The organism is Pseudohongiella sp. (assembly GCF_011050365.1).
Taxonomy (GTDB): Bacteria; Pseudomonadota; Gammaproteobacteria; order Pseudomonadales; family Pseudohongiellaceae; genus Pseudohongiella.
On the sequence record NZ_DRFV01000007.1, the window covers coordinates 57,672 to 173,014 of the forward strand.

Here is a 115,343-nt window from a genome sequence, read left to right on the forward strand (position 1 = left end):
GCCGATGCGCCAGTTGTCATCGGGCTTAGGCATCACGCCATTGACGTCAGCAACGCCATCTGACTCGGGATTGATGTCGAAGGATTCCGATACCTGAAGCGTATCGCCATTCAGGGAAACCTTGCGCAGCAGACCGTCAAAGGACATGAACATCCAGCCGTCGGCGGCAGGTACGGAGTAATCGTAGACCGGATCAGCGAATACGTCGAAGAACGACGTGCTCTGAATGCGACGGGTTTCCTGACCGGCGTTATTCAACTGAATGTATTGCGCGGTGCCGTCACCACACACAGAGATCCAGCCCTGTGCTTCCGGATAAATGCCCGAGCAGCTTGGCAGTGAGACTTCACCAATGAAGGTTTCACTTTCAATATCAACCAGGCTGACGGAGGTGGCAGGTGTAATGTTCCACACACCCGCGAAACGGTCATTGATCAGCCCCATCATGCCGGGGTGGCCGATACCGGCAGCACGCGCGGGAATTTCGACTTCGCTGATGGCGGTGGCAGAGGCGACATCATAAATCTGTACCACGTCGGTTCGGTCTCCCAGGCTGCCGCGGGAGTAGTAGCTGCCGTAGGCATACAGCAGGCCGGCGCTCATGCGGGGTGCCAGAGCGGGCGAGAATGAGGACACCAGAAGTGTGCCACCTATGACGCCTTCATCGGCATCAACCAGGAACACGGTGTCGCCGCGACGAACGGTTACCCAGTGTTGATCGAATCCTTCAATAACGCCGACTTCGCCGACGACGGTATCCCATTGTGCATTGACGATGCCTGTGGCCGCCAACGATGCGGCTAGTGCAAGAATACGTATTTTCATTGGTCACCCCATTGTCTGCCGAGTTCTGTTGCTGTGTTGTGTTGGAATTCCGAGTCTTGTTCCGCGTCAGTCTGCTTCATTTTTTTCTCGCTCTGTTGGGACATTTATTTCTGTTAAGCACTTTATGTGCACTACAACATGTCGCTTTTTCTGTGTCGGGCACTACATTGATGCGCCCGACGGTGTGAAACCCTGATTTTGCGTGGCATTACTGGTTTTCTTGTAGGGTATTGCAACATTAATGCCGTATCCATGGCTGTGCAGCGCATGACGTAACGGACTGAGTTGTTTGACGTAGTTCGCCGAGCGACCGCTGAAGCTGCTCGAGATTGGCTGCTGAACCTGAACTGCACTGAAAGTGGCGACCGCCCGTCTGGTTTTGTGTGGCGACAGGCAGGCAGCTTCAAACTCAAGGCCGGCGACGTCGAGCAACTGTCGGATGCAGGTCTCCTTATCACGCACCAGTGAGGCGTGATCAACAACATGGATCGACCCGGCATGGTGTGATTGCCACATCGCGATGATGCGGGCGTGAACTGCATAATAGTGACCAATGTCATCCAGCCGGTGCGCGCAGGGCCAGTCCTTGGAGAATTTGTGGCGATAGATGGAAAACCCGACATCCATGGCGTCGCGTTGGGTATAAATTATCGGGGAGTCAGGAAACAGCAGGCGGATCAGCCCGATTGAGCGGAAGTTCAGCGGCTGCTTGTCGACGATGTGGGCCTGGTCGGGACAGGAGGGCATGGCAGCAAGGTAGCGCTCTCGCCAGCCATTGGCCTGCTTGCGCACCAGGCTACGGGCGGCCTCGATGCCCTGGCCACGTGCCACCGCCATCAGCTCTTCGTGAATATCGTAAAGTGTCGGCAGTTCTCCCGCGCCGTGTACGCTGGAATGGGACGCCAGGATCGATTCGATCAATGTGGTGCCGGAGCGCGGCATGCCCAGCACAAAAATTGGTCGCGGATAATTCGTGGTGCTATGGTCCGTGGTGCAGTGCTCCGGCTCGACTGTCAAATCGCTGAATATCCCGGGCAGCAGTGCCAGTTCACTTTCAATCAGTGCGGGCTGGTAATTCATGCCTTCCTGTTGGGAAATTCTGCGGTTGATATCGTTGCCCTGATCCCAGGCTGCGAAAGCCTGATCAAATGCCTGAAGACGATCCAGCGCGTCGCCCAGCGTGAAACCCAGCATGACCCGGTACTCAGGATGCACGGAAGGGTCATCAAACAGTTGTCTGATGGCGGTCATCTCGGCATCGTCCAGCCTGCCTTCACGCAGGGTGCCCAGCTCCACATAGGCGGTGGCGAAGCCTGGTCGTGCGGCGATAGCGCGTCGGCAGTATGACTCAGCCGCCTGCAGTTCGCCGGTAAGGTGGTGTAGCCGACCCAGTGAATACAAAAGCTCTGCGGAGTCCGGCGCGATTTTCTGCGCAGCGCCAAGGAATTGATGTGCCTGCTCATAACGCTGCGCCGAGATACTGAGTCGCGCAGCGCCGATTAAGTGTGAGGGGTTGTCGGGATCCAACTCGAGCACTCGTGCATAGGCAGTAATGGCTTCGTTGAATCGCGACTCTTCAAAGTGGGCGCGTGACAATGCCTGCCAGGCCTCAGTGGAGGCAGGGTGTGCCTGCGTCCAGTTGTGTGCAATGTGTAACAGTTGTAACCAGTCCCGCTGTTCCGCTACCAGTGCGGCGGCGACCTGCCACGCCTGGTGGTGCTCAGGATTGACGTGCTGGGCGCGTGCCAGAACCTGCAGAGCATCCGTGCGTTGGCCGGCGCGTGCCAGCGTTCGGGCCAGCAGCAACAATGCCTGTGGATGGTCGGGGTGATGATTGAGAAGTGAGCTGAAGGCCGAGGCTGACTCTTCATAGTTGCCCGCCTGGTACAGAGCGGAGCCAAACATCAGACTGCTGTCGAGGTCGCCCGGGTTTCGGGCGACCTCGTCACGCAATCGTTGGATCACGTCGCTTGCTTTGAGTGCGTCTGGTCGCTGCATAGTATCTAGCATTGTACACTCGCCGCGTCTAACGTCTATCGAAAAGGATTAAGGCTGCTCAAACTCTGGAAATCAGCCGAGACTCCCAGGTAGGCAACACGTCCTCTGGGACCGACCGGCAGGTTCAGATAGCTGGGGTCAGGCTCCTGCTTGGTAAGGTTATTGACCCCACCGTACACTTCAAAACCATTGCTGAAGCTGTAGCTGCCCTGGATATCGTGTACCGTCACCGGGTCTGTTTTGAGGAAATCGGAAATATCCGGCTGGCGCTCAAGTTCCTCATCTTCAAAGATATTCAGCGCACTCTGGTAACGGAACCGGTAAGTCAGCGACAGCGGTCCGCGCAGCCAGTTGGCGCTCAGGTTAGCGACCCATTCAGGTGCCTGCTGCCCAAGCAGGGTGTCAACCATGCCTGCTTCCTCGATCTGCCTGGGTTCAACCGTGGGTTGTGTTTTCAGCGACTCAAGGTAGGTACCGTTCAGGGATAGCGAGAGCATACCCAGATTGTTCAGGTTAATGGGGTAGTTGACACTGAAGTCGACGCCGGATGTGTACAGGTTACTGACGTTGACCGGGCGTTGTTCCAGATCAACGATGACACCGACCAGCGCGCCTTCGGTTGAGCGACTGAAAAGATCGCAGAACGCGTTGTCTGTTGTGGGTTGGTCGTAACAGCGTTCGACGATTTCGTCGTCGCTGGGATAGAGCACACCCTGGGACATGTCGATCTCCCACCAGTCAACAGCAGCAACGAGGCCGGGCATCCAGGAGGGCGTATAGACCAGGCCCAGAGTCTGGGTGTTACTGGTTTCCTCTGCCAGGTTGGGGTTGCCGCCACGCACGCCTGGACGGCCCACGGGTGAGGAGGAGACAAATGTGTCCGGATTCAGCCCTAGTGCGCTGATCTCCGCACGGCAGTTGGCAACCGTGTTGGCGGTCTGGGCATTGAGGTTGGCTGCTTCGCAGACGTCTTCCGGTCGGAAAGAGGACTGGTTCTCCGGCTCGAACAGTTCGGCCAGGTTCGGCGCCCGTACAGATTCACCCAGCGATCCACGAACGATCACACTGTCGTTCAATGCCCAGTTCAGGCCAAAACTGTAGGCGGTGGTTTCGCCGATTGTTGACCAATCGGAATAACGGAATGCGCCATCTATCCGCAGGCTTTGCATGAAGGGGCCCAGATCCTGGAAGACCGGTACCGATACTTCGGTAAAGACCTCGGATACGTCATAGGACGAACTGCTGGGGCGGGTGAAATCCAGTGGTGTCAGGCCGTTGGGGTTGCTGCGCAGACGGTCGGGCGTGTTGGAGATTTTTTCCTCGCGGTATTCCCCACCCAGCACGAAGTCAACGGCACCGGCGGGCAAGGTAAGTCCAAGGCCGGAACTGTCGCCGGAGACGAAGGCGTTGAAGACTGTCTGCTCGGATTCACCTTTGCTTACGATGGGTGCGCCGGCATTGGTGATAAACGCCTGGGCGGCACCGTTGGGATCGTCAGCATTGATCTGCCCCGGCGAGAAGTAGTACTGCGTACCATCAATAAACGGGTTGAAGGGCACACATCCGCTGTTGGCGCCGGGCGTAAACGTCATATTGGCCGGGTCTCCCCAGACCCCCGGATTCCAGGGCGATACCACCGGGTCGTTGGGCGGAACGGCGCCCGGGTTCAGGTTGGAGCGGCAGGTGGCCTCGCCGGTGGCGGGGTCACGCACGGCATCCAGCGATGCGAAATAACGGTCCTCAAGGCGCTGGTTACTGAGCCTTGCGGTGACTTCGGTGATCCCGTAGTTGGCCGATGCTTCGTAGCGCAGCCAATCGGTAAGGTCACCCCTGAAGCCGGCTACCAGTCGGGTGGTATCCCGGGTATTGTCGTTCAGCGAGCGCATCTCGAGGTCGTCCCGTGCCAGGTTGATTGTTGGATCCTGGATGGTAGCGAGTACATCATTGAACGCATCTGGAATGAACGGGTTGTCAAGACTCAGCTCAAGTACGGTGGTGTACGAAGAGCTACGCGGGTTGACGGCGTCGGAGCGCACAAACTTGAATTCGGTGAAGGCAGTGTGGTTTTCATTCAGGTCGTAGCGTCCATTGACGTTGAATGAATGTGTTTCCAGTTCGGGAATCAGTGATGACGAGAAATAGGCTGTGGGTGTGCCATCGCCACCCAGATGAGCGAAGCCGGAGGTCTGCTGGCCCACTTCAAAGGGAGTGCCGTCGGCGGACAGAGCGATGGGGGACGGGTAGGTGAGCGTTTCTCCGGTCACTGTATTGAAACCTAGAATATCGTAGCGTCCATCGGGCGCCGTGTAGGTAAAGTTACGTGCGCCTGGCGGGGTAAGAGTTCGGTCTGGTACATTGGGATCGTCTGCCTGGCCGTATTCAGCCGGATTGTTTCTGAGATACTGTCTGCCGGTGATGCCGTACTCACGATCCTTGGTTTCCAGTCTTTCCTGCTTGCGATACTCATAGCTTGAGGTGACATTACCGCGACCGCCGTCAAAGTTGGTACCAAATACAAATGACGCAAAGAAGTCTTCAGCATCACCTTCGTCAGACATGCCGCCCTGAGTTCGCACCGCGACGCCTTCGAAGTCATCCTTGAGGACAAAGTTGACGGCGCCGGAGACCGCATCGGCACCATACACCGCAGACGCACCGCCGGTCAGCACGTCGACCCGCTCAATCAGTGCGACAGGAATAGTGTTGGTATCAACCAGTGGCTCACCGGTGGCGAGGGCGCTCACGTGACGCCTGCCGTTAACCAGTGTCAGGGTGCGGTTGTTGCCGAGGTTGCGCAGGTTCAGCGCGTTCACCCCGACCTGGGAACCACCGTCGGTGCCCTGTGTTTCGAATGAACCGGACGAACCCACGAGGGCGCCCACCTCACTAATGAAGTCTTCGATATTGGTGGCGCCTGATTGCTCGAGCTGCTCTGCTCCCAGAGACAAAACAGGCGCAGTAAAGTCACCTTCAAAACGGGTGATACGTGACCCGGTTACAACAACCTCTTCGAGCTGAGCTTGTTCTGCACCGTCCTGAGCGTAAAGCGCTGAGGTCATGGGGAACAGGGCAAATGATATTGCAGCCGAGAGTGCATTTATTTTGTGTGGACTGTTCTTGCTGTTGGCGCTCATGTTAACTCCTGATAAAAGCGATACGGTTGCGGGATGCGGGTCGGTGTTCGGTTTTTGTTTTATGTTCCATGGGTGCTCCGCATTTTCCGTGCCAAAGTTTCTGAATATTTTTGTGCCTACAAAAAGTGCATAAAAAGGCACCTAGCAGATACAGACAGAGAAAAACCAATAATTTGTTAAGCTTCTGTCATATAAAGCGAAAGCGGATTTATAAGATGATGGGTCAAAATGCGGCGAGCACCTTAAAAGCACCGCAATGACGCATATCTGACGTTGTGCACAACGCCTCCGCACTTTGCTGGTGCGACTGCTTTTAACGGGAAATGCGCCCCCGGCTGGTGCGGCCTGGATCAGAACAGTGCTGATCCGTGCCTTTTAAACGCGCTTAATGGGCGCTTAATGGGGACGGAGGGAATAAAAAATAACTCCTCCGTCCCCATTAGGATGGTCTATAACAGGAAGAAAAGGGGGGCGCTTTTGTGCGCAATATTGTGATTGGTGCCGATGGCACCTGGAACAAACCGGATCAGGTAGACCGGCAGCGGCAGGTACCGAGTAATGTGGTGAAGGCAGTGCGGTCGGTGCTGGGCAAATCGCCGCATATTGAGCAGTTGCGCTACTACGACACCGGGGTTGGGACTGCCGGTCTGTTTGACAAGCTGCGTGGCGGCATGGCGGGTAACGGACTGTTTGGCAATATGCGCAAGGCTTATGCCTGGTTATTGGCGCATTATCAGCCCGATGACCGGCTGTTTCTGTTTGGTTTTAGTCGGGGTGCGTTCACCGTGCGTAGCCTGGCTGGCATGTTGGCGGTGTGCGGTATCCCGCCGTGCCCGGGCGAGACGGCCGGGCAGACTCACAAGCAGGCCATGGCCATTGCCGATGAGGCCGCGCAGGTGTATCGCATCCACGACGCCGATGAGCGCAAGCAGGCGGGGCAGGCGTTTCGTGCGAAATACCGGTCGCTGCCCGGCGATGTGCATTTTCTGGGGGTCTGGGACACGGTCGGCGCCATGGGGCTGCCCACCAAAGGCCCTCTGGGCTGGCTGACCCGATCGCGGCACCGGTTTCATGATGTCTGTCTGGGCGACAATGTCCGGCACGCCTATCATGCGCTGGCTATCAACGAGCAGCGCGCTCCCTTTGAACCGTCACTGTGGTTGCCGCCGTGTCCGCCGCAATGTGAAACCGTCGAGCAGGTGTGGTTTGCCGGCGTGCATTCCAATGTCGGCGGTGGTTATGCCGATGCGGGTTTATCAGACCAGGCGCTGTTGTGGATGCTGGAAGCTGCCGGCCGGCATGGGTTGCAACTCGATCCGCATTACCTGAAGCGACGCATCGATGCCAACGCCTTCGGCGAACTGCGCGAGTCACTGTCGGTGATGTACAAAACGCCTCTCACCGGTATGCCGCGATTACGTGACATTGGTACCGGGGCGCTGGGGGAGGCTATCCATCCGAGTGTGTTCAGGCGCTGGCGGGCGCCTAGCCGGCCGGAGGATCCGCCGGCGAATGTGATGGGGTAAACAGCTCAGTGTTTGACCGGTTCGTCGCTCTCGGGCTTCTGCTCGCGTTCAATCCTGATTTCCGGTGCCGTTTTGCCGTTATCCTGCTCGCGCTGCTTCTTGATATCAGCCATTTTTTCTTTGACTAGTTCAACAAATTTATTCGACATGCTGTCACTCCTGATGGTTCTCGGAGGCCTGTGGTTAACGGGCCGTGCGCCATTCTAACGCTGGCGATGGCAAACACAAGGCCAAAAAAAAGCCCGGCGGTTTAGGCCGGGCTCAGAGTCATACTACTATCAAGGGAGAGATAAATGAAACAAAACCCACAATTTTGTCTGCAATCTACCTACACTTAATCAGACTTAATGTTTCGCGCGAAGTTCCCGAAACTTTAAAAAAATTTCTTAAAGTAGTTTCCAGCCTTGTTACATCCCTACTATTTAATGGGGACGGAGGAGATTTATTTAATGAGATTAATCTCCTCCGTCCCCATTTAAAGCCGCCCTTTAGGGGAGGTCAGAGGGCGTTGATTTTGAGGCCGAGTTTATCGGCAATGGCTTGCTGCTGGGTGTTGGAGACCACGCCGATGCTGGCGTTCTCGGGTTTCAGGTATTGTGCGCAGACGCGCTTGAGGTCGGCGACGGTGACCGCAAGCACGCGTTTGCGGAAGGCCATGCGGGCTTCGCGGGTGCGGCCGAACAGGGTGTTGTAGTAGTCCTGTTTGGCGGCGCCGGCCGGCGACACGGAGCGATCCATGCTGCTGATGACACCGAGAATGGCTTCTTCCACCAGCCGCTCGTGATGTTCTTCGTTCAGCACCCAGTCGATGGCGGCGTCAAAGTCCTGCAGCGTTTCTGCCAGCCGCGGGTCGCGGTAGGAGAAGAAACGGAACGAGGCGGAGCCGCCATCCTGATCGGCACTGGCGCCGTAGGCACCGCCTTGTTCACGAATGGCACGGTGCAGGAACGAGTTCCGCATAAAACCACCGAGCACTGATAAAGCGGCGTGATCGGGATGGCCGCCGGGCACTGTCGGATAGGCTTTGGCGCAGAAGTGTACCTGCGTGTTGGTGGTCCACAGCTCCCTGACGGTCTCGCGCGTCGGGGTGAGCTGCAGCGGTTCTGCCGTGGCTGACACCGCGGGTGCCTGGTTCCAGGCAGCCTCCAGCGTGTTTAGCAGGGTGTCGCGATGCTGTTCTTCGCCGATCAGCAGGAAGCGACGCGGTGCCACCATGATCTGCTCGTGGATACGCGACATCTTCGCCAGCAGGTCCGACATGAATTCGGGCTCCTGCAACTGACGTGTCATCGCCTTCAGGGTCTTGATGCCCTGCAGGCCGGAGAACTTGTGACTGAGGCGGGCAGTGGGGCTCATGCCGCTGGAAGCCAGGCTGACGGCCAGGCTGTGACCGCGACCGGTCACGCTGCTTTGTTGGCGCGCGGCGATCTGTTCCAGCAACTCACGGATGCGTTTGCTCTCATCAAAGCGCACATTGAAGAAGGTGTCATATAGCAGTTCGGTCATCTCCGCCTGTTTTGCGGTCAACGCCTTGCTCGACATCACGATGATGGCTTTGCTGAGCTGCTCGTCTTCGGCGCTCGCACGCACGCTGGCGTAACAGCTGATGCCGCCGCAGACGGCGGCCTGCCAGGCCTGCACGTCAGCATAACCCTTGTCGCCGACACCGAGCTCGGCCAGACAACTGGTGTACCACGGCAGCACCGCCAGCAGCTCTTCGTCCAGATTCGGCAGATCCACGATAACCTGCTGATAACTCAGGCCATTGGTGCCCTGGGCATACCAGCTCAAGGGGGCGCCGGCGCACTGCAGTTGTTCGGAATGGATGACCGGCAGCTCGGCCGGCACATCTTCCAGGCCAATCTTGGGCAGCACATCGGGGTCGTCTTCCTGCACCTGGCGCTTGGCCAGACGCTGGTTACGCTCAATAATGCGGGTCTTGTCGTCCTCGCTGAGGCTGGCTTTGATGGCCTGCAGGCGGGCGACTTCAGCTTCGGTTTCGCGCCGCGCAATCTCGGTATCCGGGGTCAGCGTCAGTACCACCTGATGCGGGTTGTTCAGGATCAGGTCGCGGATCAGCCCGGGAATGAAATCCGGGTTCTTGATGTCTTCACGCAGTTGCACCAGCACCGGCTCAATGTCCAGCAGCTTGATCGGATCGCCCCGGTGCACGGCCGTGGACAGGCCGGCCATCATCAATTGCAGGCCGTACGGGTAGCTGTCGCCGGCAATTTCACGCTGACTCAGCTCCAGCTGATGCAGGGCGGCCTGCACCTGATCTGGTTGCACGCCTTCATCGGCGACCCGTTTCAGGGTATCAAGCACCATCTGCTCAACCTGATTGGCGCTGTCCGGCGCACAGCCTTCCAGTCCGCACAGGAAACTCATCTCACGGTTGCTGTCTTCCAGGCCGCACAGCGGCGAAGGCGATTTGCCCAGATCAGTGGTTTCAAGCATATCCATGAGCGGGCTGGCACTGTTGTCCAACAGCACCGCACTCAGCAGCTGGGCCTTGAACAGGGCCTCCAGATCCGTACTTTTGCCCAGCAGCCAGGCCAGCACCACATGGGTCTTGTCTTCAACACCGTCGGCGGCATCCACCGAGTAGCTTTCCTGCACTCTGACGGGGGCCAGATAGCGTTTCTCGTCCTTGGCGCTAAGGTGGATGTCGAGCTTGTCAAAACGTTTCAGGGCCAGCGCCTCGAACTTCTCCTGATGCTCGTGCGCCGGGATGTCGCCGTAGGTCATGAAGATGGCGTTGCTGGGGTGATAGTGAGTCTGATAAAACTCTTTCAGATCGGCGTAGCTCAGATCCGGGATATGCGAGGGCTCGCCGCCACTGTTGTAATGGTAGGTTGAAGTCGGAAACAGATAGCTGCTCATGCTCTGCCACAGGCGCGAGGTGGCTGAGCTCATGGCGCCTTTCATTTCATTATAGACCACGCCTTTGTAGGTCAGATCGCTGTTGGCGTTGCCTTCTTCGGCAAAGGCCAGACGATGACCTTCCTGGGCAAAGTCCAGCTCATCAAGATTGGAGAAAAATACTGCATCCATATAGACTTGAAGCAGATTATAAAAGTCCTTTCTATTTTTGCTGGCAAACGGATAGGCCGTACAGTCGCTGCTGGTAAAGGCATTCATGAAGGTGTTGAGCGAGCGGCGGATCATCATGAAAAACGGATCGCGCACCGGGTAACGCTCACTGCCGCACAACGCGGTGTGCTCCAGAATATGGGCAACGCCGCTGGAGTCCATGGGCAGGGTGCGCAGGGCGACCAGAAACACGTTCTCCGGATTGTCGGCCGCCAGATGGTAATGGCGGGCCCCGGTTCGCTCATGTTCGAATTCGTGCATGTCCAGCTGCAGTGAGGGGATGCTCTGACTGCGCAGCCATTTGAACGCGGCGTGACTCCGGGTGGGCGCTTGACTCATGGTGTTTCCTGTTTTGGATTAAGGATCAGATGGACCGCGACCAGTTCGGCCTCGGCCTTGCCCAGGCACTGGTGCAGGGCCATGGTTTGTTCTTTCAGATAGTCTATCTCTTCCTGCCTGATATTGGGGTTGTTCTGTTTTAATGCAAGCAGGCGTTTGATCTCGCTGGTCTGGGTGGCGAGCATGCGTTTGCTGGCCTGGTCGATGGCGGCCTGGCACTGCTTCGCCGCCTGCAGGTTGGCATGTGTGAGCAGGCTCTGCAGGGTTTTCTGATGCTCCTGCATAAACTCGCGGGTGGCGGCCTTGTTGGGGTAGCGCAGGGCGTCAGCAAAGGTCTGTGGCAGCTTGACGGGCCCGGCTTCGTCCCGGTTGTTGAGGCCCACGGTCATGGTCAGGCTGGTCGCGGGCAGGTATTTTGCCAGTTGCAGATGCGCTGGTGCGCTGACCTTGACGCGATAAAGGCACTGCAGGATCAACGGTGATCGCGGCGCGGGCCAGCCTCTGTCTTCGATATAGACACTGGCGGCGGCCTTGCCCTGATGACTGTCGACGACAAGGTCCATGGCGCCGGTAATCATGGGGTGTTGCCAGCTCAGGAACACGCGGTCTTCGCGGCTGAGTGCCTGGCTGCGCTGGAAACAGGCCTCAAAACCTTCGTCGGGCAGGCCGGGGAACACCGGCAGCAGCATGTCTTCGCCGGGGATGATGCTGACGCTGTCATCGCTGTTCTGTTCGTAGAACACGCTGTAACTGTCCAGCACCTTGAGCAGCCAGTCAGCCGGGGAGTTGTCCTGCTCGAACTGACGGATACTGTCGACCAGCGTTTGCGCGCGTTCGGCGTTAAAGGAGTTCAGCTCCAGCAACTGGTCACGCCCCTGTTCCAGTTCCTGTTGCAGTTTTTCGTTCTGCTGCGCGGCATCGGCCAGAAAGTCATTGAAGGCTTTGCTGTCGGGCTCGGCGGCATCCAGGTGCGCCTGCAGCTGCGGCTGCAGGCTTTGGTAGAGTCGGTAGGCTGCGCGGGACACCTGCTCGAATGCGTTGAGCGCCTCGTGGTACCAGCGGAACAGCACGTGCTGGCGGCTGCCTTGCACATAGGGTACGTGGATTTCGATATCATGTTGCTGACCGATGCGGTCCAGGCGTCCGATGCGCTGCTCTAACAAATCGGGGTTGATGGGCAGGTCGAACAGCACCAGGTGGCGACAGAACTGGAAGTTGCGGCCTTCGCTGCCGATTTCCGAGCACACCAGAATGCGGGCCGCGGCATCATCTTCACTGGCGAAATAGGCCGCCGCGCGGTCGCGTTCGAGCAGGCTCATATGCCGGTGAAAGACGCTGCTGCGGATGCCGACGCGCAGACGCAGGTGTTTTTCCAGGGCAATGGCGAGCGCGTCGTGAGCACAGATTAACAATACCTTGCCGTCGTGATTTTCGTGCAGCCATTGCACCAGCCACTGAACCCGCGGATCGGCTTCCAGACCACCGTCGTTACTGTCGGCTGCGTCCGCAGCGGTTTGGGAAGCGCCTGCAGCGGTTTGAATAGCGCCCGCGGTGGTTTGGTTAGCGCCCGCGGCGGCCTGAGTAGAAACCGGCCAGGCGTTGAGCTTGCGCTTTGGAAACCCACTGAGGCCGCGACGGGTGTTGCGGAACAGAATACGACCGGTGCCGTGCTGATCCAGCAGTTCACGTACCTTTGCACTATCCTTGTCCAAATTACTGATTTTGCTGGCAACAGCCTGGTAATGCTGTTGCTCACTGACAAAACTGTCGTAGTCATTAAAGCGGGCCGGGTCGAGCAGGCGCAACAGGGCAAAATGGTTTTTGTGTCCCAGTTGTTCCGGCGTCGCGGTAAGCAATAGCAGGCCTTTGCTGGCGGCAGCCAGGCGACTGAGGGCCAGGTACGCGGGGTCGGAATCCTGTTCGGCGCCCAGCTCAACGTGGTGCGCTTCATCAACAATGGTCAGATCCCAGCCGGCGTTTTCGGCCTGCCCGATACGTTCGGGTTTGCCGGTGAACAGGGAGATCGGACACAGGGCCAGTTGTGTGCTGCTGAACGGATCACTTTCGCCGCTGTCAGTCAGTGCTTCGCAGCGTTCGGCATCGAGCACGGTGAAGTGCAGATTGAAGCGGCGCAGCATCTCCACCAGCCATTGATGCAGCAGGGGGTCGGGCACAATAATCAACACGCGTTGGCACAGGCCGCTGACCAGTTGCTGTTGCAGAATCAGGCCGGCTTCGATGGTTTTGCCCAGCCCGACTTCATCGGCGAGCATCACCCGTGGTGCATAACGTCGCGCAACTTCGTCGGCGATATAAAGCTGGTGCGGGATCAGTTCGGCGCGCGCGCTGGACAAGCCCATCAGGCCGCTGGCTTCGGCCTGGCCGAGCAGGGCCAGGCTTTGCTGTTTCAGCCGGAACCAGTGCGCCGGATCAAACTGGCCGGACATCAGTCGGTCAAGCGGCCGGTTCATACTGAGGTTGTCAGGCAGCAGTGCTTCGGGCAATGGCTTGATATCGCCTTCGGGCATTCTGATCTGATAATTGATGGTGCCGGCGGCGGTGCTATCGACTCCGGTAATCTCGACTTTGACCTCACCCAGCTGCAGTGGATCCCCCGCGTTCAGTACCAGACGGGTCAGGGGGGCGGCGTCGCGGGCGTAGCGGCGGCTTTCGTCAACGGCGCTGAAATCCAGAGTGACGGTGCGATGATCGGTTTCGGTGACCATGCCCAGGCCCAGATCAGGTTCGGTGTCGCTGATCCAGCGCTGACCGCGGGCAAATTCCTTGAGTTTGTTCGATTGGCTCATGTAGTCGGTGGTTCTTCTCTATCAGTGGATTCAGGGCTGTCTTTTGGCTCAGGGCTGTTGTCCCGCTCAGGGCTGTCTGTAGGCTCAAGGCTGTTGTCCCGCTCAGGGCTGTCTGTAGGCTCAAGGCTGTCATCCTGCTCAAGGCTGTTGTCCGGCTCAGGGCTGTCCGCTTTCACGGGATGGACAATAGGTGGCGGTGCCTGCTCCAGAGTCAGGCGGCCGAGGCGGCCTTCACGGTAATCGTGCAATAGAATCTCGGCTACCTTGTGCCAGTCGACCCCGCCGTAGCGGCCCCGGCAGCCGCGTTTGCCGGCCAGTTCGGTCATGAACTGTTCGGCGTCCTCGGGCAGGGTGTCCATGCCATAACGATGTTTTAATGAATCGGGGAAGTCGCGCAGCAGGAATTCGGCAGCGTAGAAGGCCACATCTTCGAACACAATGGCTGTGTTGCGAATGGCGCCGGCGCAGGCCAGACGATGGGCGGCATCCTGATCTTCCAGCTTGGGCCAGAGCACGCCGGGGGTATCAAACAGGTACCACAGCTCATTCAGCTTGATGCGCTGCTGAGCCTTGGTGACGGCCGGTTCATTGCCCGTTTTGGCGAGTTTGCGGCCGGCGATCTGGTTCATCAGCGTGGACTTGCCGACGTTGGGGATGCCGCAGATCACCGCGTTGTATTTACGCTGCTCCTGGCCCACCAGACGTTGACACTGCCAGAGCAGGTTTTCCACGCTCAGCAGTTGCTCCTTGCCATTGATCAGCGCGGCGCTGCCGGGTTTGCTGTTGAAGTAGTTGATCCAGGCGGCGGTGGCTTTGGGGTCGGCCAGATCGGCCTTGTTGAGCACGTGCACGCAGGGCTTGTGATGCTTGCTGCGCATGCTCTCCAGCATGGGGTTGGCGCTGGCGGCGGGCATGCGCGCGTCCAGCACCTCGATGACGACATCGATTTGCTGCATGAGTTTGGCCAACTCTTTGTTGGCCTTGAACATGTGTCCGGGGTACCAGTTTATCTTCATGTGCTTGCGTCCTTCATGGGCGCGCATCATAGCACGGCGCCGCACTTGCGACATCAGGACGGCCGCAGCGGTGTGTTATCATGCCGGTTTTAATGGGGACGGAGGGAATAAAAAGTATTCCCTCCGTCCCCATTAAAACAAGTTACCCAAATCAGGTTGCAGGAGCCGCACCTAAATGGCCACGATGCATGAACGAATTGATACCAAGCTGCTGGGGCAGATCCGGCCGGCGCATTACGAAATCATCAACGAGAGCCACATGCACAGTGGCCCTGCCACCGAATCACATTTTAAACTGATTGTGGTGGCGGATTGTTTTGACGGCCTCAATGCGGTCAAGCGACATCAGAAGCTTTACGGGCTGCTGGCCGAGGAATTGCGTGACGGCGTGCATGCACTGGCTCTGCATCCTTATACGCCGGCGGAATGGGCGCTGAACCAGCAGAGCGCGCCGGCATCGCCGAATTGTCTCGGTGGCAGTCAGTCGGGTTAGATTTTGGTGCCACCACGACATGTGGCGCCCTGTGCTTGCCCTGGCTACTATATACGGGATGATGGCGGGCAGAATGGGGTCCAAATGGCGTGAAATTCTTGCCTAAGCATTCATTTTCAGTTAAGGTGCGGCCCATTAATATTCTGCAATCTCATTGGCAATTGAGATTTCTGTGAACTAAATTCACTAGTGATACGTCTGGATTAGAGTAAAACAATAATCATCAACCTTAGCTTTATTTGACGTCAACACCAGAGGCCAGGAACGATGCTTGATTTACTCCGACATCCGAGATTACCGGTGCTATTGCGCACAGGCACCATCGCTGCCGTCGCAGTGTTCACATTGACTGCCTACGCGCAGTACCGTCAAACCTCCGTCATTACCCACGAACTGGTGCTGCAGCCGCAGCCCCGACCGGTGCAGACCGATACAGTGGTGTTGCTGCCCGATTTTGAGGCTGTGGCTGATACCGACACCCGCAAAGAAGCGTTTTTTGCCTTTCTGCATTCGTATATCGAAGAGGAGAACGAGCGTGTAAGCGAGACCCGTTCGCGCCTGCTGCAGCTGGCCGAAATCGTGCGCGCCGGTGAGCCGCTGAGCAAGGTTGAGCGCGCGGAACTGAACGAGATCGTGGCCGAGTATCGTCTGGATGACGTTGAGCTGTCAGATCGCACCCTGGTGCGCGAGTTGCTGCGCCGTGTCGATATCGTGCCGATGTCGCTGGTGATGGCGCAGGCGGCGACCGAGTCGGGCTGGGGCACATCGCGCTTTGCCCGCGAGGGGAACAACATATTTGGTCAGTGGTGCTTTAACGAAGGCTGTGGCCTGGTTCCGGAACGCCGCCGCAGTGACGCCAGCCATGAGGTGCGCAGCTTTGGCTCGGTACAGGGGTCGGTGCGCGCCTACCTGCGCAACCTGAATACTCATGAAAGCTATGCCGAGATGCGCGAAATGCGCGCCGACATGCGGGCAGAGGCACGCCCGCTGGACTCCATGATTCTGGCCCGCGGCCTGACCCGTTATTCCGAGCGCGGTATGGCCTACGTTAGCGAGCTGCAGGACATCATCCGCGTTAATCGCCTGCACGCCTTCGACCGCTCCTGAAGCGTTAATGGGGACGGAGGGAATACTTATTATTCCCTCCGTCCCCATTCTTGCACCATTCTTGCAGATAGCTGGTTAAAAAGTATCTCCTCCGTCCCCTTTAAAGGTCAAAAGTATCTCCTCCGTCCCCTTTAAAGGTCAGTCGGCATTGGTGGGGGTGGGGCGGGCCCAGAATTTGTTGAACCAGTAGTAGCGGTTAGTGCCACGTTTGGGCGCCGTGCAGATGTAGCCGAAGCGGCGCGCATCGAAGGTGCGACCGGCGGCGGGCTGAATGGTGAAGTGCACGGCCTCGCGGTCGATCCAGTCAAGCTGCAGGGGTTCGCCGCCGGCGTAGCAGCCAAGCTGGGACACATTGAAATCACCGGCCAGTTGCAGGGTGACGGCGGGGCGGCGACTGTCGGTAATGGGTGAGCGGGGCTCCTGTACCTTGATTTCGAAGGCCAGGCTCTGCAATTTGGTTGACGCGGTATCGATGTCGGCATAAAAACCGGCCAACGGGAAACGCGGCAGCGCCGTGAAGTCAGAGTGATAACCCACCGCGCCGGAATTCTGCGCCAGTCCGACAAAACCCAGTTCCTCGATCATCTCCGTGAGCGCATTATCAAATTCGCCGTAGGGGTAGGCCATGATCTTGTGATCCTGGCCGGTTTCCTCGCGGATACGCTCCTGTGCATGCAGTAATTCGTCTCGCATGCGCTGCAGGCGGTCGGCCTCGCTTTCCTCTGGCAGGGCATCAATCATGTGTGGGTGCGTGACCATGTGGTTGGCGATGATGACGCCGGCATCGGCCATCTCACGGATCTGATCCCAGCTCAGGTAACCACTCTGGTTGTCATCGACGGGCTGAGTGCTGACGAACAGCGTCATCGGGTAACCGAATTCCTGCAGCATGGGCAGGCCGGTGGTGTAGATGGACTCATAAGCGTCATCGAAGGTGAGCACCGCCACGCGCTCGGGCATGTCCTCCTGGTTCTGCAGCGCGTCCAGTACCCGGTCGAGATGCCACACTTCGAAGTCGTTGTCGCGCAGGTATTCCAGTTGTGTGCGCAACTCATCCGGGGTCAGGCTGGTGGAGCGCGGTGTGGACTCGGAAACATGGTGGTAGATTGCGATGACCGCATGCTGCGCCTGCACCTCGGCGCTGCCGCCGGAGCAGGCCACTGCCGTTGCTGTCAATATCAGGCCCAGGAAAGTAAACCGCGTCGTCAGTGCCCGGGCGGTTCCCTTGACGTTCCGGCCCAGCCGGTCAATTTGATTGCGCATAACAACTCCTCTATGGCATGGCGGCAAACACTATCCAGGGCCCTGATGGTAACCGAGATCAGTGTCCGGATTCCATGCGTGCAAGCGGCCCGGTGCCCTGGCTGCTGAAGTCGTCTGTTGGGTCACCCTGTTGCAGGCTTCGCCGCATCTGCCATAAACCCTGTAAATATCTCATTTGCGCGCAGTTTTGCTTTATGTAAACTGGTGGTTGTGGTATAAATGCGCCCGCTGCAAAACCGGGTGTCCGCCATCGGCAACGTCCGGCCCGCAGCGAAACTTTAAACTTAACGTCACACATGCACCGACACATGTTCTTGGGTGCCCATATTCAATGCTCTGACGGAGTCGCCTCACGAGGCAGCTTGCCAACGCCAGCACAAGCACTGAACAAGGGTTAGATCATGGGGTGTATGGAGGCCTAACCCGAAATAAGGTAATTATCATGACTGCAGTATCAATGAAAGACATGCTCAAGGCTGGCGTCCACTTTGGCCACCAGACCCGTTACTGGAACCCCAAGATGAAGCCTTTCATCTTTGGTGCGCGTAACAAAATCCACATCGTTAACCTGGAGCACACAGTTCCTGCGTTCAACGAAGCACTGGCCGCGATTCAGAGCCTGGCCGGTGGCAACAAAAAAATTCTGTTTGTCGGCACCAAACGCGCCGCGGGCAAGATCATCAAAGAGCAGGCCGAACGCGCTGGCATGCCTTATGTCGATCACCGCTGGTTGGGCGGCATGCTGACCAACTATAAGACTATCCGTGGTTCCATCAAGCGTCTGCGTGACCTGGAAGCCCAGGAAACAGACGGTACGCTTGAGCGTCTGACCAAGAAAGAGGCGCTGATGCGTCGTCGTGCCAAAGACAAGCTGGATCGCAGCATCGGCGGTATCAAGGATATGGCTGGCCTGCCGGACGCACTGTTTGTGATCGACGTGGACCACGAGCGCATTGCCGTCACTGAAGCCAACAGCCTGCGTATTCCCGTCATTGGCGTGGTAGATACCAACAGCAACCCGGACGGTATCGATTACCCGATCCCCGGCAACGATGACGCTCAGCGCGCCATTCTGCTGTACGCCACTGCCGTGGCTGACGCCTGTCTGGCAGGTCGCACCAAGGGCAACCTGGTAAGCGACAGCGACTTTGTTGAAGTCGACGAAGCAGCAGAAAAAGCGCCCGCGGCGGAAAAAGCGCCTGCGCCAGAGAAAGCAGCACCTGCGGCCGAAAAAGCACCTGCAGCCGAAGCAGCAGCGCCTGAAGCAGAAGCTGCACCGGCAGCAGACGCAGCGCCTGTGGCAGGCGCGGAGAAGCCGGCCTGATGCGGCTGATGGTGCCGGCCCCCGGCACCACAATGACTCGACATACTCCGGTTTAGAAAAAAGGGGCCTTGCCCCTTTTTTTTAACAAATTTTCAGCATTATCAATTTAAGAATTCAAGTGAGGCTATCGCAAATGGCAAATATTACAGCAGGCATGGTTAAGGAATTACGTGAGCGCACCGGACTGGGCATGATGGATTGCAAGAAAGCCCTGGTGGAAGCCGACGGTGACATGGACAAGGCAATTGAAGACATGCGCAAAGCCAGCGGCCTGAAAGCGGCCAAAAAAGCCGGTCGTACCGCGGCGGAAGGCATTGTTAAAACCCGTGTTGCCGACGACAACAGCTACGGCGTAATTGTTGAAGTGAACAGCGAAACTGACTTCGTTGCACGTGACGACAGCTTCCTGGCCTATGCCAACGACTGTCTGACCCAGGCATTTGACAAGAAAGAAGCGGACGTTGCCGCCCTGGCCGCGGCTGGCCTGGAGGACACCCGATCTGCACTGGTGCAGAAAATCGGTGAGAACATCAACCTGCGTCGAGTCGCCATTCTGGAAGCAGACGTGGTGGACACCTATGTGCACAGCAATGACCGTATTGCCGTACTGGTCGCGTTGAAGGGCGGTGATGCCGCACTGGCGCGTGATGTGGCCATGCACGTTGCTGCTGCCAACCCGATGGTGGTGCGTGCCAGCGATGTACCGGCTGATGTCCTGGACAAAGAGCGTGAAATCTACGCTGCCCAGGCTGCTGAAAGTGGCAAGCCTGCCGAGATCGTGGAAAAAATGATCGAAGGCCGTATCCGTAAATACGTGGCGGAAATCACGTTGCTGGAACAGCAATTCGTGAAAGACCCCGACCTGACTGTGAGCGCATTGCTGAAAAAGGCTGGCGCAGACGTGGTGAGCTTTGTACGCTACGAAGTGGGCGAAGGTATCGAGAAAGAAGTGGTCGATTTCGCCGAAGAAGTTGCGGCACAGGCAGCGGCCTCTAAAAAACAGTAAGCGAAGCAATGGGGGACTGGGCTTCAGCTCCGTCCCCTCCCAACCACTGAGGGGACGAAGCTGAAGCTCAGTCCCCGACCAGCAACGAGCTGACCTGACATGGCAAAAACTGAGAAAAAGTATAAACGCATACTGTTAAAGCTCAGTGGCGAAGCCCTGACCGGCGAAGCCGATTTTGGCATCGACCCCAAGGTGCTTGACCGCATGGCGGTAGAAATAGGCCAGCTGGTGGGTCTGGGTGTTGAAATTGGTGTGGTCATCGGCGGTGGTAACCTGTTCCGCGGTGCGGCCCTGCATGCCGCTGGCATGGAGCGGGTCACCGGCGATCACATGGGCATGCTGGCCACCGTGATGAATGCGCTGGCCATGCGTGATGCGCTGGAACGCGCCGGAATCTCTACGCGCGTGATGTCGGCCATTCCGATGAGCGGCGTGGTGGAGCATTATGACCGCCGTGCTGCCATTCGTCATCTGCGCTCCGGCGATGTGGTTATCTTTGCTGCCGGCACCGGCAACCCGTTCTTCACCACGGATTCTGCTGCCTGTTTGCGCGGCATCGAGATCGACGCCGGCCTCATCCTGAAAGCCACCAAGGTGGATGGCGTGTATTCTGCCGATCCCATGCGTGTGCCCGATGCTGTCAAATACGATTATCTGACTTATGATGAAGTGTTGGACAAAAAACTGGGGGTAATGGACCTGACAGCCATCTGTCTGGTGCGTGACCACGATATTCCGGTGTGCGTATTTAACATGCAGAAACCGGGATCATTATTGAATAACGTGATGGGCCAGACCGATGGTACCTTGATTGGTGTGGTTCGCCCGAACGAGTGGAGTGGCGAAAACGCCAACTGAAGGGGATCAGCATGATTGACGAGATAATCAGTGATGCCAGTGAGCGCATGGAAAAATCCCTGCATTCACTGGAGATTGCATTCAACAAAATCCGCACCGGTCGCGCCCATCCGGGTATCCTGGATACGGTGATGGTGTCGTATTATGGCAGCGATACGCCGCTGAACCAGTTGGCCAATATCACTGTCGAAGAAGGGCGTTTGCTGGTTATCGTGCCCTGGGAACGGGCACTGATCACGGAAGTGGAAAAAGCCATTCTGAAATCCGACCTGGGCCTGAACCCGTCCAACAATGGCGAATCCATTCGTCTGCCGATGCCGGCGCTGACGGAAGAAACCCGGCGCGAGTACACCAAGCAGGCGAAGAGTGAAGCTGAGAATGCCCGTGTGGCAATTCGCAACATTCGCCGCGATGCCAACGGTACCATCAAGGATCTGCTTAAGGACAAGGAGATCAGTGAGGATGACCAGCACCGTGCTGAAGATCGTATACAGAAGCTGACCGACAAGTACATTGCGTCGGTCGAATCGACGTTTAGCGCGAAAGAAAAAGACCTGCTGTCTATCTGAGCGGTGGACGGCACGACAGCTCAAGCCATGGATGCGAGAGGAGACGTCTAAATGGAACAGGTCCCGACAAAAGGCCAGCCCCGGCATATCGCGGTTATCATGGATGGTAATAACCGCTGGGCCAAGGCCCGCGGGCTGCGTGGCAGCGCCGGCCATCGCGCCGGTGCCGAGGCGGCGCGTGAAGTCGTTTATGCCTGTGCCGACCTCAATATCGAACATCTGACCCTGTTTGCTTTCAGTAGTGAGAACTGGCTGCGCCCGAACAAGGAAGTGCGCGGCCTGATGGCGCTGTTTCTGAGCGTCCTTCAGCGCCACGAGATCAAACAGATGCACGAGCGCAATGTGCGGCTGCGTTTTATCGGCAACCGGGACAGCTTTTCGCCGCGACTGCAAAAAAACATGAATGATGTGGAAAAACTGACAGCGCACAACACTGGCATGGTAGTGACCGTGGCTGCCGATTACGGTGGCCAGTGGGACATCAGTCAGGCCTGTCAGCGCATCGCCGGGCAAGTGCAGACAGGCACGCTGCAGGCTGCCGACATCACGCCCGACACTGTCCAGCAGCATGTTTGCCTGGCCGATGCGCCGCCGCCGGATCTGTGCATTCGCACCGGAGGCGAGATGCGAATCAGCAATTTCCTGTTGTGGCAATTTGCCTACACCGAACTGTATTTCTGCGACACTTACTGGCCCGACTTCGACGCCGGTTCGCTGCAACTGGCGCTGGCTGACTTCAGTCGTCGCAAGCGCCGCTACGGCGGGCATTCGGACAGTGACGAGATCACCATGGCCGAGGGGACAGAGATTGCTTAAACAGCGTGTACTGACCGCCATAGTCATGTTGCTGGTGTTGTATGCCGGCACTGCCTGGTTATCACCGGTCATGTTCGCCGGCTTCCTGAGTTTGATACTGCTGCCCGCGTTGCTGGAATGGGGGCGTCTCATGGGCCTGGTGCGTGATCGCGAACGGCTGGTCTTTGTGCTTTGTTTTACCGCCATTCTGTCGCTGGTGATCTGGTTTCTGCTGACACCTGATACCGGTAGCGTGCAGCAGACCGGCCTGTTCCTGACCTCCAGCCTGACCCTGAATGTAACCGGTGTGGTTATCATCAGCCTGTTGGCGGTGATGTTCTGGACCGGCGTTTTCTATTTTCTGCGCCGCTACCCCAGACGTCAGGAGTACTGGCAGGCGCGCTGGCGCATCGGCCTGATGGGGCTGGCCTGTCTGCTGCCCACCTGGGTTGGTTTTCTGTACCTGAAAGTTCTGGCGCCATCCGGGCTGCTGGTCCTGATTCTGGTGGCACAGGTCAGCGTTGTTGATATTGGCGCGTATTTCGCCGGACGCGCCTGGGGCAACCGTAAACTGGCACCTGACCTGAGTCCGAAAAAAACCTGGGCCGGATTCTGGGGCGGTGTCAGCAGTTGTGCGGTGTTGACACTGTGTCTGCTGGCCTGGGTGCATACCGAATATCAGGCCCTGTCAGCGCTTACCTGGCTGCTGCTGTTGTTGGCGGCGCTGTTGCTGGCGGTGTTCTCGGTCATTGGCGATCTGTTTGAAAGCATGCTGAAGCGCCATCGCGGCATCAAGGACAGCGGGCGCAGCCTGCCCGGCCACGGTGGCGTGCTGGATCGCATTGACAGCCTGGTCGCTGCCACGCCGATTTATGTGCTGGCGCTGGCGCTGTTGAGCGCAAGGCTCGAGGTGTTATGAGCCAGGCCATCAACCAGACTGCCAGCCAGTCCATCACCGTACTTGGGGCGACCGGTTCCGTGGGCACCAGCACGCTGGATGTCATTGCCCGTCATGACCAGTTCCGGGTCTACGCTTTAAGTGCGCACAGCAATACTGCGCTGCTGCTGAGTCAGTGTCTGCAATTTGAGCCGGTCTACGCCGTGCTGACCGATGAAAACGCTGCCGAGGCGCTGCGCCTGCAATTGCACAAGGCCGGTTCGGCAACCGAGGTGTTGTGGGGCGTGGCGGCACTGGAGAAAATAGCGTCCGATGCCGCAGTTGATGTGGTGATGGCGGCGATTGTTGGCGCTGCCGGCCTGCGGCCGGCACTGGCGGCGGCGCAGAGCGGCAAAAAAGTCCTGCTCGCCAATAAAGAGTCGCTGGTCATGGCCGGTGAGCTGTTCATGCAGGCTGCCGTGCAAAGCGGGGCGGTGATTCTGCCCATCGACAGTGAGCACAATGCCATCTTTCAGTGCCTGCCGGCGCCGGCGCAATCCAAGCGCGGCAATCTGGCCGGGCAGGGCGTGCGCAAGGTATTGCTGACGGCCTCGGGTGGCCCCTTCCTGCATACCCCGGTAGACCAGCTGCACACGGTGACCCCGGCGCAGGCCTGCAAACACCCGAACTGGGACATGGGCCGCAAGATCTCCGTGGATTCGGCCACCATGATGAATAAAGGTCTGGAGTTTATCGAGGCGTGTTATCTCTTTGACCTGGCGCCCGCTGCAGTCGAGGTGGTGATTCACCCGCAAAGCATCGTTCACTCCATGGTGGAATACACCGACGGATCGGTGCTCGCGCAATTGGGCAGTCCGGATATGCGGGTGCCGATTGCCCATGCCCTGGCCTGGCCGCAGCGCATTGAATCCGGTGCAGATTTCCTGAGTCTGGTGAAAAGTCCTGATTTGCAATTTCTGGCTCCTGATCTTGCGCGTTTTCCATGTCTGGCGCTGGGCATGGAAGCCGCCGGGCAGGGCGGTTACGTGCCCACCTGCCTGAACGCCGCCAATGAAATTGCGGTTGCCGCCTTCCTTGCCGGGCAGATCCGGTTTACCGACATTCCGCGCATTATTTCCGACACCCTGGCGCAAATAACTTGTCGCCAGCCGGTCTCTATCGCTATGATTCAAAAGCTGGATGCCGAGGCGCGGGCTGTTGCCTGTGACATCGCAGCGGGGTTGTAACTATGTTTGAAACGCTATTTACCAATATTCTTGCCCTTATCGTTACATTGGGCATTCTTGTCACCATCCATGAATTCGGTCACTTCTGGGTCGCGCGTCGCTGCGGCGTCAAAGTGTTGCGCTTTTCCATCGGCTTTGGCCGTGCGGTCAAGACCTGGCATGGCAAGGACGGCACCGAGTATGTCATCGCCCCCATTCCCCTGGGGGGCTACGTCAAGATGCTGGGCCAGGACGATACCCAGGCCGGCGGTGGCGATATTCCTGACTCGGAGCGCCACATGGCGTTCAACTTCAAGCCGTTGTGGCAGCGCTTTGCCGTTGTTGCGGCCGGCCCCATGGCCAATTTTCTGCTTGCCATTGTGGTGTTCTGGCTGATCAACGTGGCCTACGGCCTGAAGGGTGTGGCGCCCGTTGTATCCAATGTGATGGATGACTCGCCGGCCTATGCTGCCGGCCTGCGCGCCGGCGATGAAATTGTGGCGGTAGACGGTGTTGATACCAATATCTGGCAACAGGTCACCATGCAGCTGCTCAACCGCCTGGGGGAAACCGGTGAGCTGGTGGTCAGCGCGATTCCGGCCAATGCGGTTGATGCGCGTGATTATGTGATTCCGGTGCAGAGCTGGGAGTCGCGCACCGCTGAACCCAATCCGCTGGCCTCACTGGGCATTGTGCAATATGAAATTCCGCCGGTGATTGACGGTGTCGTGGCCGGTGGCCGCGCCGAGCAGGCCGGTTTTGAGCCCGGTGACCGGGTGTTGAGCGCCAATGGCGAACAGGTCAGAAGCTGGACGCAATGGGTGGAAATGGTGCGCGCTCATCCGGAACTGGCGCTGGATGTTGTTGTCCAACGCGGTGCAACACAACAGGCACTGACCGTGACGCCGCAGGGCAGCGATGCCGATGGCGTGGCAATTGGCACCATCGGGGCGTACGTTGAACCTTATGATCTGTATGGCAGTCTGCCGCCGGAGATGCGCCGGGAGATCTCCTACAACCCGCTGACCGCGATAGGGCCGGCGTTGCAGGAAACCTGGGACAAATCGGTGTTTGTGCTGGATTCGATCAAGAAGATGGTGATTGGCCTGATTTCCGTGAAGAATATCAATGGCCCCATCACCATCGCGCAGGTTGCCGGAGAGACCGCCAGCTATGGACTGGAAGTCTATCTCGGCTTCCTGGCAATACTGAGTATCAGCCTGGGTGTGCTTAATCTGCTGCCGATTCCCGTGCTGGATGGCGGGCATTTGTTGTATTACACCATAGAGGCTATCATACGCCGTCCTGTGCCAGAGCGGATCCAGGCCATGGGACTACAAATGGGCCTGTTGATGATTGGCGGTATTATGATGCTGGCGATTTATAATGACGTGGCAAGGCTGCTGTAAAAAAGACGCTGTCAGGACATGTATCCAGACAACCATCCAACTATTCATACAGACCCGGGCATTAAAGAATTTCATGATTAGATACAGTCTCAGCGCTTTCCTGACCATCGGACTATGTACTGCTGCCCAGGCGCAGCCCCTTCTTCCGGCGCTTCAGGGTCAGCCTGAACAACCATCGGCGCAACAGCCGCTGTCACAGCAGCAGAGTTTTGTCATCAGTGATATTCGCATCGACGGCCTGCAGCGAATCTCCCCCGGCGTCATGTTCAGCCTGCTGCCAGTCAGCATAGGCGACATCATGCAGCCGGGCATGACCGGCCCGATTATCCGGGCGGTAACCGAATCGGGTTATTTCGAAGAAGTGGAAGTGGCACGCGAAGATGACGTCCTGCTGCTGACAGTGTTGGAACGGCCCTCGGTCAGCGAGATCAATATCGAAGGCAACCGCGTTCTGCAAACCGAAGACATTCTGGAAAACATGGCGTCGGCCGAGATTGTGGAAGGCGGCATTTTCACCCGTGCCACGCTGGAAGCCATCCGTCAGGGCATTCAGGAAGTGTATTCTTCCCGTGGCCGCTACGGCACCACCGTAGATATCGAAGTGACCGAACAGCCCCGTAACCGGGTGGCCATCGACATGACGGTCAATGAGGGCGAGGAAAGCCGTATCCGCGACGTCAACCTGGTGGGCAACACCACCTACGGTGACGAAGAGCTGACCGATCTGATGGATCTGGGCACCAAACCCTGGTATCTGCCGTTCAGTAGCCGTGACCGCTACTCGCGTGAGCAGCTGTCCGGTGACATTGAACGGGTAACCTCCTACTACCTGGATAATGGTTTTGCCCGTTTTAATATTGATTCCACGCCGGTCACCATTACCCCGGACAACGAAGAGATTTATATCACCATCAATGTCAGCGAAGGCCAGCAGTATGAAATCAGCCGCGTTGACCTGGTAGGTGATCTGGTCAACGCCGAAGCGCTGCTGCGGGCCTACACGCTGGTGGGGCCGGGCCAGACCTATTCGCAGGCGCTGATTACCGCCAGTGAAGAATACATGACCCAGATTCTGGGCAACCTGGGTTACGCTTTTGCCACGGTCGAAGGGGTGCCCACGGTTAACGATGACGAGCAAACCGTGGAAGTGATCTTTTACGTGGAGCCGGGTGCCCGCACCTATGTCAATCGCATCAACTATCGTGGCAACGTTTCCACCGCAGATGAAGTGCTGCGTCGGGAAATGCGCCAACTGGAAAGCGCACCGGCATCCAGCCAGCAGATAGAGCTGTCCAAAATCCGTCTGGAGCGGCTGGGGTATTTTTCCACGGTTGAAGTGGATACGGTGGAAGTGCCCGGCACCACAGACCAGATTGATGTCGAGTTCGATGTGGAGGAGCAGAGCTTCGGTAGCATCTCCTTCAGTGTCGGTTCCGGCGGCGGCGGTGACTGGTTTGTGTCCACCGACCTGCAGGCGGAAAACTTTCTGGGCACCGGCCGCACCGTGGCCGTGGGCCTGAACCGCAGCTATTTCCAGAGCAGTGCGCGTTTTGCCTATGTTGACCCGTACTTCACGCCCGATGGCGTCAGCCGCGGGTTTAACGTGTTCCTGCAGAAACAGGATTCGCCGTTCAACATTGCCAGCTTCTCCACCACATCGTATGGCGCATCATTGAACTTCAGTTACCCGATCAGTGAAATTCAGCAGATCGGTTATAACGTGGGTTATACCCATACCGAGCTGTCCTCGGGTGGTTTGTCGGTGCAGGAGATCGAAGCCACGCCGCGCGTGAGCCTGAACGATCGCTACCTGATCCGGCCCGCCAACAACAATCCGTGGACAGGTCCGGTGGTGGACGCGATTACCGCGCCGATCTCGAGTCTGCCACCGGAATATCGCGGTGTGCCGACCGACCCGGGTTTTATCGACAAGTACGGCACCACGTTTGACAACTTTACCTTTACCACCAACTATGTCTACAGCACATTGAACCGTGGTCAGCTCGCAACCCGCGGTACGCAGCACCAGGCAGCTTTTGAAATCACCGTGCCGGGCAGTGATCTGGAGTATTACCGCGCGACCTATACCGGCCAGTATTACAAGCCGATTTACGGCGATGACTGGGTGTTCCATCTGCGCACCAACCTGGGCTACGGCAATGGTTACGGCAGCACCGATGACATGCCTTTCTTCCAGAACTTCTTCGCCGGTGGTCTGGCCTACAACGGCGTCGTGCGTGGTTATGACGAGAACAGTCTGGGTCCGCGCAGCACTGATCCGCGGACAATCTCGCCGCAGCAGGCGGGATTGCTCAAGGACGCAAACGGCAATATCGTGCTGGGCCCGGGTGGCTCGGCATCATATGATGGTTCCATTGCCTATCCGACGGTGCCGGTATTCGACAACAACGGCCAGCCGGTGCTGGATGCCGATGGCAACCAGCAGGTGCAGCTGGCAGTGGAAAACTACAATCTGAATCGCCGTGATCGCGATTCCTTTGGTGGCAATGTGCTGACCACGCTGACGGCAGAGATTCTGTTTCCGCTGCCTTTTGTGCAGGATCGTGGTGGCGTACGTTCAAGCCTGTTCCTGGATGTTGGCAACGTGTTCTCCACCAATTGCAGTGCATCGCAGGAACGTCTGGGTTGTGGCAACTTTGATGCCAGTGAATTGCGCTATTCGGCCGGTGTTGGTGTCACCTACCTGTCGCCGTTCGGGCCGCTGACCTTCTATCTGGCAGCGCCGCTGAAGAAGGGCGAAAATGACAGAACCAAGACCTTCGATTTCACCATTGGTGCCGGGTTCTGACGTCACAATTTATTTCGGTCTGTACCAGACCACAATGATATACTGCGCGGCTATTGCGGTAGTCGGCTTTTTATAACGCGGAAAGTACGGAGAGTACATAGTGAAGACAATGAACAAGTTACTGATTATGGCCACTATGCTGTTGACCAGCAGCGTGGCATTTGCCCAGGCGCCGACCATAGGCATTATCGATCTCGAGCAGGCCCTGTTCGGCTCTGAGGCAGCGCAGGAACTGGAGGCAAACACCCGTTCAGAGTTCGGTGCCGACGAGCAGCGTCTGGAGCGTCTGAACACGGAATTGCGGGAAATCATCGAGCGCGCGCAACGCGATGAGTCCATTCTCAGCGAAGCAGAAATGCGCGATATGAATTCGGATGCCGAAGAAAAGCAGGCACAGATGCAGGTTATTGCCGAGCGACTGCAGGGTGCCTGGCAGCAGCGCCAGCAGGCCTTTGTTGAGCGCATGCGTCAGAGCCTGGGTCAGGCCATTGAAGCTGTCGTGGAAGAGGGCGGCTACGATGTCGTGCTGAATGCGGAATCGGTGGCCTATTTTGATAATGCCTACAACATCACCACTCTGGTGACGGCCAAACTCAACGAAATGGCGCAATAATACCGGCTTGCCGGTATGACAGGACCCCGTGCGGTGAAGCCTTCTTTTACCTTGAAAGAACTGTCCCGACTACTGGATGTACCTGTCCAAGGTGATGATACGACCCGGATCGACGCCCTGGCGACGCTCAAGCGCGCCGGTCCGGGGAATCTGAGTTTCCTCGCCAATCCGCGATATGCCAGGCAGCTCGCGGATTGTCAGGCCAGTGCGCTGATTCTGCATCCTGATCTGGCATCTACTGTCAACGTTCCCTGCCTTCTGTCCAGCTCACCCTACGTCACGTACGCCAGGGCGTCGCAGCTATTTGCAGCGGTTCCGGACAGCGGCGGCGAGCGGGGCGACGAGACGCCCGTTCACGCCAGCGCAGTGATCAGTGGCAGTGCGACCCTGGGCAACAATGTCCGGGTCGGGCCACAGGCTGTCATTGAAAGCGGTGCTATCATCGGCGAGGGTAGCCGGATCGGCGCCGGTTGCGTGGTGGGTCGTGACTGCCGCCTGGGTGACAACGTCACGCTTTATGCCAATGTGACGCTGTATCACGGTGTGAGTCTGGGCGATCGTTGTATCATTCACTCGGGTGCGGTAATTGGCGCGGACGGCTTTGGTTTTGCCTTTGATGGTCAGCGCTCTGTGAAAATTGCCCAGTTGGGTGCGGTGACGATTGGCGACGATGTTGAAGTGGGTGCCGGTAGCTGTATCGATCGTGGCGCGCTGGACGACACTGTCATCGAGGACGGTGTCAAGATCGACAATCAGGTGCAGATCGGTCATAACTGTGTGGTTGGTGCGCACACCGTGATTTGTGGCTGCAGCGCGCTGGCGGGCAGCACCCGGATCGGTCGTTACTGCGTTATCGGTGGTGGCGTCGGCATTACCGGACACCTGAGTATTTGCGACAAAGTGAGCGTCAGCGCCATGTCGATGGTGACCCGGACAATTGATCAGCCGGGTGTGTACTCGTCCGGCACACTGCTGCAGGAAAGCAGTCTGTGGAAGCGCAATGCAGTCACGCTCAGTAAGCTGTCCGGGCTGTCGAAGCGCGTGCAAAAACTGGAACAGAATTTGCCAGAGTAGTTGACTAAAATGTAGTTGACTAACAAGTAGTTGGCTAAAAAAGCAATTGGCTAAAAAGTAACAGGCTAATAAGCCAGGAAAATAACATGATGATGAACGTCGAAGAGATCAAGGAATACCTACCACAGCGCTATCCGTTTTTGCTGGTTGATCGTGTGGTCAGCATGGAAATGGGCAAGTCGATCGTGGCATACAAAAATGTCAGTGTTAATGAACCGTTTTTTAACGGTCATTTTCCGGACTACCCGATCATGCCAGGTGTATTGATTATCGAAGCGCTGGCACAGGCTGCTGGTGTCCTGGGCTTTAAAAGCCAGGAGAAAAAACCCAAGGATGGTTATCTGTACTATTTTGTCGGTGCCGATGATGTGCGCCTGAAGCGTCCGGTGGTGCCAGGTGACTGTTTAACCCTGGAAGCCACCATTATTACCAGCAAGCGTGGCATCTACAAGTTTGCCTGCCGCGCCTCGGTCGGTAACGATCTGGTCGGTGAGGCCACTATCATGTGTGCGGAGAGGAAACGAGAACAGTGATTGATACACGTGCCATCATCCATCCTTCGGCCAGGCTGGCCGACAACGTCACGGTCGGTCCGTGGAGTATCATTGGTGCCAATGTCGAAATTGGCGAAGGGACCGAGATCAGCTCGCATGTAGTCATCAAGGCCAATACCCGGATGGGTAAGAATAATACGGTTTATCAGTTTGCCTCGGTCGGCGAAGACCCGGCAGACAAAAAGTTTGCCGGCGAAGACACCTGGCTGGAAATCGGCGACGGCAATATTATCCGTGAAGGTTGTACTCTGCACCGCGGCACTGCCTCGGGCGGCGGTATCACCCGTATTGGCGACAATAACCTGATGATGGCGTATGTGCACGTGGCGCACGACTGTATGGTCGGCAGCAACACGGTATTTGCCAACAACGCCGGCCTGTCCGGCCATGCCATTGTTGAAGACTGGGTCATCCTGGGCGGTTATGCCGGCGTCAATCAGTTCCTGCGTATTGGTGCTCACGCCATGGTAGGGGGCATGACGCACATTTCACACGATGTGCCGGCCTACGTCATTGTCAGCGGCAGTCCGGCAGCAGTACGCAGTGTTAACACTGTGGGCCTGGAGCGTCGCGGTTTTGCTGCGGACACGGTGAAAGAGATTCGCCGCGCCTTCAAGATCATATACAAGAAAGGTCTGAGTCTGCAGGATGCACAAGCGCAGTTGACAGAAATGGCGGCGGCAACTCCGGCGCTTGACGTCATGCTGCAATCCATAAAAGGTTCGGCCAAAGGCATACATCGCTGATGCTGATAGGCATGGTGGCTGGAGAAACGTCGGGTGACATGCTGGGCGCCGGCCTGATGCAAGCCATTCGTCAGCGCTACCCGAATGCCCGTTTTGCCGGTGTCGGCGGCCCGCTGATGCTGGCCCAGGGTTTTGAATCCATCACGCCGATGGAACGGTTATCGGTGATGGGGTTCGTGGAGCCGCTGGGCCGGCTGCCGGAATTGCTCCGGCTCAAGCGCGACCTCGTCAGGCTTTTTGTCAACGAGCGGGCAGCGGTGTTTATCGGCATCGACTCGCCCGGTTTTAACCTGCGTCTGGAACAGAATCTGCACGATGCCGGCGTCAAAACCGTGCACTACGTCAGCCCGAGCGTCTGGGCCTGGGGCAAGGGGCGCATCAAAAAAATTGCCCGTGCCGTTGACCTGATACTGGCCCTGTTCCCCTTTGAATCCGACATCTATCAACAACATGGCATACCCGTGCATTGTGTTGGCCATTCGCTGGCCGACCGCATTGTGCCGGGTCAGGATCAGACACAGGTGCGGCAACAGGCACGGGCATCACTGGGATTGCCTGACACTGCGCCGGTGTTGTGTCTGATGCCGGGTAGCCGTAAGGATGAAGTGCAACGTCTGGCGCCGGTGTTTATTGCTGCAGCATTGCTCTGTCTGGCACAGAAACCGGACCTGCGCTTTGTCATTCCCTGCGCCAACGAGCGCCGCCGTGAACAGATTGATGGCATGCTGACACTGGCGCTGGCGGCAGATCCTGCCGCCAGCAATGCATTTACCGTGATTGATGGTCGCTCGCACGAGGCCATGCAGGCGTCGGATCTGGTGCTGCTGGCCTCGGGTACGGCCACGCTGGAGGCGCTGCTGTTAAAGCGCCCCATGGTGGTGTGTTATCGACTGTCGTCTGTGACCTGGGCGCTGGCAAAGCGGCTGGTGAAAATTCCCTATATTTCCCTGCCCAACCTGCTGGCCGGGCGTGAACTGGTCCCGGAGTTGTTGCAGGATCAGGTAACGGCGCCGATTGTCAGTACCGAAGTGCTGGCGTGGCTGGATGATCCGGCGCGTCAGGACAGTCTGTACCATGCCTTTGAAAGCATTCACCAGTCCATTCGCCTGGATGCCGATCAGCAGGCTGCGGCGGCGGTGTGTCAGTTGCTCGACGCCGCACCCGGGGATGCGCGCTGATGCAGCGCGCGACTGAACTGGTGGCGCAGTTGAGGGCTGAGCCGGGCCGCGTGCACAAGCCCGGACAAGCGATCGCCGGTGTTGATGAAGCCGGCCGTGGGCCGTTGGCAGGGGAGGTTTATGCGGCCGCCGTGATCCTGCCGGAGAGTTACCATCTGCCGGGATTGAATGACTCCAAAAAATTAAGTGCACGCCGACGCGAGCAGCTTTTTGAGCTGATTTGCGAGCAGGCCGTGAGTTATACCATCGTCGGTCTGGCGGCTTCAGAAATCGATCGTATCAATATTTTTCAGGCCACCCTGCAGGCCATGAAAAAAGCAGTGACAACACTGGCAACACAGCCGGACTTTGTTTATGTTGACGGGACGCATTGTCCGTCATGGTCATATGCGTCCGAGGCCCTGGTAAAGGGTGACAGTCGTCTCGATTGTATTGCTGCGGCTTCGGTGCTGGCGAAGGTGACGCGCGATCGTGTGATGACAGATCTTGATCAACAGTATCCGGGTTATGGATTTGCCCAGCACAAAGGCTATCCAACCAAAATGCACATGGCCGCGTTGCAGCAGCTGGGGCCGTGTCCGGAACACCGTCGCAGCTATGCACCGGTAGCGCGCTGCATCGCAGCACTCAGCGAGAAAGCGCAGTAAAGCGAGAAAGCGCAGTAAATAGCCAAGCGAGAAAGCGCAGTAAAGAGCACCACAGGAACAAACCCAGGAGTAACTATGACCCCCGTGGTCCCGTCGAATTTTGTGCATTTACGTGTCCACACGGAATACTCCGTGGTTGACGGCCTGGTGCGTGTCAAACCCCTGATCGAAGCCACTGCCAAAATGGGTATGCCCGCAGTGGCGGTGACCGATCACGCCAACCTGTTTGCCATGATCAAGTTTTATACCGCAGCGATGGCGCAGGGTATAAAGCCCGTGTGCGGCTGCGATGTGCTGTTGGAAAATCCCGAGCGCCCGGATAAACCGTTTCCGCTGGTGTTGCTGGTGCTGAACCTGGAAGGTTACCGCAACCTGACCCGGCTGATTTCCCTGTCCTATACCGAAAAGCAGGGCCACGGTGAACCACTGTTGCGCCGCGACTGGCTGCAGGCCAACGCCGGGGGCCTGATTGCGCTGTCCGGTGGCATGACCGGTGAAGTCGGCCGCGCGCTGATCGAAAGCGACCATGCCACCTCGCGTGCGGTGCTGGATGAGTACATGGGCCTGTTCCCGGGGCGCTTCTACCTGGAACTGCAACGCTGCGGGCGTCAGGGTGAGGAAGCTTACCTGCAGGCGGCTGTGCAACTGGCCTCGGAGACCGGCTGCCCGGTCGTGGCGACCAATGATGTGCGGTTTATCAACAGTGAGGATTTTGAGGCGCACGAGGTGCGCGTCTGCATTCATGAGCGCCGCACGCTGGACGATCCGCGCCGGCCCCGGCATTACTCCGAGCAGCAGTATCTGCGCAGCGCGGAAGAAATGATGTCGCTGTTCGACGATCTGCCCGAAGCCATCGAGAACACGGTGCAGATTGCGCGGCGCTGCACCCTGGAGCTGGAGTTGGGCAAACCCTATTTGCCGAATTATCCGGTCCCCGAGGGGCTCACCATGGATGAGTTTTTCCGGCAAATCAGCCGTGAGGGTCTGGACCAGCACTTGCCCAGACTGTTCCGCGAAATTCGCGGCAAGCAGGCGCCGGAGGAAGAATTTGCCGCGTTCTGCCAGCCCTACTATGAACGCCTGGATTTTGAGCTCAACGTTATCATCCAGATGGGTTTTCCCGGTTACTTCCTGATCGTGATGGAGTTTATCCAGTGGGCCAAGAACAATGATATCCCGGTCGGGCCGGGCCGGGGTTCCGGCGCCGGTTCCATCGTGGCCTACGCCCTGGGCATTACCGACCTGGATCCGCTGCGTTATGACCTGCTGTTCGAGCGTTTCCTGAACCCGGAACGGGTATCCATGCCCGACTTTGATGTCGACTTTTGCATGGAAGGCCGTGACCGGGTGATCGCTCACGTGGCAGAACTGTATGGCAAGGAGGCGGTATCGCAGATCATCACCTTTGGCACCATGGCGGCAAAAGCGGTGGTGCGTGATGTGGCGCGGGTTCAGGGCAAGTCCTATGGTCTGGCGGATAAGCTGTCCAAACTGATTCCGTTTGAGCCGGGTATGACCCTGACCAAGGCCATGGAGATGGAGCCGCAGTTGCCGGAGTTCATCGACAGCGATGAGGACGCGCAGGAAATCATGGAGATGGCCTTCAAGCTGGAAGGCATTACGCGTAATGTCGGCAAGCACGCCGGGGGTGTGGTGATCGCACCGACGCGCCTGACCGACTTCTCGCCGCTGTACTGTGACGAGAACGGTGACAGCCTGGTCACCCAGTTTGACAAGAATGATGTGGAAACTGCCGGTCTGGTCAAGTTCGACTTTCTTGGTCTGCGTACCCTGACCATTATTGACTGGGCTGTCAAAATGATCAACGCGCAGGAAGCCGCGCATCAGGAAGACAAGCTTGATATTCGCAGCATTCCGCTGGACGACATGCGGGTTTATGAGCTGTTGCAGCGCGCTGAAACCACGGCGGTGTTCCAGCTCGAATCGCGCGGCATGAAAGAGCTGATCCGCAAGCTGTTGCCCAGCTGCTTTGAAGACATTGTGGCCCTGGTGGCACTGTTCCGGCCCGGCCCATTGCAGTCGGGCATGGTGGACGACTTTATCAATCGAAAACACGGCCGCGCCGACAGCAGTTATCCGCACCCGGACCTGGAGCCGGTGCTGAAAAATACCTACGGTGTCATCCTGTATCAGGAACAGGTGATGCAGATTGCCCAGGTACTGGCCAATTTCAGTCTGGGCAACGCGGACATGCTGCGCCGCGCCATGGGTAAAAAGAAACAGGAAGAGATGGACAAGCAACGCAGCTTCTTCCTGACCGGGGCGGCCGAGCGCGGCATCAGTGCCGAGCTGGCGGGTTCGATTTTTGACCTGATGGAAAAGTTTGCCGGTTATGGCTTCAACAAATCACACTCGGCGGCCTACGCGCTGGTGTCTTATCAGACTGCGTGGCTGAAAAAACATTACCCGGCCTATTTTATGGCGGCGGTGCTGTCGGCGGATATGCAGAACACCGATAAAGTGGTGACCCTGATCGAAGAGTGCCGCGAGATGAAGCTGCCGCTGGTGGTGCCGGATGTAAACGTGGGTGCCTACAACTTCACCGTCAACCAGCAGGGCGAGATTGTCTACGGCCTGGGCGCCATCAAGGGCCTGGGCGAAGGGCCCATTAATGCCATCATTGCCGCGCGCAATACGGGTGGGCCGTTCCAGTCGCTGCTGGATTTCTGTTCACGCGTGGATCTGCGCACCGTCAACAAACGGGCACTGGAAGCCATGATCCGGGCCGGGGCGCTGGACCACCTGGTGGCTGCCGACACCGATACTACGCGGGCGCAGCTGATGGCAGCGCTACCGGATACCGTGCAGGCGGCTGAGCAAAGCAGCCGCAATCAGGCCGCCGGTGTGCTGGACATGTTTGGTGACATTGCACCGGTGCCGGAACCCGAAATCAGTGCCGGCGTTGTTAACGTGCGACCCTGGACGCAGCAGAAACGTCTGCAGGCCGAACGTGACACACTGGGTTTGTATCTCAGTGGCCACCCGATTGATGAATACCTGCCCGAGCTGAAGCAACTGACACGGGACCGGCTGGCGAATCTGCGCCCGGAACGTGAAAGTCAGTGGGTGGCGGGTCTGCTGGTGAGCACTCGCACGATGCGCAGTAAGCGTGGTGATAATATCGCCTTTATCACGCTGGATGATCGCAGCGGTCGCCTGGAGATCTCCCTGTTTGCCAAGGAGTACGAGCAATTCCGTGAGCTGCTGCAAAAGGATGCCATTCTGATGGTGGATTGCCAGGTGTCCATGGATGACTTTAAAGGTGCCATGCGGGGCAGGGCGCGGGAGGTGCTGAACCTGACCCAGGCCCGGCAGCGGTTTGCCAAGGCCATTGAACTGGATTTGCAGTCCGAAAGTCTGGCGCCCGATTTTACGGCGCGCCTGGCGGGGGTGTTGCAACCTTATCGACTGGCAGCGCCCGCCGCGTCCGGGAGCGCTAACGAACACGCGGACGGTTATCCGGTGCCGCCCAATGCCGAGCTGATGCCACCGGAAACACCGCCGAGCTGCCCGGTGCGAATACGTTATCAGCGACCGGAAATCGCCGGTTGTTTACAACTGGGAGAGCACTGGCAGGTATTGCCCGATCAGAACCTTATTCAGGAGCTGCATCTGCTGTGTGGCACAAACGCTGTCAGCATTGCTTACCGCTGATGCTTATATTTGCTATCATTACACCCCTAATTGACCGACTCAGGCCGGAACAGAAGCGATTATGAACCCGAATTATCTGGATTTTGAACAACCCATTGCTGATCTTGAAGTCAAGATTAACGAGCTGCGTCTTGTCAGCGATGACAACGACCTCAATATTAGTGATGAAATTCAAAAGCTTAAGGAAAAGAACACCAAGCTGACCGAGAAGATTTACGGCAATCTCAGCCCGTGGCAGATCTCGCAGGTTGCGCGTCATCCGCTGCGACCTTATACCCTTGATTACATTCAATATATCTTTGATGATTTTGATGAATTGCACGGTGATCGTCTGTTTGCTGACGACATGGCGCTGATTGGCGGTATTGCGCGGCTGGACGGCAAACCGGTGATGGTCATTGGCCACCAGAAAGGCCGTGGCACCAAGGAAAAGGTACGTCACAACTTCGGCATGCCACGTCCGGAAGGCTACCGCAAGGCGCGCCGCCTGATTCTGCTGGCCGAGCGTTTCAAGCTGCCGGTGCTGTCCTTTATTGATACGCCCGGTGCTTACCCGGGTATCGACGCCGAGGAGCGTGGTATCAACGAAGCCATCGCCGAGAACATGGCCATGATGTCGCGGGTGAAAACACCGCTGATTGCCACCGTTACCGGTGAGGCCAACTCCGGTGGTGCCATCGCCATTGGCATTGCGGATCATCTGAACATGTTGCAGTACTCCACCTATACCGTGATCACGCCGGAAGGTTGTGCCACCATTCTGTGGAAATCGTCCGAGCATGCCCCCGACGCGGCTGAAGCCATGGGTGTAACCTCGACCCGCCTGGAAGAGCTGGGTATTGTTGACACCACCATTCCGGAGCCGCTGGGTGGCGCGCACCGTGATGTGAAGGCGATGGCTGCCAACATGAAAACGGCTTTGATTGACCAGGTTGAGCGTCTGCAGAACATGGAGATTGACGATCTGGTGCAGCGTCGTTACAAACGTCTGATGAGTTATGGCATCAGTAGCTGATCGTCAGCATGGGCAGCCAACCGACTGAACCCGACTATTCCCGCACGCAAATGAACTTGCTGGCAACTGATCGCCAGGATCTCGAACAGGTCCTGGCGACTTCGCTATTGCGTTTGCGGCAGCAGTATCCGGCCTGTCAGCGGCTGGTTCTGGGTGTCAGCGGAGGCCTGGATTCCATGGTGCTGTTGCATGCCTGTCGTCGGATTATGGCGCAGGCGGCCCCGGACCAGTCGGCTTGGCCCTTTGCCGGGCTGCGGGTGGTGCATGTCAATCACGGTATCAGTGCTCATGCGGCGGACTGGCAGGCACATTGTCAGGCAGTGTGCCGCGACCTGGATATAGCCTTTGTCGCGCATCAGGTCAGGGTCTCAAGGGTGACGGGTCAGGGCCTGGAGGCGGAGGCCAGGACAGTGCGTTATGAGGTATTTGAGCAGGAGCTGGCGGCTGACGAAGCGTTGCTGCTGGCCCATCACCAGGATGATCAGCTGGAGACCGTGATGCTGCGCCTGTTGCGCGCCGCCGGTCCGCGAGGTCTGGCCGGCATGCCGGAAAGCCGCATACTGGGGGCTGGCATCCTGTGGCGGCCACTGCTGGCGTTGCCACGCGAGCAACTGGAAAACTGGGCGGCCCGCCATGCGGTGCGCTGGGTGGAAGATGACAGCAATGACGATGACCGTCTGAGCCGGAACTTTTTGCGACAGCACATCATGCCGTCGCTAGCGTCGCACTGGCCGGGCTGGCGGCAAAGCGTGACGCGCACGGCAATGCTTGGAGCCGATGCCGACCAGATACTGGGCGAACTGGCCGGGCGGGACCTGGACACCCTGGCGCCCGACGGCGATCGCCTGGCCTGTGCCGGGTTGCAGGCTCTGTCCGCCGCCAGGCAACGGCTGGTGATTCGTCACTGGCTGCTGCGCGAGACCGGGCAGACACCGGGCTGGCGTCTGGTGCAGCGCGTACAGGTTGAGTTACTGGGGGCCGGTGAAGACGCACAGCCAGAGGTCAACTGGCAGCATTGGCAATTACGTCGATTTGCCGGCCAGTTGCATGTGCTGGAGGCGCTGGACCCGGTGCCGCCCACGCCGGCCGAGGGGTATGCCTGGCAGCCGCAGGGAGATGGCCGTTTTGTTGCCCGGGTGTTGCCCGGTAACGGCATACTGCGCTTGTATCAGGCACCTGCCGGCAGTGCCCGGGATCAGGCCATGCGCTTTCCGGTCGGTGAGTGTGTGATCCGTTATCGTCAGGGTGGCGAGCAGTGCGCCTTGCCGGGTCGTCCCAGACGGCCGCTGAAAAAAATTTTACAGGAGTCGGCTATTCCTCCCTGGGTGCGAGAGCGGACTCCGCTGTTATATATTGATAATAAGCTGGCCTGGATAGTCGGGGTCGGTGTGTGTGACGGATTTCAGGCTGTTGATGAAGGTGCGGGCTGGGCAGTGCGCTGGCAAATGCCTTCACGACAGGATCATATTTAGTTTGTCGATGTTGGGCGCTTCTGGTAACCTGTAGCCCCATCAGTGACATAGGATGGGGCGTTAATGACGCGATATATTTTCATTACCGGTGGGGTTGTCTCCTCGCTCGGCAAAGGCATCACTTCAGCATCTCTCGCGGCGATTCTCGAAGCCCGCGGACTCAAAGTAACCATGCTCAAACTGGACCCGTATATCAACGTGGATCCCGGTACCATGAGCCCGTTTCAGCACGGCGAAGTGTTTGTCACGGAAGATGGCGCAGAAACCGATCTGGATCTGGGTCACTATGAGCGCTTTATCCGCACCACGATGAGCGCACGCAACAATTTCACCACCGGTCGGGTATACGAAGAAGTCATCCGGCGTGAGCGTCGCGGTGATTATCTGGGTGCCACCATTCAGGTGATTCCGCATATTACCGATGAAATCAAACGCCGTGTGATTGATGGCGCTGCCGGCGCCGATGTGGCGCTGGTAGAAATTGGCGGCACCGTGGGTGACATTGAATCCCAGCCCTTCCTGGAAGCGGTCCGGCAAATGCGTGTCGAACTGGGCTCGGCACACGCCCTGTTCATGCATCTGACGCTGGTGCCGTATATCGCCACCGCCGGCGAAACCAAAACCAAGCCTACCCAGCATTCCGTCAAGGAGCTACGCTCGATTGGTATTCAGCCTGATGTGCTGATCTGCCGCTCCGAGCAGGAAATAGCCGAATCGGCGCGTCGCAAGATAGCCCTGTTTACCAACGTGGATCTGCCCGCTGTGGTGTCGTTGCCCGATACCAATACCATTTACCGTGTACCCTCCATGTTGCGCGCGGCGCATCTGGACGAAATCATTGTCAACAAATTCGGCCTGGACTGTCCGCCAGCGGATCTGACCGAGTGGGACCGGGTGGTGGATGCCAAGCTCAATCCTGACCGCGAAGTCAATATTGCCATTGTCGGTAAATACATGGAGCTGCTGGAAGCCTACAAATCGCTGATTGAAGCCATCAGCCATGCCGGTATCCAGACCCGCACCCGCGTCAATATCAAATACATCGATTCCAGCGACATCAAGGTGCACGGCACCTCGCTGCTGGAAGGCGTGCATGCCATTCTGGTGCCCGGCGGGTTTGGCCTGCGCGGCGTGGAAGGCAAGATCACTACCGTCCAGTACGCCCGGGAAAACAAGATTCCGTACCTGGGCATCTGCCTGGGCATGCAGGTCGCGGTGATTGAATATGCGCGCAACAAGGCGGGCATGCCGGAAGCGCACAGCAGTGAATTCAAACCCGACAGCAAAGATCCGGTCGTGGCCCTGATCAGCGAATGGGTGACCGCCGCAGGCGGTGTCGAGACCCGCGACGAAAACTCTGACCTGGGTGGCACCATGCGCCTGGGTGGCCAGCAATGCCGCCTGGAACCGGGTTCACTGACGCATCAGTGTTACGGCAAGGATGTGATTGTTGAGCGTCACCGGCACCGTTATGAGGTCAACAACAATTACGTCGATGCCTTGCAGGCGGCTGGCCTGATCATTGCCGGCCGCTCCATGGATGGTGAGCTGGTCGAGGTTATCGAGGCGCCGGATCACCCCTGGTTTGTGGCCTGTCAGTTCCACCCCGAATTCACCTCGACGCCGCGTGACGGACACCCGCTGTTCACCGGTTTCGTGAACGCCGCGCTGGCGCATCAGGCGGCCAGTACAGACACCCAGACAGCCGAGCCGATATGACCCGTTCTGACACCAACAGCGCCGGCGACATTCATCTGCAGCTTAATGAGCAGGTCCGCTTTGGCAATGATTTGCCATTTGTGCTGATTGGCGGCATGAACGTGCTGGAATCGGCCGAGCTGGCCATGGAAGTGGCAGGGCACTACGTTGACGTTTGTGCTCGTCTGGGTATTCCCTACGTGTTCAAGGCCTCCTTCGACAAAGCCAACCGTTCGTCGATCAATTCTTATCGCGGTCCCGGGCTGGTCAATGGCCTGAAGATACTGCAGGCGATCAAGAGCCGCTACAACGTGCCGGTGCTGACTGATATTCATGAGCCGGCGCAGGCCGAGCCGGTGGCGCAGGTGGCTGATATTCTGCAACTGCCTGCTTTTCTGTCGCGACAGACCGATCTGGTCGCGGCGATGGCGCGCACCGGTGCGTTCATTAATATCAAAAAAGCCCAGTTTCTGGCGCCGGAGGAGATGCGACATATCCTGCGCAAATTTGAGGAAGCCGGCAACAACAAGTTAATGCTGTGCGAGCGTGGCTCCAGCTTTGGCTACAACAACCTGGTGGTGGACATGCTGGGTTTTTCAGTGATGAAAAAATTCCGTTACCCGGTGATGTTTGACGTTACCCATTCCCTGCAGAAACCCGGTGGCCTGGCCGCCAGCGCCGATGGTCGCCGTGCCGATGTCACAACCCTGGCCCGCGCCGGCATGAGTCAGGGGCTGGCGGCGCTGTTTCTGGAAGCGCACCCGGATCCGGACAAGGCATTGTGTGACGGACCCTGCGCCTTACCGCTGGACAAGCTGGAGCCGTTTCTGCTGCAGATGAAACAGATTGATGATCTGGTAAAACAGTTTCCACCGCTTGATACGGAGTAATGTGCCAGACACTAAGCCCTGTTTTTATGATTTCAGACGTTCAACGTTTACTTTTGAGTTAGATTCTTACTTTTAAACCAGCATCGCTGGCGATACACAACAGGAAACATTATGGCTATCATCAAAGACATTTGCGCACGGGAAGTGCTGGACTCACGCGGCAACCCGACTGTTGAAGCTGACGTGACGCTGGATAACGGCATCATGGGCAGCGCCTGCGCGCCTTCGGGCGCCTCTACCGGTTCCCGCGAGGCGCTTGAGTTGCGCGACAAGGATCCTGCCCGCTACCTCGGGAAGGGTGTGCTGACAGCGGTAGGGCATATCAACAAGGATATCCGTGATCTGCTGCTGGGCCATGATGCTGCGGATCAGGCCGCCATCGACAAGATGATGATTGAGCTGGATGGCACACCCAACAAGGCCAAGCTGGGCGCCAATGCCATTCTGGCGGTGTCACTGGCAGCCGCCAAGGCCGCTGCACAGGCAAACCGGCAGCCACTGTATGCGTGGATAGCGGGACTCAACGGCACCCGCGACAGCATGAGCCTGCCGGTGCCGATGATGAACATCATCAACGGCGGCGAACACGCTGACAACAACGTCGACATTCAGGAGTTCATGGTGCAGCCGGTGGGTGCGCCCACGTTTGCCGAGGCGCTGCGTTATGGCGCCGAGATATTCCACAGCCTGAAGTCAGTACTGAAGAAGCAGGGGCTGAACACTGCGGTGGGAGACGAAGGTGGTTTTGCGCCCAATCTGCCATCCAACGCCGCCGCGCTGGATGCGATCATGACGGCGGTGGCAAGCACCGGTCTGAAAATGGGTAGCGATATCCGTCTGGCGCTCGACTGTGCCTCGTCGGAATTCTACAAGGATGGCAAATACAATCTGAAAGGTGAAAACGCGGTCTATGATGCCGCGCAGTTTACCGACTACCTGGCCAAGCTGGCGGTTGATTACGATATCCTGTCCATTGAAGACGGCATGGATGAAAGTGATTGGGACGGCTGGGCCCGCCTGACCCGCAAGATCGGCAACAAAGTGCAGCTGGTTGGCGATGATCTGTTTGTCACCAACACCGAGATTCTGGCCCGTGGTATTGAGGAAAACATCGCCAATTCCATTTTGATCAAGTTCAATCAGATCGGTACACTGAGTGAAACGCTGGCGGCGATCCGTATGGCACGCAAAGCCGGATACACAGCGGTGATTTCGCATCGTTCGGGTGAAACCGAAGATACCACGATTGCCGACCTGGCCGTGGCAACCGGTGCCGGCCAGATCAAGACCGGCTCTCTGTGTCGCTCGGACCGGGTTGCCAAGTACAACCGTCTGCTGCGTATTGAGCAGGAGCTGGGCAGCAAGGCGATTTACCGCGGTATCGAGGAGTTCCGTCACGTTAACTGATCACACCATCCTGACTGACAACTGGGTCATTGGTTTATGAAAGCACTGGTGGCAGCGCTGGTTCTGGTTTTTCTGGGTTTGCAATGGCGTCTTTGGGTTGGCGACGGCGGCGTCGCCGAGCTGCGTCAGATGGAAGCACAATTGGCCGTTCAGCAACAGGAAAACGAGACCCTGCGCCTGCGCAACCAGATGCTGGAAAATGAAGTGCTGGATCTGAAAAACGGGCTTGAAGCCGTGGAAGAGCGCGCTCGCGCCGATCTGGGTATGACCCGCGAAGACGAAACTTTTTATATGATAATCGAATAGGCCTATGACTATCTGGGCTGTTGTCCCCGCTGCCGGTATCGGCAGCCGCATGCAGGTTTCCATCCCCAAGCAGTATCTGCAACTCAACGGGCAGACAGTGTTGTCACTGTCGCTTGCCCGGCTGGCAGCGCTGGCCGATGTCAAACGCATCATGCTGGTGTTGAGTCCGGATGATACGCACTGGGCAAGACACAATCCGGTACGCGACCCGGGCCGGGACAAGGTACTGACCTGCAACGGTGGCGACGACCGCTGGCAATCGGTGCTTAACGGCCTGGATGCACTGGCTGATCTGGCCGGCCCCGACGACTGGGTGCTGGTGCATGACGCGGTGCGGCCCTGCGTGCGCGTGGATGACATGCTGCGTTTGCTTGCGTTGGCCCGAACAGAGTGCGATGGCGGATTACTCGCCTTGCCGGTGAGCGATACCCTGAAACGGGCAGGCGATGGCGGCTGTGTGGCGCAAACGGTTGATCGCACCGACCTGTGGGCCGCGTGTACACCACAACTGTTTCCCTTTGAACGTCTGCGGCAGGCTTTGCGTGATGCATCGGCGTCAGGTGTCACACTCACTGACGAAGCGTCTGCCATGGAATGGGCCGGACTGCGCCCGCAACTGGTGCCATGCCACAAGGACAATATCAAGATTACCTATGCCGAGGATCTGCAGCTGGCTGAACTGATCCTGCAGGCACAGGTGCTGGAAACCCGCTCAGTGGCTGACAATGAACCATTCGCATACACAGGCATACTGGAATGAAAGATATCAGAACCGGGCACGGTTATGATGCACACCGATTTGCCGAGCCCGATGACCAGCGTGCGCTGGTGCTGGGCGGCGTGACAATACCCTATGAACGCGGCCTGCTTGCGCACTCCGATGGCGATGCCCTGATTCACGCTCTGTGTGACGCCATTCTGGGCGCGCTGGGGCGCGGCGATATCGGGCGGCACTTTCCGGACAACGATGCTGCCTATAAGAATGTGGACAGTGGTTTGTTGCTGCAGCAGGTAGTGGCGATGATGACGGACAGCGGCTGGACGCTGGCCAACGCCGACATGACCATTCTGGCGCAGGCACCGAAAATGGCGCCACATACCCCGGCCATGTGTAAACGCCTGGCGGAGTTGCTGAACGTTGACGTCGAACGCGTCAATGTGAAGGCATCAACCACTGAGGGCATGGGGTTTGTCGGGCGCCGCGAAGGCATAGAAACGCACGCTGTTGTTGTGCTGTACCGTTAAGTGGAGTTGCCGCCACTGCCACGCAGTCTCGGAATGCCGCTGTTGCACGCCCGCTTCAAGCAGGTGCCGGAGGACTTCATCGTCGACGAAGTGCTGGGCTTTGACTGCAGCGGTGAGGGGGAGCATCTGTGGCTGCAGATTCGCAAAACCGGTCTGTCGACCAGTGATGTGGCCGGGCGCCTGGCGCGGGCAACCGGCTTGCGTGCGGCTGACATCAGCTGGTCCGGACTCAAGGACAAACAGGGTGTCTGCACGCAGTGGTTCAGTCTGCACAGTCCCGGCAAGGATGTCAGTGGCCTGGCCGGACTGTCATCAGATACCTTGTGCATAGTGCAGCAACTGCGTAACCATAAAAAGTTGCGGCGCGGTAGTCATCAAAGTAACCGGTTTTGCATCCGGTTGCGCGACGTTGAACCCGTGGCCGGCGTGGCGGCAGCAGCGGCCTGGCAGGATCTGGATGGGCGCCTGCAGGCGATCATGCAGTCCGGGGTGCCGAACTATTTTGGTGAACAGCGTTTTGGCCATGCCAACCTGAGCCATGCCGAGGCCTGGTTTACCGGCAACAGCAAGCCGCGGGGCCGACTGGAGCGTGGCATGTGGTTGTCGGCGGCGCGCTCGGCGCTGTTCAATGCGCTGCTGGCCCGGCGCGTGGCTGCGGGCAACTGGAATCAGTACCTGACAGGTGATGTCATGAATCTGGACGGCAGTGGCAGTGTGTTTGTGTCGTCAACAGCAGACACCTCGCTGCCACGCAGGCTGGCGGAGATGGATATTCATCCCACAGGGCCGTTGTGGGGGCAGGGCGAGTTGGCCAGCACAGCAGAGACTGCGGCGCTGGAACAGGCGGTGGCAGAAGAGTGGGCCGTCTTCAGCACCGCCTTGCCGCGTTTCGGGCTGAGACAGGAGCGACGCAGTTTGCGTTTGCCGGTGAAGGCATTAGACTATCGGCGGCCCGACACCGGCACACTGGAAATCGAATTCACGCTGCCGACCGGGACATACGCCACGGCAGTTTTACATGAACTTATAACAAGCACGGCGGGAACTAGCGGTTGAATACTCCAAATCTGGCAGGCATTGGCATGACCTCGCAACGCACACGCGAGCGCATGATCGCCTCATTGCTTGATAAAGGCATTAAAAACTGGGCCGTGCTCGATGTGATGCGCACCGTGCCGCGCCATATTTTTCTGGATGAAGCGCTGTCGCACCGGGCGTATGAAGATACCTCGTTGCCCATCGGGTACAGCCAGACCATATCGCAGCCCTTTGTGGTGGCGCGGATGACGGAAGCGGTGCTGGGCAATCGTTCCCCGGAGCAGGGCAAGATACCCCGGGTACTGGAAATAGGTACCGGCTGTGGTTACCAGACCGCGGTGATTGCGCAGCTCGCCGAGCGGGTGTGGACGGTCGAACGCATCCAGCCCTTGCTGGAAAAGGCGCGGCGCAATCTGTCGTTGCTTAATCTGCGCAATGTGCGTTCCAAGCACGACGATGGCAGCCTGGGCTGGGCCGAGCACGGTCCATTTGATGCCATCATCGCGGCGGCCGCGCCGCAACAGGTGCCATCTGATCTGCTGGCCCAGCTCGCCGATGGCGGCCGGCTGGTGATTCCGGTGGGATCGGAGCGCGGCGGGCAGGAGTTGTTGCTGATCGAGCGTGACGGTGACGAGTTCCATCGTCGGGTGCTGGAAGCGGTTAATTTTGTGCCGTTGTATATTGGCCAGGTGCAGTACTGATGGCAGCAGCGCCGACCGTGTTCCGGGCCCGCCTGGTGCTGTTTCTCAAAGGTATGGCGATGGGTGTGGCGGATTCCGTGCCGGGTGTGTCCGGCGGCACTATTGCGGTGATCAGTGGTATCTATGAAGCCCTGATCAATGCCCTCAAGCAATGCCATCCACTGGCGCTGAGAACGCTTTGGCAGCAAGGCCCGCGGGCATTCTGGCAACAGATTCACGGAGCATTTCTGCTGACGCTGCTGTCGGGCGTCCTGCTGAGCCTGATCCTGATGGCCAATACCGTGCTATTCCTGCTGGAAAACCATTTCGTGCTGGTCATGGCGTTTTTTATGGGGCTGGTGCTGGCGTCGTGCTGGTTGCTGCGCGCGGACGCCGGTCGCTGGACGCTGTTCAAGGTCCTGTTGTTTGGCGTCGGTTTTACGCTGACCGCGTTAACCGCGGTTTTGAATCCGGTGGCCGGCAGTACCACACTGATTTATATCTTCTTCAGTGGCATGATCGCAATTTGTGCAATGATCCTGCCGGGCATTTCCGGGGCTTTCCTGTTGCTGTTGCTGGGTGTGTATGAATATGTACTGACGGCCCTGCGCAGTTTTCAGCTCGATGTGATTATGGTGTTCGCCCTGGGCTGTATTGTCGGCCTGTTGTCGTTTGCGCATCTGCTGTCGTGGACCTTTCGTTATTACCGGGAACAAAGTTACGCGTTTATCATCGGCATGCTGGCGGCGTCGCTGATCGTGCTGTGGCCCTGGCAGGGTGATGTGGTGCCAGCGGCGGATGTTGGCACCGTACTGGCGGCGTTGGTGTGTGCGGTGCTGGGTTACGGTGTGATTATGGGGTTTTCACGGTTGGCCCGCGGTTGACATGGTATAACATGGCGCCGCAGTTTATGATGTGTCGTCTCGCTGTTGTTTGAGGTGTTGTCTTCATGAGTCTGTTTCATCGCGCTATTTCCAAAATCGAACACAAACCCGGGACACGGTTCCGGCAACGTATGCCACTGGCCGCGGCCTGCGTGTTGCTGCTGGCAGGTTGTGCCAGCGATTATCAGGCGCCCATGGACGATCGCAGCAGCGCTCTGGAACGAACCCCGCCTGTGATAGTGAGTAACGGTCAGGAAGTGCCGGCAACACCAAGGCGCAGACCGGAGGTTACGTCATCGGACAGCAATGCCAGCAACAGTGAATCGGTTGGGGCCAGCACCACGGTTGTGCGCCCGGTAACGGTGGCGGGAGGTATCGGACGTACCACGATCAGCCGCAGTACCTTGCCGGCAGATGCTCAGCCCGATGCGAGTCAGCAGCAGTCAACTGCGGTACCGCCTGCAACGGCTGCGCCGCAACAAAGCGCCAGCGCTGCTCCCGGGTCCCACACCGTCGCCCGCGGTGACACACTGTACTCTATCGCCTGGACACACAATATCGATTACCGGCGCCTGGCGCTGGTCAATAACCTGTCTGCACCGTACACCATTTATCCGGGCCAACGGCTTAACCTGGCTGACTCCGGCGTGTCCGAATCAGCCATCAGTGCCTTGCCGGATATCCCGGCCTCACCCGCCGGCGAGCTGGCCACCACGACCGGCCAACGCCCGCAGGCCGCCATCGATGCCCGTCGTACAGGCAGCGTCAATACCCGACAGGTTGAGGGTGTGAGCTGGCAGTGGCCAGCTGACGGGCGCATGTTGAGCATGTTTTCCGAGTCCGGTGCCAACCGCGGCGTCGACATTGCCGGGATGCAGGGTCAGGCTGTGTTCGCAGCGGCTGACGGCGATGTGGTCTATGCCGGCAGTGGTATTCAGGGGGCCGGCAATCTGGTGATTTTGCGCCACAGTGCCCGGCATCTGAGCGCCTACATGTACAATCGCACCATGGTAGTGGGTGAGGGTGACCGTGTGCGAGCCGGTGACAAGATTGCCGAGATGGGCTCCGGTCCCAATGGTCGCGACATGCTGCATTTTGAAGTGCGCGTTGATGGCAAGCCGACCGACCCGGTCAGGTTTTTGCCCAGTCGTTAACAATATCTGCCATGATATTTTTTGAACTGTGATATTGCGCACAGTTTATCCAGTTGCTGCCTGATTTCCATTTCAAGCCCTGTTTTTCCGGCTTTTTCCTGTGATATTGTCTGATCGTTCTTCATACAATAAAAAGGAAAATGATTGTTATGGATAAACAGGGATGGAATGCTACGGATAGCAACTCGGTATACGCTGAACAGCGATATATAAAGGACATTAGCCCGATTGGGGTGCTGGAATACACGCAGGAACTTAAGCTGGCGCGGGCGGCCCGGGACGGTGATGAGTCCAGTCGGCAGCAGATGATCCGTCATAATCTGCGCCTGGTCATCAGCATTGCCAGGCGCTACCGTCATCGCGGCCTGACCTTGCTGGACATGGTTGAAGAAGGCAATATCGGATTGATGCGCGCGGTAGACAAGTACGACCCGGAGCGTGGCTTCCGGTTCTCCACCTATGCCACATGGTGGGTACGTCAAAGCATCGAACGCGCCATCATGAATCATGCCCGCAACGTGCGCTTACCTGTGCATGTCATCAAGGATATAAGCCAGTGCCTGCGCCATGAGGCTGAGCTGTCGCATCGTTTGGGCCGGCGCCCGCGTCGCAGTGAGCTGGCGGACTATCTGTCGCGGCCGCTGGCAGAGCTGGAGGAGCTGTTGAACTGCCACGAATCCAGTTACGACTCCGGTGAATCATTGCCCGATATCGAGTCCCTGGACGCTGATACCTTTATCGATGAACTGCGCGGCACAGATCCGGCACTGCGACAACACAACAGGAGCAGTTGCAGCACCTTGAGACGCTGGCTGGCGGAACTGAGCGAGCGGCAGCGTGGTGTGCTGATCCGTCGTTTTGGGCTGGACGGATTTGCTGCGGGTACACTTGAACAGGTGGGTGAGGATGTGGGGCTGACGCGTGAGCGGGTCAGGCAGGTCCAGATCGAGGCCATGCGCAGACTGCGCCGTCTGGCAGCGCGCGAAGGCTACGATCTGGATGCGTTCTTTTGAGGCGAGTCAGGTAAACGGCGCCGGAGACAGGGCTTAGCCGGCATCCTTGATCAGGTGCTCAATCTTGCCGGCCACACCGTTCCACTTTTCGGCGTCTTCCAGAGGTGGCTTCATCTGCGTGATGTTTGGCCATTTCTCTGCCAGGTCGGCATTGAGCTCGAGGAAATCCTTCTGATCGTCGGGCAGCTCGTCTTCGGCAAAAATGGCATCCACCGGGCACTCGGGCTCACACAGAGCGCAGTCGATGCACTCATCGGGATGGATGACCAGGAAGTTGGGGCCTTCGTAGAAACAGTCTACCGGGCAGACTTCCACACAGTCCGTATGTTTACAGTTAATGCAATTTTCACCCACTACGAATGTCATGATGCCTTCCAGTCAAGAGTAAAACGATGCGGCATTATAGAGCACCTTGGCCGTCGGGGCCAAGGTTCTCTGGCAATTGCTGCACCGGTGATTGATATGGCTTTGTCAGAGCATTTTTCTGATTTCGTACAGCCATTCCAGTGCCTGACGGGGATTGAGCTCGTCCGGGTCAAGCTGGGCCAGGCGCTCCAGCGCCGGATGCGCGGTGCTGGCAAACAGGTCGTTTTGCGCCGGTTTGACTGTCTGGGTGGCGGCGCGGCGGGGTGCCGTCCCGGGCGCTGACTCAGCGACGATGTCAGCGGCTGCTGACGCTGCCGGTATCACCTGCTGCTCCAGTTCCTGCAGCTTGGCGCGGGCGCTGTTGATCACCGCCGCCGGTATGCCGGCCAGTTGCGCCACCTGCAGGCCATAGCTCTGATTCGCCGGGCCCGGTTTGACGGTGTGCATGAACACGATGCCTTGCTGATGCTCGGTGGCGTCCAGGTGTACATTGCCGATATTGTCCAGCAGCTCGGGCAGGGTGGTGAGTTCAAAATAATGCGTGGCAAACAGGGTCAGCGCGTTCAGGCGCCGGGCGATATACACCGCACTGGCCCAGGCCAGCGACAACCCGTCGAAGGTGCTGGTGCCGCGGCCGACCTCGTCCATCAGCACCAGGCTCTGCGCAGTGGCATTATGCAGAATGTTGGCGGTTTCGGTCATTTCCACCATAAAGGTGGAGCGGCCGCCAGCCAGGTCATCGGAGGAGCCGATACGCGTAAAAATGCGGTCGATCGGTCCGATGCGCGCGGCGCTGGCCGGCACATGACTGCCGCAGAATGCCAGTAGCACGATCAATGCTGTCTGCCGCATGTACGTGGACTTACCGCCCATGTTGGGACCGGTGATGATCAGCATCTGCTGCGTGTCATCCAGTTGCGTATCGTTGGCGACAAACTGTTTTTCCAGCACTTGCTCGACCACCGGATGGCGGCCCTGTTCAATCCAGATACCGGGCTCCTCGCTGAGTTCGGGCTGCGCCCAGTTCAGGTTGAGGGCGCGCTCGGCAAAATTGCACAACACGTCCAGTTCGGCGAGGGCGGCGGCGCTGTCCTGCAGGGCACTGAGCTGTTCGGCGGTGGTTTCCATGAGGGCGTCGTACAGGGCTTTTTCCCGCGCCAGGGCTTTGCTGTTGGCGCTCAGCACCTTGTCTTCAAAGGTTTTTAATTCCGGGGTGATGTAACGCTCGGCGTTTTTCAGTGTTTGCCGGCGTTGATAATCGGCGGGCATTTCGCCGGCCTGTGCCTTGCTGACTTCAATATAGTAGCCGTGCACGCGGTTATAACCGACCTTGAGTGTGCTCAGACCGGTACGCTGCTTCTCGCGGATTTCCAGATCAATCAGGTACTGCCCGGCGTTGGTGCTCAGGCCGCGCAGTTCATCCAGTTCGCTGTCATATCCGTCGGCGAGCACGCCGCCTTCGCGGATCACCACCGGCGGGTTTTCGATCAGCGCCCGGCTCAGCAGATCGGCCAGTGCCGGATAATCGGCAATCGTCTGCTGCAGTGTTTGCAGGCGTGGTGATGATGAGGATGCCACAATCGGCGCCAGTGTGTTTTGCAGCGACGGCAGCACACACAGGGCGTCGCGCAGGCGGGCCAGATCGCGGGGACGTGCGGAGCGCAGCGCCACGCGGGACAGGATGCGTTCGATATCGCCGACGTTTTTCAGCAGCGGTTGCAGTTGTTCAAAGGCATAGTCGGTGCTCAGCGACGAGACCGCGTGCTGGCGTTGCTGCAGGGTTTCCCGGGTGCGCAACGGGCGGTGCAGCCAGCGGCTGAGCAGGCGGCTGGCCATGGCCGTGCAGGTGGCATCAAGCACTGACATCACGGTATTGGTGCTGCCGCCGGCCAGGTTGCGATCCAGTTCCAGGTTGCGGCGGCTGGCGGCATCCAGGATCAGGGCATCAGCGGGTAACTCAACTTCGATGCGCTGGATATGCGGCAGTCCGGAACGCTGCGTGTCCCTGGCATAGGCCAGCAGACAACCGGCGGCCTGAATGCCCAGTGCCATGTCTTCGCAGCCGAAACTGCGCAGATCGCGGGTTTTGAAGTGTGAGGTCAGGGCGCGATAGCTGGTGTCGGTGTCGAACTCCCACACCGGGCGGCGGCGCAACCCGGCGCGGGCGGACAGTTCCGCGGGCAGGTTCAGTGCGTCGTTGACCAGCAGTTCGGCCGGGCGAATACGTTCAATCTCTGCCAGCGCGGCTTGTTCGCTGTGTACTTCACAAAGCTGAAAGCGGCCAGCGCTGATGTCCATCCAGGCCAGACCATAGGTGTTCTGATAGCTGGTCAGAGCCAGCAGGATACAGTCGCTGCGCTCTTTCAGCAGCGCTTCGTCACTGACTGTGCCCGGCGTGACAATGCGCACGACGGCCCGTTCTACCGGACCTTTGCTGGTGGCGGGGTCACCGATTTGTTCACAGATGGCCACCGAGCGGCCCAGCTCCACCAGTCGGGCCAGGTAGCGTTCGGCCGAATGGTAGGGCACACCACACATGGGAATGGGTTTGCCGTTGGAATTGCCGCGCGCGGTCAGGGTGATGTCGAGCAGGCCGGCGGCGTCAACCGCGTCCTGGTGAAACAGCTCGTAAAAGTCGCCCATGCGGTAGAACAGCAGGTTGTCCGGCTGCTCGGCTTTTAAGCGCAGGTATTGCTGCATCATGGGGGTGTGCTGTTCGGTTTCGGTCTTGGTTTTCACTTGCTGTTTGATCCTGGCCGGGCAATGATAATGAAGATGCGACAGAGTACCAAACCTCTGTCATCCAGAACAGTTGAAACGATGAGGCCGGGTGCTAAAGATTTGGCTGGTATTGGTGGGCAGAGCGGATTGGCTGCTGAGGGTGAGGGTCGTGTCAGACTTCCGTTCTGTTGGCTATGAGTTGTATCAGGCTGGCAGCTTTCCGGCGTGGGGTTTGCCACAATTCTTGTTATGATCCAGCTGTGTCCGATACCGGCATCGAAATAATTTATTCAAACAAGAGAAAAAGTAGGCGCTGATGAAAACCTGGATGCTGCTGGCTTTGATTACTCTGTCGGAAGCTACCATTGGCGTTTTTGTTAAACTGACAGACGACCGCATTCCGGTTCAGACACTGACGTTTTACGCGTTCGTTTTTGCAACGGCGTTTCTGATGATAGCGATACCGCGAGCGAATAAAAAGGCGCTTCACTTGCCCCGTGGCAATTGGAAAGATACTGCTCTCATCGGGGCATTGATTGCAGGCCAAAGTGGCTTCTTCAACTATGCCATGACCCTGGTACCCATTGCCAATGCGGTTATTTTCTGGAGCGTTGCGCCTTTCTTTACCTTCATTTTGTCCTGGTTTTTTCTGGGTGAAAAGGCGAAGAAAAGTTTTATTGTTATTTTCGCAATTGCCCTGACGGGGATTGTTATAGCCAAGCCGCTGCAGGAAGGTTACATGCTTGGCAATATGGTCGCGCTGGGTGTGGGTGCGATCTATGCGGCCATGGTTACTTATATGCGCCATGAAGGCAAAACCGAAACCGGCAATGATATAGCCTGGTCTTTGCTGTTTGCGGCCCTGATCATGTTGCCTTTTGTGATCGTTGTCGGGCCCGGTGATGTCACCGGATTGATCCGCTATGAAAGTCTCGGTCTCTCCTTACCGGTGTTGCTCTGGGCCGCAGGACTGGGTCTGATATCCATTGGGTTCGCCTATTTCGGCATCTCAATCGTGTTGAAATCGATTAGCGCCAATCTTTATTCGCTGGTTGATGTCATCGTCTCACCAGCGGTGGCGACTTTATTGGGGTTTTTGATATTCAACGAAGTTCCGTCATCCAGCATGCTTTACGGTGGCGTATTATTGCTCGGCGCAGGGGCCTGGTTGACACGTGAAATGTCCCGAAGCGATCCGGATCGTCCGGCCCATGCCTGTCACGTGCCATGTAAACGCTGAATCCATGGCTGCTGAAGATTGTTAATACACCGGGCGTGGCGACTGATCATTCAGAGTCAATAGCGTCACGCGTAATTTTATAACCCAGCTTTATCATTTCTTCTGCCCGGTGGAACTCAAGCGCCTCACAGGCGTTGACCGGGATTTCAATAAGTTTATCTGGTCGATAGGCTGCCATTTGATAACGTGCAATGCGATCCTGCATGGCCTCCAGCGAATTGCTTAATATATCAATGCCGGAGTCACTGTCTTCAGTTCTGGACTCCAGGCCGAAGCGTTCTTTGAAACCTTGCAGCCAACTCTGCGAACCTTGCTCACGATCCGTTGTTTTCTTTCCATCAGGCAGACTCAACTCGTTGTTTTTTTCTCCATTTAAGGTAACCACTATCAGATGTGACGATCCTACCCTTACGATGGGGGCGATGGGGAGTGGGCTCAGAAGTCCGCCATCAACCAGGGTGCAACCATTCCGTGATACCGGCGTAAAAAAACCGGGTATGGCAATTGATGCCCGGATGGCATCAAAAAGAGGTCCGGTATCCAGCCAAACTTCACGACGGTGTTCTATATCAGAAGCAACTGCTGAAAAAGTGATGTCCAATCGCTCAATGTCCTGATCACCAACCAGTTCACCCAGTTTTTCCATTAGACGGTCGCCCTTGAAAATTCCTGTTTTGGTGAACGAAAAATCCAGTAGCCCCCAGACATCTGTTGCACTTAGCCCAGTGGCCCATTTTTCGTAAACGTCAAGCTTGCCGGCAGCATAAAGTCCGCCGATCAAGGCACCGATGGAGCAGCCGCTCACGGCCTTGATATCATACCTGCCACTGTCATGAAGAGCCCGAATAACGCCTATATGAGCAAGGCCACGCGCACCGCCGCTGCCCAACACCAGAGCTACAGGTATCTTTTTATCGCTCACTGGTCACCTCTGATTGGTAATCTTGTCCACCACGATACCATAGCGGCCGGGGAACAATACCATTCAGCTCTGGCTCATTGGCTTAAGGCCGACTAAATTGCTCCCGGTAGCGTTTCGGTGACACGCCGATGGCCTGCCTGAAATGGTGGCGCAGAATGGCAGCGTTGCCGAACCCGGAGCGTTCAGCCACTTTCTCCATATCGTGTCGCGAACTTTCCAGAAGTTGACGGGCGGCGTCCAGCCTTTGCGTGGTGATCCACTCTTTGGGCGACAGGCCAAACGTCCTTTTGAATCTCCGGTCGAATGTGCGTCGCGACATGCGCGCTTTGCGGGCAAAGTCGTTGATACTGATCGGTGAGCTGAGGTTCGTCACCGCCCAGTCCAGTGCTTCGGCAAACTGACCCGGTGTTTCTGGCATGGGGGTTTCGACGAATTGCGACTGTCCCCCTTGGCGATGCGCCGATATGACCAGGCGGCGAGCGACATGGTTGGCCACACGGTAGCCATAATCCCCGCGAATGACCTCCATGCCCAGGTCGATTGCGGCGGCACTGCCCGCAGAGCAGCCGATGTTGCCGTCGTAGACATAAAGCACATCGTCCTCATACCGGATCAGCGGGTATAACGCTTTCAGTTGTTCCGCATAGCGCCAGTGGGTTGTTGCCTTGCGGTCATCAAGCAGCCCGAGTCCGGCCAGCAGGAACGCACCCGAACAGAAGGACAGAATCCGTTTGCCGGCCTTGAATGCAGACACCAGTTCTGAGCTGATCGGCGCGGGCACCGGCTTGCCGCTTGTGTCCCAGCTTGGCACGATGATCATGGTGTAGTCGGCGAGGGTGGTGACCGGTTTGACCGCAAGGCTGATGCCGCCGGTGGCAACAAGGGGGGCAGTGGAGAATGCCACCACCTCGCATTGGTACCAATCCTTCAGGTCTGGCCGTGGCAGAGCGAAGAGCTCGACGGCGCAGCCCAGCTCAAACAACGCGATTTTGTCGTGAACCAGGATGGCAACATTATGCATGGGGAGAATCTCCGGCACGGGGTTGGCTGAATATATACGAACATTGTCTTACCGGCCAGTAGCAGAATGCGCCCCTGTGCTCGACAATACGCGTGAACTCACAATGGAGGGTCTATCATGTCATCAGCCGTTTCCCGTCCACCCGCAGCCGACAGCGCGGCAGCCCTGGCGCATTTTGAAGCACTGCTGCAGTTTGAGACAGACTGCTGGGATGTGCATCACGCCATCAGCAACAAGCGACAGGACTTTATTCTGCTGGATGTGCGTGGCGAGGACGATTATCGCGATGGTCACATCCCGGCAGCGATCAATCTGCCCCATAGTCGGATCAACGCAGAAACTCTGACGCAATATGCCAACGACACACTTTTTGTTGTTTATTGTGCCGGCCCTCACTGTAATGGTGCCGACAAAGCGGCCGTGCGACTGGCGCGGCTCAATCGGCCGGTGAAAAAGATGATCGGTGGTATCACAGGCTGGCTCGATGAACGCTTCAGTCTGGTGTAGGCGGCGGTTTGGTTAAAGCTGCGTTCGGTACTGGGAGCGTTGCAGGTGCAGTGTTACACTCGCGCCATGGAACACGAGATCTACCAATTGGCGCAGCAGACCGGCGAGCAGGTGTTGGCCCGGGGGCTGCGTATGGCTACCGCCGAGTCCTGCACCGGCGGCTGGATTGCCCAGGCGGCAACAGCCGTGCCGGGGAGCTCGCACTGGTTTGACACCGGCCTGGTAACCTATTCCAATCACGCCAAGCAGCATTTCCTGGAAGTGCCGGGTAGCTATTTTGCCGGTCCTGAGGCGCCGGGTGCGGTCAGTCGGGAGACGGTGGAGGCGATGTCGCGTGGCATCCTGGCGGCGACCGGCGTGTCTTGCGCAGTGGCCACCAGTGGTATTGCCGGGCCGGATGGCGGCTCGGCGGACAAACCGGTAGGCACAGTCTGGATCGCGTGGGTGCTGAAGCTGCCGGGACAGTCCTCGCTGCGTCAGGAAACCCGGTGTTTTACCTTTGCCGGCGATCGTGAAGCGGTGCGGCGACAGAGTGTTATTGAGGCGTTTCGCGGGCTGCAGCGAATGCTGGAGGCCTTGCCCGACGACCCCGAAGCGCATTTTTCCGACACTGACAATAATACTGGTTGAATATACAGTAAAGCTCTGCTTTAATACCTGTACAGGTTGACGGCAGAACAACCACCAAATTCGTCCATATTTGACATTTTTAATACTTTCAAAACCTTAGCAACAGGATTTTACTCATGGCAGAATCACAATCCCGCGATCCGAACAAGGAAAAAGCACTGACAGCGGCACTGTCGCAGATCGAGCGTCAGTTTGGCAAAGGCTCCATGATGCGCCTGGGCGACAAGGGTCGCGAGGCCATACCGGCGATTTCCACGGGCTCGCTGGGCCTGGATATAGCGCTGGGCATTGGTGGTTTGCCGCGCGGCCGCGTTGTCGAAATTTACGGGCCGGAATCATCCGGTAAAACCACGCTGACGCTGCAGGTGATTGCCGAGTGCCAGAAAATGGGTGGCACATGCGCCTTTATCGATGCCGAGCATGCTCTGGATCCGATTTATGCCGGCAACCTGGGTGTCGATGTAGAGAATCTGCTGGTCAGTCAGCCTGACACGGGTGAACAGGCGCTGGAAATCTGCGACATGGTTGTGCGCTCCGGTGCGGTTGACGTCGTGGTTATTGACTCGGTGGCGGCGCTGACGCCGAAAGCGGAAATCGAAGGCGAAATGGGCGACAGCCATATGGGCCTGCAGGCGCGTCTGATGTCTCAGGCGCTGCGCAAGATGACCGGTAACATCAAAAATTCCAATACGCTGGTGATTTTCATCAACCAGATCCGCATGAAAATCGGTGTCATGTTCGGTTCGCCGGAAACCACCACCGGTGGTAATGCGCTGAAGTTCTATGCCTCGGTGCGTCTTGATATTCGTCGCATAGGGTCGATCAAGGAAGGCGATGAGGTGGTCGGTAACGAGACCCGTGTCAAGGTGGTGAAGAACAAAGTGGCGCCGCCATTCCGTCAGACCGAATTCCAGATTTTCTACGGTAAGGGCATCTATCGTATGGGCGAGATCATTGATCTGGGCGTTAAGCTGGGTCTGATCGATAAGTCCGGTGCCTGGTATGCCTATCAGGGTGAAAAGATTGGTCAGGGTAAAAAGAACGTGGCTATTTACCTTGAGGAAAATCCCGCTATCGCCAAGGAGCTGGAAGAACAGATTCGTTCGCAGTTGCTGGGCGGTGTGGCACCCGACGGTGCGCGCTCTGCTGAAGATACCACCAGCGTCGCCGAGCTCGATTAACAGCCTGCTATACTTTTCATTGTGAAAAACGAAGATCAGCTCAGCGAAAAGGAATTGACCACTGCGTTGCGGCGGCGTGCCATGGATTATCTGGCACGCCGCGAGCACAGTCGGTATGAGCTGCAATGTAAATTGCGGGAAAAGTTTGAGATCCCCGGTGATGCATTGATCAGCTCGGTGCTTGACAGGCTTGAGGCTGATAATCTGCTCAGCAATACCCGTTTTGCCGAATCCTATGTGCGCTCCCGCATCGGTCGGGGTTACGGTCCGCTGTACATCCGTTACCAACTCAGGCAACGTCAGGTCGATTCTGTGCTGATCGATCAGGTATTGACGTTTGATGAGGATGAATGGGCAGATGTGTTGGCGGATGCGTTGGCAAAAAAGGTCGCCGATATGCCGGAGCGGGGTAGCAAACAATGGTTGAAATTGCAGCGCTTCAGTCAGTCGCGTGGTTTTAGCCTGTCACACTTCAACGCGGCCTGTCAGGAAAAATCGGCGGCAACAGCTAAATCTCAATAATTTGCGGCCGCAAGCCGGCGAGTCTTTCCAGTAAACGGTTCTGTGCGCTGATCGGCGTGCCTGCCTTGTCCATGGCGTCTATCAGGTCTTCCACCACCGCGTTGAACTCGGCTGAGTTGATGTCCATGCCCCGGTGCACCAGCACCATACTGTCACCGGTGTATTCGCAAGGGCCATCGGCGATAAAGCAGAAGTGCTCAATGATTTTTTCCCGAAAGCGTTCAACATTGGAGTCAGCAAATCGATCAAACACGCGTGGGTCGTAGGCGATCTCCATGATGAAATTATCTGCGATCTGCTCGATGCCCGGCTCAGCGCCCAGCGCCTGATACAGGTTGTCATCCGCGCCTGATGGCTGCTGTATGGCACAGGCACTCAAGGTCAGAGCGGCGCACAGTAGCATGATGGTCAGCATTGCTTTTGATTTCATTAAACGGTTCTCGCTCATTACAGGTTGGCCTGCAGGGAGAAATACACTCCGCGTTGATCGGGTGCGCCGGCAATATCACCGAGGTCCACCCAGGCCGTTGTGAATGACAGGCGCTTGTTGGGGAAGTAGGCCAGAAACAGATCGCTGGCATTGTTCTCGGTCAGAGCTGACAGATTGTCCGGCTTTTGCCGCCACTCAAAACCGACTGCGACGCTGCGACTGATAAACATCGCGCCGGCTACTTCCATATTCACCTGTCTGTCCTCATCATCGCCGCCGTAACCCAGAATGCCGAACTGGTTGCTATTGCCATAACGCAGATTGACGTTCAGCAATGTGGTGCGGTGGCCAATGCCGTTGAGCCAGGCCCGGGCCACACTGAGCGTGTAGTCGGTACCACGGGTGTCGTCAGCGCCAACGGATAGTGCTACCGCTTCATCACGCAGTTCACCATGTTCAACACCTACGGTGATTTGCGGCAGGCCGTCATAAATAATATCGCCTGCGACCTTGTAGCGCAGAGCGATGCGGTCCTGGCGAATCTGCAGATCGGCGGCTTTGATCAGAAAATCCTGCCGCGCATATGACAGTTCCAGCTTGTCGTGAACGTTGAAAGAACCGCCAACTACATCCAGTTGATAATCATCGACCTGGGCCTGACTGGCAAACACAGTGCCGCCCAGTTGTCCGCTTTCTGCGTAGGAACTCAACGTGGCCCAGGGTGTCAGGCCGCCGCCGCCGGCACCACTGATACTGGACACGCCACCGGTTCCCTTGATTTTGCCAAAGCGCTTGTTCTGTGCCTCATCGGCGCTGGCGGCGACCGGCAATGTAACGGCCAGTGCGCCACTCAGAAGCAGTGTCAGGGCCAACGAGGAAAGCATATTGCTTTGACTCATTGGGTTCCCCCGGGCAGCAGGGCGCGAAAGCCGAATTGCTGATCAGGGTTGACCACCGGTAATGTCACTGCAATGCGATCGCCGGAAGTGTTGTTGCTGACGTCCAGTTCGTAGACGTTGCCGGGCGTCTGCAGCCAGGGGTGCCATATATGCAGTGTCTGCGGGAGCTGTGCCATGCCGGTCAGCGCGATGTTGCCGGCAGCGTCGCTGAGCGTGGCATCGTGCCAGTCGCTGACGTAAACGTAGGCCACCATGCTGTCATGAATATTACAGCCAAGCACGGCAATGCCGGGTGCTTCAAAACGGACCGGCTCCACGTTTTCGTCTGCATACAGTGGTGTTGAGAACTGCTTGATGTCGGAGAACGAATACACATGGTGGCGAACATTGTCACTGTTGGGGAAATTGACCTGCTGTCCCGGTGATATCAACAGAACCATGGGCACAAAGCGGCGGTCGATCTGATCGATTTCCGCCACGGGTGCATCGGTTCGGGATTCTGCCGGGGTAAGTCGTGCCTCGACCACAGCCAGTGATACCGGGTTGCCGTCTTCGTCCTGCAGCACAAGATTCAGTTCCGCTGCGCTCAGCGCAGTGCTGAACAAGGCGGTTATTGCCATTGTCAGAGGCAGGGCAAGTCGTTGAAGGAGATTTCTAAGTACTGGATAATTCATTAAAAAACATCGCTGGTTATTGTCATTGCAGAAGATTGTGCCTATCTTAGCGGCTGCCTACAAGCAATTGCCAGCCCCCTGAAACACGGGCGCCAGAATTCTATGACCACCAAAGCTCGCTCACAGTTTAAATTCTCCAGCATTCGCACGCGACTGATCGTATTCCTGTTGCTGATGTTGTTGCCGGTGCTCAGTGCGATCTACTGGTTTGTTGACAGGGAGAATACGCGCTACACCGATGAAACGATCAATTCCTACCTTGATATCGGTGCTGACGTTTTTGACTTTAGTCGTGAGGAGCATAAAAACACCTTGCTCACCATCAGTAATGCGCTGACCCGCGACTGGGGTTTTCGTAACGCATTTGGTGCATCCGATGCACAGACCATTACCGATGCCGCGCAGACGCTGCTGGTGCGATCTTTTGGTGCTGCCGACGTCATGATCATTACCGACATGTCCGGACGTATCATTGTTGATACCAGCGAGCCGGGACTGGAGGCGCTGCCGCCAGCGTGGGTTGACATGATCAACAGCGCTGCCAGTACCGGTGACGGGGTGGCTGATGATATTCTGACGCTGAATGATATTCCCTACCAGATGACAGTCATTCCGCTGTTTTTGCCCACCCCTGTGGCCTGGATCATCGCCGGCTTCCCGCTGGATGACGACTTTGCCAACAGCATTAAATCCAGTACTGCCTCAGAGGTATCCATCGTCAAGTATCTGCACCAGGCAGACGGAGCGCCAGTGCAAAAACAGGTGATCGCATCGACGCTGTCGGCAGCGGATGCTGCCAATCTGGCGCATGGTCTGGATGCCGGTATCTACAGTGAAACCCAGCGCATCACGATGACCGATGCCGACTACGGCACGCTGGTGCGCTCGCTGACCGGCCGCACTGAGCAGGGCGAGGAAATTGTCGCGGTCATCCAGCGCTCCTATGAGGAGAACCAGGCCAACCTGGCAGCACTGAGAGACCGTCTGTTTGATTTTTCGCTGGCGGTGGTGGTCTTGAGCCTGCTGGCGGTCATTGTTCTGGCCCGGGGTTTTACCCGGCCTGTGTTGCGACTGGCCAGTCGTGTGCAACGTATTGAAGGCGGCGACTATAGCTCGGCCTTGCCCCAGGAGCAGGTTTGGGGTCGCGATGAAGTGGCTGGGCTGGCTGACTCCATTGACAACATGGCGTCGGGGCTGGCGGAAAAAGAGAAAGTCCGTGATCTGCTGGGCAAGGTGGTTTCGCGTGAAATTGCCGACGAGCTGTTGAACAGCCGCATCGAGTTGGGCGGTGAGGAAAAAGTAGTGTCGGTATTGTTTGCCGATATCCGCGGCTTTACCGCGCTCAGCGAACAACAGTCACCCTCGCAAACGCTGGCCATGCTCAATACCTGTCTGGAAAGCATCTGTTCGGCAATCGAAGCGCACGGTGGCGTGGTGGACAAGTTTACCGGCGATGCTGTGATGGCGCTGTTCGGGGCACCCATCGGGCACCAGGATGACGCGATGAGGGCAGCACGGGCGCTGTTGGCCGTTCAGGACGCCATGGCCGGCGTGAACCAACAGTTGCGCAGTGACGTGGGCAATGAACAGCCGGGATTGCAGTTGCGCCTGGGCGCGGGTTTGCATACCGGACTGGTGGTGGCAGGTAATATGGGCTCGCGTAACCGGATGAATTACACCGTGATTGGTGATGCGGTCAATCTGGCCTCGCGTCTGGAAGGCCTGACCCGGCACTACAATGTCCACAACGTCATCAGTGAGGCCAGTCGCCGGGCGCTGGGTGAGCAGGCGCAGACGTTTGCCTGGCGTGAGCTGGATCTGGTGCGCGTCAAGGGCAAGCAGGAGCCGGTGCGCATCTACGAGCTGGTGGGTCGGCGTGACCAGCTTGATGCTCAGACGCTGGCCGAGTTGACGCGATTCGAGGAGGTTCTGACCTTGTATCGGAGCAGGCAATGGGACGCGGCGCTTGGTATACTGCGCGCTTTGTCGGAAGCCAATCCACTGACCCTGTATGAGCTGTACAGCGCACGGATCAGCGAGCTTCGCGACACAGTGTCTGCGGATTGGGACGGCGTGTATGTCTTCAGCAGTAAATGATCTGAATAGTACCGTGCCCAAACGGATCGCGTTAATCAACCCGACCAAGTTTCTGGGTAACCTGTTGCTGGCAGGTGGCCTGATCCAGCAATTGTGTGAGCTTTGTCTGCAGCATGATTCCGAGCTGTTGCTGGTGCTGGATGAATCGTTTTGTGATCTGGTCGGCGATGCCTGGCCTGGCGCCCGCGTGGTGTATTATCCGCGGCGGGCATTGAGTCATGGGGTCTCGGTTGACAGTGTCAGGCTGTGGCTGCGTTGCGTGCGGCAGATCCGGGCGTTCGCCGCTGACCTGGCCTTCACGATAGAAGAAGATTCGGTGTCTCATCGTCTGCTGCATGCATCAGCGGCGCGCCGCAAAGTCAGCAGCACTGTACACCGTTACCACTGGGGTTTTGATCAGGTGCTGGACATTCCGCGCAGTGGTCGTGCACCCGGCAAAGAGGGTATCTGGTACAGTTATCGTGATGTATTTGCCGCGCTTGGACTGCCCATAGCGGCCGTGACAACAGATCGCTCGCCAACAGTGCCTGCCTATATGTCATTGTCGCCGCCAACCCCTGACCGGGCATTGCTTGAGCGGCTGGCGACGAGCGGTCTGGAGCTGACACAACCGATAGCCGTGCTGCATGCCGGTGCCAGCAAGCGCTACAAACAATGGCCGGCGCAGCAGTTTGTGGCGCTTGCAGTCATGTTTGCCGCGCGTGGTTATCAGCTTGTGCTGATAGGCGCGGGGCAGCGTGATAGCGAGGTCAACACCAACATCATGCGGGCGCTGGCCAGCACCGGCGTTACCTGCGTTGATTTGTGCAACCGGTTGACGCTGGCAGAGCTGGCGTCGCTGTTGCGTCGTGTTGAAATCATGGTGGGTAATGACAGTGGGCCGTCGCATCTGGCATCAGCGCTGGGCGTTCGTGGTGTGGTACTTTTCGGCCCGACTGATCTTGCCATCTGGCGTCCATTGGGCAGGCAGACGACAACGCTGCAGCACAAACACCTGTGTGCACCTGATTGCACCCGACACCACTGCCAACAGCAATACATCTGCCTGCAGTCAATCATGCCGCAGCAGGTGCTGGCGGCGCTGGGCTTGAATTTGGGCCTGAATTCAGACCCGGGCCTGGGATCGACATCGAACACTGAAGAAAAATGACGTTAAGGACCCGAACATGAACGCAAACAAGGCAGCGTCGCCCGGCAGTACCGGTGCGGCAGAGCACAGCATACGCATCCTGGTGACCGGTGGCGCCGGTTTTATCGGCTCGGCAGTGGTGCGCCATATTATCAGGCACACCCGTGACAGCGTGCTTAATGTCGACAAATTGACCTACGCCGGCAATCTTGAGTCCCTGACCGATGTCAGTGACGACCCGCGCTACGAGTTTGCCCGGGTTGATATCTGTGACCGCGCGGCACTGGATGCGGTGTTGGCCCGATACCAGCCGGCGGCAGTGATGCATCTGGCCGCCGAAAGCCATGTCGATCGCTCCATTGATGGCCCGGCGGCCTTTATCGAAACCAATATTGTCGGCACCTACACCTTGCTTGAGGCGGTTCGCGCATACTGGAGTGCGTTGCCGGAGGCGGCGCGGGCGGCATTTCGCTTTCATCATATCTCCACCGACGAAGTCTATGGCGATCTCGAAGGCCCCGACGACCTGTTTACCGAAACCACCGCGTACGCACCCAGTTCGCCATACTCTGCCAGCAAGGCGAGCTCGGATCACTTGGTTCGTGCCTGGCGGCGTACCTATGGTCTGCCGGTGGTGGTGACCAATTGCTCGAACAATTACGGGCCATACCATTTTCCGGAGAAACTGATACCGCACGTCATTTTGAAGGCGATGCAGGGAGAGCCCCTGCCGGTGTACGGCGACGGCTCGCAGGTGCGTGACTGGTTACACGTCGAGGACCACGCGCGTGCCCTGCACACAGTGCTGCGCCGGGGTGACGTGGGGGAGACGTACAATATTGGCGGGCACAACGAAAAGCGCAATATCGACGTGGTCAAAGCCATCTGCGCTTTGCTTGACGAACTGCATCCGCAGTCACCGGTGACACCACATGAGCAGCTGATTACCTTTGTCAGGGACCGGCCGGGCCACGACCTGCGTTATGCCATTGATGCCAGCAAGATAGCCCGTGAGTTAGGCTGGACGCCGAGTGAAACCTTTGAGTCCGGACTGCGCAAGACCGTGCAGTGGTACCTGGATAACCCACGTTGGTGGCAGCGGGTACTGAGCGGCGATTATCAGTTGCAGCGACTGGGTTCCTGATCGTGGCGAACAGGAAACCGGCAAGCATCCTGTTCTTAACTGACGTATAATTCGTGTCCTTGGATGATTCGCCGGACCGCTTTTGTGGTCGGCGTCCCATACCGGGAAAGAGACCGGGAAAGAGACCGGCCCTGAGACAGGCAGTGAAACAGAAAATGGGAGAGACAATGAGCATGATATACCAAGGCAAGGCTATTACCGTTGAACAGCTGGAATCCGGCATTGCCCGACTGTGTTTTGATTTGCCGCAATCTCCCGTCAATGTGTTTAACAGCCTGATGCTGGAGGAGCTACGCGAGGCCATCTCTGCGGTGGCGGCCAGTGAGGTGCGAGGGCTGCTGTGTTGCAGCGCGAAACAGACCTTTCTGGTCGGTGCTGATATAAAGGAGTTTACCGAAACCTTTAAACTCGAAGAGGCCGAGCTGCTGAACTGGTGCGAGCGCACCAATGCGGTGTTTAACGCCATAGAAGACCTGGCAGTGCCCAGTGTCACGGCCATCAATGGCATGGCGCTTGGCGGTGGTCTGGAGATGTGCCTGGCCACAGACTTCCGGGTCGCTGCTGAATCCGCCTTGCTGGGTTTCCCCGAAGTTAATCTGGGCATCTGCCCGGGTTTTGGTGGCACCGTGCGTGCGCCACGCCTGATGAATGCGGATACCGCCATTGACTGGGTGCGCACAGGCAAACCGGTGAAAGCGCATCAGGCGCTCACGGATGGCGCCGTGGATTCGGTGGTCAGCGACGACATGCTGGAAGAGGCCGCGCTGGAAATGCTGGAACAGGCCATTAGTGGCGAACTGGACGTGGCCGATCGCCGCGCCCAGAAAACCGGCGCGTTGCCACTGACCGCAGGTGAAATTAAAAAGACTTTTACCGAAGGCCTGGCGCGCGCGAAAAAGGATGCCGGAGAGCATTATCCGGCCGCAGCCACGGCTGTTGAAGCCATGTGGAAAGCCGCTGACAACAACCGTGCGTTGGCGCTGATGTTTGAACATCAGGCCTTTGTTGCACTGGCGCGCAGCACCGTGGCGGGCAACCTCGTGCAGTTATTCCTGAATGAGCAGTTTCTTAAGGGCCGCGCCAAAAAACAGGCGACCAGTGCGCAGCCGGTGAAGCAGGCCGCAGTGATGGGTGCCGGTATCATGGGCGGCGGCATTGCTTATCAGTCGGCACTGCGCGGCACACCCATTATCATGAAAGACATCGCCCAGGAAGGTCTTGATCTGGGGCTGGCTGAAGCCGGCAAGCTGTTGAACAAACAGGTCGAGCGCGGCCGTATGCAGCGCAGCAAAGCCGACAGGGTACTGGAAGCGATTACGCCGGCTCTGGATTATACCGGCTTCGACAAAGTCGATATTATTGTTGAAGCCGTGGTGGAAAATCCCAAGGTCAAAAAGCTGGTATTGGCGGAAGTCGAGCAGCTAGTACCGGCCACCACCGTACTGACATCAAATACGTCCACAATCTCCATCAGCCTGTTGGCGCAGGCACTGACACGTCCGGAAAATTTCTGCGGCATGCATTTCTTTAATCCGGTGCCATTGATGCCGCTGGTGGAAGTGATTCGCGGTGAAAAAACCGGTGACCAGGCCGTGGCGCAGACAGTGGCCTACGCGCTGGCATTGGGCAAAGCGCCTATCGTGGTCAATGATTGCCCCGGCTTCCTGGTCAACCGGATTCTGTTTCCGTATTTTGGTGCCTTCTGCCAGTTGTTGCGCGATGGCGCCGATTTCCGTGTCATTGACAGAGTCATGGAGACCTTTGGCTGGCCCATGGGGCCAGCGTACCTGCTGGATGTGGTGGGCATTGATACCGCATCACACTGCATGGCAGTGATGGCTGAAGGATTCCCGGATCGCATGCAGTATGATTTCACCACTGCCATCGATCACCTGTATGAAGCGGGCAGCTACGGGCAGAAAAACGGCAAAGGTTTTTACCGTTATGAACAAAGTGCCGCTGGTCGCCCGACCAAAGTATTTGATGAAGCCATTTTGGCGACGTTGAAGCCACTGCAGGGCGAACCACAGGACATCAGTGAACAGGCCATGTGTGAACGCATGATGGTGGCGCTGTGTCTGGAAGCAGTGCGATGTCTGGAAGACGGCATTGTCAGCTCGGCGGCCGAGGTGGACATGGGGTTGTTGATGGGGCTGGGTTATCCGCGTTTCCGTGGCGGTGCCCTGCGTTATATCGATAACATGGGCGCCGAGGCGTTCTGCACGATGGCGGATCAATACACCCACCTGGGTGCGTTGTATCAGCCCACGCCGGCGCTGCGCGAAATGGCCGCGCAGGGTAAAACATTTTACTGATATTGACTGAATGGAGTGGGTGCTTTGTTAACGCTGGATGTTCAAGAGCAAATAATTCAGAAGCGCACAGACGAGCAGCGGCTGAATCGCAGCCGCAAAAGTCTTCGCCGTGACGTGGGTCGTGCGATTGCCGATTTCAACATGATTGAAGACGGAGATCTGGTCATGGTGTGCCTGTCCGGCGGCAAGGACTCATACACCATGCTTGATATCCTGCTGCATCTTAAAAAACATGCGCCGATTCATTTTGATATCAAGGCGGTAAACCTGGATCAGAAGCAGCCGGATTTCCCGGAACATATCCTGCCTGAGTACCTGCGCAGCATGGGTGTGGATTATCACATCATCGAGCAGGACACGTTTTCCATCGTCAAGGAAAAAACCCCGGAAGGTAAAACCTACTGCGGATTGTGTTCACGTCTGCGCCGGGGCAGTCTGTATACCTATGCCCGACAGATTGGCGCCAACAAGATTGCGCTGGGTCATCACCGTGATGACATCGTCGAGACTTTGTTCCTGAACATGTTCTTCGGCGGCAAGATGAAAGCCATGCCGCCGAAGCTGTTGAGTGATGACAAACAGAATGTGGTGATTCGTCCGCTGGCCTATTGCAGTGAAAAGGAGGTAGCCCGTTATGCTCGTCTGCGCGGCTTCCCGATCATTCCGTGCAATCTGTGTGGTACCCAGGACAATATGCAGCGCCAGGAAATGAAGGCCATGCTGCAGACCTGGGAAAAACAGTACCCGGGCCGTATCGATAATATTTTCCGCAGTATTGCACATATTGAACCGTCGCAACTGGCAGACACGCGGCTGTTCCCGTTCCGTGATTTACGCCGCGACAGCGATGCCCCGCAGCGAATCAACGCTGTTAATGTGGCCTGAGCGGACACAGAGGTTTGCATGGAAATTCCCTGGCAACGTCTGTCGGATGAAGTGCTTGACGCGGTGATTGAAGAGTTTGTTAGCCGTGAGGGCACCGAGTACGGCGCCGAGGATTACACGCTGGCAGAAAAAGTCGCACAGGTACGCCTGCAGCTCAAACGCGGTGAGGCAGTGGTGGATTTTGACCCTGACACCGAAACCTGCCACCTGATAGCGAGCCACTGAATACCGGGTGTCACAGCAGAGAGTGATATGAACGACGATAACATTTCCGACAAGGCCACCCTGGATAACAGCGGAGCTGATATCAACGTTGATGCCAGTGGTCTTTTTTGTCCCGAACCTGTCATGCTGTTACATAACAAATTTCGTGATATGCAACCAGGTGACACCTTGCTGATGACGGCAACGGATCCGTCTACCACGCGTGATGTCCCCAAGTTCTGTCTGTTTCTGGGCCACGATATGGTCGCCCACGATGAGCAGGGCGGTGTCTATCGTTACCTGCTGCGAAAGAACTGATCATGGCAGCACCGGTGTATCTGATTGATGCGTCCATCTATATTTTTCAGGCGCACTTTTCCCCGCAGTTTCAGAGCTGGTCAAAGCGCTCGGAGGATCGAAGTGCCTTTGCCGGGTTTGCCCGTTTTCTGTTGCGGTTTTTACAGGTGACCAAAGCAGAGAAACTGGCGGTGGCATTTGACGAAAGCCTGTTCAGTGGTTTCCGCCACCAACTTTATCCTGCTTACAAATCCAACCGGGTATTGCCGGACGACAATCTGGCGCGCCAGCTCAAAGCCTGCGCCAGTCTGTGCAAGGTACTGGGTGTTGCGGCCTACGCCAGTCGCAACTATGAAGCCGACGACATCATTGGCACTCTGAGCGCCTGCGTGCGAAGCGAGCAAACTCCCGGGCTCGTGTCACCGGTGGTGATCGTTACCCGTGACAAGGATCTGTCACAGCTGCTGGCCCGCGAAGAAGATTATGTCTGGGACTTTAATGCCGGTGTGCGCCGTTATCGACAGGACATTTTTGCGCATTATGGTATCTGGCCTGAACAGTTTCCGTGTTTCCTGGGGCTGACCGGCGACAGTATTGACTGCATTCCCGGAGTGCCCGGCATCGGCCCGGTCGCGGCTCGTCATCTGCTGCAGCATTTCACTGATCTGGATGCGTTGTTTCCGCAACTGGAGACGGTGTCCGATCTTGGTTTTCGGGGTGCCCGGCGTTGCCGGCAGTTACTGCAGGAGCATCAGCAACAGGCATTGCTGAGCCGACAACTGGCGCGCATTGTCAGCTGCGAAGATGTGTCAGAATCGTTTGTCATGCAGACCAGTGACGCATTGCGGGTGGCAGACATTGATGGACCCGGTTTTATGGCATTGCTTGCCGACATGGCTTTGGCCGACGGTGATGTACAGCGCCTGCAGGCCATGCTGCACGGGTTAGTAAAGGCGGAGGCCGCATGAGTGGGAAGCGTATAAAAATAGTGGCCGATGAAAATATTCTGGCGCTCGATGGCTGGTTTGGCAAAAAAGTTGAGCTGGTCCTGGTGCCGGGTCGTGATATTCGTGCAGAGCATGTACAGGACGCGGATGCCTTGCTGGTGCGTTCCATTACCCGGGTCGACAAAAACCTGTTGCAGGGCTCCACAGTGCGCTTTGTTGGTACTGCCACCAGTGGCACGGATCATCTGGATCTGGCCTGGCTGGCACAACAGGATATCACGGTAGCCGATGCCGCCGGTGCCAATGCCAATGCTGTGGTGGAATATGTACTGGCGGCGCTGGCCTCCCTGATCAAGGAGGAGGGGCTGGCACTGTGGCAAAGTCGCGTTGCGGTTATCGGCGCAGGTCATGTGGGGAGTGCACTGATCCGGCGCCTGCAGAGCCTCGGTATACAGTGTGTGGCATGTGACCCGCTGCAGCAGATTGTGAACAATGTGGATTATGTCGGGCTCGATGAAGCCCTGCGTGCCGATGTCGTCTGCCTGCATACCCCGCTGACCCGGGATGGCAAACATGCGACCTGGCATATGCTTGACCAGGAGCGGTTGTCAGCGCTGCGTCCGGAGACGGTGTTGATCAATGCCGGCCGTGGCGAGGTGATTGAGACTGCGGCATTGCTTGAGCTGATGCAGCGGGTTCCCGAACAAAAGGTCATTCTGGATGTGTGGGAAAACGAGCCGTCACCGGCGCTGGCGTTGTTGCGCAAGGTGGCCATCGGTACACCCCATATCGCCGGCTACAGTGTGGAGGCCAAACTGGCAGCCAGCCGCTTTGTGCTGACGCGTTTGTGTGAGCATTTCGACAAAAAAATACCAGCCATGCTGCCACCGACCAATCTGCCCCTGATCGTGCATGATGAGCGTTACACGGCAGCACCGCGTTTTGCCTGGGATGGTGACCAGAGCGACGAGCACATGTTTGCCGATATTGTACTGGGTACATTTTCGCCGGCGCTGGTGTCACAGCGCTTTACCACGATGTATCAGGAAGCGACGGCGGAGCAGAGCGGCGCCCGGGTATTTGACAGATTGCGCCGCGAACTGGCCATGCGGCGCGAATTTTCCGCCTGCCACCTGCACGCGGCGGCGTATAGCCCGCAACTGGCGAGCTGGCTGCATGCGGCAGGGTTTGTGTTGCAGGCCTGATGGCTTAGTGCAGCTTTTAGCTATCCGGCCTGTTACCGTGCAGGCTCTCTTACAGTGCTGATTGCGCCCACTTGCCCAGAAAGCGTTCCACTTTGCTGATGGCCTGCTGCAACACGTCTGTGGTGGGCAGGAAGACAATACGCAGGTGCTGGGTGTCACTGATATTGAAGGCGCTGCCCTGGACCAGCAAAATCTTTTCGCGCTCCAGCAAATCCTGGATAAATCGCTGGTCATCGGCAATCGGGTACATGTCCGGGTCCAGCCGCGGAAACATGTAGATGGCACCTTTGGGTTTGACACAGGTCACGCCGGGAATCTGGGTCAGCATGTCCCAGGCGATATCACGCTGTTCGCGCAGTCGGCCACCCGGCAAAATCAGCTCGTTGATGCTCTGGTAGCCACCCAGGGCGGTTTGCACTGCAAACTGCGCCGGTACGTTGGCACACAGGCGCATATTGGAGAGGATTTCCAGGCCTTCGATGTAATTGGTTGCGTGCTCTTTGGCGCCGCTCAGAATCATCCAGCCGGAGCGGAAACCCGCCAGCCGGTACGATTTCGACAGGCCATTGAAGGTGACAATAAACAGGTCGTCGCACAGCGACGCAATCGGCGTATGTACAGCACCGTCATAGAGGATTTTGCTGTAAATCTCGTCGGCAAAAATGATGAGCTTGTGTTTGCGGGCGACGCGGATAATATCCAGCAGCAGCTCCGGGCTGTATACCGAGCCGGTGGGGTTGTTGGGGTTGATGATGACCAGGGCACGGGTTTTGGCAGTGATTTTCTGTTCAATATCGCTGATGTCGGGAAACCAGTCCGCCTGCTCATCACAAACATAGTGGATGGGATTGCCGCCGCCCAGACTCACCGCCGCAGTCCACAGTGGGTAGTCGGGTGCCGGCACCAGTACCTCATCACCATTGTTGAGCAGCGCCTGCATGGCCATCACAATCAACTCGCTGACGCCGTTGCCCAGATAAATATCATCAATATCGACGCCATCAATGCCAATTTGCTGGCACTCCTGCATAATGGCCTTGCGGGCAGAAAACAGTCCCTTGGAGTCGCTGTAGCCCTGCGCATTGGGCAGGTTGCGGATAACATCCTGGATGATTTCTTCAGGCGCTTCAAAACCGAACGCGGCCGGATTGCCAATATTAAGCTTGAGGATGCGATTGCCTTCTTCCTCAAGTCGTTTGGCTTCTTCCAGCACCGGGCCACGAATGTCGTAGCAGACTTTCGCCAGTTTTTCCGACTGCCTGATTTTTTTCATAATGCAATTTCCGGGATGTACGTGTTGGGGCGATATTGTAAACTGACAGCAGAAAAATGATAGAGGAGAGAGTTGTGACAATTGACAGCAAAAGCCAGTGCAGCGTGCCTTCAGGCAATACGCACAAGATCAGCGACGCCGACAGGGACCGCCTGCGTGCCGAGCTGGACCCCGAGACCTACCATATCGTCTGTGAAGCCGGCACTGAGCGGGCTTTCAGTGGCAAATACTGGGACTGCAAAACGCCAGGTATGTATCACTGCGTCGTCTGTGATGCCGCGTTGTTCGATTCGGAAACCAAGTATGACTCCGGTTCCGGTTGGCCCAGCTATTACCAGCCGATCGCGGAAGCGGCGGTGACCGAGGTCAAGGATACCAGCCACGGCATGGTGCGCACGGAAGTGGTGTGCGGCAAATGTGAAGCGCATCTGGGCCACGTGTTTGAGGATGGTCCACCCCCGACAGGCCTGCGTTATTGCATCAATTCGGCCTCTGTGGTCCTGCACGAGAGGTGATTGCGGGCTGCCACACGTTAACCCGGTCGGTATGCAACCGACGGGCGGCAGTGGCGGCACTGTTGCTGTCCATCGCCCCGGCCGGCCATGGGCAAACAGGCGGCGCGCAGCCGTCGGCCAGCCACACCACGGCCATCGGCCTGTTTTACAGTCGCGGGGGTTACGGTGAAAGTCGTGACACCCGGATTCGTTACCTGCCGCTGTCTCATGAGGTTGCCCGCGGGAGTTGGCGGGTGAAAGCGACAGTGCCGGTGCTGGAGGTTAGCGGTCCGGCCAATGTACTGGTCAACGTCGGCAGTCTGGGCGGGTTTTCCGGCTCCAGAACCTCACAGGTGTCGGCCGGGGGTGTGGGTGATGTCAGCGTTAGCCTGACCTACGAAGTACCAGCCTGGTCAGCCAATGCGCCGTATATTGACGTCAGCGTCGAGCTCAAGGCGCCGACTGCGGACCCGGAGCAAGGTCTGGGTACCGGTCGCATGGATGCCGGTATGCAGGTCGATTTGTATCAACTGGCGGGTCCGCTGACTGTGTTTGCGTCAGCCGGTTACCGTTATCGCCGGCAATCGCCTTTTTATCCGGGGCTGGAGAATTCTGTTTTCGCCTCGCTGGGCGCCAGTGCCAATTGGGGAGATGCGCTGCAATACGGCCTGATCTACGACTACCGTCAGGCGGCGTCTGACTTTACCGGTGAAACCCATGAATTGTTGCCCTACCTGTCCTGGACGATGTCACCGGCGTGGAGCGCCATGCTCTACACCGTCACCGGATTCACTGAGGACAGTGCAGATTTCGCCGCCGGCCTGCAATTGAGCCGGCGCTGGTAGTCATTTCTCCATATCCCCGCCGCAGCCGGTATTGAGCATCGGTTCAGATCTGCATGGGCCTGGGGCGCGGCGGCACAATCGATGCGCGGTCGACTGCCGGCCGCATGCGCTGGAAGGGCGGCAATTCCGGGCGCTGGATGCGCTCGGGAATCAGCGGGCGACCGCTGTCAAAATCGTCTTCCTGTCGTGCTTCATCAATGTCGCTGTCAGTGGCAGTGTCAGCAATCTCTTCAGACTGAAGTTGCTCAAGCACCAATGGCCGGTCAGCATTGCCGTGGTCGACGCCGGTGTCTGTGCCGGGTTCCGGCTCTGCGGCGGGCAAAGCTGATTCGGCGGGTGCGGCCAACTCCATGCGGAAACGTTCGATATTGTCAGTTCCTGTGCCTTCCGGTATCTGCACCCGGATTTCCAGCGTTGGCTCCACAATGGTGGCATTGTCGGCGTCTGCCATGTCCAGCAGGCGTCGCGCATGGGGCGGCAGTGTCTGAGTGTCTTCATCAAGAATATCAAGCGCCGGTGTACTGTCCAGGAACTCAGGGCTTCGGGGCGCGTTGCGTTGCAGTTCGATCAGCGGCCGCATGTCTTCGGGTATGCGCGCAGTCTCAATATCCTGTTGTTGCAGAAAAGGCATGATCAGGCTATCCGCGCTGATGTCACCGCGGTCTGAGCTGTCTTCGGTTTCATCGCTGCCCAGGAAGGGGCTGGGGGCGCCGGTACCACCCAGGCCGCTGTCGCCATTAATACCGCCGGTACGGCCGGTGCCGCCCATGCCGCTGCCCTGATCATCACCGCCACCGCCAATGGTGCCGATGCTACTGGTCGCAATCAGAAAGCTGCACACGAAAATCACCAGGGCCATCAGAATGGCCAGCGGGTAGCTGCGAAGTGCAAGTATGGCTCTAGGCATTATCCTGATCCTGTTGCGACTGGGTGCCGTCCTGGGTGTTTGCCTGCTTGTCAGTATGATTCTCGTAGCGACTATTGTAATGGAATATGCCGAAATTCATACGGAACCGGTTGGGATTTTTCGACGTTTTTGCTGATTTTGTGACGGCAGCCGCAGACGATTCTGCGTCGGCGCGCTGCAGGGCCAGTGCTTCATTGTTCAGGGCGCGCAGGGCGTTCATGCCCAGTTCCTCGGCCAGTTCGTTCAGTGCCTGAATGGAGTTCTCGCTCAGGCGATCGTAATACACGCTGCGATCGAAGAAAGCCGGCTTGTTGCCCAGCAGGTTGTGGGTGCCGGCACTGATATGGTCGTGCAGGTTTTTGCCAAAAAAGAACACTTTCTCATCAAAGCCTTTGTCCGGGGTAAAGGCGCCGGTATTGAGCACGACGCGGCCCTGTTCGTCCTGATGGGCAACGCCCAGGTGGATCCATTCGTCGAGGATGACCCTGGGACGAATGTCCTGGCGGCAAACCATTTCCACCAGATCGTCAAAACAGGCTTCTTCGCCGGCCTGCGCTGAGCGCAGCGGCAAAGGCAATGGCTTGCCGGACGCATCCCGGAAACAGGCAGAGCCCAGCCAATTGGCGATCAGCTGCGCGCCGACCGAGATATTGGCAGGCAACACCGCTGCATCAGCCTGCTCACTGCGCAGGCGTTTGACATCCTTGCGGTGGACGCCGGTCAGCAGGGTGATGCGACTATCTGATTGGCGTTTGCCGTCGACAGAAAACTCGCTGTCGGCGACGTCGACATAGATGGACTTGAGCAGGGTCGTCAAATACGGATAGCTGACCTGAAACGATAACAGTAAACGTACCAGCGGGCGCAGCAGTTTGCGCAGCGCTGTTACCAGGGCGGCGGGGGGCTGTCCCGGAGATTGGCTGACGTTGTTGTCACTCATGGCGAACAGTATAGCCAGAGGTGGGAAATAATCCCACAAATATTTTGTGACATGTGTTGACGTGGGAATAATTCCCACCTACTATTCACACTAACACAATCAACGGCATACCGCGCCTGAACACTCAGACTGGGCGTTGGCTGCTACAAGGCGATCTATGTTTGCACGCTTTAGGGATGACAGCTTTTATTTGCCCGGGTCGGTGGTAACGCCTGACAATGACCTGTCCCTGCCCCAAGCACCGGCACGACATCTGACGCTCGACGATGGCCGTCGCCTGAGTTGGTGCGAAACCGGCCACCGCCATGGTTATCCCCTGATTTACTTCCACAGCCAGGCCGGCTCCCGCCTTGAAGCTGAATTGCTGCATGACGCGGCGTTTGCTGCCGGTTTTCGTGTGATTGCCGTGGACAGGCCCGGTATCGGCTGCTCAGATTTCAAAAAACTGCGCGGTCACAGCGATTTCGCTCACGATATCGCAGCGTTGCTTCGCCATCTCGGTATCAACCGTGCCGGCACGATGGGCTGGGACGGTGGCGCGGCGTTTGCGCTGGCGTTCGGTCATTGTTATCCGGGCCAGACTGCGTTTGTTACCTTGCTGGCGCCCGTCGCCGGCCGCCCCGTCGCACGGCGACGGACGGGAGTGCGCATGTTGACTGCGCTGGTGAGTGCGTTTGTTTATGCCCGGCACCGGGTGCGTGGTTCGCGAGTCGAGCAGTGTCTGGCACGTTTGCGTGAGGGCCTGTGTTACGCCGATCGCAAACAATTTGATAATCCGTGGATTTACCGCTTGCTGGTCAGGGACGCCAACGAGGCGGTCCGCCAGGGCGGGCGGGGCGTAGCCCAGGACAGTGTGCTGAGTCTGGCGGACTGGGATTTTGAGCCCGCCGCAATTACCGCGCCGGTAGATGTCTGGCGCGGCAGAGCAGATACGCTGAGCGCGTTTTGCCATGTCCGGGTGCTGCAGGAGGCATTACCCAACGTCACACTGCACTCGATTCCCGGACAGGGGCACTTCTTCTTTGCCGGTTCCGAAGCCGGTGCCGCGTCAGGTCCTGCGGCCGATATCTTCCGTTACGCCCGCAGTGCGCTGAGAGCCTGAAACCTCAGCTAACCTGTCGTCGACCGATTACTCCGCAGGTCCGGAAATGCAGCTTGTGCGGCATCATACTGCTTTGCTGCAGGCGGCTGGTTTCGTCGATAAAGCGATGCAGCATTGATTCGGCTTCACAGCGATAGCGGAAAGGCCCGACATCCTTGCCTTCACGGGTACGGAAATACCAAAGTCCGGACAGACTGAAAAGGCGATCCGAACGCTCATGGCTGTGCATGCCGACATCGGTCAGACGGGCGTCATTGCTGCTGTTTACCTCAGGGCGGGTACTGGTGCTGGCGTTTTGCATGGCAGGAGTCTCGACTAGGGTTATTTTTGGTTATTTTTATTGATCGCTCGTTTTTGCAGGTGGCTTAATACTAGACCACTCTCTGGCGGAATAATATCCCCGCGTCTGAGAAAAAGTGTGATCTGTCGCAAATTCAGCTATAAAAGGCGCTGCGCGATTATTTATTGAATAAAACCAGTGTCTGTGGGACAATCGCGCTCTTCAAAATACCCTGTTTTCCACTTAACTTGTTGAAATAGTTGATGGAAATTATTTTGGCTGACTTATAATAACTGTTTACACTGACCGTGCGTGATGGGCGCGCCGGTTCGAGAGGAATTTTCATGCAAGTTTCGATTGAAACCACAACTGGATTAGAGCGCCGTATGACTATTGGCGTGCCTGCGGCTGAAGTAGAGAACGCTGTTGCCGCTCGTCTGAACGAAGCCGCCAGAACCGTCAAGATCAACGGTTTCCGTAAAGGTAAGATTCCTCACAAAGTCATCAAGGACCGTTTCGGTAAGGGTGTGCGTCAGGAAGTTCTGGGCGAAGTCATGAGCCGCAGTTATTACGCTGCCATTACCGAGCAGAAGATCAAGCCTGCCGGACAGCCTAAAATTGAACCGACTTCCATGGATGAAGGCAAAGACATCGAGTTTGTCGCCACATTCGAGGTATATCCCGAAGTCACTCTGTCCGATTTCACCAAGGTGAAGGCAGAGAAACTGGTAGCCGAAGTGACTGACAAAGATATCGACACCATGATCGAGAATCTGCGTCAGCAGCGTCAGGAATGGGACGAAGTCAAGCGTCAGGCCAAGAACGACGATATGGTCAATATCGACTATGAAGGCACCATCGACGGTGAAGCATTCTCCGGTGGCACCGGCAGCAACACTAATCTGGTGCTGGGTTCCGGTCGTATGATTGAAGGCTTTGAGAAAGGATTGCTGAAATCAAAAGCGGGCGACGAAGTCACTCTGGAGTTGACGTTCCCCGAGGAATACCGAAACAAGGAACTGGCAGGCAAACCAGTGGTGTTCAAGGTCAAGGTCAACTCGGTCTCCGCGCCGAAGTTGCCGGAGCTGAACGACGAATTTTTTGCTGCCTTCGGTGTCAATGAAGGCGGTGAGGCCGGTTTCCGCAAGGAAGTGGCGGCCAATATGGAGCGCGAGTTGAAAAAGGCGAGCAAGAATCGTCTGAAAACTAACGTGATGGATGTGTTGCTGGAACAGAACGAAGTGGATGTGCCGTCCGCGTTGGTCGGCTCGGAAATTGATGTACTACGACAGCAGGCCTTGCAGCAGTTTGGCCAGGGAGCGCAGAATCTGGATCCAAGCCTGTTGCCGGACGAGCTGTTCCGTGAACAGGCTGAGAAACGCGTCAAGCTGGGCCTGATTCTGGGTGAGGTGATCAAGCAGAAGGGTCTGCGCGCTGATGCCGCCATGGTACGTGAGGCGATTGAAGATATCGCGGCAACGTATGAGACGCCGGAAGAAGTCGTCAATTACTACTACAGCAATAAAGAGCAGCTTGATACGGTCGAGTCTGCAGTGCTGGAAGACCAGGTGTTTGACCTGATTGCAGAACAGGCGCAGATCAAGGAGCGTAAAGTCAGCTATCAGGAACTGACCAACCCCAAGCAGGCGGCGGAAGAAAAAGCCGACGAGGGCAAGGCCAGCAAGTCAGCAGAGAAACCTGCCGCTGCCAAAAAACCTGCCGCAAAAAAGCCGGCAGCGAAAAAGGCAGCTGACGCGGATGCTGCGCCAGCCGACAAGAAGCCAGCCAAAAAGGCGGCTAAAAAGACAGATAAAGAGTGATAAAACGACAGACAAAAAGGCCTGATCATATGTCGAGTGAATCGATGCTATCGATGATAGAAGCCAACCTGGTTCCCATGGTTGTTGAGCAGAATGCCCGTGGCGAGCGCGCGTATGATATCTACTCGCGCCTGCTGAAAGAACGGGTCATTTTTCTGATCGGTCCGGTCGAAGACCACATGGCGAATTTGGTGGTGGCGCAGTTGTTGTTCCTCGAGTCGGAGAATCCGGACAAGGATATTCACCTGTACATCAATTCACCGGGCGGCGCCGTCACAGCAGGACTGTCGATTTATGACACCATGCAGTTCATCAAGCCGGATGTGAGCACCATGTGCATCGGTCAGGCTGCCAGTATGGGTGCATTCCTGCTGACCGGTGGCGCGCATGGCAAGCGTCATGCGTTGCCCAATTCGCGCATGATGATCCATCAGCCCAGCGGCGGCGCTCAGGGCCAGGCATCGGATATCGAAATCCAGGCCACTGAAATTTTGAAAATGCGCCGGCAACTCAATGAAATCATGGCGCACCATACCGGTCGCTCGATTGAAGAGATTGAGCGCGAGACCGAACGCGACCATTTCATGAATGCCGAAGAGGCAGTATCATACGGGTTGATTGATAAGGTTATTTCACGCAGAGCCGTGTAATGTCAGAGTAGCAGGGGCCCGATAACGTTCCTGCTATCGGTGCTCCGGTGCCATACTGACTGCGGTTACACGTTAGAGGAAATTGAATGTCTGATGATCGCTACAACAAGGGTGATGACAACGGCAAACTGCTGTACTGCTCATTTTGCGGTAAAAGCCAGCACGAAGTCCGTAAGCTGATCGCTGGCCCTTCTGTATTTGTTTGCGATGAGTGCGTGGATCTTTGCAACGATATTATCCGCGAAGAGATTCAGGAGAAGGAAGCGGAATCCGGCCGCAAGAAGTTGCCAACGCCTGAGGAAATCAAACAGACGCTTGATGAATATGTTATCGGCCAGGAAAACGCCAAGAAAGTGCTGGCGGTCGCCGTCTACAACCACTACAAACGCCTGGGCTATGATCGCCGCAGCGGTGATGTTGAGCTTGGTAAAAGCAATATCCTGATGATCGGGCCAACCGGTACCGGTAAAACCCTGCTGGCGGAAACACTCGCCAGGTTGCTGGACGTACCCTTTACCATCGCTGATGCCACCACCCTGACCGAAGCCGGTTATGTCGGTGAAGACGTGGAAAACATCATTCAGAAGCTTTTGCAGAAATGCGACTATGATGTTGAAAAGGCTCAGATCGGCATTGTCTATATCGATGAGATCGACAAGATTTCCCGCAAATCAGACAACCCGTCCATCACCCGTGATGTGTCTGGTGAGGGCGTCCAGCAGGCATTATTGAAACTGATCGAAGGCACGGTGGCATCAGTGCCACCGCAGGGCGGCCGCAAGCATCCGCAGCAGGAGTTTCTGCAGGTGGATACCGCCAACATCCTGTTTATTTGCGGCGGCGCTTTTGCCGGACTCGACAAGATCATCCGTGATCGCTCCGAGAAAAGCGGTATTGGTTTCAGCGCCGAAGTGCGTAGCAAGGATGTCGACAAGATGATCGGCGAGTCGTTGCGCAATGTTGAGCCTGAAGACCTGGTCAAGTTCGGCCTGATCCCTGAATTTGTTGGGCGTCTGCCGATGATTGCGACGTTGGAGGAGCTCGACCTGGATGCGCTGGTTCGTATTCTGAAAGAGCCGAAAAATTCCCTGGTCAAGCAGTACCAGAAGCTGTTCGAAATGGAAGAAGTGGAAATCCAGTTCCGGGATGACGCGTTGCAAGCAGTGGCGAAAAAGGCCAAGGAGCGCAAAACAGGTGCCCGTGGTCTGCGTTCTATCATGGAAAACGTGCTGCTCGAGAGCATGTACAAGATTCCTTCCACAAAAAATGTGTCGAAAGTTGTGATAGATGCTGCCGTTATCAATGGAGAGTCGGAACCATTGTTGATGTACGAATCCGAACAGCAGCCTTCCAAGACGGCAGAGTAACGTCCTCTCCGGCGGGCCGTCGGCCCGCCGTTGGTTTACGTGGATCCGCGCATGCGATTCAGGTTCCCCTTGAAATCCCTCACGGCAGGCCTCACATTAAGAGGCTATAGATTGCTACTACAGCCACTACGACTACGATGAGTATTATTATGGGCGACGCTACTGATACCCCGACCGATCTCCGGTCCAGTCTACCTCTGTTACCCCTGCGCGATGTTGTGGTGTACCCGCAAATCGTCCAGCCGCTGTTTGTCGGTCGTCCACGTTCCATCCGGTCGTTGGAAATCGCCATGCAGAGCCACAAGCAGGTGCTGCTGGTGGCGCAGAAAAATGCGTCCGAAGATGATCCGGGTCTGAAAGACATATTCTCTGTTGGTACCATCGCCACCATCCTGCAACTGATCCGTCTGCCTGATGGCACCGTCAAGGTGTTGGTAGAGGGCGTCACGCGCGCGCGCATCCGCTCTGTTGAGCTGGAAGATGACTATTTCCAGAGCGAGGTTATGCCACTGCACTCCGATCCGCTGCCGGACAAGCAGTCGCAATTATTGTTGCGCTCATTGCTGTCTCAGTTCGATCAGTACGTGCAGCTTAGCCGCAAAATACCGCCGGAAGTGATGAGCTCAATTTCAGGTATTGATGAGCCGGGCCGCATGGTGGACACCATCGCCTCGCATATGTCGCTGCAGTTGCAGGAAAAACAGAACCTGCTGGAGCTGGTGGGATTACAGCCGCGCATTGAGCATCTGATGGGCCTGATCGAAGCCGAGATTGACCTGTTCCAGGTTGAAAAGCGCATCCGTGGCCGCGTTAAAAAGCAGATGGAAAAAAGCCAGCGCGAGTACTACCTGAACGAGCAGATGAAGGCCATCCAGAAAGAAATGGGTGACATGGAAGACGGCCCCAATGAGGCCGAAGAGTTAAAGAACAAAATCGAAAAAGCCGGCATGACCAAGGAAGCCAAGGACAAATCCCTGGCCGAATGGAACAAGTTGAAAATGATGTCGCCGATGTCCTCGGAAGCGTCTGTGGTGCGCACCTATCTCGACTGGATGGTGAACATTCCCTGGAAAAAGCGTAGCAAGATAAGTCTGGAGCTGGACAAGGCCGAAGGCATTCTCAATGCCGATCATTACGGTCTGGAAGAAGTCAAAGAGCGCATTCTCGAGTATCTGGCTGTGCAGAAGCGGGTGAAAAAGCTCAAAGGGCCTATTTTGTGTCTGGTGGGACCTCCCGGTGTCGGCAAGACTTCGCTGGGTGAGTCCATTGCCCGGGCCACCAATCGCAAGTTCATCCGTATGGCCGTGGGCGGTGTGCGTGATGAAGCAGAAATCCGTGGTCACCGGCGTACCTATATCGGTTCACTGCCGGGCAAGCTGATGCAGAAACTGTCCAAGGCGGGGGTCAAGAATCCGCTGTTCCTGCTCGACGAGATTGACAAAATGGGCATGGATCATCGCGGTGACCCGGCCTCGGCGTTGCTGGAGGTGCTGGACCCGGAGCAGAACAAGGCGTTCAACGATCATTATCTGGAAGTGGATTATGACCTGTCCGAGGTCATGTTCGTGTGTACCTCCAATACCATGAATATTCCCGGGCCGTTGCTGGACCGCATGGAAGTCATCCGTTTGCCTGGATACACCGAAGCGGAGAAAACCAATATCGCTGCCAAGTATCTGTTGCCCAAACAGCTGGAAGCCAATGGTCTGGCCAAAGACGAGCTGACGGTGCCGGAAGAGACCATTCGCGATCTGATTCGCTATTATAGTCGCGAGGCTGGTGTGCGTGGACTGGAGCGTGAAATAGCCAAGCTGTGTCGCAAAGTGGTCAAGGAAGCCGCCATGCGTGATGACAAGGTCAAAGGCAAGGGCAAGGCAGCCGGACAGCAATTGGTGCTGACGCCGGATCTGCTCGAGGACTATTCCGGTGTGCGCAAGTACGATTATGGTGTGGCCGAGGAAAGTAACCGGGTAGGGCAGGTCAATGGCCTGGCCTGGACCCAGGTGGGTGGCGAGTTGCTGACAATTGAGTCTGTTGCTGTCGAAGGTAAGGGTAAAACCGTCAAAACCGGCTCACTGGGCGACGTCATGCAGGAGTCGATTCAGGCTGCCCTGACAGTTGTGCGCAGCCGCTCTGCGATGCTGGGCCTGAAGTCCAACTTCCACGAGAATATCGATCTGCACATTCATGTGCCCGAAGGTGCGACACCAAAGGATGGTCCAAGCGCCGGTGTTGGCATGTGTACCGCTATAGTGTCGGTGCTGACCAACATTCCGGTGAAAGCAGACGTTGCCATGACCGGGGAAATCACATTGCGCGGTCAGGTCTTGCGCATCGGCGGGCTGAAGGAAAAATTGTTGGCGGCGCATCGCGGCAATATCAAAACCGTGATTATTCCTGCTGATAATGAACGCGATCTGAAAGAGATTCCGGACAACATCAAAGCCGACCTCGCCATTCATCCGGTCAAGTGGATTGATCAGGTGCTGGAGCTGGCACTGGAGCGGATGCCGCAGCCATTACCGCAGGGTGACGGGCCGATTAGCGGAAAAGATGCAGCAAAAGACGAAAATGCTGTCAGCACCCACTGAATACGGCGTTTTTGTGTTGACACGGCTTTCGGGCGCTTGGTATAAAGTCACGGTTGTTTAAGGCTTTATGCCCGCGCACCGTCTGGGTCTTACAGATTCTGACGACGCAGCATTCAGCTCCTTCTGGTAGGAAGTAAACCAGATTGAAACCTTCACTCCGATACACCATTAACAGGTACAGAAAAACAAGGGGATACTGTGAATAAATCAGAATTGATCGAAGCCGTTGCTGCCAGTGCAGACTTACCGAAAGCGGCAGCTGCGCGCGTCGTCGATGCCATGATCGACACGATTACAGACTCACTGCAAAAGAGTGAGCCGGTAGTGCTCGTTGGCTTTGGTACGTTTGGCACAAAAGATCGTGCTGCGCGCACTGGCCGTAATCCGCAGACGGGTGCAACGATTGAAATCAAAGCGGCCAAAGTGCCGAATTTCAAGCCGGGCAAAGCACTGAAAGATGCGGTAAACAGCTAAGTTTTTCTGACGACGCCGGGTGTCAAGTTTCGGCACGATGTCAGAACCGGAGCCTGAAGGTATCGTTGAGTGGATTGTGATCACGTGATCAGATTCACATCCTGTCAGGACCGGTAAAAGGGCGCATCATTGATGCGCCCTTTTAGTTTTAAAACAGATTGTAGTTTAAAGACAGATTGTAGTTCAGAAACGGGTCTTGGTTTCAGAACAGATTTTCATTTCAGTATTTTCAGGATTTTGTATGCTGCAGACGATTAGAGACAACTCCCAGGGTGTCATCGCCAAAATCATCATCGGTTTTATCATCGGTGTGTTCGCATTGTTTGGGGCTGAATCGATTATTGGCGGCTTCCTGGGCGGTAATAACGTCGCCAGTGTCAACGGTGAAGAAATAACAGAGCCTGAACTGGCGCAAAGTCTGCAAAATGTAATGGCGCAGATGGGCGCCAACGTGCAGGATTTTGACGAACAATTGCTGCGCGAGATTGCACTCGGTCAACTGATCGAGGATCGCTTGTTGATGCAGGCGGCTGAATCGTCGGGCATGACGATCTCTGATAATTCACTGGACCGCCAGATTGTCCGCACGCCTCAGTTTCAGGTAGGCGGGGTTTTTGATCCCGATTTGGCCCGCCGAACCATGGGTGCGCAGGGTTTTACCGCCCAGACCTACCGTGCCTCGCTGTCTCAGCAGATGATGATGAGCCAGTTGGCCAATGCCTACGCCAGTAGTGGTTTCGTGACCGATGAGGCCATCGAACGCCTGGCGGCGCTGGAGCTGCAGACGCGCGATTTCCGCTACCTGTCGATCCCATTGGGGAATCGCACTCTGGGCGAAGCGATTCCGGCTGACGATATCCGCGCTTATTACGACAATAACCCGGCTGAATTTACGGCACCTGAGCAGGTGTCAGTCAACTACGTGGTCCTGGAAAAGGATCGCATATTTGATGAGGTAGAGGTAGACGAGGCGCGTGTGCGCGCGCAGTACGAAGAGGAGCGTGATGCAGCGGTGGCCAATATTGAACGTCGGGCGTCGCACATTCTCTGGGAGCTTGGTGGCGACGCCTCGCAGGAGGAGCTGCTGGCGATAGCGGCGGGGGTGAAGGAGCGCCTGGATGCCGGTGAAGACTTTGGCGAGCTGGCACGTGAGTTCTCCGATGACGTGGTGTCTGCCGAAGATGACGGCGACATCGGTTATACTGACGGCAGTGTATTTCCGGCGGCGCTGGAACAGGCGTTGGTGACGCTGGAAGTTGATCAGGTGTCAGACCCTGTGGTGTCTGAATTCGGTGTACACCTGGTCAAACTGACCGAGTACGATGCACAGGAATACCCTGAGTTTGATGAGGTCGCAGAGCGTATCGAGCGAGATCTTAATTCGGCGGAAGTCGATCAGCTTTATTTCAGCCGACTGGAAAATCTGGCCAATCTTGCTTTTGAAACGTTTGATCTACAGGCGATCAACGAAGAGCTGGGCCTGGAGATTCAACAAAGCGAGTATTTTGGCCGTAGTGGTGGCAGCAGTGCGATCACCTCCGAAGAGCGCGTGATTGAAGCGGCATTTTCCGACGACGTTCTGGTCGAGGAGCTCAACAGCGAGTTGATTGAATTGAGTGACACCCGGGCTGTGGTTCTGCACTTGCAGGAATATCGCCCCGAAGCATTGATTCCCTTCGAGGATGTGCGCGCCGAGATTGCCGTCACCCTGCGTGGGCAGCGGGAGCGGGAAATGGCACGTGAGCTTGGCGAGAATCTGATGGCCGCTCTGGACTCCGGAGAAGATATCAGCGGGCAGATAGCGTCGGAATCGTTGAGCTGGATTGAACGCGAAGATGTGCGTCGCAACCAGGCTGATGTCAATATCGAAATTGTACGCAATGTTTTCCAGATGCCATCGCCGGAAGCATCGGATCCGGTGCGCCGCGGCTTCAGCCTGAATAATGGTGCCTACGTGCTTGTCGAGCTGCAGGCGGTGGAAGACGGCAATGCCGCAAATATGCCAGAGCAGCAGCGCCAGCAACTGACTGCGGCGCTGATAGAGAACCAGGGGCGCATGAGTTTTGATGCGCTGCTGAGAAACCTGCAGACAGACGCAGATATCACCGGGCTGGAGCTTGATCCGGGGGTTCTGTAAGGGCTGGTGGAAGTATCATCCGGGCTTGAGACAGACCGGAGAAAAAGCCGGGGGTAACACCTGTTGCCTTCGGCTTTTTTACGCCCGGGAAAGACGTGGCAGTGTTCAGGTCAACCGGTTTCGAGCTTTTTTCGGCAGACGAGGGTACGGATTTTCTTGCCAATATTGCCCCGTTTTGCTAGTTTTCACCTTCGCTATTTCTGGCTGTCGCACAAGAATTGTTGAGTTTTGACAGCATGCTGACATATTTGTCACAAACGTGCTCTGCCGTCACAAGTTGATGTAATTTGACACGAATACCGGCGTTAACGCCCCGGATTCTTCCGGAATAACAATGAGTCTGGGCTGACAGGATGCAAGAGTCTGTCGTCAGCATTGAGGCAATACAAAAAATGAAACACATGACAGGTCTGTTGTTTTTTCTCGCCCTTCTGTGGTGGGTACTGTCGGGTTACACCAAACCACTTTTGATTTCCCTGGGTATCGTCTCGGTTCTGTTTGTGGCCTTCGTTGCACATCGTATGGATGTGGTTGACGAGGAAAGCCACCCGCTGCATCTGAGCATGAAGCTGGTCAGGTACTGGCTGTACCTGTTATGGGAGATTGGCGTCTCCAATGTGAAGATGGTTGTCACCATCCTCAGTCGCAACCCTGATATCGACCCCCGTATTATTAATGTCCGGATTAACCAGCGCAGTGAGCTGGGGAAAGTCGTGCTGGGTAACTCAGTGACCTTGACACCTGGTACCGTAACGTTGCAGGTGGAGGGCGACATGATCGAAGTTCACGCCCTGAACGAGGAAAGCGCGGAAGGTGTGGAACAAGGCACCCTTGACGAACGCGTGCCTGCCAGCATCGAGGAAAAATCATGATTCTGACGTCGGCCGCTCTGGCCATTCTGGTGACCATGACGCTCGCCATCACACGTGCGTTGTTGGGCCCGACAATCTATGACCGCATTTTGGCCGTCAATATGTTTGGCACCAAGACAGTTTTGTTGATCGCGGTTATTGCGGCGATCGCCGGGCGCGGTGACTATCTTGATATAGCGCTGGTTTACGCCATGATCAATTTCATTGCCATCATCGCGGTGATGAAGTATTTCGAGTATGGCAGTCTGGGGCATGCCGGAGACGATGCAGCTCCCGACCACACTGGCGAAAACCAGGAGGGCAAATAATCGTGGATATTGTGCAAGTGCTGTCCGCTATTCTGCTGGGTCTGGGTGCCGTGCTTGGCGTTGTTGGTGCCATCGGTATATTACGATTTCCGGATTTCTATACACGTATGCACGCCGCGGGTATAACCGATACCCTGTGCACCGGTTTCTTTGTCGGTGGGTTGATGCTGCAGTTCGGTCTGACGCTGGCCAGTGTCAAGCTGCTGCTGATCTTCATGTTCATGCTGTTTACCTGTCCGACAGCGACTCACGCCCTGGCCAAAGCGGCACGGCACGGTGGCCTGAAACCCTGGGTCAAAACTGATGCCGGCGCTGGTCTGGGCAACGAAGGACGTGCGTCATGATTTTCGAACAACTCATTGATATATTCCTGCTGGCGTTTCTGGCTGTCATCTCGATCGCCATCGTGCGTATTCGCAATGTGCTGACCGCCGTCATGCTGTTTGGTATTTACAGCCTGGTATCGGCATCACTTTTCATGCTGCTGGATGCGGCTGACGTCGCTTTCACTGAAGCGGCAGTGGGTGCCGGTATCTCCACGATTCTGATGCTGGCAACGCTGAGTCTTGTCGGGCGCGATAACGAAAAGCCGCTGGTGAAAAAGAAGATCAGTTTCCTGCCGCTGATCATTGTGCTGGTCACCGGTGCCACACTGGTATACGGCATTGTTGATCTGCCACCGTTTGGTGCTGCCGATAACCCGGCTCAGACGCACGTCGCACCGCGCTACATTTTCCAGTCCATGTCTGAAATTGATGTCCCTAACCTGGTGACAGCGGTGCTGGCCAGCTACCGGGGTTTCGATACGCTGGGTGAGGTGGTGGTGATCTTTACCGCGGGTATCGGGGTGCTGCTGTTGATCGGCGGACGTCGTCGTGAGGAGGAAAACACAGATGAATGATCATATGATCCTGCGTGTTGTCGGTAAGTTTCTGATCCCCTACATCATGTTGTTTGCCCTTTATGTTCAGTTCCACGGCGATTTTGGTCCCGGTGGCGGTTTCCAGGCCGGTGTTATATTTGCCTCCGCGTTTGTCATCCACACGCTTTTGTTTGGTGTGCGTGCAACACAAAAAATCGCGCCAGAATGGATACTTCGCATCGTCGCCTCGGGCGGTGTGCTGTTGTACGCCGGTGTTGGTGTTGCCTCGTTGCTGCTGGGTGCGAATTACCTTGACTACAATGTACTGGGAGCTTACCCGGTGGCGGGTCAGCATCTGGGCATCATACTGGTGGAGTTTGGTGTGGGCCTGACAGTAACCGCTGTCATCATGCTGATGTTCTTTGCCTTTGCTGCCCGCGGTGAGCCCGAAGGAGACGCGTCATGAGCGGACTGGGAATCTGGAATTATCTGATCATCATATTTCTGATGATGACCGGACTGTATATGGTCATCTCCAGCAGTAACCTGGTGAAAAAACTGATCGGTCTTAACGTGTTTCAGACCTCGGTGTTTTTCATGTATATCAGTTTCGGTTATATCAGCGGCGGTGCCGGGCCCGTGTTTAATGAAAATGTGGAGCTGTATTCAAACCCGTTGACCCACGTGCTGATCCTGACCGCGATTGTGGTTGGGGTGGCGACTACCGCAGTAGGACTGGCACTGTCTATCCGTATTAAAGAGTCGTTCGGCACCATTGAAGAAGACGACCTGCACAAAATGGACTCCTCACTCTAATGTTAATGCATCTTCCTGTACTCGTAGTGCTTGCGCCGCTGCTGGCGGCGCCGATTGTCGCTCTTATGCGAGGTGCCACGTGGCCCTGGCTGCTGTCGACGCTGGTATCCTGGTTTGCCCTGCTTTGTGCCGTACTTCTGCTAATACAGGTACAGGCCGAAGGCGTGATCATTTACACCATGGGTGGCTGGGAAGCACCCTGGGGTATTGAATACCGGATAGATTTTGCCAATGCGCTGTTGCTGGTGCTGATCACCGGCCTGGCCAGCGTGGTTATGCCGTATGCACGATTGAGCGTAGAGCAGGAAGTCGGCGCTGAACGCAGCCCGATGTTCTATGCCGCCTTGTTGCTGCTGAGCCTGGGGTTGTGTGGCATGACCGCCACCGGCGATGCCTTCAATGTGTTTGTGTTCCTGGAAATATCCTCTCTGGCGACCTATACACTGATCGCCATGGGTCGTGACCGGCGCGCGCTGACAGCGTCGTTTTCCTACCTCGTCATGGGGACTATTGGTGGCACCTTCTACCTGATCGGCATTGGCCTGCTGTATGTGATGACCGGCACTCTGAACATGGCCGATCTGGCCGAGCGCCTGCCTGCGATCAGCGACAGCAGCACAGTAAGAACCGGCTTCGCCTTTATCGTCACCGGTATCTGCCTGAAACTGGCGCTGTTCCCACTGCACCTGTGGTTGCCCAACGCATATACCTATTCGCCATCGGCGGTGACGGCACTGCTGGGTGCGACTGCTACCAAGGTGGCGGTGTATATCCTGATCCGGTTTGTGTTTACCATTTTTGGTCCTGAATACAGTTTTGGTGCCGAGCCGCTGGCAGAAGTACTGATTCCTCTGGCGGTGATCGGGCTGCTGAGCGCCTCCACTGTCAGCATCGGTCAACCCAATATCAAACGTATGCTGGCGTATTCCAGTGTCGCCCAGATCGGCTACATCGTGCTCGGCATCGCCATGGGTACCGCGATGGGACTAACCGCAGCGTTGCTGCACGTATTCAATCACGGTCTGATGAAGGGTGCCTTGTTCATGACCCTGGGTGCTGTCATGTATCGCATGGGAGGCACCAATCTGTCCGATATGCAGGGCCTGGCCAAAACCATGCCGTTGACGTTCTGGGCCTTTGTTATTGGTGGTCTCAGCCTTATTGGTGTCCCTCTGACAGTAGGTTTTGTCAGCAAGTGGCATTTGATACTGGCAGCCATAGAGCTCGGCTGGTGGCCGGTTGTGATCGTGATCCTGGCAGGTTCAATGCTGGCAGTGGTGTATGTCGGCCGCGTGGTGGAAGCAGGTTTCTTTGGCGAAGCCAGGGATCCGACCCGGCGCGAGGCACCAGCCAGTTTGCTGATTCCGGTGTGGATCCTCATTTTTGCCAATATCTATTTCGGCATTGATACCCGTTTGACTGTTGATATCGCCGAAGCGGCTGCTGCGCAGTTGATGGCAGGAGGTGTTGTCCGGTGACTGCTAATACTGCACTGATACTGACGCTGCTGACCCCATTATTGGGGGCAGTACTGATCGGCTTGACCGGCCGTTGGCCCAACCTGCGCGAGACCATCACCATGGTGACCGCGTTGAGCCTGTTTGCCCTGGTTATCCGGGTCCTGATCGGTCTGAATGCCGGTGAAGACATCGGAGTTGAGCTGTTCGAGGTGATGTCCGGCGTGGGTATCGCGTTCAACACCGAACCTTTGTCGATTCTTTTTGCCATGATCGCCAGTGGCTTGTGGGTAGTGACGTCGGTCTATGCCTTCGGCTACATGCGTGGCACCAATGAAATAAATCAGACACGGTTTTATGTGTGTTTTGCCCTCGCGCTGTTTGGCGCCATGGGTGTGGCGTTTTCCGCAAACCTGCTGACACTGTTTATTTTCTACGAAGTGCTGACCATTTCCACCTATCCGCTGGTGACTCACAAAGGTGATGCCAAAGCGAAGGCGGGTGGACGTACCTATCTCGGCATTCTGATGACCACGTCAATCGTGTTCCTGCTGCCAGCCATTATCTGGGTCTATGCGGTAGCCGGTACGCTCGATTTTGTCCCGGGTGGCATTCTTGAGGGCAACCTGGCAGCCGGTTCGGCGACGATACTGTTGCTGCTGTTCCTGTTTGGTGTTGCCAAGGCTGCGGTCATGCCGGTACACAAGTGGCTGCCAGCGGCGATGGTGGCGCCGACACCGGTGTCAGCGCTGCTGCACGCGGTTGCGGTGGTCAAGGCGGGCGTCTTCACGCTGACCAAGGTGGTTATTTACATCTTTGGTACCGACTATCTGGCCAGCGTACCGTACGAGAGCATCGCGGTGTATATGGCCGGTTTCACCGTGATCGCAGCATCCTGCATCGCCTTGCGGCAGACCAATATCAAGCGTTTGTTGGCGTATTCCACCATCGGTCAGCTCAGCTACATTGTGATGGCGACCATGGCACTGGCACCGTTCTCTGAAATCGGTGCCGCCATTCATATCGCTGCCCATGCATTTGGCAAAATCACCCTGTTCTTTACCGCCGGTGCCATTTATGTGGCCTCCAAGAAAACTGAAGTCACCCAGCTCAACGGCATCGGGTGGCGCATGCCCTATACCATGGCTGCGTTTGCTATCGGTGCCTTGTCCATGATCGGGGTGCCGCCAACCGCCGGTTTCGTTTCCAAGTGGTTTATCATCGCCGGTGCTTTCCAGCTCGACAATTATTTTGTGCTGGTGGTGCTGATTCTGTCGACCGCGCTGAACGCGGCCTATTTCCTGCCCATTATTTTCAACGCCTTCTTTAAACCGGAAGATGTGAAACTCAAAGATCACGGCGAAGCGCCGCCCAGCATGGTGATTGCCCTGTGCGTGACCGCTTCGCTGACGCTGTTGTTCTTCTTCTTTAACGGTCCGGTACTGGATCTTGAAACCCAGCTTGTAGGAGGTATGCCGTAATGAGCGAGCAACCTGACGACACAAAGCTTGCCGACGATCCTCTATATGCCGGGTTGAAGCCGGTCATCTATGGCGAGAATTGTCCCAGAGTGGAAGTGCCGGATCTGAAAGACGGGCAGCCCCACTGGCTGGTGCGTGCAAAAACCATTCGTCTGCTGTGGTGGCTGTTTTCCGGCATCCTGGCATTGACGGTCCTGGCTCAGCTGTTTATCGATGTGCACGACTATTTCACAGTCGATGGCTGGTTTGCCTTTTACGCCATTTTTGGATTTGTTAGCTGCCTGGGCATGGTGATATTCGCCAAGGTGCTGGGTTTGTTTCTGAAGCGTCCGGATACGTATTATGACGATCTCTGAATTAATGTTCCCACCCGCGTTCATCATGATTCTGGGCGCGATGCTGCTGCCGGTGGTGCGCGCCAGTTTCCGCCCGGTTCTGTTGGTACTGGTGCCGTTACTGACATTATTGATGATCTGGAATCTGGACGATGGCGTGCTGTTAACGGCGCGCTTCCTGGGATACGAAGTCGAATTGGTTGAAGCCAGCAATGTGCGTCGGCTATTTGCCACCATCTTTGCCCTGATGGCAATGATCGGCGGTTTTTTCGCATTTCAGCATGCCCGCGTGGTGGAGATGTCGGCATCGATGGCATACGCTGCCGGCGCCGTCGGGGTATCGTTTGCCGGTGACCTGATTACGCTGTTCCTGTTCTGGGAATTCATGGCCCTGTTCTCCACGGTTGTGGTCTGGTGTGGTGGTACCGAGGAAGCCCGCCGGGCCGGTATTCGTTACGGCATCATGCACCTGATCGGCGGCATTGTGCTGAAAATCGGCATTGAGGGTGTCGCCGTGCAGACCGGCTCGATCGAGGTGCAGGCGCTGATGCTGGACAGCTTTGCCACCTGGATGATTCTGATTGGTGTGCTGATCAACGCAGCGGCGCCCCCGGTCAGTGCCTGGCTATCTGATGCCTATCCCGAAGCCAGCCCGACCGGGTCGGTGATTCTGTCGGCATTTACTACCAAAACCGCGGTGCTGGCCTTGCTGTTGTTGTTCCCCGGCCAGCAGGTGCTGATCTGGGTCGGTCTGTACATGATTTTTTACGGCATCATTTACGCCCTGATGGAGAACGATATGCGCCGCATTCTGGCGTACTCGATCGTCAATCAGGTGGGGTTCATGGTGGTGGGCGTGGGGATCGGTACCGAGCTGGCACTGAACGGGGTGGCGGCACACGCTTTCTCGCACATCATCTACAAGGCATTGCTGCTGATGAGTGCAGGCGCGGTCATTGTGCAGACCGGCAAGCGCAAGTGTACGGATCTGGGTGGTTTGTATCGAACCATGCCGGTGACCGCGATTTGCGGCACCATCGGGGCACTGGCCATTTCCTCGTTTCCTTATACCTCTGGGTTTATCTCCAAATCCATGATCAGCCAGAGTGCTGCCTACGGTGAGCTGGCCTTTGTCTGGTATGGTCTGGTGGCGGCTTCAGCGGGTGTTTTCCTGCATGCCGGGATCAAGTTCCCGTGGTTCGTGTTCTTCCAGAAAGATTCCGGGTTGCGGCCCAAAGACCCGTCCTGGAACATGCAGGCGGCGATGATCATATTTGCCGTGGCCTGTGTGCTGCTGGGTGTGTTCCCGTCACTGCTGTATCAGTTCCTGCCCTATGAAGTGACCTACGTGCCCTATACGGCAGACCATCTGGTGACTCAGTTGCAATTGCTGCTGTTCGCGGGTCTGGCATTCTTTGTCACGTTGCCGCTGATGAAACGCACATTGACCATCAGCCTGGATATCGACTTTTTCTATCGCAAGTTGGGACCGAAACTCTGGAAGAGTTTTGTCCATTGGCTGGTGGTACTCAACGGCCTATTCCAGACCCTGGTGATTGATCAGGGCAAGCGTCTGCCGCAGCTCTGGATTCGCTATCACGGCCCTGACGGTCCATTGGCAAGAACCTGGCCTACCGGCAGTATGCTGCTTTGGGTGGCGGTGATGCTGGTGGTGATTCTGATTGGTGCCCGGTTGTTATAACCGGGCACCGCCAGCAATCAGTTGTTCACTGAGCGCGCCTGTGCTCACTCAAGGTACAACACAAGTTCCTGCCCGGGATGGATGACGCTGCTGCGACCGATCCGGTTCCAGCGGGTGATTTCGTCGATACTGACGCCGTGCTCGCGCGCGATTCTTGCCAGTGAGTCACCGGATCGGACTTCATATTGCAAAGGTGTCGGACCGCCACTGATATTGCTGACATCGGCCGCTGCAATGGTGTCGGGTTCCAGTCGCAGGCGTTGTCCCGGTCGCAACACTGAATTGATCTCAATATCGTTCCAGCTTGCCAGCTCCTCAACGCTCATGCGGTAGCGATTGGCTATACGCCAGAGGCTGTCGCCGCTGCGCACCGTGTATTGTCCGGCAGGTACCGGTTGCGTGTTGGTCGCAGCCAGCACCACCGAGGGTGGGGACAGAGTCTCACCAGCGCGATAGGCACGCGGAATCAACAGGGAGTCCCCCGCGACGATACGACTGCCGACGAGGTTGTTGGTTTGTTGCAGGACACCGACCTGGCTGCCAAAACGGCTGGCAATGCCGCTGAGGGTGTCGCCGGGCTGGATCACATAGCGGTCCCAGGTGATACGACTGTCACCCAGTGCGGACAGATTGTTTTCGAAAACCGGCAAGCTGTCCACCGGCAACGAGATTGTATGCGGACCCTCGGGGTGTGTTGCCCATTGCAGATAACCCGGATTCAACTGGTAAACGAGCTCGGATTCAAGCTCGGCCAGTGTTGCGACCAGACTCAGATCAATCTGCTCACCAACATCATAGGATGCCAGGTAGGGCTGATCTGGCACCGGACTGACAGTCAGTTCAAACTGATCAGGGTCTGCCATGACGTGCGCCAGCCCCAGCAGTCGCGGTACATGGCGCAGAGTTTCCCGGGGCAGTGGCAAGGACCAGAAGTCAGTTGGCTGGCCGCGCTGCTGGTTGCGTCGTATCGCGCGCTGCACATTGCCCTGGCCGGCATTGTAAGCCGCCAGCGCCAGCAGCCAGTCTTCATCAAATTGTGAATACAGGGCCTCCAGATAGTCCAGCGCCGCGGAGGTAGACGCGACGGGGTCATGTCTGCCGTCGTACCACCAGTCCCGCTTCAGGCCCATACTGGTCGCTGTGGGGGCCATGAACTGCCAAAGACCTGCCGCGTCCTGACTGGAGCGCGCCATCGGATTGAATGCACTTTCGATAACCGGCAACAGTGCCAGCTCCAGAGGCAGGTGGCGGCGCTCAACTTCCTGTACGATATCGTAGATGAATGGCGTTGCCCGTTCGGTCACTTCGGCAACATATCGCGGATTGCTGCGGAACCATTCGATTTCTTCCGCTATCTGCTCGTTGTGATAGTCCTGTGCAAATTGCAGGCCGTTGCTGACACGGTACCAGACGGTGTCGGCGTGGCTGGGCAGGGAGTCGTTCGCGATATCAACTGTGCCGGCATTAACCACAAGTTGCTGTCGGTTGTTGCGATTATTGCGTGCGCTGTTGCCTGTGTAACCCCGCTGGCTGCCGGAAACCGAACTGTCACCATCTTCTGTTGTTAACGCCGGCAGGTTGCTGCAGGCCTGTAGCAGAAAGCCGGAAGCGATCAACGCGGTTAATGGTCTGAGGTGGAATCTGAATCTGGTGTGCCTGAAAGCACGCGCCGCGTCAGGGGGGCGTGACGCCAAGGTGGATCTCGAACCTGCTTTCATGTTTTTGAGTCTTCCATAAACAAGCATCTCGCTAACAAATATACCATGGGTAAACAAAACACCCGCACAACATCACCTGAGTCGGGCTGCGGGACGCATCTGCCATCAGCAGTGCCGTTATCTGTCACGGGCCGTTGTCAGGCCTGATCTTTAAGACGACGCAGAGCGGTAAAGAGTTCCACCCCGGTGTCGATTTTCTGTGATATGCGCTGCTGTACTGCTGCCTGTAAACCCTGACTGTGACAACGCAAAAAGGGATTGGTTCGCTGTTCCAGTAAAATGCTTGAGGGCAATGTCGGGCGTTGCTGGTCGCGTTTGTCGCGCTCAGTGACCTGGCGTTGGGCAAGGTCACTGTTCTCCGGATCAGCACCGGCAGCAAACGCCAGGTTGGCCAGCGTGTACTCGTGGGCACAGAATACCTGAGTCTCCGCGGGCAGTGCTGCCAGCCGTTGCAGGGAATTGTACATCATGGTCGGGTTGCCCTCAAAAATTCGGCCACAGCCACCGGCGAACAGCGTGTCGCCACAAAACAGCAAGGGGACACTGTCAGCGTCATCCGGGAGGCCGGGATGAAAATACACGATATGGTCCAGCGTGTGTCCGGGCGTCTCCATGATGTCAAAGGCATGCCCCAGCACCGTAACCTGATCGCCTTCCTGTAACGTATGATCGATCTGTTTGATATGGCCGCCCGCAGGCCCGTAAACAGGTACCTGCGCGCTGGCCAGCAGGCCGTCAATACCACCGGTGTGATCAGCGTGGTGGTGCGTAATCAGTATGCCGGCCAGAGTAAGCTGGTTTGACGTCAGCCACGCAGTGACGGGACTGGCGTCGCCGGGATCAACCACATAGACCTGACCGTCAGCGTTGTGCAAGGCCCAAATGTAGTTGTCAGTGAATGCGGGGATGGGGGTTATGGTTAATGCCATTGGCTAACTCCGGAGATTTCACGGTGTACAATCTGCTATCTGCAGCGCAATGATAGCAGATCCTGTTTGTTGCGTTTGCTTGCCAGGTGCTAGAATCCGGCCAGGGGTGAATGATTATGGTTAAGCTGCTTGCTCGACGTCGGACCATACCGGATCCGGTGGCGCTGGCACCGATGCTTGATGACTGGATGCACAGTCCATTGGGCAATGCGCTGATTGAGGCGGAAAAGGCACAATTGGCGCCGGTGATCAGTCGGGTCTTTGGTTATCACATGCTGCAACTGTCGTGTTCACCCGGCATATCAATGCTGGATGAGTGCCCGGTGGGTCACAAAATCTGTTTTGCACCCGCCTGGGATCCGCAACGGCAGGCACCGGTAGCCGACAATGAGGCTTTACCGCTGGGTACGGACAGTATCGATGCCGTCCTGCTGCACCATGCCCTGGATTTCACCCCGGATAGCCATCGTCTGCTGCGCGAGGCAACCCGCGTGCTGATGCCCGGCGGTCGGTTGCTCATTCTGGGTTTCAACCCGGTGAGCCTGTGGGGGATCAGCGGACTCATGCGCTGGCACCGGCAGACACCCTGGAACGCACGATTCATTTCCCGGCGGCGGCTGACCGACTGGTTGCGGTTGCTGGATTTTCATGTCGAGAAGGTGTCTTACGGCGGTTTCATGCCGCCGCTCGGGCATCCCCGAATGCTGTCTCAGGCCGCCAGATTTGAACACTGGTTTGATCGCCTGGGTAATCCGACCGGCGCCTTTTATTTGATTGTGGCCAGCAAGCAGCGCATGCCCGTGACGCCGGTCGCGCCGCGCTGGCCCAAACTGCGGGCGCCTGCCCTGGGTGCACCGTTGGCCGAAACCGGTCGTGTGGCCTCCGGAAGAGGGACTGTGATACCGATGCCGCCACGCAAGAATTTGCGTCAGGACGACGCCGGCAACTGAGTGTTGTTGAATTAAAGTAAAGGATTTGAAGTTTGCAGGATATGGTTGAAATATATACAGATGGGGCTTGCAAAGGTAATCCGGGCAAAGGCGGTTGGGGCGTTGTCCTCAGCTTCAGGGGCGTGGAAAAAACGCTGCATGGCGGCGAGGCCATGACCACCAACAATCGTATGGAACTGACGGCCGTTATCCGCGCGCTGGAGGCGCTGAAAAAGCCGGGCTGCAAAGTGGTCCTGCACAGCGATTCCAAATACGTGTTGAACGGGATTGAACAGTGGTTGCCTGGCTGGAAGCAGCGTGGCTGGAAAACGGCTGCCAAAAAGCCGGTACTGAATCAGGACTTGTGGCAGCAGCTGGACGCCCTGAGTCAGCTTCATGACATTGACTGGCGCTGGGTTAAAGGACACAGCGGTGATGTCGGCAACGAACGTGCCGATGAACTGGCCAACCTGGGCATAGCCGGGCTCTAGCGATATCCTGAATGGAGAGATATGCGTCAAATAGTACTGGATACTGAAACCACCGGCCTTGACCCGGTTAACCACCGAATCATCGAGATCGGCTGTGTTGAACTTGAGCGCCGGCGCCTGACTGGCCGCCACTATCATCAGTACACCAACCCCATGCGGGAGGTTGATGAGGCGGCACAGGAAGTCCACGGCATCAGCAATGAATTTCTGAATGACAAACCCGAGTTTTCCGCGGTTGTGGATGAATTCCTGACTTTTGTTAAAGGGGCGGAGCTGTTGATACATAACGCCCCGTTTGATATCGGGTTCCTGAATGCGGAGCTGGCCCGCCTGGGCGATGCCTACGGCCGCATGGAGGACCACTGCACGATAACCGATACCCTGGGGATGGCCCGGCGCAAACACCCCGGTCAGCGCAACAGCCTGGATGCGCTGTGCAAGCGTTATGGTGTCGACAACTCGCAGCGTGACTTGCACGGCGCGTTGCTGGACGCCGAAATTCTGGCCGACGTGTATTTAATGCTCAGTGGCGGACAAACCGATTTGTCACTGGCTGCTGACGAGTCAGCCGAGCGTTCCGGGCAGGATCATCATCAGGGGCTCAGTCGTGACGGTCTGGTGCTGACGGTGATTCAGCCCAGTGCCGAGGAACTGGGCGCCCATGAGTCGTTTCTGGCACAGATCAACAAGGTCAGTGGAGAGCGTTGCCTCTGGCTGCAGGGTGATCAGATGGTACCCACGCCTGACAGTGTTGCCGTCAGCGCTGTGCTGCCCGCAGATGACTTTGATGACGATGACGAAGAAGATGAAATCACCGGGGAAATCATTTGACCGTTGACGTTCACCAACGCAATGCCGGGCATGATCTGATACTGTTCTTTGAGGACCGGCTGTTACTGAACGGAGACAGCCCGATGTGGTCTTCGCACCAGTTCGATGATCTGGAAACGTTTACGCATGCGCGTGTTCATGTGGCGCCACTGGCCGTGCAACACCCCCCCTGTGATGCTGTGCAGCTGTCCCGCGTACCACCGGCACTGGCGCATATCGAACCCATGCCGGTGCGTCAGTTTCTCCTGCATCAGGGTTTTGATGCTTTTATCCTGGCCGGGCGCGCCAGCCAATTGCTGAACTGGTTTCGCAGCCATCGTTTCTGCGGCAGTTGTGGTGCCGAGAATGTATTGCGCAAACAACAGCAATTGCTGGCATGTCAGCATTGTGAAGTGGATTATTATCCCCGTATCAACCCCTGCATTATTGTACTGGTGACGCGGGGCGACAGGATTCTGCTGGCCCGAAGTGTCAGACGTGGCGCGACTTTTTTCAGTTGCCTGGCAGGGTTTATCGAACCCGGCGAGAGCGCCGAGGAGGCGGTTGCGCGCGAAGTGTATGAAGAGGTGGGTCTTGAAATTGACAATATCCGCTACGTCAAAAGTCAGCCGTGGCCATTTCCGTCACAGTTGATGCTGGGATTTTATGCTGACTATGTCGGTGGTGAGATCGTACCTGAAGCGGCCGAAATCGCCGAGGCGCACTGGTATGATGTCAATAACTTGCCTGAAACACCGGCGCCGACCATCAGCGTGGCAGGGCAGTTGATACAGGAATATTGTGATGCCGTGAGGGCATCGGACGATCAGTAAACAGGAGTTGAACTTTGGAATACGTTATCGACTATGTGATTTTTCTGGCAAAGACTGCGACTATTGTGATCGCCGTGTTTGCCATTCTGAGTATGATGATCACTGCCGGACAGCGCAATCGCCGGCAGTTGCAGCGCGGATATTTGAGCGTGACACATGTCAACAAGGAGATCGAATCGCTGCAGGAAGGCTTGCGGCGCTCAATACTGGACAAATTTTCGCTGAAACGTTTTGCCAAAGCGGAAAAAAAACGTCTCAAGGATGAAGAGAAAAAACTGAAAACCGATAGTGGCGAGACCCGTCGGCGACGGGTGTACGTGCTGGACTTTAATGGTGACATGGAGGCGTCGGGGCTGGAGTCGCTGCGACAGGAAATCACGGCTGTGTTAACCATGGCGGAACCCCAGGATGAAGTCATGCTGCGCCTGGAAAGCCCGGGGGGTATGGTTCATGCCTACGGTCTGGCGTCGTCGCAGTTACTGCGCTTCAAACAGCAGGGAATTCCGTTGACCATCAGTGTGGACAAGGTGGCGGCCAGTGGCGGTTACATGATGGCCTGTGTCGCGGATCGTATTGTTGCGGCGCCCTTCGCCATCCTCGGTTCCATCGGTGTCCTGGTACAGTTGCCCAATATCCATCGACTGTTGAAAAAGAACGATGTCGACTTTGAGATGATCACCGCCGGCGAATACAAACGCACGCTGACGCCATTCAGTGAAATTACGGAGAAAGGGCGGGACAAGGTCAAGCAGGAAGTCGAAGAGATGCATGTGCTGTTCAAGCAGTGGGTCAAAGAGTATCGGCCGGTGGTCGACATAGACATCATTGCCACCGGTGAAACCTGGACCGGCACGCAGGCACAGGAGCGTAAAATGGTGGATTCGATCAGCACCAGTGATGATTATGTTGTCACTGCCTGCAAGGAATCGGACGTCTATGAAGTAAGCTATGAAATTCGTGTGCCGCTGGGAGAGAAGCTGGGCGGAGTTCTGCAAAAAGCCATGGACAAGACATTGTTGAACTGGTGGCAGCGATTGCGCGAGCAGCGCCAATTCTGAGACCGTACATGCGCATCGACAGGGCCCTCCATGTATGGTGAACGGGTCGTTATTCATGAACCGACAGGAAAGATTATGAAACTGGATCAGGAAACCTTTGACGCCTTTGTAGTGCAGGAAGTCCCCCGGGACAACACATCTTCGGAAAAGCCCGTTTATCAGGGGGCGATCGCGCAGCGCAAGGTTGCCGATTTGCCGGCCGGTGATGTATTGATCCGCGTTGCCTATTCCTCACTGAATTTCAAGGATGCCTTGTCATCCGTCGGTAACAAGGGTGTGACCCGGCAATATCCTCATACGCCTGGTATTGATGCAGCGGGTGTGGTGGCGGAATCCTCCGATGCCGGCTTTGCTGCCGGTGATGAGGTCATTGTTATTGGTTATGATCTGGGCATGAACACCGCCGGTGGTTTTGGCCAATATATTCGGGTGCCGGCCGGATGGGTGGTGAAGCGTCCCCAGGGTCTGAGCCTGGCGGAAAGCATGATCATTGGCACCGCAGGTTTTACCGCCGCCCTGTGTGTCGACAAGTTATTGCAGAACGGTCTGCGCCCCGAGCACGGCCCGGTGCTGGTGACCGGTGCCAGTGGCGGGGTCGGCAGTTTTGCGGTGGCGTTGTTGGCGCAACTGGGTTATGAGGTGACTGCGATGAGCGGTTCCGCTGCATCGCACGATTTTCTGCGCGGACTGGGGGCCACTGACATTATTGGCCGTGATGATTACATCGACGTGTCGCCAAAACCGATGACCAAAGAATTGTGGGCCGGTGCGGTTGATGTGGTTGGTGGCGACATCCTGTTTAATGTCGTCAAGGCGCTTAAATACGGTGGCAGTGTCGCTTGCTGTGGTCTGGTTGCGTCACCGCAATTTCAGGCCAGTGTGTTCCCGTTTATCTTGCGGGGCGTGAATCTGCTGGGGGTGGACTCAGTCAATCTGCCGCTGGAGCATAAGCGCCAGGTGTGGCAGAAACTGGCGACGCAGTGGAAACTGTCTCATCTGGCTGATCTGGAAACCCGCCTGGGCATGAATGAGTTAGGCGATGCGCTGGCCAGTGTGCTGCGCGGTGAGAGTACCGGCCGGCTGGTGCTGGATCTGTCGGTCTGATTACCGACAGGTCCGGGTCATATCAGGCGCGGCGGCGAAACAGCGGTTGCGGCCGGTCGACGCTGGCCTGGTAGGCCTCCCTGAAATCATCAAGGGCGGCCAGCGCAGTTTCCGCGTCCTGATCTTCGCGCAGGGCAAAGGCATTAAAGCCACATCGCGCCATGTAGAACAGCTGGTCGCGCAGCACATCACCGATGGCACGCAGCTCACCTTCAAATCCCATATTCTGGCGCAGCTCGCGGGCGCTGGAGTAGGCTCTGCCGTCACTGAAAACAGGGAAGTTCAACGCAATCAATGGCAGCCGTGACAGATCTGCTGCCAACGCGGCGGGGGTTTCATTGCTTTGCAGCCAGACCCCGGTTTTTCCCGGTCGCGCCAGCAGTTGCTCGCCAATTTCAAGCCAGCAGCTCAGCGGCACAATGATGTTGTCACCGTCATGCTGCGCCAGTTTGTCTGCCTGCGTGTCGCCCAGTGTGTCTGCAGCCAGTAAAAACCAGTTGTCACTGCAGATGCTGCCGTCCTTGATAAGTGTAGCGCTCATGATTGTGCTCCTGCGGCTTTCCTGCCGGCGTCTTTAGTCTCTCCGGTCTTGCTTCCATAGAGCGCATCCTTGAACGGCTCCATGCCAATGCGCTGGTAGGTGTGCAGGAATGCTTCTTCCGGTTCACGACTTTGTTTGTAGACCGCAACGATTTTTTCGATGACCACGGGAATTTCTTCCTGCGAAAACGCCGGGCCCACAATTTTACCCAGTGAGGTGTTGTTGTCGGCAGAGCCGCCCAGCGACACCTGATAATATTCTTCGCCCTTTTTGTCGACACCCAGAATGCCTATATTGCCCACATGGTGGTGACCACAGGCGTTCATGCAGCCAGAGATGTTGAGGGACACAGCGCCGATATCACGCAGTTCCTGATGACTGAAGCGGCGCTGGATGGATTCGGCAATGGGAATCGATTTGGCATTGGCCAGGGCACAAAAATCACCGCCCGGACAGCAGATCATATCGTTGAGCAGGCCCAGATTATCGGCTTCCAGATCATGCGTTTTCAGATCCTGCCAAAGCTGATATAGCGCGTCTGCTGCCACATCGGCGAAGACAATGTTCTGGGTATGCGCGATGCGCATTTCACCGAAGCTGTAATTGTCGGCGAGGTCGGCGACGAAGCGCATCTGAGCGGAGTCCAGGTCGCCTGGCGCGAAACCGGTCTTTTTCACGCAGATGGTGACAATGGCATAACCGGTCTTTTTGTGTGCTGCCACGTTCTGCTGATACCAGGCGGCAAACAGCAGGTCTGTGTTCAATGCCTGTGTCAGCGTATCGCTGTGCGCGGGTAAATCCTTGTAGGCGGGATCATGGAAGAATGCACGGCAACGTTCGACTTCAGCCTGCGTCAGCGTCATCGGACCGTCCTTGATGGCCTGCCACTCGGCTTCGACCTTGTCGCGGAAAGTGTCGACGCCGGTCTCCTTGACCAGAATCTTGATGCGCGCTTTGTATTTGTTGTCGCGACGACCTTCGCGGTTGTATACCCGCAATATGGCATCCAGATAGGACAGGAGGTGCTGTTGCGGCAAAAATTCCCGGATCTCGCTGCCGATAACCGGGGTACGGCCCAGCCCGCCACCGACCAGTACCCGGAAACCGATCTCGCCAGCGTCGTTGCGCACGATGTACAGCCCGATATCGTGGACCTGGGTAGCGGCCTGGTCGCGCCGGGTGCCACACACGGCGATCTTGAACTTGCGTGGCAGGTAGGCGAACTCGGGATGGAAGGTCGACCACTGGCGAATAATCTCGCAGTAGGCGCGGGCATCCTCTACCTCATCGGCAGACACGCCGGCAAACTGGTCAGTGGTGGTGTTACGAATGCAGTTGCCACTGGTCTGGATGGCGTGCATCTCGACCTCGGCCAGATGCTCAAGAATATCGGGCACCTCAGCCAGCGCCGGCCAGTTGAACTGAATGTTCTGTCGGGTGGTCAGGTGCGCATACCCTTTATCGTAGTAATCCGCGATGTGGGCCAGTTTGCGCATCTGGGTGGAGGAGAGCATGCCATAAGGGATGGCAATGCGCAGCATGGGTGCCAGGCGCTGAACATAGAGGCCGTTCTGCAAACGCAGGGGCAGGAACTCGGCGTCGCTGAGCTTGCCGGCGAGGTAACGGCTGGTCTGATCACGGAATTGTGCTACCCGATCTGCCAGCATCTGGTGATCGTAGTTATCATATCGATACATAGTATTGTCTTGCCGCCTGCTAATTTTGTCTGGTGGTTGGTGCTGAATATCTTGATTCTGTGCCGGAAGTCATTAAAATGCGCCTCCGAAAGTCTTGTTACTGCAACCGCGTTGTCCGACTTCAACCGAACGCCAACTGAACTGTCTTGAGAGAGCAAATATGACTAATCACGAATCAGCGATCGTCCTCACTGAAGAAGAAATCCAGGCCAACAGCCGTGTCGACGCGCTGGCCATTTTCTCTCTGGTTGTCATCGTGGTGGGACTGGTGGTTTTCTACGTCGCCAGCTGAGCCCTATCGGCTCAGTCCAGCACCACGTTCACAATAATAACCAGTGTCAGTACAAACAGAACCGTGAAGATCAGTGCGGCGCCGACAAAGCCTTTAATCGAGCCTTTCTCGAAGTCGCGCTCCTTGTTCTTCTGGTTCTGCACCCCGAAACTGGCCTGACCTACGCTAACCAGAGTCTGCCAGAATGACAATGACCCGCGGTTGCGGTCTTCCTGTTTAAGCGTCTCTTCTGTCTGATTGTCGGCAGTGTCAGTCTGTCCTTGCTCGTCTCTGTGTTCGTCTAATCGGGACATATACCCTCCAAAGCGGCAGCGGTCGCCGGTTGGCCGGCGACCGCTGAATATTCGCTAGTTATCTATTGTATCAATAAGTTTTAAGTGTAATAACTCAATTTATCGATAAGCTAATCCAGCAGATTGGGTCGTAGCAGGCGACGTGCATCTTCATCGCTGAGTTGACGCCGCTCGGCAAAATCAGCGACCTGATCGTCATTGATCTTGCCCACGGAGAAGTAGCGCGATTCGGGATGCGCGAAGTAGAAGCCGCTGACAGCCGCAGCCGGCAGCATGGCGAAGCTCTCGGTCAATTGCATGTCGATGGCGTTTTCCACACCCAGCAGATCAAAAATGGCAACCTTGTCGGAATGTTCCGGGCAGGCAGGGTAGCCGGGAGCCGGTCGGATACCGCGGTATTTCTCCTTGATCAGGGCGTCGCCATCAAGTTTTTCGTCCGGCGCGTAGCCCCAGTATTCGGTGCGCACGCGCTCATGCAAATGCTCCGCGAAGGCTTCTGCCAGACGATCTGCCAGGGCCTTGACCATCAATGAGTTGTAGTCATTGTTTTCAGCGGCGTAGCGCTCTGCCAATTCCTGGGCGCCGATACCGGTAGTGACGGCAAAAGCGCCGACATAGTCACTGGTCTGGTGGTCGCCCGGGGCGACAAAGTCCGCCAGCGACAGATTGGGAATATTGTCGGCTTTGGCGGCCTGCTGGCGCAGGAAGCTGAAGGTATGCAGCTTGTCCTTGTGCGCGCTGTCGGCGTACAGGGTGACGTCATTGCGGCCCGTGCGCGCGGCCGGCCAGAAGCCGAACACGCCTTGTGCGCGCAGCAGTTTTTCGTCAATCAGCTTTTTCAGCATGGCCTGAGCGTCAGCGAACAGGTCGCGCGCCGCTTCGCCGACAACCGGGTCCTGCAAAATCGCCGGATATTTGCCGGCCAGGCTCCAGGTAATGAAAAAAGGTGTCCAGTCGATGTAGGGCACCAGTTTCTCCAGCGGATAATCGTCCAGCACTTTGGCACCGGTAAAGGCGGGTGCAGTGATGGTCTTGTCACCCCAGCTGAAATCGCCAGCGTTGGCATTGGCCTCGGCAAAGGGCAGCAGGCTCTTGCGCTGGTCACGTCCGGAGGTGCGCGCACGCACGGTGTCGTACTCGGCCTTGACGCCGGCGACAAAGCTGTCGCGGGTTTCGTCGCTGAGCAGGTTGCTCACTACGGTGACGCTGCGTGAGGCGTCGGGCACGTACACGGTCGCATTGTTGGTGTAGTTCTGTTCGATCTTTACTGCCGTGTGCGCTTTTGAAGTGGTGGCCCCGCCAATCAGCAAGGGTACTTTAAAATCAAGTCGTTGCATCTCTTTTGCAACGTGAACCATTTCATCCAGCGACGGTGTGATCAGACCACTGAGGCCGATGATATCCACCTTGTGTTCTTTGGCCGCCTGCAGAATTTTCTCGCAGGGCACCATCACGCCGAGGTCGACAATGTCGTAGTTGTTGCAACCCAGCACCACGCCGACAATGTTCTTGCCGATGTCGTGGACGTCGCCTTTGACCGTGGCCAGCAACACTTTGCCCTTGGCTTTGGATTCGCCGCCGGCCGCTTCGAATTTTAATTTCTCGGCTTCGATATAAGGCAACAGATACGCCACCGCCTGTTTCATGACGCGGGCACTTTTCACCACCTGGGGCAGGAACATCTTGCCGCTGCCGAACAGGTCGCCCACCACATTCATGCCGTCCATCAGCGGGCCTTCAATGACCTGGATAGGGCGATCAAATTGCTGTCTGGCTTCTTCGGTATCATCGTCAATGTAACGGGTGATGCCTTTGACCAGCGCGTGGGTGATACGCTCGCCCACCGGCGCGTCACGCCAGGCAACATCTTCGGTGGACTCATTGCTGCTGGTGCCGCTGTATTTGGCAGCGATCTCCATCAGCCGGTCAGTGCCATCGGGGCGGCGGTTGAGTACGATGTCTTCAACGCGTTCTTTAAGGTCGGCCGGAATCTCGTCATACACGGTCAACTGACCGGCGTTGACAATACCCATGTTGAGCCCGGCCTTGATGGCGTGGAACAGGAACACCGAGTGAATTGCTTCGCGCACCGGATCATTGCCACGGAACGAGAACGAGACATTGCTGACGCCGCCCGATATCAGGGCGTGTGGCAGATTCTGACGGATGTATTTGCAGCTTTCGATAAAGTCGACGGCGTAATTGTTGTGCTCGTCTATGCCGGTGGCGATGGCAAAGATATTGGGGTCAAAAATGATGTCTTCGGGCGGAAAGCCGACCGCGCTGACCAGCAGGTCGTAGCTGCGTTTGCAGATTGCGCGTTTTTTCTCCAGGGTGTCGGCCTGGCCGTTTTCATCGAACGCCATTACCACAACGGCGGCGCCATAACGCCGGCACAGTCGGGCCTTGGCAAGAAAGTCTTCTTCGCCTTCTTTCAGGCTGATGGAGTTGACGATACCTTTGCCCTGAATGTTTTTCAGGCCGGTTTCAATGACTTCCCACTTGGAAGAGTCAATCATCACCGGAACCCGGCTGATATCCGGTTCAGCAGCGATCAGGCGCAGGAATTTCTCCATCGCTGCGCGCGAATCCAGCATGCCTTCGTCCATGTTGATGTCGATAACCTGGGCGCCGGATTCGACCTGTTGCAGGGCCACGTCCAGAGCTTCGTCATACAGGCCTTCCAGAATCAGTCGGGCAAACTTGCGTGAGCCGGTGATATTGGTGCGTTCGCCAACGTTTACGAACAGACTGTCGGCTGCGATATTGAAGGCTTCCAGACCACTGAGCCGGCATTTAACCTCGATTTCGGGAATAACCCGGGGCGGGTATTTGCTGACGGCGTCGGCTATGGCGCGGATGTGCTGCGGCGATGAGCCACAGCAGCCGCCGATAATGTTAAGGAAGCCGCTGGCGGCGAATTCTTCAACAATTTCAGCCATTTCGCGCGCGCTTTGATCGTATTCCCCAAACTCATTGGGCAGGCCGGCGTTGGGGTGCGCCGAGACAAAGGTGTTGGCCAGGCGCGAGATTTCCTCGATATGGGGACGCAGTTGCGCGGCGCCCAGCGCGCAGTTGAAACCGATGGACAGTGGGCGTGAATGTGACAGCGCATTCCAGAAAGCCTCAACGGTCTGGCCGGACAGGGTGCGGCCGCTGGCATCGGTAATGGTGCCGGAAATCATGATGGGCAGCTCGATGCCCAGCCGCTCCATGGTGCTGTGAGCCGCAAACGCAGCGGCCTTGGCGTTGAGCGTATCGAAAATGGTTTCGATCAACAACAGATCGGCACCGCCTTCAATAAGGCCTTCAACCGCGACTTCATAATCCGCGACCAGGGCGTCAAAATCGGTGGCGCGATATCCAGGGTCGTTGACGTCCGGGGACAGCGATGCAGTGCGGCTGGTCGGTCCGACGACGCCGGCGACAAAGCGCGGCCGTGACGGATCCTGCCGGGTGACGGCATTACAGCACTCGCGTGCCAGTCTTGCCGCCTCGACGTTAAGCTCGCGGACAATGGCCTGTAGCCCATAGTCTGATTGTGAAACCGCTGTCGAGTTGAAGGTGTTGGTCTCTACGATATCGGCGCCGGCATCAAGGTAGGCATGGTGAATTTTGCGGATCACATCCGGTCGCGTCAGCGTCAGCAGGTCGTTATTGCCGGCCAGGTCACTGGCATGATCCTGAAACCGGTCACCCCGGAAATCCGCCTCTTGCAGCTTTTCCGCCTGAATCATGGTGCCCATCGCGCCATCAAGCACCAGTATGCGCTGGCTGAGGGCTTGGCGGAGAGTGGCGAAAGCGGGATGTTGTTTCATGGTCAGTTCCATAGTTCGGTTCACCGGCGACGCTGTCTGGTGGCAGCCGATTTCAATGTTGTGGCGAATTTCAAGGAGGCGCAATTCTACCAGAAGCGGAGCCGTCCCGGATAAATTTGTGTCTTTTCGGTAGGGGGAGCTGCAAATTAGATAATAACCGAGTAAAATAGTCGGCTATTAACCGACAGCAAGACTCAATGTCAGAATCAAGTCAGAGAAGAGGCGCGCCGTATTTATGGTCACGATCACAGAACCCGCACAGGAATACCTGGCAGAACTGCTGAAAAAACAGGATTGTGAGGGCATCGGTATCCGGGTGTTTATACTGGATCCGGGTACGCCCAAGGCAGAAACCTGTATCTCGTTTTGCCGTCCTGGTGAGGAAAAGGAAGAAGACGAGCGTAAATCCTATGCCCATTTTGATGCCTGGGTGGAAAACCGCAGCATTCCGTTTCTGGAAGACGCGGTGGTGGATTACGCCAAGGACAGCATGGGCGGTCAACTGACAATCAAGGCACCGAACTCGCGTTTACCCAAAATACGTGATGACAGTCCGCTGGAGGATCGCATCAATTACGTCCTGTATAACGAAATCAACCCGTCTCTGGCTTCGCACGGCGGCGTGGTCAGTCTGGAAGAGATAGTTGATGACTCCATTGCCGTGCTCAAATTCGGCGGCGGCTGTCAGGGTTGTGGCATGGTTGATGTCACGCTGAAAGAGGGCGTGGAAAAAACCCTGGTGGAAAACGTGCCCGGATTGACCGGTGTGCGCGACGTCACTGACCACAGTAACCGCGAGAATGCCTATTTCCAGTGAGGTTTTGGGGCAAGCGGTCGGTGATTGACTGCTTCGGGGCGCGCTGACCCGGCTCAGGCCGGGTAGCGTTGTTTGAGCGCCTGATACAGCTGGGTAGGGTAGCCGTCGGCGGTTGCTGACAGTGTGGCCATGACCTCTACCAGGTGTTCGTTGTCCTCTTTGCCGTGCCATATTTTCTGATAGCTGCCGTCCTTGTAGCCATGATCCTGGCGAAAAAAGTTGAGCACGTTCTTGCTCACATATTGTGCAAACAGATCATCCCAGCTCATACCACAATCCCGCATGATGGCCGCGAATACGACGATTTCGATACGGCGGGCAGCCGCCAGCGCGGTCAATAATTCCAGTTTGTCCAATAGTGTCAGGTCTGCGAGCGAGTAGGACCGGCCGTCAAAAATAATGACCTCGTTGCCGCCATCGCGGCAGTTGTGCAGCAGATGATCACTGGCGGCGGCTTCATCACCTTGCTGTCGCAACAGGATTTCGGAAAGAATAAAGTGCCAGATGTCGATGACTTCCATTTGCAGTTGTGCCATGTCCAGGCTCTGCTTCTTCCACCACTTCCAGCCATGGTGCTCGATAGCCTCGGCTGCTTCCACGACAACTGCCCTTAAATAGGGATAGGCAGCCTTGATCCAGTCGGGATCGACCTTGTGGTTCATCGCTGCCTGCAGTGACAGCATGGTTGTCAGTTGCTGTGGTGAGGGCATCTGTGGTGATGGTTCGGACATGATGATGGTTCCTGATAGTACTTGCGACGGACGGCAGAGTTTAGCAGAGTTGCGTTGAGGCTCAACGCTCGGGCGGCAGGTGACTAGCGGGAGCGTGATGACTGGGCCGCGTTCAGTTCGGATTTTTGCGCTTCGAGTGAGCGCAACATTTCCTTGCGGCTTTGCAGCATGTCTTTGTAGGAGACTCTCAGTTCGGTATCACTGGCATCCAGATTCTCCAGCCAATCGGTCAGAATCTGAATTTCCATGTTTAGCTGGGCAATACCCTGTTCGAGCAGGCCTGGCTCGATATCAGGTGTGCGCGAACGCTTTCGCTTGTCAGTGAAGGTCATTCCAGTGATCCTTGGGTTCCTGCTAACCATTGTATCCTGCTGAGAAGTGTCGGCCAATTGCCCGAAAGCATTAGAGGATGGAGACAGTGCATCCGAAAAATGCTGGCAGAGCTGGCGAAGACTAAACTGACATCTTTGTCAATAGGCTCTCACACTGGCCCTAAAATGGTCAAGAGATAGCTGCTAACCATCGTTTGCGGTGAAAAATACGTGCACTTTGATGGGCTGCCGGCTCGCCCAGCAGTTTTGCCAGTTGCTTGCGATCAGATTTGGTCAGCAGCCGCAGCTCCCGATAACCGATTTCCGGCCAGGGCATATCCAGTGCGTCAAGCTCTTGCGCATCAAATTGCTGTGCCAGCAGCCTGGGGATGGGGTCAGGCAGTCCCTCGACCCTGTCGTGCAAAAAACTGGCGTGGGCGGCGAGCCTGAACAGTGCGTGCAGCCATTGTTGGCGCGTCGCAGAGTCTGTGTCCGGGTTACGAATGGCGGCACGCATGACGCGCGCGGCATGCTCGAAGCTTTGCCATTGTGGCCACGCCTGCCGGCAAGTGGACACTGCCTCCTGGTAACGTCCCTGGTCCCTGAGTGCCTGACACCGCTGGCGCCAGTCCGCGTTAGCAGCCTCCGGGGCGGACTCGACAGTCACCGTCACAGCCGGTTCGGATACTGCCATGGGGGTCTTGAGTGGGGGCAGGGGTTGTTCCCGCGCCACCAGCTCTTGCCGCCTGCGTTCCTGGTGATGGCGCAGTGCATAGATAATGCCTGCCAGCAATAGTAGTGCCAGGATAAGGCTAACGATAACCATCATGGGTAATGTCTCCGTGTCCATGCAGCCAGTACCCCTGATCGCGGGACTTTGCTGGCAGCAAGTTACTATAACTGTTTGTTGAGGTGAATCGGTAAAAGAAGATACACAAAATACTATCACCTGCATGACAGATTTGTTATTATGCGCGCGCTGTCTGTTGAGACGTTTCGCCAAAACATGTGGCAACGAAAATAGACAAAATAAATCTTGACTGCGACGACGAAGCTAACTAAAATTCGCGCCGCTTTCTGCAATAAGGCAGGAAAATTTTTTCTGTCCCCTTCGTCTAGAGGCCTAGGACACCGGGTTTTCATCCCGGCAACAGGGGTTCGAAACCCCTAGGGGACGCCATTTTGTAAGCCTGGCTTTTGCCAGGCTTTTTTTTTGGAATTTGAGAAGCGACCATGTCACATGCCGATTCACAAAATGCCATCTCCATCCGTAATCTTCGCAAGACCTATGCCAATGGGCATGTTGCCCTGAAGGGCATCGATCTGGATGTCAAAGAAAACGATTTCTTTGCTTTGCTGGGTCCAAACGGTGCCGGCAAGTCCACGATCATTGGCATCATTTCGACACTGGTCAATGCCAGTGACGGCACGATTAAAATATTCGGTAAAGACGTCGCCAGTCATGTTTATGAAGCCAAGCAATCTTTGGGTGTCGTGCCGCAGGAGATCAATTTCAGTCAGTTTGAAAAAGTTGCTGACATTGTTATGACCCAGGCGGGATACTACGGGCTGAAAGGCTCCCTGGCCCGTGAGCGTACCGAAAAATATCTGAAAAAACTGGATCTGTGGGACAAACGTGACAACCGCTCCCGCATGTTGTCCGGTGGCATGAAACGTCGACTGATGATCGCCCGCGCCCTGGTGCATGAACCCCGCCTGTTGATTCTGGACGAGCCGACCGCCGGCGTGGACATCGAGCTGCGACGCTCAATGTGGGAGTTTCTGCAGGAAATCAATCGCAACGGCACCACTATCATTCTGACCACGCATTATCTGGAAGAGGCGGAGAGTCTGTGCCGCAACATCGCCATCATCGACCATGGGCAGATCGTGGAAAATACCAGCATGCGTGCGCTGCTTGGTAAGCTTGCGATGCAGACGCTGGTATTTGACACCGTCAACGATATTTCCACCGCCCCTCAGTTTAATGACCCGGAAGTGAAGTGTCAGTGGATTGATTCGCACAGCTTCGAGGTCACCATGAGTACCGATCGGGATATCAATGCCTTGTTCACGGCGCTTAACCAGCAGAACGTGCTGATCAAGAGCATGAGAAATAAAACCAACCGGCTGGAAGAGTTATTCCTGTCCCGTCTGAATTCCCGGTAGATAAATTTTAGAGAGCATTTGCAGCAGAGCATCCATCAGCAGTTCAGCAAAGGTACGCACATGTTTGCCAATCACAAGTACATTGCATTTGAAACCATTGTTGTCAAAGAAGTCCGGCGCTTTACCCGCATCTGGTTGCAGACCCTGGTGCCACCGGCCATCACTATTGGTTTGTATTACCTGATCTTCGGCAATCTGATTGGTCGTCGCATTGGTGAAATGGGTGGCTACGACTACATTGATTTCATCGTGCCCGGGCTGATCATGATGGCTGTCATACAGAACGCCTACTCCAACGTGTCATCGTCTTTTTTCAGCAACAAGTTTCAGCGTTGCGTTGAGGAGATTCTGGTGTCACCTGTCCCCAATTACATCATTCTGCTGGGTTTCGTGGCTGGTGGTATGGCACGGGGCCTGGCCGTCGGCATTATCGTAACGCTGATGTCGTTTGTGTTTACCTCATTGAGCATTGAACACGTGTGGCTGACAATACTGGTAGTACTGCTGACTGCCATGGTGTTTTCACTGGCGGGATTCATCAACGCACTGTTTGCCAATACGTTTGATGATATTTCGATTATTCCGACATTTGTGCTGACGCCACTGATCTATCTGGGCGGTGTTTTTTACTCTATTGAATTGTTGCCGGCGGCGGGGCAGTGGGTTTCTGCTTTGAATCCGGTCCTGTACATGGTGAACACGTTCCGCTTCGGTATCCTGGGTAGCAGCGACGTCAATATATACTGGGCTTTGTTTATGCTGGTTGTTTTCAGTGCGGTGCTGTTTGCCGTGGCGTTGATACTGCTTCGCCGCGGAACCGGGCTGCGCCACTGAGTCCTTTTCTCCTGCGGTGCCGGGAGTAGTGATGCGTTTGAATTTGAATGGTAAAGGTGACGCGATAATGTCTGAGATACCGCTGGGCAAACAAACTGCGTACCCGACTGCCTATGATCCGGGATTGTTATTTCCGGTGCCCCGGGCCGCCAATCGCAGTAACATCGGCATTGCCGAGGGTGCTGCGCTGCCGTTTGCCGGTTTTGATCACTGGCGGGCATATGAGCTGTCGTGGCTGTCGCCAACCGGGCAGCCGGTAGTCGCACTGGCAGATATTCTGGTGCCGTGTGATTCGCCCTGTCTGATTGAATCCAAGTCAATGAAGCTGTATTTCAATTCTCTGAATCAGCATGTCTTCACGGATGCGGAATCGGCGCGCCAGAGGATCGGGCAGGACCTTGCCGAAGTGGCCGGTGCTGCCGTGCAGGTCACTTTGTATACCAGCGAAGCACAGGCCGTGCATACGGTCGATATGGCTGACGCTGTCCTGCTTGACGAGCTGACGGTGACGACGTCTGTTTACCAGCCCTCGCCACAACTGCTGACCTGTCACTCAGGCACTGATGTCAATGAGATACTTTACAGCCACCTGTTTCGCTCCAACTGCCCGATAACCGCGCAGCCGGATTGGGGCAGCATCGTGATCAGTTATCAGGGGGAGCAGATAGATCACAGGAGTCTGTTGTCTTATCTGATATCTTATCGTTTGCATGAAGGTTTTCACGAGCATTGCGTGGAACAGATATTTCAGGATCTGTCGGTACAGTGCCGACCCCGGAAGCTGCAGGTCAGTATCAATTTCCTGCGTCGCGGAGGGCTGGAGATTAATCCGTTGCGCTGCAGTAGCGGCGCCATTGTCGCGTATCCGCTGCCAAGATTGCTGCGTCAGTGAGGGGCTGCTTTGGCGTTAGCTGGATTATGTAATGGCGGTGAGGGAGGGATTAATCAAAACAGCTTAGGGCTGTTTTGACACTGCGGGCTTCGCGCTGTCGCGCTCGTTGCAAGTTGCTGTGCAACTAGTAATCCGAAACAGCTTGGGCTGTTTCAGACCCTGCGGGCTTCGCGCTAGCGCGCTCGTTGCAAGTTGCTGCGCAACTTGTCGACCCTGTGTCGGGTTCGTCTCCCTCCCGGGTTGGCTGAAGTAAACTTTTCGAGGAAGGGGAGCCGCTTTGCTGCAGATGACTCTTTTAATGGCGGTGAGGGAGGGATTAATCAAAACAGCTTAGGGCTGTTTTGACCCTGCGGGCTTCGCGCTGTCGCGCTCGTTGCAAGTTGCTGCGCAACTTGTCGAACCCTGTGTCGGGTTCGTCTCCCTCCCGGGTTGGCTGAAGTAAACTTTTCGAGGAAGGGGGGCCGCTTTGCTGCAGGTAACTCTTTTAATGGCGGTGAGGGAGGGATTAATCAAAACAGCTTAGGGCTGTTTTGACCCTGCGGGCTTCGCGCTGCTGCGCTCGTTGCAAGTTGCTGCGCAACTTGTCGACCCTGTGTCGGGTTCGTCTCCCTCCCCGGGTTGGCTGAAGTAAACTTTTCGAGGAAGGGGGGCCGCTTTGCTGCAGGTAACTCTTTTAATGGCGGTGAGGGAGGGATTCGAACCCTCGATACGTTTCCGTATACACACTTTCCAGGCGTGCTCCTTCAGCCACTCGGACACCTCACCGTTTCAAGGCGCGTAACTGTATATCAGGGCAGTGGCAAATACAAGCAGATAAGTATTGCCGCGCCAAATTGACCGGCGCCCGATCGCTACCCTGTATAGCTTGACGCGGCACAAGATCTGCTGTGACTATGTCGCCAACGCAGACAGGAACGTTCCGCCATGGCCAGGCTCCGACGACCAAAATCAAAGTCACTGATGCGCAGTGTGCTTCTGCGCATTGTGCTGGCAGCCTCCCTCGTGGTTGGTGCCCTGACCATGATGGCGTACACCTTTATCTACGCCGGAACCCAAACCCGCATGCTGGATAACCTCAGTGACTGGGTCGTGGAACGGGCGCGCAACGACAGTGTCATCTTCGAACTGGCGAAAGAGAACATGACACGCTTCAGTGACGAATTTCTGCGACTCTATACCTCCGACATTGCAGTCGATGAAGATGTTTTCTGGTCGTATTACGAGACCGATCAGGACAATGCTGTCCGCATGCGTCGTGAATATT

At 56.7% G+C, this 115,343-nt stretch carries 103 protein-coding genes, 2 tRNA genes and 2 pseudogenes (2 of these 107 cut by a window edge); 78 read left to right on the forward strand and 29 right to left on the reverse strand.

What is annotated here, in order from left to right:
- From ENH71_RS05340 to ENH71_RS05350, 3 genes are all read right to left on the reverse strand, one after another.
- Positions 1-825, reverse strand: the 5' portion of a protein-coding gene (locus tag ENH71_RS05340; protein ID WP_294130178.1) for an amine dehydrogenase large subunit. It extends 321 nt beyond the left edge of the window; only the first 825 of its 1,146 coding nucleotides appear in the window; it begins with the start codon at positions 823-825; the stop codon falls past the left edge of the window.
- A gap of 162 nt (positions 826-987) precedes the next feature.
- Positions 988-2,790 (reverse strand): tetratricopeptide repeat-containing sulfotransferase family protein, encoded by a 1,803-nt coding sequence (locus ENH71_RS05345; RefSeq protein ID WP_294137612.1) that lies wholly within the window; start codon positions 2,788-2,790, stop codon positions 988-990.
- A gap of 68 nt (positions 2,791-2,858) precedes the next feature.
- Positions 2,859-5,957: a TonB-dependent receptor plug domain-containing protein gene (locus tag ENH71_RS05350; RefSeq protein ID WP_294130174.1), complete on the reverse strand. Its 3,099-nt coding sequence runs from the start codon at positions 5,955-5,957 to the stop codon at positions 2,859-2,861.
- Between the two features lie 479 nt (positions 5,958-6,436).
- Here ENH71_RS05350 and ENH71_RS05355 point away from each other — a divergent pair, with 479 nt between their 5' ends.
- A complete protein-coding gene (locus tag ENH71_RS05355; RefSeq protein ID WP_294130172.1) occupies positions 6,437-7,483 on the forward strand; it encodes a T6SS phospholipase effector Tle1-like catalytic domain-containing protein in 1,047 nt (348 codons plus the stop codon).
- A gap of 5 nt (positions 7,484-7,488) precedes the next feature.
- Here the strand turns inward: ENH71_RS05355 and ENH71_RS05360 are convergent, their stop codons facing one another.
- The 4 genes from ENH71_RS05360 to ylqF all read right to left on the reverse strand — a co-directional run bounded on the left by ENH71_RS05360 (position 7,489) and on the right by ylqF (position 14,738).
- On the reverse strand, positions 7,489-7,632 hold the full coding sequence (locus ENH71_RS05360; RefSeq protein WP_294130170.1) for a hypothetical protein: 144 nt from the start codon (positions 7,630-7,632) through the stop codon (positions 7,489-7,491).
- Positions 7,633-7,981: 349 nt separating this feature from the next.
- The gene (locus ENH71_RS05365; protein ID WP_294130169.1) at positions 7,982-10,915 is read right to left on the reverse strand and encodes an insulinase family protein; all 2,934 of its coding nucleotides are present in this window, start codon (positions 10,913-10,915) and stop codon (positions 7,982-7,984) included.
- Positions 10,912-13,722 carry an RNA polymerase-associated protein RapA gene (rapA, locus tag ENH71_RS05370; protein ID WP_294130166.1) on the reverse strand — a complete coding sequence of 937 codons (2,811 nt, stop codon included), beginning with the start codon at positions 13,720-13,722 and terminating at the stop codon, positions 10,912-10,914. Before rapA ends, ENH71_RS05365 begins: the two co-directional genes overlap by 4 nt.
- A complete protein-coding gene (ylqF, locus tag ENH71_RS05375; protein ID WP_294130164.1) occupies positions 13,719-14,738 on the reverse strand; it encodes a ribosome biogenesis GTPase YlqF in 1,020 nt (339 codons plus the stop codon). The genes rapA and ylqF overlap by 4 nt, the downstream gene beginning before the upstream one ends.
- 175 nt (positions 14,739-14,913) lie before the next feature.
- On the opposite strand from ylqF, the gene ENH71_RS05380 reads away from it, so the two are divergent.
- Both ENH71_RS05380 and ENH71_RS05385 read left to right on the forward strand, forming a co-directional pair.
- Positions 14,914-15,231: a BolA family protein gene (locus tag ENH71_RS05380; RefSeq protein ID WP_294130162.1), complete on the forward strand. Its 318-nt coding sequence runs from the start codon at positions 14,914-14,916 to the stop codon at positions 15,229-15,231.
- 267 nt (positions 15,232-15,498) lie between these two features.
- Positions 15,499-16,338: a glucosaminidase domain-containing protein gene (locus ENH71_RS05385; RefSeq protein ID WP_294130160.1), complete on the forward strand. Its 840-nt coding sequence runs from the start codon at positions 15,499-15,501 to the stop codon at positions 16,336-16,338.
- 138 nt (positions 16,339-16,476) lie between these two features.
- On the opposite strand, the gene ENH71_RS05390 is transcribed toward ENH71_RS05385, so the two are convergent.
- On the reverse strand, positions 16,477-17,601 hold the full coding sequence (locus tag ENH71_RS05390) for a polysaccharide deacetylase family protein (RefSeq protein WP_294130158.1): 1,125 nt from the start codon (positions 17,599-17,601) through the stop codon (positions 16,477-16,479).
- Between the two features lie 442 nt (positions 17,602-18,043).
- On the opposite strand from ENH71_RS05390, the pseudogene rpsB reads away from it, so the two are divergent.
- From rpsB to ENH71_RS05535, 29 genes and pseudogenes are all read left to right on the forward strand, one after another.
- Positions 18,044-18,793 (forward strand): annotated as a pseudogene (gene rpsB / locus ENH71_RS05395) (30S ribosomal protein S2); the annotation flags it as partial.
- A 265-nt stretch (positions 18,794-19,058) separates the two neighbouring features.
- Entirely contained in the window at positions 19,059-19,931 is an 873-nt protein-coding gene (gene tsf, locus ENH71_RS05400) for a translation elongation factor Ts (protein WP_294130154.1), read from the forward strand.
- A gap of 99 nt (positions 19,932-20,030) precedes the next feature.
- The gene (gene pyrH / locus ENH71_RS05405; protein WP_294130152.1) at positions 20,031-20,789 is read left to right on the forward strand and encodes a UMP kinase; all 759 of its coding nucleotides are present in this window, start codon (positions 20,031-20,033) and stop codon (positions 20,787-20,789) included.
- Between the two features lie 11 nt (positions 20,790-20,800).
- The gene (frr, locus tag ENH71_RS05410; protein WP_294130150.1) at positions 20,801-21,358 is read left to right on the forward strand and encodes a ribosome recycling factor; all 558 of its coding nucleotides are present in this window, start codon (positions 20,801-20,803) and stop codon (positions 21,356-21,358) included.
- Positions 21,359-21,409: 51 nt separating this feature from the next.
- Positions 21,410-22,174: a polyprenyl diphosphate synthase gene (gene uppS, locus ENH71_RS05415; RefSeq protein ID WP_294130148.1), complete on the forward strand. Its 765-nt coding sequence runs from the start codon at positions 21,410-21,412 to the stop codon at positions 22,172-22,174.
- Positions 22,167-23,072, forward strand: a complete 906-nt coding sequence (locus ENH71_RS05420) for a phosphatidate cytidylyltransferase (RefSeq protein WP_294130147.1) — start codon at positions 22,167-22,169, stop codon at positions 23,070-23,072. Before uppS ends, ENH71_RS05420 begins: the two co-directional genes overlap by 8 nt.
- Positions 23,069-24,277: a 1-deoxy-D-xylulose-5-phosphate reductoisomerase gene (ispC, locus tag ENH71_RS05425; protein WP_294130146.1), complete on the forward strand. Its 1,209-nt coding sequence runs from the start codon at positions 23,069-23,071 to the stop codon at positions 24,275-24,277. The genes ENH71_RS05420 and ispC overlap by 4 nt, the downstream gene beginning before the upstream one ends.
- Positions 24,278-24,279: 2 nt before the next feature.
- Complete coding sequence (gene rseP, locus ENH71_RS05430; RefSeq protein WP_294130145.1) at positions 24,280-25,665, forward strand: RIP metalloprotease RseP; 1,386 nt, start codon at positions 24,280-24,282, stop codon at positions 25,663-25,665.
- Positions 25,666-25,738: 73 nt separating this feature from the next.
- Entirely contained in the window at positions 25,739-28,474 is a 2,736-nt protein-coding gene (gene bamA / locus ENH71_RS05435) for an outer membrane protein assembly factor BamA (RefSeq protein ID WP_294130144.1), read from the forward strand.
- A 109-nt stretch (positions 28,475-28,583) separates the two neighbouring features.
- The gene (locus tag ENH71_RS05440; RefSeq protein ID WP_294130142.1) at positions 28,584-29,087 is read left to right on the forward strand and encodes an OmpH/Skp family outer membrane protein; all 504 of its coding nucleotides are present in this window, start codon (positions 28,584-28,586) and stop codon (positions 29,085-29,087) included.
- A gap of 15 nt (positions 29,088-29,102) precedes the next feature.
- Positions 29,103-30,161: a UDP-3-O-(3-hydroxymyristoyl)glucosamine N-acyltransferase gene (gene lpxD / locus ENH71_RS05445; protein WP_294130140.1), complete on the forward strand. Its 1,059-nt coding sequence runs from the start codon at positions 29,103-29,105 to the stop codon at positions 30,159-30,161.
- An 89-nt stretch (positions 30,162-30,250) separates the two neighbouring features.
- On the forward strand, positions 30,251-30,694 hold the full coding sequence (gene fabZ / locus ENH71_RS05450) for a 3-hydroxyacyl-ACP dehydratase FabZ (RefSeq protein ID WP_317622342.1): 444 nt from the start codon (positions 30,251-30,253) through the stop codon (positions 30,692-30,694).
- Positions 30,667-31,461, forward strand: a complete 795-nt coding sequence (gene lpxA / locus ENH71_RS05455; RefSeq protein WP_317622334.1) for an acyl-ACP--UDP-N-acetylglucosamine O-acyltransferase — start codon at positions 30,667-30,669, stop codon at positions 31,459-31,461. Before fabZ ends, lpxA begins: the two co-directional genes overlap by 28 nt.
- A complete protein-coding gene (gene lpxB, locus ENH71_RS05460) occupies positions 31,461-32,639 on the forward strand; it encodes a lipid-A-disaccharide synthase (RefSeq protein ID WP_294130135.1) in 1,179 nt (392 codons plus the stop codon). The genes lpxA and lpxB overlap by 1 nt, the downstream gene beginning before the upstream one ends.
- Positions 32,639-33,286, forward strand: coding sequence for a ribonuclease HII (gene rnhB, locus ENH71_RS05465; RefSeq protein WP_294130134.1), 648 nt, complete (start codon positions 32,639-32,641; stop codon positions 33,284-33,286). Before lpxB ends, rnhB begins: the two co-directional genes overlap by 1 nt.
- 75 nt (positions 33,287-33,361) lie before the next feature.
- Positions 33,362-36,961 carry a DNA polymerase III subunit alpha gene (dnaE, locus tag ENH71_RS05470; RefSeq protein ID WP_294130132.1) on the forward strand — a complete coding sequence of 1,200 codons (3,600 nt, stop codon included), beginning with the start codon at positions 33,362-33,364 and terminating at the stop codon, positions 36,959-36,961.
- Between the two features lie 61 nt (positions 36,962-37,022).
- Entirely contained in the window at positions 37,023-37,976 is a 954-nt protein-coding gene (locus tag ENH71_RS05475) for an acetyl-CoA carboxylase carboxyltransferase subunit alpha (RefSeq protein ID WP_294130129.1), read from the forward strand.
- 8 nt (positions 37,977-37,984) lie between these two features.
- A complete protein-coding gene (gene tilS / locus ENH71_RS05480; RefSeq protein ID WP_294130127.1) occupies positions 37,985-39,448 on the forward strand; it encodes a tRNA lysidine(34) synthetase TilS in 1,464 nt (487 codons plus the stop codon).
- Positions 39,449-39,511: 63 nt separating this feature from the next.
- Positions 39,512-41,167, forward strand: a complete 1,656-nt coding sequence (gene pyrG, locus ENH71_RS05485) for a CTP synthase (RefSeq protein WP_294130125.1) — start codon at positions 39,512-39,514, stop codon at positions 41,165-41,167.
- Positions 41,164-42,036, forward strand: coding sequence for a 3-deoxy-8-phosphooctulonate synthase (gene kdsA / locus ENH71_RS05490; RefSeq protein ID WP_294130124.1), 873 nt, complete (start codon positions 41,164-41,166; stop codon positions 42,034-42,036). Before pyrG ends, kdsA begins: the two co-directional genes overlap by 4 nt.
- A 111-nt stretch (positions 42,037-42,147) precedes the next feature.
- Positions 42,148-43,443, forward strand: a complete 1,296-nt coding sequence (eno, locus tag ENH71_RS05495; protein ID WP_294130123.1) for a phosphopyruvate hydratase — start codon at positions 42,148-42,150, stop codon at positions 43,441-43,443.
- A 36-nt stretch (positions 43,444-43,479) separates the two neighbouring features.
- A complete protein-coding gene (gene ftsB / locus ENH71_RS05500) occupies positions 43,480-43,749 on the forward strand; it encodes a cell division protein FtsB (protein ID WP_294130122.1) in 270 nt (89 codons plus the stop codon).
- A 4-nt stretch (positions 43,750-43,753) separates the two neighbouring features.
- Positions 43,754-44,509: a 2-C-methyl-D-erythritol 4-phosphate cytidylyltransferase gene (gene ispD / locus ENH71_RS05505; RefSeq protein WP_294130120.1), complete on the forward strand. Its 756-nt coding sequence runs from the start codon at positions 43,754-43,756 to the stop codon at positions 44,507-44,509.
- A gap of 5 nt (positions 44,510-44,514) precedes the next feature.
- Entirely contained in the window at positions 44,515-44,994 is a 480-nt protein-coding gene (ispF, locus tag ENH71_RS05510) for a 2-C-methyl-D-erythritol 2,4-cyclodiphosphate synthase (protein WP_294130219.1), read from the forward strand.
- On the forward strand, positions 44,995-46,050 hold the full coding sequence (truD, locus tag ENH71_RS05515) for a tRNA pseudouridine(13) synthase TruD (protein ID WP_294130119.1): 1,056 nt from the start codon (positions 44,995-44,997) through the stop codon (positions 46,048-46,050).
- A gap of 26 nt (positions 46,051-46,076) precedes the next feature.
- Positions 46,077-46,733: a protein-L-isoaspartate(D-aspartate) O-methyltransferase gene (locus ENH71_RS05520; protein WP_317622341.1), complete on the forward strand. Its 657-nt coding sequence runs from the start codon at positions 46,077-46,079 to the stop codon at positions 46,731-46,733.
- Positions 46,733-47,596: a DUF368 domain-containing protein gene (locus ENH71_RS05525; RefSeq protein WP_294130117.1), complete on the forward strand. Its 864-nt coding sequence runs from the start codon at positions 46,733-46,735 to the stop codon at positions 47,594-47,596. The genes ENH71_RS05520 and ENH71_RS05525 overlap by 1 nt, the downstream gene beginning before the upstream one ends.
- 65 nt (positions 47,597-47,661) lie before the next feature.
- Positions 47,662-48,750, forward strand: a complete 1,089-nt coding sequence (locus ENH71_RS05530) for a peptidoglycan DD-metalloendopeptidase family protein (RefSeq protein ID WP_294130115.1) — start codon at positions 47,662-47,664, stop codon at positions 48,748-48,750.
- 149 nt (positions 48,751-48,899) lie between these two features.
- Positions 48,900-49,763 (forward strand): sigma-70 family RNA polymerase sigma factor, encoded by an 864-nt coding sequence (locus ENH71_RS05535; protein WP_294130114.1) that lies wholly within the window; start codon positions 48,900-48,902, stop codon positions 49,761-49,763.
- A 33-nt stretch (positions 49,764-49,796) separates the two neighbouring features.
- On the opposite strand, the gene fdxA is transcribed toward ENH71_RS05535, so the two are convergent.
- Together fdxA and mutS are read right to left on the reverse strand one after the other, a co-directional pair.
- Positions 49,797-50,129, reverse strand: a complete 333-nt coding sequence (gene fdxA / locus ENH71_RS05540) for a ferredoxin FdxA (protein ID WP_294130112.1) — start codon at positions 50,127-50,129, stop codon at positions 49,797-49,799.
- A 105-nt stretch (positions 50,130-50,234) separates the two neighbouring features.
- Positions 50,235-52,832, reverse strand: coding sequence for a DNA mismatch repair protein MutS (gene mutS, locus ENH71_RS05545; RefSeq protein ID WP_294130218.1), 2,598 nt, complete (start codon positions 52,830-52,832; stop codon positions 50,235-50,237).
- A gap of 334 nt (positions 52,833-53,166) precedes the next feature.
- Between mutS and ENH71_RS05550 the strand changes: the two genes are divergently transcribed.
- On the forward strand, positions 53,167-54,090 hold the full coding sequence (locus ENH71_RS05550) for a DMT family transporter (protein WP_294130110.1): 924 nt from the start codon (positions 53,167-53,169) through the stop codon (positions 54,088-54,090).
- Between the two features lie 46 nt (positions 54,091-54,136).
- On the opposite strand, the gene ENH71_RS05555 is transcribed toward ENH71_RS05550, so the two are convergent.
- On the reverse strand, positions 54,137-55,012 hold the full coding sequence (locus tag ENH71_RS05555; RefSeq protein ID WP_294130108.1) for a patatin-like phospholipase family protein: 876 nt from the start codon (positions 55,010-55,012) through the stop codon (positions 54,137-54,139).
- Positions 55,013-55,094: 82 nt separating this feature from the next.
- Positions 55,095-56,033: a helix-turn-helix domain-containing protein gene (locus ENH71_RS05560; protein ID WP_294130106.1), complete on the reverse strand. Its 939-nt coding sequence runs from the start codon at positions 56,031-56,033 to the stop codon at positions 55,095-55,097.
- A 117-nt stretch (positions 56,034-56,150) separates the two neighbouring features.
- On the opposite strand from ENH71_RS05560, the gene ENH71_RS05565 reads away from it, so the two are divergent.
- The 4 genes from ENH71_RS05565 (at position 56,151) to ENH71_RS05580 (ending at position 58,873) form a co-directional block, all read left to right on the forward strand.
- A complete protein-coding gene (locus ENH71_RS05565) occupies positions 56,151-56,540 on the forward strand; it encodes a rhodanese-like domain-containing protein (protein ID WP_294130103.1) in 390 nt (129 codons plus the stop codon).
- Positions 56,541-56,606: 66 nt separating this feature from the next.
- Positions 56,607-57,170: a CinA family protein gene (locus tag ENH71_RS05570; protein WP_294130217.1), complete on the forward strand. Its 564-nt coding sequence runs from the start codon at positions 56,607-56,609 to the stop codon at positions 57,168-57,170.
- A 116-nt stretch (positions 57,171-57,286) separates the two neighbouring features.
- The gene (recA, locus tag ENH71_RS05575; RefSeq protein WP_294130101.1) at positions 57,287-58,351 is read left to right on the forward strand and encodes a recombinase RecA; all 1,065 of its coding nucleotides are present in this window, start codon (positions 57,287-57,289) and stop codon (positions 58,349-58,351) included.
- 21 nt (positions 58,352-58,372) lie between these two features.
- A complete protein-coding gene (locus tag ENH71_RS05580) occupies positions 58,373-58,873 on the forward strand; it encodes a regulatory protein RecX (RefSeq protein ID WP_294130099.1) in 501 nt (166 codons plus the stop codon).
- Here the strand turns inward: ENH71_RS05580 and ENH71_RS05585 are convergent.
- From ENH71_RS05585 to ENH71_RS05595, 3 genes are read right to left on the reverse strand one after another with little or no spacing between them, the layout of a single operon-like run.
- Positions 58,860-59,303, reverse strand: coding sequence for a group I truncated hemoglobin (locus ENH71_RS05585; RefSeq protein WP_294130097.1), 444 nt, complete (start codon positions 59,301-59,303; stop codon positions 58,860-58,862). The genes ENH71_RS05580 and ENH71_RS05585 overlap by 14 nt on opposite strands.
- Positions 59,304-59,320: 17 nt before the next feature.
- Positions 59,321-60,202: a DUF3034 family protein gene (locus ENH71_RS05590; protein WP_294130094.1), complete on the reverse strand. Its 882-nt coding sequence runs from the start codon at positions 60,200-60,202 to the stop codon at positions 59,321-59,323.
- Positions 60,199-60,822 carry a methylamine utilization protein gene (locus tag ENH71_RS05595; protein WP_294130093.1) on the reverse strand — a complete coding sequence of 208 codons (624 nt, stop codon included), beginning with the start codon at positions 60,820-60,822 and terminating at the stop codon, positions 60,199-60,201. Before ENH71_RS05595 ends, ENH71_RS05590 begins: the two co-directional genes overlap by 4 nt.
- A gap of 156 nt (positions 60,823-60,978) precedes the next feature.
- Between ENH71_RS05595 and ENH71_RS05600 the strand changes: the two genes are divergently transcribed.
- The 9 genes from ENH71_RS05600 to ENH71_RS05640 all read left to right on the forward strand — a co-directional run bounded on the left by ENH71_RS05600 (position 60,979) and on the right by ENH71_RS05640 (position 71,099).
- The gene (locus ENH71_RS05600; RefSeq protein WP_294130091.1) at positions 60,979-62,973 is read left to right on the forward strand and encodes an adenylate/guanylate cyclase domain-containing protein; all 1,995 of its coding nucleotides are present in this window, start codon (positions 60,979-60,981) and stop codon (positions 62,971-62,973) included.
- Positions 62,954-64,123, forward strand: a complete 1,170-nt coding sequence (locus ENH71_RS05605) for a glycosyltransferase family 9 protein (protein WP_294130090.1) — start codon at positions 62,954-62,956, stop codon at positions 64,121-64,123. The genes ENH71_RS05600 and ENH71_RS05605 overlap by 20 nt, the downstream gene beginning before the upstream one ends.
- Positions 64,124-64,193: 70 nt before the next feature.
- A complete protein-coding gene (gene rfbB, locus ENH71_RS05610) occupies positions 64,194-65,246 on the forward strand; it encodes a dTDP-glucose 4,6-dehydratase (RefSeq protein ID WP_294130216.1) in 1,053 nt (350 codons plus the stop codon).
- A 173-nt stretch (positions 65,247-65,419) separates the two neighbouring features.
- Positions 65,420-67,561 carry a fatty acid oxidation complex subunit alpha FadB gene (fadB, locus tag ENH71_RS05615; protein WP_294130214.1) on the forward strand — a complete coding sequence of 714 codons (2,142 nt, stop codon included), beginning with the start codon at positions 65,420-65,422 and terminating at the stop codon, positions 67,559-67,561.
- Between the two features lie 54 nt (positions 67,562-67,615).
- The gene (ttcA, locus tag ENH71_RS05620; RefSeq protein WP_317622340.1) at positions 67,616-68,446 is read left to right on the forward strand and encodes a tRNA 2-thiocytidine(32) synthetase TtcA; all 831 of its coding nucleotides are present in this window, start codon (positions 67,616-67,618) and stop codon (positions 68,444-68,446) included.
- A gap of 18 nt (positions 68,447-68,464) precedes the next feature.
- Positions 68,465-68,671: a YheU family protein gene (locus ENH71_RS05625; RefSeq protein WP_294130089.1), complete on the forward strand. Its 207-nt coding sequence runs from the start codon at positions 68,465-68,467 to the stop codon at positions 68,669-68,671.
- Positions 68,672-68,698: 27 nt separating this feature from the next.
- On the forward strand, positions 68,699-68,968 hold the full coding sequence (tusA, locus tag ENH71_RS05630; protein WP_294130088.1) for a sulfurtransferase TusA: 270 nt from the start codon (positions 68,699-68,701) through the stop codon (positions 68,966-68,968).
- A gap of 2 nt (positions 68,969-68,970) precedes the next feature.
- Entirely contained in the window at positions 68,971-69,915 is a 945-nt protein-coding gene (locus tag ENH71_RS05635) for a 5'-3' exonuclease (protein ID WP_294130087.1), read from the forward strand.
- Complete coding sequence (locus ENH71_RS05640) at positions 69,912-71,099, forward strand: 4-phosphoerythronate dehydrogenase (RefSeq protein WP_294130086.1); 1,188 nt, start codon at positions 69,912-69,914, stop codon at positions 71,097-71,099. Before ENH71_RS05635 ends, ENH71_RS05640 begins: the two co-directional genes overlap by 4 nt.
- Before the next feature lie 49 nt (positions 71,100-71,148).
- Here the strand turns inward: ENH71_RS05640 and ENH71_RS05645 are convergent, their stop codons facing one another.
- The gene (locus ENH71_RS05645; RefSeq protein ID WP_294130085.1) at positions 71,149-72,372 is read right to left on the reverse strand and encodes a pyridoxal phosphate-dependent aminotransferase; all 1,224 of its coding nucleotides are present in this window, start codon (positions 72,370-72,372) and stop codon (positions 71,149-71,151) included.
- A gap of 128 nt (positions 72,373-72,500) precedes the next feature.
- Between ENH71_RS05645 and msrB the strand changes: the two genes are divergently transcribed.
- On the forward strand, positions 72,501-72,887 hold the full coding sequence (gene msrB, locus ENH71_RS05650) for a peptide-methionine (R)-S-oxide reductase MsrB (RefSeq protein ID WP_294130211.1): 387 nt from the start codon (positions 72,501-72,503) through the stop codon (positions 72,885-72,887).
- 50 nt (positions 72,888-72,937) lie between these two features.
- The gene (locus ENH71_RS05655; protein WP_294130084.1) at positions 72,938-73,711 is read left to right on the forward strand and encodes a transporter; all 774 of its coding nucleotides are present in this window, start codon (positions 72,938-72,940) and stop codon (positions 73,709-73,711) included.
- A 43-nt stretch (positions 73,712-73,754) separates the two neighbouring features.
- Here ENH71_RS05655 and ENH71_RS05660 read toward each other — a convergent pair whose 3' ends face one another.
- Both ENH71_RS05660 and ENH71_RS05665 read right to left on the reverse strand, forming a co-directional pair.
- Positions 73,755-74,618: a hypothetical protein gene (locus ENH71_RS05660; protein WP_294130083.1), complete on the reverse strand. Its 864-nt coding sequence runs from the start codon at positions 74,616-74,618 to the stop codon at positions 73,755-73,757.
- Positions 74,611-75,558, reverse strand: a complete 948-nt coding sequence (locus tag ENH71_RS05665) for a DUF6502 family protein (RefSeq protein WP_294130082.1) — start codon at positions 75,556-75,558, stop codon at positions 74,611-74,613. Before ENH71_RS05665 ends, ENH71_RS05660 begins: the two co-directional genes overlap by 8 nt.
- A gap of 157 nt (positions 75,559-75,715) precedes the next feature.
- On the opposite strand from ENH71_RS05665, the gene ENH71_RS05670 reads away from it, so the two are divergent.
- Entirely contained in the window at positions 75,716-76,660 is a 945-nt protein-coding gene (locus tag ENH71_RS05670; protein ID WP_294130080.1) for an alpha/beta fold hydrolase, read from the forward strand.
- A gap of 4 nt (positions 76,661-76,664) precedes the next feature.
- Here ENH71_RS05670 and ENH71_RS05675 read toward each other — a convergent pair whose 3' ends face one another.
- A complete protein-coding gene (locus tag ENH71_RS05675; RefSeq protein ID WP_294130078.1) occupies positions 76,665-76,961 on the reverse strand; it encodes a DUF6316 family protein in 297 nt (98 codons plus the stop codon).
- A 323-nt stretch (positions 76,962-77,284) separates the two neighbouring features.
- On the opposite strand from ENH71_RS05675, the pseudogene tig reads away from it, so the two are divergent.
- From tig to ENH71_RS05755, 16 genes and pseudogenes are all read left to right on the forward strand, one after another.
- Positions 77,285-78,586: pseudogene (gene tig, locus ENH71_RS05680) on the forward strand (trigger factor); the annotation flags it as partial.
- A gap of 203 nt (positions 78,587-78,789) precedes the next feature.
- The gene (clpP, locus tag ENH71_RS05685; RefSeq protein ID WP_294130076.1) at positions 78,790-79,410 is read left to right on the forward strand and encodes an ATP-dependent Clp endopeptidase proteolytic subunit ClpP; all 621 of its coding nucleotides are present in this window, start codon (positions 78,790-78,792) and stop codon (positions 79,408-79,410) included.
- A gap of 86 nt (positions 79,411-79,496) precedes the next feature.
- Complete coding sequence (clpX, locus tag ENH71_RS05690; protein ID WP_294130075.1) at positions 79,497-80,777, forward strand: ATP-dependent Clp protease ATP-binding subunit ClpX; 1,281 nt, start codon at positions 79,497-79,499, stop codon at positions 80,775-80,777.
- A 149-nt stretch (positions 80,778-80,926) separates the two neighbouring features.
- The gene (lon, locus tag ENH71_RS05695) at positions 80,927-83,368 is read left to right on the forward strand and encodes an endopeptidase La (protein ID WP_294130072.1); all 2,442 of its coding nucleotides are present in this window, start codon (positions 80,927-80,929) and stop codon (positions 83,366-83,368) included.
- A gap of 198 nt (positions 83,369-83,566) precedes the next feature.
- Entirely contained in the window at positions 83,567-83,842 is a 276-nt protein-coding gene (locus ENH71_RS05700; RefSeq protein WP_294130071.1) for an HU family DNA-binding protein, read from the forward strand.
- A 241-nt stretch (positions 83,843-84,083) separates the two neighbouring features.
- A complete protein-coding gene (locus ENH71_RS05705; protein WP_294130070.1) occupies positions 84,084-85,979 on the forward strand; it encodes a SurA N-terminal domain-containing protein in 1,896 nt (631 codons plus the stop codon).
- A 392-nt stretch (positions 85,980-86,371) separates the two neighbouring features.
- Complete coding sequence (locus ENH71_RS05710) at positions 86,372-86,851, forward strand: Na+/H+ antiporter subunit E (RefSeq protein WP_294130068.1); 480 nt, start codon at positions 86,372-86,374, stop codon at positions 86,849-86,851.
- Positions 86,848-87,159 carry an MrpF/PhaF family protein gene (locus ENH71_RS05715; RefSeq protein WP_317622333.1) on the forward strand — a complete coding sequence of 104 codons (312 nt, stop codon included), beginning with the start codon at positions 86,848-86,850 and terminating at the stop codon, positions 87,157-87,159. Before ENH71_RS05710 ends, ENH71_RS05715 begins: the two co-directional genes overlap by 4 nt.
- Positions 87,160-87,161: 2 nt before the next feature.
- Positions 87,162-87,503, forward strand: a complete 342-nt coding sequence (gene mnhG / locus ENH71_RS05720) for a monovalent cation/H(+) antiporter subunit G (RefSeq protein WP_317622332.1) — start codon at positions 87,162-87,164, stop codon at positions 87,501-87,503.
- Entirely contained in the window at positions 87,500-88,060 is a 561-nt protein-coding gene (locus ENH71_RS05725; RefSeq protein ID WP_294130067.1) for a DUF4040 domain-containing protein, read from the forward strand. The genes mnhG and ENH71_RS05725 overlap by 4 nt, the downstream gene beginning before the upstream one ends.
- Positions 88,053-88,487 carry a Na(+)/H(+) antiporter subunit B gene (locus ENH71_RS05730; protein ID WP_294130066.1) on the forward strand — a complete coding sequence of 145 codons (435 nt, stop codon included), beginning with the start codon at positions 88,053-88,055 and terminating at the stop codon, positions 88,485-88,487. Before ENH71_RS05725 ends, ENH71_RS05730 begins: the two co-directional genes overlap by 8 nt.
- Complete coding sequence (locus ENH71_RS05735) at positions 88,484-88,837, forward strand: cation:proton antiporter subunit C (RefSeq protein WP_294130065.1); 354 nt, start codon at positions 88,484-88,486, stop codon at positions 88,835-88,837. The genes ENH71_RS05730 and ENH71_RS05735 overlap by 4 nt, the downstream gene beginning before the upstream one ends.
- Positions 88,837-90,315, forward strand: coding sequence for a monovalent cation/H+ antiporter subunit D family protein (locus ENH71_RS05740; RefSeq protein WP_294130064.1), 1,479 nt, complete (start codon positions 88,837-88,839; stop codon positions 90,313-90,315). The genes ENH71_RS05735 and ENH71_RS05740 overlap by 1 nt, the downstream gene beginning before the upstream one ends.
- Positions 90,312-91,775, forward strand: coding sequence for a proton-conducting transporter transmembrane domain-containing protein (locus ENH71_RS05745; protein ID WP_294130062.1), 1,464 nt, complete (start codon positions 90,312-90,314; stop codon positions 91,773-91,775). Before ENH71_RS05740 ends, ENH71_RS05745 begins: the two co-directional genes overlap by 4 nt.
- Positions 91,775-92,131, forward strand: a complete 357-nt coding sequence (locus ENH71_RS05750; protein WP_294130061.1) for a hypothetical protein — start codon at positions 91,775-91,777, stop codon at positions 92,129-92,131. The genes ENH71_RS05745 and ENH71_RS05750 overlap by 1 nt, the downstream gene beginning before the upstream one ends.
- Entirely contained in the window at positions 92,118-93,812 is a 1,695-nt protein-coding gene (locus ENH71_RS05755; protein WP_294130060.1) for a Na(+)/H(+) antiporter subunit D, read from the forward strand. Before ENH71_RS05750 ends, ENH71_RS05755 begins: the two co-directional genes overlap by 14 nt.
- A 44-nt stretch (positions 93,813-93,856) precedes the next feature.
- Here ENH71_RS05755 and ENH71_RS05760 read toward each other — a convergent pair whose 3' ends face one another.
- Together ENH71_RS05760 and gloB are read right to left on the reverse strand one after the other, a co-directional pair.
- Positions 93,857-95,530: a lytic transglycosylase gene (locus ENH71_RS05760; RefSeq protein ID WP_294130059.1), complete on the reverse strand. Its 1,674-nt coding sequence runs from the start codon at positions 95,528-95,530 to the stop codon at positions 93,857-93,859.
- Positions 95,531-95,667: 137 nt separating this feature from the next.
- The gene (gene gloB, locus ENH71_RS05765) at positions 95,668-96,459 is read right to left on the reverse strand and encodes a hydroxyacylglutathione hydrolase (RefSeq protein ID WP_294130058.1); all 792 of its coding nucleotides are present in this window, start codon (positions 96,457-96,459) and stop codon (positions 95,668-95,670) included.
- 116 nt (positions 96,460-96,575) lie between these two features.
- Between gloB and ENH71_RS05770 the strand changes: the two genes are divergently transcribed.
- The 6 genes from ENH71_RS05770 to ENH71_RS05795 all read left to right on the forward strand — a co-directional run bounded on the left by ENH71_RS05770 (position 96,576) and on the right by ENH71_RS05795 (position 101,684).
- A complete protein-coding gene (locus ENH71_RS05770; protein WP_294130057.1) occupies positions 96,576-97,409 on the forward strand; it encodes a class I SAM-dependent methyltransferase in 834 nt (277 codons plus the stop codon).
- 41 nt (positions 97,410-97,450) lie between these two features.
- Complete coding sequence (gene rnhA / locus ENH71_RS05775; protein ID WP_294130056.1) at positions 97,451-97,879, forward strand: ribonuclease HI; 429 nt, start codon at positions 97,451-97,453, stop codon at positions 97,877-97,879.
- Positions 97,880-97,900: 21 nt separating this feature from the next.
- Positions 97,901-98,710: a DNA polymerase III subunit epsilon gene (dnaQ, locus tag ENH71_RS05780; RefSeq protein ID WP_294130055.1), complete on the forward strand. Its 810-nt coding sequence runs from the start codon at positions 97,901-97,903 to the stop codon at positions 98,708-98,710.
- A complete protein-coding gene (gene nudC / locus ENH71_RS05785; RefSeq protein ID WP_294130054.1) occupies positions 98,707-99,522 on the forward strand; it encodes an NAD(+) diphosphatase in 816 nt (271 codons plus the stop codon). Before dnaQ ends, nudC begins: the two co-directional genes overlap by 4 nt.
- Before the next feature lie 14 nt (positions 99,523-99,536).
- Positions 99,537-100,580 (forward strand): protease SohB, encoded by a 1,044-nt coding sequence (gene sohB / locus ENH71_RS05790; protein ID WP_294130052.1) that lies wholly within the window; start codon positions 99,537-99,539, stop codon positions 100,578-100,580.
- 75 nt (positions 100,581-100,655) lie between these two features.
- Positions 100,656-101,684, forward strand: coding sequence for a YhdH/YhfP family quinone oxidoreductase (locus ENH71_RS05795; protein ID WP_294130049.1), 1,029 nt, complete (start codon positions 100,656-100,658; stop codon positions 101,682-101,684).
- A gap of 22 nt (positions 101,685-101,706) precedes the next feature.
- Here ENH71_RS05795 and ENH71_RS05800 read toward each other — a convergent pair whose 3' ends face one another.
- Both ENH71_RS05800 and ENH71_RS05805 read right to left on the reverse strand, forming a co-directional pair.
- Positions 101,707-102,225, reverse strand: coding sequence for a DUF934 domain-containing protein (locus tag ENH71_RS05800; RefSeq protein WP_294130047.1), 519 nt, complete (start codon positions 102,223-102,225; stop codon positions 101,707-101,709).
- The gene (locus ENH71_RS05805) at positions 102,222-103,922 is read right to left on the reverse strand and encodes a nitrite/sulfite reductase (protein WP_294130046.1); all 1,701 of its coding nucleotides are present in this window, start codon (positions 103,920-103,922) and stop codon (positions 102,222-102,224) included. The genes ENH71_RS05800 and ENH71_RS05805 overlap by 4 nt, the downstream gene beginning before the upstream one ends.
- Before the next feature lie 160 nt (positions 103,923-104,082).
- Between ENH71_RS05805 and ENH71_RS05810 the strand changes: the two genes are divergently transcribed.
- The gene (locus tag ENH71_RS05810) at positions 104,083-104,214 is read left to right on the forward strand and encodes a hypothetical protein (RefSeq protein ID WP_294130042.1); all 132 of its coding nucleotides are present in this window, start codon (positions 104,083-104,085) and stop codon (positions 104,212-104,214) included.
- A gap of 11 nt (positions 104,215-104,225) precedes the next feature.
- Here the strand turns inward: ENH71_RS05810 and ENH71_RS16160 are convergent, their stop codons facing one another.
- Entirely contained in the window at positions 104,226-104,507 is a 282-nt protein-coding gene (locus tag ENH71_RS16160; RefSeq protein WP_294130040.1) for a DUF2970 domain-containing protein, read from the reverse strand.
- A gap of 110 nt (positions 104,508-104,617) precedes the next feature.
- On the reverse strand, positions 104,618-108,325 hold the full coding sequence (gene metH, locus ENH71_RS05820) for a methionine synthase (protein ID WP_294130039.1): 3,708 nt from the start codon (positions 108,323-108,325) through the stop codon (positions 104,618-104,620).
- A gap of 235 nt (positions 108,326-108,560) precedes the next feature.
- Between metH and nfuA the strand changes: the two genes are divergently transcribed.
- Positions 108,561-109,142 carry a Fe-S biogenesis protein NfuA gene (gene nfuA / locus ENH71_RS05825; protein WP_294130037.1) on the forward strand — a complete coding sequence of 194 codons (582 nt, stop codon included), beginning with the start codon at positions 108,561-108,563 and terminating at the stop codon, positions 109,140-109,142.
- A gap of 53 nt (positions 109,143-109,195) precedes the next feature.
- Here nfuA and ENH71_RS05830 read toward each other — a convergent pair whose 3' ends face one another.
- The 3 genes from ENH71_RS05830 to ENH71_RS05840 form a co-directional block, all read right to left on the reverse strand.
- A complete protein-coding gene (locus ENH71_RS05830; protein ID WP_317622331.1) occupies positions 109,196-109,873 on the reverse strand; it encodes a dUTP diphosphatase in 678 nt (225 codons plus the stop codon).
- 83 nt (positions 109,874-109,956) lie between these two features.
- Complete coding sequence (locus ENH71_RS05835; RefSeq protein WP_294130035.1) at positions 109,957-110,205, reverse strand: hypothetical protein; 249 nt, start codon at positions 110,203-110,205, stop codon at positions 109,957-109,959.
- Positions 110,206-110,374: 169 nt separating this feature from the next.
- On the reverse strand, positions 110,375-111,013 hold the full coding sequence (locus tag ENH71_RS05840; RefSeq protein ID WP_294130033.1) for a hypothetical protein: 639 nt from the start codon (positions 111,011-111,013) through the stop codon (positions 110,375-110,377).
- Between the two features lie 275 nt (positions 111,014-111,288).
- Here ENH71_RS05840 and ENH71_RS05845 point away from each other — a divergent pair.
- From ENH71_RS05845 to queF, 4 genes are all read left to right on the forward strand, one after another.
- Positions 111,289-111,364 (forward strand) — tRNA-Glu (locus ENH71_RS05845).
- Positions 111,365-111,417: 53 nt separating this feature from the next.
- Positions 111,418-112,353 (forward strand): ABC transporter ATP-binding protein, encoded by a 936-nt coding sequence (locus ENH71_RS05850; RefSeq protein ID WP_294130031.1) that lies wholly within the window; start codon positions 111,418-111,420, stop codon positions 112,351-112,353.
- Positions 112,354-112,413: 60 nt separating this feature from the next.
- Complete coding sequence (locus tag ENH71_RS05855) at positions 112,414-113,187, forward strand: ABC transporter permease (protein WP_294130028.1); 774 nt, start codon at positions 112,414-112,416, stop codon at positions 113,185-113,187.
- Positions 113,188-113,254: 67 nt separating this feature from the next.
- A complete protein-coding gene (gene queF / locus ENH71_RS05860) occupies positions 113,255-114,079 on the forward strand; it encodes an NADPH-dependent 7-cyano-7-deazaguanine reductase QueF (protein WP_294130027.1) in 825 nt (274 codons plus the stop codon).
- A gap of 677 nt (positions 114,080-114,756) precedes the next feature.
- Here queF and ENH71_RS05865 read toward each other — a convergent pair.
- Positions 114,757-114,844: transfer RNA gene (locus tag ENH71_RS05865), tRNA-Ser, on the reverse strand.
- A gap of 159 nt (positions 114,845-115,003) precedes the next feature.
- Here ENH71_RS05865 and ENH71_RS05870 point away from each other — a divergent pair.
- Positions 115,004-115,343, forward strand: the 5' portion of a protein-coding gene (locus tag ENH71_RS05870; protein ID WP_294130025.1) for a sensor domain-containing diguanylate cyclase. 1,565 nt of this gene lie beyond the right edge of the window; 340 of the gene's 1,905 nt are visible here — the first part of the coding sequence; its start codon is at positions 115,004-115,006; its stop codon lies off the right edge, out of view.

Bases quoted from the DNA above. Each gene is read 5' to 3' on its own strand.
- clpP (WP_294130076.1), top strand. From the start codon at position 78,790: ATGTCGAGTGAATCGATGCTATCGATGATAGAAGCCAACCTGGTTCCC.
- ENH71_RS05530 (WP_294130115.1), top strand. From the start codon at position 47,662: ATGAGTCTGTTTCATCGCGCTATTTCCAAAATCGAACACAAACCCGGG.
- rnhA (WP_294130056.1), top strand. From the start codon at position 97,451: ATGGTTGAAATATATACAGATGGGGCTTGCAAAGGTAATCCGGGCAAA.
- ENH71_RS05795 (WP_294130049.1), top strand. From the start codon at position 100,656: ATGAAACTGGATCAGGAAACCTTTGACGCCTTTGTAGTGCAGGAAGTC.
- ENH71_RS05380 (WP_294130162.1), top strand. From the start codon at position 14,914: ATGGCCACGATGCATGAACGAATTGATACCAAGCTGCTGGGGCAGATC.
- ENH71_RS05725 (WP_294130067.1), top strand. From the start codon at position 87,500: ATGATTTTCGAACAACTCATTGATATATTCCTGCTGGCGTTTCTGGCT.
- ENH71_RS05735 (WP_294130065.1), top strand. From the start codon at position 88,484: ATGAGCGGACTGGGAATCTGGAATTATCTGATCATCATATTTCTGATG.
- tusA (WP_294130088.1), top strand. From the start codon at position 68,699: ATGAACGACGATAACATTTCCGACAAGGCCACCCTGGATAACAGCGGA.
- ENH71_RS05360 (WP_294130170.1), bottom strand. From the start codon at position 7,632: ATGTCGAATAAATTTGTTGAACTAGTCAAAGAAAAAATGGCTGATATC.
- ENH71_RS05560 (WP_294130106.1), bottom strand. From the start codon at position 56,033: ATGCATAATGTTGCCATCCTGGTTCACGACAAAATCGCGTTGTTTGAG.
- ENH71_RS05590 (WP_294130094.1), bottom strand. From the start codon at position 60,202: ATGAGTCAAAGCAATATGCTTTCCTCGTTGGCCCTGACACTGCTTCTG.
- uppS (WP_294130148.1), top strand. From the start codon at position 21,410: ATGGAACAGGTCCCGACAAAAGGCCAGCCCCGGCATATCGCGGTTATC.
- ENH71_RS05475 (WP_294130129.1), top strand. From the start codon at position 37,023: ATGAACCCGAATTATCTGGATTTTGAACAACCCATTGCTGATCTTGAA.
- ENH71_RS05770 (WP_294130057.1), top strand. From the start codon at position 96,576: ATGGTTAAGCTGCTTGCTCGACGTCGGACCATACCGGATCCGGTGGCG.
- kdsA (WP_294130124.1), top strand. From the start codon at position 41,164: ATGACCCGTTCTGACACCAACAGCGCCGGCGACATTCATCTGCAGCTT.
- rseP (WP_294130145.1), top strand. From the start codon at position 24,280: ATGTTTGAAACGCTATTTACCAATATTCTTGCCCTTATCGTTACATTG.
- ENH71_RS16160 (WP_294130040.1), bottom strand. From the start codon at position 104,507: ATGTCCCGATTAGACGAACACAGAGACGAGCAAGGACAGACTGACACT.
- ENH71_RS05440 (WP_294130142.1), top strand. From the start codon at position 28,584: ATGAACAAGTTACTGATTATGGCCACTATGCTGTTGACCAGCAGCGTG.
- fadB (WP_294130214.1), top strand. From the start codon at position 65,420: ATGATATACCAAGGCAAGGCTATTACCGTTGAACAGCTGGAATCCGGC.
- ENH71_RS05855 (WP_294130028.1), top strand. From the start codon at position 112,414: ATGTTTGCCAATCACAAGTACATTGCATTTGAAACCATTGTTGTCAAA.
- ENH71_RS05730 (WP_294130066.1), top strand. From the start codon at position 88,053: ATGAATGATCATATGATCCTGCGTGTTGTCGGTAAGTTTCTGATCCCC.
- ENH71_RS05805 (WP_294130046.1), bottom strand. From the start codon at position 103,922: ATGTATCGATATGATAACTACGATCACCAGATGCTGGCAGATCGGGTA.
- pyrG (WP_294130125.1), top strand. From the start codon at position 39,512: ATGACGCGATATATTTTCATTACCGGTGGGGTTGTCTCCTCGCTCGGC.
- ENH71_RS05830 (WP_317622331.1), bottom strand. From the start codon at position 109,873: ATGTCCGAACCATCACCACAGATGCCCTCACCACAGCAACTGACAACC.
- ENH71_RS05645 (WP_294130085.1), bottom strand. From the start codon at position 72,372: ATGAAAAAAATCAGGCAGTCGGAAAAACTGGCGAAAGTCTGCTACGAC.
- rapA (WP_294130166.1), bottom strand. From the start codon at position 13,722: ATGAGCCAATCGAACAAACTCAAGGAATTTGCCCGCGGTCAGCGCTGG.
- ENH71_RS05670 (WP_294130080.1), top strand. From the start codon at position 75,716: ATGTTTGCACGCTTTAGGGATGACAGCTTTTATTTGCCCGGGTCGGTG.
- ENH71_RS05365 (WP_294130169.1), bottom strand. From the start codon at position 10,915: ATGAGTCAAGCGCCCACCCGGAGTCACGCCGCGTTCAAATGGCTGCGC.
- ftsB (WP_294130122.1), top strand. From the start codon at position 43,480: ATGAAAGCACTGGTGGCAGCGCTGGTTCTGGTTTTTCTGGGTTTGCAA.
- dnaE (WP_294130132.1), top strand. From the start codon at position 33,362: ATGACCCCCGTGGTCCCGTCGAATTTTGTGCATTTACGTGTCCACACG.
- dnaQ (WP_294130055.1), top strand. From the start codon at position 97,901: ATGCGTCAAATAGTACTGGATACTGAAACCACCGGCCTTGACCCGGTT.
- lpxB (WP_294130135.1), top strand. From the start codon at position 31,461: ATGCTGATAGGCATGGTGGCTGGAGAAACGTCGGGTGACATGCTGGGC.
- ENH71_RS05675 (WP_294130078.1), bottom strand. From the start codon at position 76,961: ATGCAAAACGCCAGCACCAGTACCCGCCCTGAGGTAAACAGCAGCAAT.
- ENH71_RS05665 (WP_294130082.1), bottom strand. From the start codon at position 75,558: ATGAGTGACAACAACGTCAGCCAATCTCCGGGACAGCCCCCCGCCGCC.
- ENH71_RS05715 (WP_317622333.1), top strand. From the start codon at position 86,848: ATGATTCTGACGTCGGCCGCTCTGGCCATTCTGGTGACCATGACGCTC.
- ispC (WP_294130146.1), top strand. From the start codon at position 23,069: ATGAGCCAGGCCATCAACCAGACTGCCAGCCAGTCCATCACCGTACTT.
- lpxD (WP_294130140.1), top strand. From the start codon at position 29,103: ATGACAGGACCCCGTGCGGTGAAGCCTTCTTTTACCTTGAAAGAACTG.
- ENH71_RS05605 (WP_294130090.1), top strand. From the start codon at position 62,954: ATGTCTTCAGCAGTAAATGATCTGAATAGTACCGTGCCCAAACGGATC.
- ENH71_RS05810 (WP_294130042.1), top strand. From the start codon at position 104,083: ATGACTAATCACGAATCAGCGATCGTCCTCACTGAAGAAGAAATCCAG.
- ENH71_RS05585 (WP_294130097.1), bottom strand. From the start codon at position 59,303: ATGAAATCAAAAGCAATGCTGACCATCATGCTACTGTGCGCCGCTCTG.
- ENH71_RS05390 (WP_294130158.1), bottom strand. From the start codon at position 17,601: ATGCGCAATCAAATTGACCGGCTGGGCCGGAACGTCAAGGGAACCGCC.
- ENH71_RS05535 (WP_294130114.1), top strand. From the start codon at position 48,900: ATGGATAAACAGGGATGGAATGCTACGGATAGCAACTCGGTATACGCT.
- lon (WP_294130072.1), top strand. From the start codon at position 80,927: ATGGGCGACGCTACTGATACCCCGACCGATCTCCGGTCCAGTCTACCT.
- bamA (WP_294130144.1), top strand. From the start codon at position 25,739: ATGATTAGATACAGTCTCAGCGCTTTCCTGACCATCGGACTATGTACT.
- ENH71_RS05840 (WP_294130033.1), bottom strand. From the start codon at position 111,013: ATGATGGTTATCGTTAGCCTTATCCTGGCACTACTATTGCTGGCAGGC.
- ENH71_RS05740 (WP_294130064.1), top strand. From the start codon at position 88,837: ATGTTAATGCATCTTCCTGTACTCGTAGTGCTTGCGCCGCTGCTGGCG.
- ENH71_RS05800 (WP_294130047.1), bottom strand. From the start codon at position 102,225: ATGAGCGCTACACTTATCAAGGACGGCAGCATCTGCAGTGACAACTGG.
- ispD (WP_294130120.1), top strand. From the start codon at position 43,754: ATGACTATCTGGGCTGTTGTCCCCGCTGCCGGTATCGGCAGCCGCATG.
- ENH71_RS05550 (WP_294130110.1), top strand. From the start codon at position 53,167: ATGAAAACCTGGATGCTGCTGGCTTTGATTACTCTGTCGGAAGCTACC.
- ENH71_RS05760 (WP_294130059.1), bottom strand. From the start codon at position 95,530: ATGAAAGCAGGTTCGAGATCCACCTTGGCGTCACGCCCCCCTGACGCG.
- frr (WP_294130150.1), top strand. From the start codon at position 20,801: ATGATTGACGAGATAATCAGTGATGCCAGTGAGCGCATGGAAAAATCC.
- ENH71_RS05385 (WP_294130160.1), top strand. From the start codon at position 15,499: ATGCTTGATTTACTCCGACATCCGAGATTACCGGTGCTATTGCGCACA.
- ENH71_RS05565 (WP_294130103.1), top strand. From the start codon at position 56,151: ATGTCATCAGCCGTTTCCCGTCCACCCGCAGCCGACAGCGCGGCAGCC.
- fdxA (WP_294130112.1), bottom strand. From the start codon at position 50,129: ATGACATTCGTAGTGGGTGAAAATTGCATTAACTGTAAACATACGGAC.
- gloB (WP_294130058.1), bottom strand. From the start codon at position 96,459: ATGGCATTAACCATAACCCCCATCCCCGCATTCACTGACAACTACATT.
- pyrH (WP_294130152.1), top strand. From the start codon at position 20,031: ATGGCAAAAACTGAGAAAAAGTATAAACGCATACTGTTAAAGCTCAGT.
- ENH71_RS05520 (WP_317622341.1), top strand. From the start codon at position 46,077: ATGACCTCGCAACGCACACGCGAGCGCATGATCGCCTCATTGCTTGAT.
- ENH71_RS05595 (WP_294130093.1), bottom strand. From the start codon at position 60,822: ATGGCAATAACCGCCTTGTTCAGCACTGCGCTGAGCGCAGCGGAACTG.
- fabZ (WP_317622342.1), top strand. From the start codon at position 30,251: ATGATGAACGTCGAAGAGATCAAGGAATACCTACCACAGCGCTATCCG.
- ENH71_RS05600 (WP_294130091.1), top strand. From the start codon at position 60,979: ATGACCACCAAAGCTCGCTCACAGTTTAAATTCTCCAGCATTCGCACG.
- queF (WP_294130027.1), top strand. From the start codon at position 113,255: ATGTCTGAGATACCGCTGGGCAAACAAACTGCGTACCCGACTGCCTAT.
- ENH71_RS05570 (WP_294130217.1), top strand. From the start codon at position 56,607: ATGGAACACGAGATCTACCAATTGGCGCAGCAGACCGGCGAGCAGGTG.
- ENH71_RS05350 (WP_294130174.1), bottom strand. From the start codon at position 5,957: ATGAGCGCCAACAGCAAGAACAGTCCACACAAAATAAATGCACTCTCG.
- ENH71_RS05710 (WP_294130068.1), top strand. From the start codon at position 86,372: ATGAAACACATGACAGGTCTGTTGTTTTTTCTCGCCCTTCTGTGGTGG.
- ENH71_RS05850 (WP_294130031.1), top strand. From the start codon at position 111,418: ATGTCACATGCCGATTCACAAAATGCCATCTCCATCCGTAATCTTCGC.
- ENH71_RS05750 (WP_294130061.1), top strand. From the start codon at position 91,775: ATGAGCGAGCAACCTGACGACACAAAGCTTGCCGACGATCCTCTATAT.
- ylqF (WP_294130164.1), bottom strand. From the start codon at position 14,738: ATGAAGATAAACTGGTACCCCGGACACATGTTCAAGGCCAACAAAGAG.
- tsf (WP_294130154.1), top strand. From the start codon at position 19,059: ATGGCAAATATTACAGCAGGCATGGTTAAGGAATTACGTGAGCGCACC.
- ENH71_RS05525 (WP_294130117.1), top strand. From the start codon at position 46,733: ATGGCAGCAGCGCCGACCGTGTTCCGGGCCCGCCTGGTGCTGTTTCTC.
- mutS (WP_294130218.1), bottom strand. From the start codon at position 52,832: ATGATGCAGCAATACCTGCGCTTAAAAGCCGAGCAGCCGGACAACCTG.
- ENH71_RS05705 (WP_294130070.1), top strand. From the start codon at position 84,084: ATGCTGCAGACGATTAGAGACAACTCCCAGGGTGTCATCGCCAAAATC.
- ENH71_RS05625 (WP_294130089.1), top strand. From the start codon at position 68,465: ATGGAAATTCCCTGGCAACGTCTGTCGGATGAAGTGCTTGACGCGGTG.
- recA (WP_294130101.1), top strand. From the start codon at position 57,287: ATGGCAGAATCACAATCCCGCGATCCGAACAAGGAAAAAGCACTGACA.
- ENH71_RS05835 (WP_294130035.1), bottom strand. From the start codon at position 110,205: ATGACCTTCACTGACAAGCGAAAGCGTTCGCGCACACCTGATATCGAG.
- eno (WP_294130123.1), top strand. From the start codon at position 42,148: ATGGCTATCATCAAAGACATTTGCGCACGGGAAGTGCTGGACTCACGC.
- rnhB (WP_294130134.1), top strand. From the start codon at position 32,639: ATGCAGCGCGCGACTGAACTGGTGGCGCAGTTGAGGGCTGAGCCGGGC.
- clpX (WP_294130075.1), top strand. From the start codon at position 79,497: ATGTCTGATGATCGCTACAACAAGGGTGATGACAACGGCAAACTGCTG.
- ENH71_RS05755 (WP_294130060.1), top strand. From the start codon at position 92,118: ATGACGATCTCTGAATTAATGTTCCCACCCGCGTTCATCATGATTCTG.
- nfuA (WP_294130037.1), top strand. From the start codon at position 108,561: ATGGTCACGATCACAGAACCCGCACAGGAATACCTGGCAGAACTGCTG.
- ENH71_RS05660 (WP_294130083.1), bottom strand. From the start codon at position 74,618: ATGCCTAGAGCCATACTTGCACTTCGCAGCTACCCGCTGGCCATTCTG.
- ENH71_RS05635 (WP_294130087.1), top strand. From the start codon at position 68,971: ATGGCAGCACCGGTGTATCTGATTGATGCGTCCATCTATATTTTTCAG.
- metH (WP_294130039.1), bottom strand. From the start codon at position 108,325: ATGAAACAACATCCCGCTTTCGCCACTCTCCGCCAAGCCCTCAGCCAG.
- ENH71_RS05640 (WP_294130086.1), top strand. From the start codon at position 69,912: ATGAGTGGGAAGCGTATAAAAATAGTGGCCGATGAAAATATTCTGGCG.
- tilS (WP_294130127.1), top strand. From the start codon at position 37,985: ATGGGCAGCCAACCGACTGAACCCGACTATTCCCGCACGCAAATGAAC.